The sequence below is a fragment of the Desulfacinum hydrothermale DSM 13146 genome (assembly GCF_900176285.1).
In the GTDB taxonomy this organism is placed as follows: Bacteria; Desulfobacterota; Syntrophobacteria; order Syntrophobacterales; family DSM-9756; genus Desulfacinum; species Desulfacinum hydrothermale.
The window spans coordinates 1-115,343 of the sequence record NZ_FWXF01000005.1 but is presented as its reverse complement, the minus strand read 5'-3'; the positions used below and the strand labels follow the sequence as shown (position 1 = coordinate 115,343).

The 115,343-nt window shown below is 62.3% G+C and carries 86 protein-coding genes, 3 tRNA genes and 1 pseudogene (1 of these 90 running past the window's edge); 46 read left to right on the top strand and 44 right to left on the bottom strand.

The window, feature by feature from the left end:
• The 11 genes from B9A12_RS06335 to B9A12_RS06285 all read right to left on the bottom strand — a co-directional run.
• Positions 1-220, bottom strand: the 5' end (the start) of a protein-coding gene (locus B9A12_RS06335; protein WP_084057041.1) for a M48 family metallopeptidase. 1,184 nt of this gene lie to the left of the window's left edge; 220 of the gene's 1,404 nt are visible here — the first part of the coding sequence; the start codon lies at positions 218-220; its stop codon lies off the left edge, out of view.
• A gap of 288 nt (positions 221-508) precedes the next feature.
• On the bottom strand, positions 509-913 hold the full coding sequence (rsfS, locus tag B9A12_RS06330; protein ID WP_245802371.1) for a ribosome silencing factor: 405 nt from the start codon (positions 911-913) through the stop codon (positions 509-511).
• Positions 914-921: 8 nt separating this feature from the next.
• Entirely contained in the window at positions 922-1,617 is a 696-nt protein-coding gene (gene nadD / locus B9A12_RS06325; protein ID WP_084057040.1) for a nicotinate-nucleotide adenylyltransferase, read from the bottom strand.
• A gap of 5 nt (positions 1,618-1,622) precedes the next feature.
• Positions 1,623-2,879 (bottom strand): glutamate-5-semialdehyde dehydrogenase, encoded by a 1,257-nt coding sequence (locus B9A12_RS06320; RefSeq protein WP_245802370.1) that lies wholly within the window; start codon positions 2,877-2,879, stop codon positions 1,623-1,625.
• 96 nt (positions 2,880-2,975) lie between these two features.
• Positions 2,976-4,214, bottom strand: coding sequence for a glutamate 5-kinase (gene proB / locus B9A12_RS06315; RefSeq protein ID WP_084057039.1), 1,239 nt, complete (start codon positions 4,212-4,214; stop codon positions 2,976-2,978).
• A 220-nt stretch (positions 4,215-4,434) separates the two neighbouring features.
• A complete protein-coding gene (locus tag B9A12_RS06310) occupies positions 4,435-5,862 on the bottom strand; it encodes a YihY/virulence factor BrkB family protein (RefSeq protein ID WP_170920393.1) in 1,428 nt (475 codons plus the stop codon).
• 40 nt (positions 5,863-5,902) lie between these two features.
• Positions 5,903-7,240 carry a protein kinase domain-containing protein gene (locus B9A12_RS06305; protein WP_084057037.1) on the bottom strand — a complete coding sequence of 446 codons (1,338 nt, stop codon included), beginning with the start codon at positions 7,238-7,240 and terminating at the stop codon, positions 5,903-5,905.
• 39 nt (positions 7,241-7,279) lie between these two features.
• Positions 7,280-8,005, bottom strand: a complete 726-nt coding sequence (locus tag B9A12_RS06300) for a metallophosphoesterase family protein (RefSeq protein WP_084057036.1) — start codon at positions 8,003-8,005, stop codon at positions 7,280-7,282.
• Between the two features lie 78 nt (positions 8,006-8,083).
• Positions 8,084-9,235: a glycosyltransferase family 4 protein gene (locus B9A12_RS06295; protein WP_084057035.1), complete on the bottom strand. Its 1,152-nt coding sequence runs from the start codon at positions 9,233-9,235 to the stop codon at positions 8,084-8,086.
• Positions 9,232-10,539, bottom strand: coding sequence for a glycosyltransferase (locus B9A12_RS06290; RefSeq protein ID WP_212636844.1), 1,308 nt, complete (start codon positions 10,537-10,539; stop codon positions 9,232-9,234). Before B9A12_RS06290 ends, B9A12_RS06295 begins: the two co-directional genes overlap by 4 nt.
• Positions 10,536-11,738, bottom strand: a complete 1,203-nt coding sequence (locus tag B9A12_RS06285) for a glycosyltransferase family protein (RefSeq protein WP_245802369.1) — start codon at positions 11,736-11,738, stop codon at positions 10,536-10,538. The genes B9A12_RS06290 and B9A12_RS06285 overlap by 4 nt, the downstream gene beginning before the upstream one ends.
• Positions 11,739-11,891: 153 nt before the next feature.
• Here B9A12_RS06285 and B9A12_RS06280 point away from each other — a divergent pair, with 153 nt between their 5' ends.
• The 7 genes from B9A12_RS06280 (at position 11,892) to B9A12_RS06245 (ending at position 21,911) form a co-directional block, all read left to right on the top strand.
• The gene (locus tag B9A12_RS06280) at positions 11,892-12,275 is read left to right on the top strand and encodes a RidA family protein (RefSeq protein ID WP_139796520.1); all 384 of its coding nucleotides are present in this window, start codon (positions 11,892-11,894) and stop codon (positions 12,273-12,275) included.
• A gap of 228 nt (positions 12,276-12,503) precedes the next feature.
• Positions 12,504-12,578, top strand: a tRNA-Thr gene (locus B9A12_RS06275).
• A 941-nt stretch (positions 12,579-13,519) separates the two neighbouring features.
• Positions 13,520-14,320, top strand: a complete 801-nt coding sequence (locus B9A12_RS06265; protein ID WP_084057033.1) for a carbon-nitrogen hydrolase family protein — start codon at positions 13,520-13,522, stop codon at positions 14,318-14,320.
• Between the two features lie 344 nt (positions 14,321-14,664).
• Complete coding sequence (locus tag B9A12_RS06260; protein ID WP_084057032.1) at positions 14,665-16,731, top strand: serine protein kinase; 2,067 nt, start codon at positions 14,665-14,667, stop codon at positions 16,729-16,731.
• A 1-nt stretch (position 16,732) separates the two neighbouring features.
• Positions 16,733-17,950 carry a DUF444 family protein gene (locus B9A12_RS06255; protein WP_084057031.1) on the top strand — a complete coding sequence of 406 codons (1,218 nt, stop codon included), beginning with the start codon at positions 16,733-16,735 and terminating at the stop codon, positions 17,948-17,950.
• A gap of 30 nt (positions 17,951-17,980) precedes the next feature.
• On the top strand, positions 17,981-19,609 hold the full coding sequence (locus B9A12_RS06250; protein WP_084057030.1) for a SpoVR family protein: 1,629 nt from the start codon (positions 17,981-17,983) through the stop codon (positions 19,607-19,609).
• Between the two features lie 13 nt (positions 19,610-19,622).
• Positions 19,623-21,911 carry a serine protein kinase PrkA gene (locus B9A12_RS06245; protein WP_084057029.1) on the top strand — a complete coding sequence of 763 codons (2,289 nt, stop codon included), beginning with the start codon at positions 19,623-19,625 and terminating at the stop codon, positions 21,909-21,911.
• A gap of 6 nt (positions 21,912-21,917) precedes the next feature.
• Here the strand turns inward: B9A12_RS06245 and B9A12_RS06240 are convergent, their stop codons facing one another.
• The 11 genes and pseudogenes from B9A12_RS06240 to B9A12_RS06185 form a co-directional block, all read right to left on the bottom strand.
• Positions 21,918-22,370 carry a response regulator gene (locus B9A12_RS06240; protein ID WP_084057028.1) on the bottom strand — a complete coding sequence of 151 codons (453 nt, stop codon included), beginning with the start codon at positions 22,368-22,370 and terminating at the stop codon, positions 21,918-21,920.
• A gap of 99 nt (positions 22,371-22,469) precedes the next feature.
• Positions 22,470-22,883, bottom strand: a pseudogene (locus tag B9A12_RS06235) (rhodanese-related (seleno)protein).
• Positions 22,884-23,221: 338 nt separating this feature from the next.
• Positions 23,222-23,965 carry a M48 family metallopeptidase gene (locus B9A12_RS06230; RefSeq protein WP_084057026.1) on the bottom strand — a complete coding sequence of 248 codons (744 nt, stop codon included), beginning with the start codon at positions 23,963-23,965 and terminating at the stop codon, positions 23,222-23,224.
• Positions 23,962-25,899, bottom strand: a complete 1,938-nt coding sequence (gene recD, locus B9A12_RS06225) for an exodeoxyribonuclease V subunit alpha (protein ID WP_170920392.1) — start codon at positions 25,897-25,899, stop codon at positions 23,962-23,964. Before recD ends, B9A12_RS06230 begins: the two co-directional genes overlap by 4 nt.
• On the bottom strand, positions 25,896-26,498 hold the full coding sequence (locus B9A12_RS16910) for a hypothetical protein (RefSeq protein ID WP_170920391.1): 603 nt from the start codon (positions 26,496-26,498) through the stop codon (positions 25,896-25,898). Before B9A12_RS16910 ends, recD begins: the two co-directional genes overlap by 4 nt.
• 210 nt (positions 26,499-26,708) lie before the next feature.
• Positions 26,709-27,173, bottom strand: a complete 465-nt coding sequence (locus tag B9A12_RS06215; protein WP_212636843.1) for a TspO/MBR family protein — start codon at positions 27,171-27,173, stop codon at positions 26,709-26,711.
• 189 nt (positions 27,174-27,362) lie between these two features.
• On the bottom strand, positions 27,363-27,689 hold the full coding sequence (locus B9A12_RS06210) for a Yae1 family protein (RefSeq protein WP_170920390.1): 327 nt from the start codon (positions 27,687-27,689) through the stop codon (positions 27,363-27,365).
• A gap of 747 nt (positions 27,690-28,436) precedes the next feature.
• A complete protein-coding gene (locus B9A12_RS06200; RefSeq protein ID WP_084057020.1) occupies positions 28,437-29,315 on the bottom strand; it encodes a transposase in 879 nt (292 codons plus the stop codon).
• A gap of 185 nt (positions 29,316-29,500) precedes the next feature.
• Positions 29,501-33,118: an exodeoxyribonuclease V subunit beta gene (gene recB, locus B9A12_RS06195; protein WP_170920389.1), complete on the bottom strand. Its 3,618-nt coding sequence runs from the start codon at positions 33,116-33,118 to the stop codon at positions 29,501-29,503.
• A gap of 110 nt (positions 33,119-33,228) precedes the next feature.
• A complete protein-coding gene (gene recC / locus B9A12_RS06190) occupies positions 33,229-36,495 on the bottom strand; it encodes an exodeoxyribonuclease V subunit gamma (protein ID WP_170920388.1) in 3,267 nt (1,088 codons plus the stop codon).
• Between the two features lie 278 nt (positions 36,496-36,773).
• Positions 36,774-37,268, bottom strand: coding sequence for a rubrerythrin family protein (locus tag B9A12_RS06185; protein ID WP_084057017.1), 495 nt, complete (start codon positions 37,266-37,268; stop codon positions 36,774-36,776).
• Positions 37,269-37,698: 430 nt separating this feature from the next.
• Here B9A12_RS06185 and B9A12_RS06180 point away from each other — a divergent pair, with 430 nt between their 5' ends.
• Positions 37,699-38,106, top strand: a complete 408-nt coding sequence (locus B9A12_RS06180) for a thioesterase family protein (RefSeq protein ID WP_084057016.1) — start codon at positions 37,699-37,701, stop codon at positions 38,104-38,106.
• Between the two features lie 25 nt (positions 38,107-38,131).
• Positions 38,132-40,147 (top strand): acetate--CoA ligase family protein, encoded by a 2,016-nt coding sequence (locus tag B9A12_RS06175; protein ID WP_084057015.1) that lies wholly within the window; start codon positions 38,132-38,134, stop codon positions 40,145-40,147.
• Positions 40,148-40,184: 37 nt separating this feature from the next.
• On the opposite strand, the gene B9A12_RS06170 is transcribed toward B9A12_RS06175, so the two are convergent.
• Entirely contained in the window at positions 40,185-40,853 is a 669-nt protein-coding gene (locus tag B9A12_RS06170) for a class II aldolase/adducin family protein (RefSeq protein WP_245802368.1), read from the bottom strand.
• 150 nt (positions 40,854-41,003) lie between these two features.
• On the opposite strand from B9A12_RS06170, the gene ftsY reads away from it, so the two are divergent.
• Together ftsY and B9A12_RS06160 are read left to right on the top strand one after the other, a co-directional pair.
• Positions 41,004-42,188, top strand: a complete 1,185-nt coding sequence (gene ftsY / locus B9A12_RS06165) for a signal recognition particle-docking protein FtsY (protein WP_084057014.1) — start codon at positions 41,004-41,006, stop codon at positions 42,186-42,188.
• A 153-nt stretch (positions 42,189-42,341) separates the two neighbouring features.
• Positions 42,342-43,520, top strand: a complete 1,179-nt coding sequence (locus B9A12_RS06160; RefSeq protein ID WP_084057124.1) for a CaiB/BaiF CoA transferase family protein — start codon at positions 42,342-42,344, stop codon at positions 43,518-43,520.
• Between the two features lie 147 nt (positions 43,521-43,667).
• On the opposite strand, the gene B9A12_RS06155 is transcribed toward B9A12_RS06160, so the two are convergent.
• On the bottom strand, positions 43,668-43,919 hold the full coding sequence (locus tag B9A12_RS06155) for an FmdB family zinc ribbon protein (protein ID WP_084057013.1): 252 nt from the start codon (positions 43,917-43,919) through the stop codon (positions 43,668-43,670).
• Between the two features lie 263 nt (positions 43,920-44,182).
• Here B9A12_RS06155 and B9A12_RS06150 point away from each other — a divergent pair, with 263 nt between their 5' ends.
• Positions 44,183-45,097 carry a hypothetical protein gene (locus tag B9A12_RS06150; protein WP_139796518.1) on the top strand — a complete coding sequence of 305 codons (915 nt, stop codon included), beginning with the start codon at positions 44,183-44,185 and terminating at the stop codon, positions 45,095-45,097.
• 255 nt (positions 45,098-45,352) lie between these two features.
• Here the strand turns inward: B9A12_RS06150 and B9A12_RS06145 are convergent, their stop codons facing one another.
• Entirely contained in the window at positions 45,353-46,219 is an 867-nt protein-coding gene (locus tag B9A12_RS06145) for a DUF3786 domain-containing protein (RefSeq protein ID WP_170920387.1), read from the bottom strand.
• Between the two features lie 302 nt (positions 46,220-46,521).
• On the opposite strand from B9A12_RS06145, the gene B9A12_RS06140 reads away from it, so the two are divergent.
• The 3 genes from B9A12_RS06140 to B9A12_RS06130 all read left to right on the top strand — a co-directional run bounded on the left by B9A12_RS06140 (position 46,522) and on the right by B9A12_RS06130 (position 49,444).
• Positions 46,522-46,971, top strand: a complete 450-nt coding sequence (locus tag B9A12_RS06140; RefSeq protein WP_139796517.1) for an Hsp20/alpha crystallin family protein — start codon at positions 46,522-46,524, stop codon at positions 46,969-46,971.
• A 147-nt stretch (positions 46,972-47,118) separates the two neighbouring features.
• A complete protein-coding gene (gene htpX / locus B9A12_RS06135; protein ID WP_084057009.1) occupies positions 47,119-47,976 on the top strand; it encodes a zinc metalloprotease HtpX in 858 nt (285 codons plus the stop codon).
• Positions 47,977-48,151: 175 nt separating this feature from the next.
• Positions 48,152-49,444, top strand: a complete 1,293-nt coding sequence (locus tag B9A12_RS06130) for an adenylosuccinate synthase (protein WP_084057008.1) — start codon at positions 48,152-48,154, stop codon at positions 49,442-49,444.
• Positions 49,445-49,730: 286 nt separating this feature from the next.
• On the opposite strand, the gene B9A12_RS06125 is transcribed toward B9A12_RS06130, so the two are convergent.
• Complete coding sequence (locus B9A12_RS06125; protein WP_170920386.1) at positions 49,731-50,570, bottom strand: class I SAM-dependent methyltransferase; 840 nt, start codon at positions 50,568-50,570, stop codon at positions 49,731-49,733.
• Between the two features lie 837 nt (positions 50,571-51,407).
• Between B9A12_RS06125 and fdnG the strand changes: the two genes are divergently transcribed.
• The 9 genes from fdnG to B9A12_RS06080 all read left to right on the top strand — a co-directional run bounded on the left by fdnG (position 51,408) and on the right by B9A12_RS06080 (position 61,285).
• Positions 51,408-54,491 carry a formate dehydrogenase-N subunit alpha gene (gene fdnG / locus B9A12_RS06120; protein ID WP_084057006.1) on the top strand — a complete coding sequence of 1,028 codons (3,084 nt, stop codon included), beginning with the start codon at positions 51,408-51,410 and terminating at the stop codon, positions 54,489-54,491.
• A gap of 3 nt (positions 54,492-54,494) precedes the next feature.
• Positions 54,495-55,229, top strand: a complete 735-nt coding sequence (locus tag B9A12_RS06115) for a 4Fe-4S dicluster domain-containing protein (protein ID WP_084057005.1) — start codon at positions 54,495-54,497, stop codon at positions 55,227-55,229.
• 219 nt (positions 55,230-55,448) lie between these two features.
• A complete protein-coding gene (locus B9A12_RS06110; RefSeq protein WP_084057004.1) occupies positions 55,449-56,369 on the top strand; it encodes a formate dehydrogenase accessory protein FdhE in 921 nt (306 codons plus the stop codon).
• A gap of 131 nt (positions 56,370-56,500) precedes the next feature.
• Positions 56,501-58,444 carry a bifunctional acetyl-CoA hydrolase/transferase family protein/GNAT family N-acetyltransferase gene (locus B9A12_RS06105; protein WP_245802365.1) on the top strand — a complete coding sequence of 648 codons (1,944 nt, stop codon included), beginning with the start codon at positions 56,501-56,503 and terminating at the stop codon, positions 58,442-58,444.
• Positions 58,441-59,088 carry a 5' nucleotidase, NT5C type gene (locus B9A12_RS06100; RefSeq protein WP_170920385.1) on the top strand — a complete coding sequence of 216 codons (648 nt, stop codon included), beginning with the start codon at positions 58,441-58,443 and terminating at the stop codon, positions 59,086-59,088. Before B9A12_RS06105 ends, B9A12_RS06100 begins: the two co-directional genes overlap by 4 nt.
• A gap of 55 nt (positions 59,089-59,143) precedes the next feature.
• Complete coding sequence (gene minC, locus B9A12_RS06095) at positions 59,144-59,851, top strand: septum site-determining protein MinC (RefSeq protein ID WP_084057001.1); 708 nt, start codon at positions 59,144-59,146, stop codon at positions 59,849-59,851.
• Between the two features lie 92 nt (positions 59,852-59,943).
• On the top strand, positions 59,944-60,735 hold the full coding sequence (gene minD / locus B9A12_RS06090; protein WP_084057000.1) for a septum site-determining protein MinD: 792 nt from the start codon (positions 59,944-59,946) through the stop codon (positions 60,733-60,735).
• Positions 60,736-60,752: 17 nt separating this feature from the next.
• Complete coding sequence (gene minE / locus B9A12_RS06085) at positions 60,753-61,022, top strand: cell division topological specificity factor MinE (protein ID WP_084056999.1); 270 nt, start codon at positions 60,753-60,755, stop codon at positions 61,020-61,022.
• Between the two features lie 23 nt (positions 61,023-61,045).
• On the top strand, positions 61,046-61,285 hold the full coding sequence (locus B9A12_RS06080) for a MoaD/ThiS family protein (protein WP_084056998.1): 240 nt from the start codon (positions 61,046-61,048) through the stop codon (positions 61,283-61,285).
• Between the two features lie 25 nt (positions 61,286-61,310).
• On the opposite strand, the gene B9A12_RS06075 is transcribed toward B9A12_RS06080, so the two are convergent.
• From B9A12_RS06075 to uvrA, 5 genes are all read right to left on the bottom strand, one after another.
• On the bottom strand, positions 61,311-62,135 hold the full coding sequence (locus B9A12_RS06075; RefSeq protein WP_084056997.1) for an ATP-grasp domain-containing protein: 825 nt from the start codon (positions 62,133-62,135) through the stop codon (positions 61,311-61,313).
• A 19-nt stretch (positions 62,136-62,154) separates the two neighbouring features.
• Positions 62,155-63,000 (bottom strand): 4Fe-4S binding protein, encoded by an 846-nt coding sequence (locus B9A12_RS06070; RefSeq protein ID WP_170920384.1) that lies wholly within the window; start codon positions 62,998-63,000, stop codon positions 62,155-62,157.
• A gap of 268 nt (positions 63,001-63,268) precedes the next feature.
• Positions 63,269-64,840, bottom strand: a complete 1,572-nt coding sequence (locus B9A12_RS06065) for a methyl-accepting chemotaxis protein (RefSeq protein WP_170920383.1) — start codon at positions 64,838-64,840, stop codon at positions 63,269-63,271.
• A gap of 2 nt (positions 64,841-64,842) precedes the next feature.
• Complete coding sequence (locus B9A12_RS06060; protein ID WP_084056994.1) at positions 64,843-65,745, bottom strand: phosphate/phosphite/phosphonate ABC transporter substrate-binding protein; 903 nt, start codon at positions 65,743-65,745, stop codon at positions 64,843-64,845.
• A 185-nt stretch (positions 65,746-65,930) separates the two neighbouring features.
• A complete protein-coding gene (uvrA, locus tag B9A12_RS06055; protein WP_084056993.1) occupies positions 65,931-71,264 on the bottom strand; it encodes an excinuclease ABC subunit UvrA in 5,334 nt (1,777 codons plus the stop codon).
• A gap of 386 nt (positions 71,265-71,650) precedes the next feature.
• On the opposite strand from uvrA, the gene B9A12_RS06050 reads away from it, so the two are divergent.
• Entirely contained in the window at positions 71,651-73,600 is a 1,950-nt protein-coding gene (locus tag B9A12_RS06050; RefSeq protein WP_170920382.1) for a GspE/PulE family protein, read from the top strand.
• 155 nt (positions 73,601-73,755) lie between these two features.
• Here B9A12_RS06050 and B9A12_RS06045 read toward each other — a convergent pair whose 3' ends face one another.
• The gene (locus B9A12_RS06045) at positions 73,756-75,192 is read right to left on the bottom strand and encodes a CDP-archaeol synthase (protein WP_084056991.1); all 1,437 of its coding nucleotides are present in this window, start codon (positions 75,190-75,192) and stop codon (positions 73,756-73,758) included.
• A 70-nt stretch (positions 75,193-75,262) separates the two neighbouring features.
• Between B9A12_RS06045 and B9A12_RS06040 the strand changes: the two genes are divergently transcribed.
• A complete protein-coding gene (locus tag B9A12_RS06040; protein ID WP_084056990.1) occupies positions 75,263-76,549 on the top strand; it encodes a TIGR04013 family B12-binding domain/radical SAM domain-containing protein in 1,287 nt (428 codons plus the stop codon).
• Positions 76,550-76,586: 37 nt separating this feature from the next.
• On the top strand, positions 76,587-77,066 hold the full coding sequence (locus tag B9A12_RS06035) for a flavodoxin family protein (protein ID WP_084056989.1): 480 nt from the start codon (positions 76,587-76,589) through the stop codon (positions 77,064-77,066).
• Positions 77,067-77,220: 154 nt separating this feature from the next.
• On the opposite strand, the gene yhbY is transcribed toward B9A12_RS06035, so the two are convergent.
• From yhbY to lon, 9 genes are all read right to left on the bottom strand, one after another.
• Positions 77,221-77,535 (bottom strand): ribosome assembly RNA-binding protein YhbY, encoded by a 315-nt coding sequence (gene yhbY / locus B9A12_RS06030; protein ID WP_342752482.1) that lies wholly within the window; start codon positions 77,533-77,535, stop codon positions 77,221-77,223.
• A 202-nt stretch (positions 77,536-77,737) separates the two neighbouring features.
• Positions 77,738-79,060, bottom strand: coding sequence for a sigma-70 family RNA polymerase sigma factor (locus B9A12_RS06025; protein WP_084056988.1), 1,323 nt, complete (start codon positions 79,058-79,060; stop codon positions 77,738-77,740).
• 299 nt (positions 79,061-79,359) lie between these two features.
• Complete coding sequence (locus B9A12_RS06020) at positions 79,360-80,346, bottom strand: TGS domain-containing protein (protein ID WP_084056987.1); 987 nt, start codon at positions 80,344-80,346, stop codon at positions 79,360-79,362.
• A 651-nt stretch (positions 80,347-80,997) separates the two neighbouring features.
• On the bottom strand, positions 80,998-83,658 hold the full coding sequence (alaS, locus tag B9A12_RS06015) for an alanine--tRNA ligase (protein WP_084056986.1): 2,661 nt from the start codon (positions 83,656-83,658) through the stop codon (positions 80,998-81,000).
• Between the two features lie 55 nt (positions 83,659-83,713).
• Positions 83,714-84,742, bottom strand: a complete 1,029-nt coding sequence (gene recA, locus B9A12_RS06010) for a recombinase RecA (protein WP_084056985.1) — start codon at positions 84,740-84,742, stop codon at positions 83,714-83,716.
• Between the two features lie 30 nt (positions 84,743-84,772).
• Entirely contained in the window at positions 84,773-85,351 is a 579-nt protein-coding gene (gene thpR, locus B9A12_RS06005) for an RNA 2',3'-cyclic phosphodiesterase (RefSeq protein ID WP_084056984.1), read from the bottom strand.
• Positions 85,348-86,610 (bottom strand): CinA family nicotinamide mononucleotide deamidase-related protein, encoded by a 1,263-nt coding sequence (locus B9A12_RS06000; protein WP_170920381.1) that lies wholly within the window; start codon positions 86,608-86,610, stop codon positions 85,348-85,350. Before B9A12_RS06000 ends, thpR begins: the two co-directional genes overlap by 4 nt.
• Before the next feature lie 61 nt (positions 86,611-86,671).
• Complete coding sequence (gene larC / locus B9A12_RS05995; protein WP_084056982.1) at positions 86,672-87,844, bottom strand: nickel pincer cofactor biosynthesis protein LarC; 1,173 nt, start codon at positions 87,842-87,844, stop codon at positions 86,672-86,674.
• A gap of 4 nt (positions 87,845-87,848) precedes the next feature.
• On the bottom strand, positions 87,849-90,182 hold the full coding sequence (lon, locus tag B9A12_RS05990; RefSeq protein WP_212636841.1) for an endopeptidase La: 2,334 nt from the start codon (positions 90,180-90,182) through the stop codon (positions 87,849-87,851).
• A 293-nt stretch (positions 90,183-90,475) separates the two neighbouring features.
• Between lon and B9A12_RS05985 the strand changes: the two genes are divergently transcribed.
• The 6 genes from B9A12_RS05985 to B9A12_RS05960 all read left to right on the top strand — a co-directional run bounded on the left by B9A12_RS05985 (position 90,476) and on the right by B9A12_RS05960 (position 94,915).
• Positions 90,476-90,568: transfer RNA gene (locus B9A12_RS05985), tRNA-Ser, on the top strand.
• Positions 90,569-90,583: 15 nt separating this feature from the next.
• Positions 90,584-90,676, top strand: a tRNA-Ser gene (locus tag B9A12_RS05980).
• A 62-nt stretch (positions 90,677-90,738) separates the two neighbouring features.
• Positions 90,739-91,398, top strand: coding sequence for a CDP-alcohol phosphatidyltransferase family protein (locus tag B9A12_RS05975; RefSeq protein ID WP_084056980.1), 660 nt, complete (start codon positions 90,739-90,741; stop codon positions 91,396-91,398).
• A gap of 262 nt (positions 91,399-91,660) precedes the next feature.
• On the top strand, positions 91,661-92,236 hold the full coding sequence (locus B9A12_RS05970) for a nucleotidyl transferase family protein (protein WP_245802364.1): 576 nt from the start codon (positions 91,661-91,663) through the stop codon (positions 92,234-92,236).
• Positions 92,220-93,830, top strand: a complete 1,611-nt coding sequence (locus tag B9A12_RS05965) for a thiamine pyrophosphate-binding protein (RefSeq protein WP_084056979.1) — start codon at positions 92,220-92,222, stop codon at positions 93,828-93,830. The genes B9A12_RS05970 and B9A12_RS05965 overlap by 17 nt, the downstream gene beginning before the upstream one ends.
• Positions 93,827-94,915 (top strand): homoserine dehydrogenase, encoded by a 1,089-nt coding sequence (locus B9A12_RS05960; protein WP_084056978.1) that lies wholly within the window; start codon positions 93,827-93,829, stop codon positions 94,913-94,915. The genes B9A12_RS05965 and B9A12_RS05960 overlap by 4 nt, the downstream gene beginning before the upstream one ends.
• On the opposite strand, the gene B9A12_RS05955 is transcribed toward B9A12_RS05960, so the two are convergent.
• Positions 94,864-95,214: a hypothetical protein gene (locus B9A12_RS05955; RefSeq protein ID WP_084056977.1), complete on the bottom strand. Its 351-nt coding sequence runs from the start codon at positions 95,212-95,214 to the stop codon at positions 94,864-94,866. The two genes, B9A12_RS05960 and B9A12_RS05955, sit on opposite strands and share 52 nt — an antisense overlap.
• A gap of 415 nt (positions 95,215-95,629) precedes the next feature.
• On the opposite strand from B9A12_RS05955, the gene B9A12_RS05950 reads away from it, so the two are divergent.
• From B9A12_RS05950 to B9A12_RS05900, 11 genes are all read left to right on the top strand, one after another.
• Complete coding sequence (locus tag B9A12_RS05950) at positions 95,630-96,106, top strand: PilZ domain-containing protein (RefSeq protein WP_084056976.1); 477 nt, start codon at positions 95,630-95,632, stop codon at positions 96,104-96,106.
• Between the two features lie 283 nt (positions 96,107-96,389).
• Positions 96,390-96,980, top strand: coding sequence for a 4Fe-4S dicluster domain-containing protein (locus tag B9A12_RS05945; RefSeq protein WP_084056975.1), 591 nt, complete (start codon positions 96,390-96,392; stop codon positions 96,978-96,980).
• Positions 96,981-97,072: 92 nt separating this feature from the next.
• A complete protein-coding gene (cooS, locus tag B9A12_RS05940) occupies positions 97,073-98,956 on the top strand; it encodes an anaerobic carbon-monoxide dehydrogenase catalytic subunit (protein ID WP_084056974.1) in 1,884 nt (627 codons plus the stop codon).
• A gap of 33 nt (positions 98,957-98,989) precedes the next feature.
• Positions 98,990-99,547 carry a 4Fe-4S dicluster domain-containing protein gene (locus B9A12_RS05935; RefSeq protein WP_212636850.1) on the top strand — a complete coding sequence of 186 codons (558 nt, stop codon included), beginning with the start codon at positions 98,990-98,992 and terminating at the stop codon, positions 99,545-99,547.
• Between the two features lie 168 nt (positions 99,548-99,715).
• Positions 99,716-101,785, top strand: coding sequence for a formate dehydrogenase subunit alpha (gene fdhF, locus B9A12_RS05930; protein WP_084056973.1), 2,070 nt, complete (start codon positions 99,716-99,718; stop codon positions 101,783-101,785).
• 72 nt (positions 101,786-101,857) lie between these two features.
• On the top strand, positions 101,858-102,316 hold the full coding sequence (locus tag B9A12_RS05925) for a 4Fe-4S dicluster domain-containing protein (protein ID WP_170920380.1): 459 nt from the start codon (positions 101,858-101,860) through the stop codon (positions 102,314-102,316).
• Positions 102,317-102,344: 28 nt separating this feature from the next.
• Positions 102,345-102,785 (top strand): 4Fe-4S dicluster domain-containing protein, encoded by a 441-nt coding sequence (locus B9A12_RS05920; protein ID WP_084056971.1) that lies wholly within the window; start codon positions 102,345-102,347, stop codon positions 102,783-102,785.
• A gap of 186 nt (positions 102,786-102,971) precedes the next feature.
• On the top strand, positions 102,972-104,996 hold the full coding sequence (locus B9A12_RS05915; RefSeq protein ID WP_084056970.1) for a TonB-dependent receptor plug domain-containing protein: 2,025 nt from the start codon (positions 102,972-102,974) through the stop codon (positions 104,994-104,996).
• 140 nt (positions 104,997-105,136) lie between these two features.
• Positions 105,137-107,071 carry a TonB-dependent receptor plug domain-containing protein gene (locus B9A12_RS05910; RefSeq protein WP_212636840.1) on the top strand — a complete coding sequence of 645 codons (1,935 nt, stop codon included), beginning with the start codon at positions 105,137-105,139 and terminating at the stop codon, positions 107,069-107,071.
• Positions 107,072-107,105: 34 nt separating this feature from the next.
• Positions 107,106-107,675: a YfiR family protein gene (locus tag B9A12_RS05905; protein WP_170920379.1), complete on the top strand. Its 570-nt coding sequence runs from the start codon at positions 107,106-107,108 to the stop codon at positions 107,673-107,675.
• 19 nt (positions 107,676-107,694) lie between these two features.
• Positions 107,695-110,595, top strand: a complete 2,901-nt coding sequence (locus B9A12_RS05900; RefSeq protein ID WP_084056967.1) for a response regulator — start codon at positions 107,695-107,697, stop codon at positions 110,593-110,595.
• Between the two features lie 126 nt (positions 110,596-110,721).
• On the opposite strand, the gene B9A12_RS05895 is transcribed toward B9A12_RS05900, so the two are convergent.
• Entirely contained in the window at positions 110,722-111,324 is a 603-nt protein-coding gene (locus tag B9A12_RS05895) for a hypothetical protein (protein WP_084056966.1), read from the bottom strand.
• Positions 111,321-112,745: an ATP-binding protein gene (locus tag B9A12_RS05890; protein WP_170920378.1), complete on the bottom strand. Its 1,425-nt coding sequence runs from the start codon at positions 112,743-112,745 to the stop codon at positions 111,321-111,323. Before B9A12_RS05890 ends, B9A12_RS05895 begins: the two co-directional genes overlap by 4 nt.
• A 499-nt stretch (positions 112,746-113,244) precedes the next feature.
• Here B9A12_RS05890 and B9A12_RS05885 point away from each other — a divergent pair, with 499 nt between their 5' ends.
• Together B9A12_RS05885 and panB are read left to right on the top strand one after the other, a co-directional pair.
• Positions 113,245-114,198: a ketopantoate reductase family protein gene (locus B9A12_RS05885; RefSeq protein WP_084056964.1), complete on the top strand. Its 954-nt coding sequence runs from the start codon at positions 113,245-113,247 to the stop codon at positions 114,196-114,198.
• Positions 114,173-115,012 carry a 3-methyl-2-oxobutanoate hydroxymethyltransferase gene (gene panB, locus B9A12_RS05880; protein WP_084056963.1) on the top strand — a complete coding sequence of 280 codons (840 nt, stop codon included), beginning with the start codon at positions 114,173-114,175 and terminating at the stop codon, positions 115,010-115,012. Before B9A12_RS05885 ends, panB begins: the two co-directional genes overlap by 26 nt.
• Positions 115,013-115,343: the final 331 nt, after the last annotated feature.

The window sequence follows — 115,343 nt, the reverse complement described above, 5'->3', positions numbered from 1 at the left end:
GGGTGGCCCCCAGGCTTTTCACCACCCGTTGCCCCACGGATTGCACGTAGCCGGCCACCTCTTGGTCGTTGATGAGGCGGTAGTGCTGGCGGATCGTCTTGAGGATTTCCCGCCCCAATTCCTTTTCTTCCTTCAGATCCAAACCCCAGGCGGACGGGGATCCCAGAAAAAGCGAAAGCACCAGCAAGCACACTACAAGGAGGGGAGCTTTTCGTTCCATGGGTTCAAGACTCTTTGACGGCAGTGGCTGATCTTTTCACACAGCCTCCTCAGCGGCTTTCCGAAAAGGCTCAGGATGACCGTCTTCTTCGTGGCGCAACCCGGCCTCCACAGGGCATGTCTTCTTTGCTCACGCCGCCCGGACGGTCTTACGAGGGACCCTCCAGGCGCCTTTGAAACACGTTCCAATGAGGCTGTCTGAGAACGTCAAACCATCCATTGGGGCCAACGCAATTTCGAACACTTAGCATACCCAAAACTTCTAAAATCGGCATTGTCGGACAAGCTCCTAGCCCGGCTCGTCCGGCCCCAGGCCCCGGTGGGCTTCCAGGGGAATCACCTTGGCGTCGGACCACAGGCTTTCCAGGTCGTAGAAGGCGCGCACCGGCTCGTAGAAGATGTGCATGATCACATCCCCGTAATCCAGGAGGACCCATTGGCCTTCCCGCTCGCCTTCCACACCGTAGGGTCGCACGCCCAGGTCCCGAAGCTTGGATCGCACCGCATCGGCGATGCCCTGGACCTGACGGCTGGAGCGCCCGCTGCAGATAATGAAATAATCGGCAAAAGAGGTGAGTTGGGAGACGTCCAATAGAACCAGGTCCATGGCCTTGCGGTCGTCGGCTTCCCGAACACAGGACAGGGCCATTTCCAGGGAGCTCATCTTGGGTTTGCTGGTCAGCGGCCTTTTCACAGAATCGATCAACCTCCTTCGTGGTCACGGCTGTTGCCCGTGGGCAAGTAGAGTCTCTTTCTTTCAATATAATCCAGAACCGCGTCGGGAACCAGGAATCGAATGGATTTGCCTTGCGCCACCTGGGTTCGAATCTGGGACGAGGAGATCTCCAGGCGGGTGGTCTGCAGGGGCCGAACCGGCTGGAAGCGATCCGAAACATAGTGGCCGGTGCGCTCATCCCAACGGTAGTCCGGACTCAGATGGTGTCTGAGAAAGTTCAGGGGGTCGCTGCACACCTGGGAAGGCCTCTGGAAAAAGGCCACCTGGGCCAGACGGAAGATCTCCCGGAAACGCCACCAGGAGGGCATCTCGAAGAAGGCGTCGGCTCCCACCAGAAGGATCAGGACGCGCCCGGGCGGAAGTTCTTCCCGCAAGGCGCGCAGAGTGTTCAGGGTATAGGATTTTCCCTGCAGGCGGCGCTCCACATCGGAGAGACGGAAGCGAGGATGGCCGGCGATGGCCTGTTCCAGCATCCGCCAGCGGTGTTCGAAGCCCACGATCTTCTGGTCGGGCTTGTGGGGTGGGACCCACGCCGGGATGAAGAGGCATCGATGGAGGGACAAGAGTTCCAGGGCCTCCTCGGCCATGCGTAGGTGCCCCAGGTGGACCGGATTGAAGGTCCCGCCCAGGATCCCGATGCGTCGCGTCCCTCCATCCCCCATGGTCTCTAGGTCCGCAGTTGCCCGGTCCCGAAGGCGATGAACTTGGTGGTGGTCAGTTCCTCAACCCCCATGGGCCCGAAGGCGTGCAGGCGGGACGTGGAAATGCCGATTTCCGCGCCCAGCCCCAGTTGGTAGCCGTCATTGAACCGGGTGGAAGCGTTCACCAGGACCAGGCTGGACTGCACCTCTTGAATAAACGCCATGGCCCGGTCGATGTTTTCGGTCAGGATGGCTTCCGTGTGGGCGGAGCCGTATCGGGTGATGTGCTCGATGGCCTCCGCCATGGATTCCACCACCTTGACCGCCAGGATGAGATCCAGGTATTCGGCACTCCAGTCCTCTTCCGTGGCGGGCACACATTCCGGTACCAGATCCCGGGTGGCCGGACACCCCCGCAGTTCCACCCCCTGGCCACGGAAGGCCTCGGCCATGGGCGGCAGGAAGGCGGAAGCGATCTTCTTGTGCACCAGCAAGGTTTCCATGGCGTTGCACACGCCCGGGCGCTGCACCTTGGCGTTCAGGCAGACCTGCTGGGCCATGTCCAGGTCCGCGGCCTCGTCCACGTAGATGTGACAGACGCCCTTGTAGTGCTTGAGTACGGGCATACGGGCGTTTTCCGCCACGAACCGGATGAGCTCTTCTCCACCGCGGGGAATCATGACGTCGATGTGCTCTTCCAACTTGAGCAGCTCCAAGACCGCTTGCCGGTCCGTGGTGCCCACCACCTGGACGGCCGCCTCGGGAAAACCCGTCTCCTTCAAGGATTCCTGGAGGATGGCGGCCAGGCATCGGTTGGAATGGATGGCTTCGGACCCGCCTCGAAGGATCACGGCGTTTCCGGCCTTGATGCAGAGCCCCGCGGCGTCCACGGTCACGTTGGGTCGGGATTCGTAGATGATGCCCACCACGCCCAGGGGGATGCGCATACGGCCCACTCGAAGCCCGTTGGGTCGGGTCCACATACCGGTGATCTGTCCCACGGGATCGGAGAGGGCGGCCACCTGCCGGAGGCCGTCGGTCATTTCGCGCAGCACCTTGTCGCTCAGGCGCAGCCGGTCCACCTTGGCCTTGGGCAGCCCCTTGGCCTCCGCCGCCTGGATGTCCTTGGCGTTTTCGGCCGCGATGCGATCCTTTTGCTCCAGGATCCGTTCGGCCGTGCGCTCCAGGAAGGTCCGCTTGGTCTCCATGTCGGCCTTGGCCATCTCGTGGGCGGCGGCCTTGGCCCGCTGTCCCATGGCGATCATTTCATCCCGGATACCCACCGTGTCTCCTCCTCCAAGTGTTGGTGAAAAAGGTGAAACCCTGGACCTGTGAATCGCGGTATGAACTGGTGTCGCCCGGGTGTTGCACCCGGTGTGTCACATGCCGTTCACGGGGGGGTCCACCAAAACGAAGTTGTTTCGATGAATCACCTCGTCCGAGTGCTTGTAGCCGATCAGCGTTTCGATGTCGTCGCTGTGATGCCCCTTGATCTTGTCGATCTCCGAGGCCTTGTAGTTGGTAAGCCCCACCCCCACCAGGGTGCCGTCTTCGGACAGGCACCGAACGGGGGCGCCCACGCCGAAGGATCCGCGCACTTGGCGGATCCCGATGGGCAGCAGCGACTTTCCCGATTTTTGCAACGCCCGCACCGCTCCCGGATCCAGCACCAGGTCGCCCGCCGGCTTGGGCAGATTGGCCAACCACACCTTCTTGCCATGGTAGAGCCGTTCCTTGGGAAGGAACAGGGTGCCCAGAACCTCGCCCTGGAAGAGGCGCAGCAGCACGTCCTTTTCCCGGCCCGGGGCGATGACCATGGGGATGCCCGAGGCCAGGCACCGCTTGGCGGCGTTCACCTTGCTCCACATACCGCCGGTACCCACCGATCCCGGTTGCGGGGTGGCACAGGCCAGCAACTTGGGGCTGAAGCCGCGCACCACCCGGATCAGGTTCGCATCCCGGTGGAAGCGGGGGTCGCAGTCGTACAGGCCCTGGGTGTCGGTCAGGTTCACCACCAGGTCGGCTCCCACGAGACCCGCGATCAGGGCGGACAGCTGGTCGTTGTCGCCGAACTTGATCTCTTCCACCACCACCGTGTCGTTTTCGTTGATGATGGGGATGATGTTCCAGTCCAGAAGGGTCTCCAGGGTGTTTCGGGCGTTGAGGTAGCGGTGGCGGTGCGCCAGGTCCTCATTGGTGAGAAGGATCTGGGCCGTGAGGATGTCGAACTTGTCGAAGGCCTCTTCCCAGGCGTGCATGAGAAAGGTCTGGCCGATGGCGGCCGTGGCCTGTTTTTGGGGGATGGTTCTGGGGCGTTCCTTCAGGCCCACCTTGCGCATGCCGGAGGCCACGGCCCCCGATGAGACCAGGACCACCTCATGGCCGCGTTGGCGCAGCTCCGCCACCTGGTCGCTCAGCCGGTGGATCATGACGCGATCCAGCCCGCGGGGACCGGTGAGCACGGCGCTGCCCACCTTCAAGACCACCCGGCGGCATCGCCCGAACCAGGACGGGCGATCCACGGAATCGCCGTTGGCGATGATAGTCGCCGGCGAGCGGCTTCCCTCTTGATCCAGGGTGTTCTGAGAGGTTGCGACCTTTTCTATTTCCAGTTCCATGGATGCGATACGCTTGCCTGTTGGGACCCCGCGGTGCGGCCGTCTTGGCCTTCTCCCCGCGGGGGATGGGACTCCGTTGCATCGGGGCCGGATCCTTTCCACCAGGGTGAATCTCAAGGCCCGGCCGGGCTCCGATGCCCTGGTTGCCTGCGGCCGTCAGGTTACCTGGAATCTTCGAAAAAGGGCAAGGAGTTTCCTCCCTTTCCGCCATCTCAAAGCCTCACGCCTCGCGTGCCGCTGGGGCCGTCACCCTCCGTTCGTCCCTTCCCACGGCACGGGCCAGGCCGGGATCGCACACGGCCTCGTCCAGCGTCTTTCCGGCAAAGACATTCATAAGCTCCCCGTAGGCCCGGCGAAAAAGCGCATCGGCGGCGCTCAGGGAGACATCGGCCGGGTTTTCTTCCGGGGATGGAGCGGTCCCGGGTGGCGCAAAGCGTTGGGCCTCTGCGGGGAATTCCTTTTCGAAAAGGTAGCGAACCACCTGGTCCACGGCGATGGTCGCCGGGTGCCTTTTCAGGACGTATCTTCCCGGATCCCGCCCGTCTTCCACCAGGATTCCCTCTTCGCAGAAGATGGTGGCCAGTTCCTCCAGTTCCTCCACGGGTACTTCCATGCGATCGGACAGCTCTTCCAGGGTGGGGGGATCCTCTCCTTGCATGAAGGTTTCATGGATGGAGAAGAGCAGGGTGAGGCCCAGGAAGGGCAGGGAGTATTTCTGACCGGTCAGGCCCTTTTCCTGGAGTCGCGACAGCGTCTTGAAGTTCTGGATGGCGTAGGCCAGCTGACAGCCCCAAAGCAGGATGATCCAGGTGAGAAAAAGCCATAGGAAGAAGAGGGGAACCGTGGCCAGTTGCTTGTAAAAATTGGTGACGGTCACGGCGCGGGCCACGTAGAGGTAAAAGGCCCGCTTGGAAAATTCCCAAAGCACGGCGGCGCTCAGGCCCGCCGCCACCGCGCTTCGGATCTGTACCCGCGTGGACGGCAAAAAGAGGTAGATGAGCGTGAAGCAGGTGGCCTCCACCAGCAGGGGTGCCAGTCCCCCATAGGCGGCGCCGGCCCACCAGTGGGTGTTCAGAAAGTTCTCCACCACTCCGCCCTTGGGCGCGATCAGGTTGCCCACCCAGATGGAGGCCAGGATGAGGAAGGGGCTGGAAGTGAGCAGCACCCAGAAGGCGGTCACCTTCTGGAAGTAGTGGCGGGTCCCCTTGGCCCGCCAGATGTGGTTGAAGACGCGCTCGGCGGTGATCAGGATGTTCAGGGCGGCCATGACCAGGCCCACCACGGCGGCCAGGTTGATGAGGCCGGCCGGTCCCGCCCGGAAGGCCGTGGGAGAGATGTACTTTTCCAGCCATTCCACCAGCTGGTCTTGGAATTCCGGGGCCACCACGGGAAAGACCTTGTCCTGGACGTATCGGATGATCTCTTCGCCGCCGCCCAAAAGCCCCACGAAGCTCACAAAGAGAACGGCCAGGGGGATGAGCGAGATGATGGTGGCGAAGGCCAGGCTGGCCGCCCGGTCGAAGCAAAAGTCCCGGTTGAATTTCCACAGGCTCAGGTAAAGGAGCCGACCCGCACGGGCCGCCTTCTCCCGTGTGGACGAGGGAATGTATCGCTTCTTTTCAAAGAGGGCGATGCGTATCCTTTCCACCCACCGCACGGTCCCCTCCTGTCATGAAGAGTTTCGGTTTTCAGACGTCTCCACCCGCCACGGCCCGCACATGGAACGGACACGAAACGTCCTGGTGCCAAACATAGCCCAAATCGCTGTCCACGTACCAGGCCGATCGAAAGGAACACCGGTCCGCACTCCAAAGAAAGCGGCATCTCCTGTCGAAGACGGGCTCCAGGCAATAGGTGTCCGGGTAACGGGGCCGCTGGAGCAGGCTGCACAGTTCGTCCACCGTGGGCAGGCGCCAGTCGGTGCGTCCGGCCCAGGCCCAATCGTTCAGATGGGCGATGTATTGCCGGTGGGAATCCCAGGAAAGTGGTTCCGGCGAACCCGCCCGCTGCCACACCCGCCCGGTGGCCCGGTCCCGAACCGTCAGGTCGTGGGGGTCCAGATCGGAGACGGCTTCACGTTCCGGGCACCACAGGGGATCGAGCTGGAAGACCTGCCTGGCGTTCCTGGCGCGAACCTTGACGGGGTTGCGCCGGAGTGCAGAGCCGGAGATGGAGCGGGGGGCGGCGTCGTGCCACAGGCGGCACACCGCGTCCAGTTCCCGGGCGAACCCGCGCTGCAGTTGGTCCAGATCCCGGACCATGGCTTGGGCGTTCGGGTACCTGCGAGAGGGATCGGGATGACATGCCTTTTGGTAAAAGGCCTGCCAGGGACCCGTGTGGAAGGGATGGGGCAGGTGAGAAAAGGACGGATCGTCGGGCAGCCTTCCGGTCAGGATTCTGTAAAAAAGGACGCCCACCGCGTAAAGATCCGCCGTCTTTCCAGCCGCTTCCGCGTCCTTTTCCTGTTCCGGGGGCGCATAGTAGGGGGTCCCCACGATCACCTGGGGCCGTAGGGCGATGGGGCGTCCGGGGATCCTGGAAAGGCCGAAGTCGATGATCTTGGCGTCGCCCCATTGGGTCAAGAGGACGTTGGCCGGCTTCATGTCTCGGTGGATGATCCCGGCCCGGTGACAGGCGTCCAGACCCGAAAGGATCTGGCGCACCAGACGAAAGCACTCCGTGGCGGGCAGAGGCCGGCTGGGGTCTTCCAGAGTCGCCGTCTCTCCGATGCGGTCCGCCAGGCTGTGACAGAAATACTCCATCACCAGATAGGGTCGTCCCGCCTCTTTTCCTTGGTCCACCACGCGGGCCACGTGAGGGTGCCGGACGGATCGCATCACTTCTGCTTCCTGGGCGAAAAGCCTCCGCACGGCACCTTCCCCGGCGGTCTTGAGCAGCAAGGGGTGGGGGTTCAGGATCTTGAGGGCCCGGAGGCGGCCCGAGTCCTCGTCACGCACGCGGAGGATGCGGCTCATGCCGCCGCGTCCCAGAAGACCCAGTACCGTGTATCGGCCGATCCTTCGCATCTTTTCCCGCTCGTTTCCATCACGCTCGAAAAGGCCGCTTCACCACAGGCGGTCGGCGTTGATGCGGGGAAATCCCAACGCCAGGATCTTTTCCGCCGTGGCGGCGATGTCGTAGGGCACGCATCGCACCTGGATCGTGTCCGATTCCGTATCCCACAAGACGTATTTGGCCCGATTGTCCCCGTCCCGGGGCTGGCCCACGCTGCCCACGTTCACAATGTAGCGTCGTTCGGGAAGGAGCTTCAGGGGCTGGGGCCCCGGCACTCCCCGTTCCAGATCCGTGCCGTCCCAGGAAATCCAGCGAAGGACATGGGTGTGGCCCACAAAGCAGAGTCTGTGGGGGTATGTTTCGAAAAGGTGGGGAAAATCCTCGTCGGAGACTTCAAACAGGTAGCGTGTGATGGAATCGGGCGGGCACCCATGGACGAAGAGCGCGTTGTCGCGTTCCAACACCTGGGGCCAGGTGTGCAGAAGTTCGAGGACCTGGGGGGAAAGGAGTTCCAGGGTTCGTTCCAAGGACCGCCGGGCCGAAGGGTTGAACCAGTCCCGGATTTCCGGCCGGATGGTCGCCAGTTCGTGGTTTCCCAGCAAGGTGGGAATCCCTTTGCGGGTGAGAACCCGCACCACCTGATCGGGCTCTGGGCCGTAGCCGATGGCGTCCCCCAGGCAGATCATCCGGTCCGGAGCCTGCGTGGCCGCATCTTCCAGGACGCGGCGCAAGGCCTCCAGGTTGCCGTGGATGTCGGAAAGAAGAGCGATCTTCATGGGTTCCGTAATCCCGCCTTCCAAAGTGTCGTCCCTTGCCCATAACATGGCGGCCGCGACGAAGCAATCGGGCGGGCTTCAGGGCGGGGCGTCGGACGGCCCCGGTCGTTCAAAAGAACGGGCGGCCACGGCTTCCAGCAGCCGACTCAGGTGTCGGTAGTTGCGATGAAGATTTCGCCGGGTGTGAACGAAGCGCTGCGCGTGACGGCCCATGCGAATCCGCAGGTCACGATCTGCCAGGAGCCGGCCGACGGCCTGGGCGAAGACGTGCGGGTCGGGATCGGGCACCAGAAGGCCCGTCCTGGTGTCTTCCACCACCTGATCCACGCCGCCCTGGCGCAGCGCCACCACGGGAAGGCCGCACGCCTGGGCTTCCAGATAGACCATGCCCAGTGATTCCTCGATGCCGGGAAAGGCAAAGAGATCGGCGGCGCTGAGGTACCGGTACAAATCCGTCCGGGCCACCCGGCCGGTGAAGATCACCCGGGACGGAAGATAGCGGCTCGCCGCGGCCCGTACCCGGTCCTCCAAGGGGCCGTCGCCCACCAGGAGGAGGCGGAAATACATATCCTTCAAAGGCTCCCGGGCGAGCGCTTCCAGCAGAAACCGAAGGCTTTCCCATTTGACGCCGGGGCGGAAGCGGGCCACGGTGATGAGCACCGGCTCTTGGTCTCCCAGCTTGAGATGGCGCCGAAGGGACCGGCCTGCCCGCTCGTCCCTTGGGAAGGCTTCCGGAAAGATTCCAGGCGGGATCACGCTCACGGCCCGTGCGGGAAGGATTCGAACCAGTGCCGCCACGTCGTTTCGGTTGTTGGTGATGGCGTGGCGGCAGCAAAGAAGGGCTGTTCGGTTGAGGTAAAATCCCAGGCGGGTTTTGGGATCGCGGCGCCTCTTGGTGCTGTACATGGGCTGGAAGAGCACATAGGGAATGCCCAGGTGACGGCTCACCCAGGGGCCGATCACGTCCGGGGACTTGTAGTAGGTGTGGTAGGTGAGCCACAGGTGGGGGCGCCAGGCGCGGCCCAGCCGAAGGGCTTTCACCAGGGCGGCGGCGGCCCGCGCCCAGCCTCCCGGACGTTTCCAGAACCAGCGGGCGCGGAAGACGGCCGCTTCCCGGCAGTCGTGACCCAGGCCGTTCAACGCCTGGACGATGCCACGGGCGATGGTCTGGTCTCCCGAAGGTTCCGGATGATCCAGGGGCTTGTTGGGGCAATAGAAGGCGATCTTCACGGCTGGCCGAGGGATTTCCGAAAGAGTTCGTACAGTCTTTGAACGCAGCGGCGGTTGTCGAAGTCCGCTTCCACCTTGCGCCGGGCGGCGCGCAGCTGGGCTTCCAGCGCAGGTCCGGAAGTGAGCACCTTTCGGATGGCCTGGGCCAAGGGGCCGGGCTGGGCCGGTTCCACCAGGGTGCCGGTCACGCCGTCTTCCACCAGTTCAGGGATGGCTGAGACGCGGGTGGAAATGACGGGAAGTCCCACGGCCATGGCCTCCACCAGCACGTTGGGGATGCCGTCCCGATCGCCGTTTTCGGCCACCTTGCATGCCAGCACAAAGGCGTGGGACCGCCGGTAGTAGTCGATCACCTCTTCGTGGGGCAAGGTGCCGCGGAACCTCACCCGTCGTTCCAGCCCCAGCCGGCGGCACAGGGTCCGGATGCGATCCTTCTCTTCCCCCGATCCGATGTGATCCAGGGTGAAGTCCAATCCCTCCTGGTCCAGGATCTTGAGGGCGGTCAGCAGGTCGTCGTAGCCTTTCTTGGGCACCATGCGCCCCACGGAAAGCAACCGGTAAGGGGGGGCGGGGGGCGGATTCGCTCCGAAGGCGAAGAAGTCCAAGTCGATCCCGTGGTAGATGGTGTGGATGGGGACGGGCCGGCCGGCGATCCGCTGGAGGTATTGGGCGTTGTATCGAGTGCAAGTGACCACGAAACGGGCCCGGTGGATCTTGCGCCGCAGCTGGTCCGGTTCGGAGGTGTAGATGTCCTTGGCGTGTCCGGTGAAACTGAATGGAAGTCCGGTGAGTTCGGAGGCGAACAGGGCCACGGAGGTGGGGGTGTGACAGAAGTGGGCGTGCAGGTGCGTGACCCGTCCGTCCATGAGCCGAAGATGGGCCAGGTGACCCGCCTGAAGGAAGTGGCGCAGCGTGGCCGTCTTTTTCCGTTCCAGAGCCCGCGAAGCCGCCCGGGCCAGGCAGCGGGCATAGCGTCCGCCCAGACGGCGCCACAGCCTCAGGTTGCTGGCCATGAGCGTCCGAAAGTGAGGCAGCACATATTCGGGCGTGTAGGTGACCGGAGCCTGGATCTTCTGGACGCTTTGGTGGGTGAAGGACTCCCGGGGCCGGCGCAGGGAAAAGATCTGGATGGGGATGCCCAGGGATTCCAGGAGCAGGATTTCCGTGCTGATGAAACTTTCCGAGATGCGCGGATAGCCCTTGAGGATCATGCCCAGAACGCCCGTTCGGGCAGGGGACGCATCCGTTGGGAGACGGTCCTGGACTTGATGGGCCCACAGGCTTTCCTTTCTGGAATCGTTCACCGTTTGGTCTCCTTCCTGTGTGCCAGAACCCGCTGGCGGATCACCTCCAGCGCCTTGAACGGGAAGTCCGCTGCCCGCTGGGACATCTGCCGGTCGTTGCTGAGAAGGTGCAGCACCTTGTGGTAGACCGCTTCGGGCGTGAGCCGATCCGGGTGCAGGTATTCGCAATAGCCCTTGGAGCAGAGCACCTGGGCGCGGATGAGCTGTTCTTCCCGGGGTACGGTGCGCGGGATGATGAGGAAGGGCTTTCGCTGGCTCAGGATTTCGCAGACCGTGTTGTAGCCCCCCATGCTCACCACCACGTCGGCGGCCCCGATGAGGCCCTCCATGAACCGGTGGAAGCGCAGGATCGTAAAGCCCAGGGCCTGGCAGCGCTTTTTTACGTCCTTGTAATGACTGGCCGACAGGAAAGGGCCAGTGACGATCACGGCGCGCATGCCGTCGGGCGCGCTGTGGGTTTCGAAGGCCTTGAGGAAGGTGTTCACCACGGGATAGCCGTCGCCGCCGCCGCCGGTGGTCATGAGTACCATCTGGTGGCGCGGGGTCAGGTGCAGCTCCTTTCGCACGGCGGAAACCTCCGCCGCGTTGGGCACGTGCCGGGAAATGTAGCCGGTGAAAATGATCTTTTGGGCCACCGTTTCAGGGATTTCGTACTCTTGGACCGGGTCGTAAAAATCCCGATGTCCGTAGACCCAGATCTCGTCGTAGAGCGATTCCATGGCCCCGTAGATGCCCTTGGCTTCCCAGTCTTCGACCGTGGAGGCGGCGCTGTCCATGATGTCCCGAAGCCCCAGGATGGAGCGGCACCCCTGGTGGGCCTCCTTGATCCAGTGGAGGGTGTCCACCACCTCCCGCTTGAGCCCCAGTGGGGCCTTGTCCACCACGAAGAAGTCGGGCTGGAAAGCCTGGGCGGTGCTCAGGATGATCCTCTTTCGGATCTCCAGCACCTCCGTGGCTTCCAGCTTCATGGACAAGGGCAGGTATTGTTCGTTGGTGACCTTGATCATGCCGGGGATGCGCACGAAGTCCACTCGGCGCGGGATGTTGAAACGGCCCACCAGGGGGGATCCGGTGAGGATCAGGACCGTGGCTGGGGCCTTGCGGAGGCTTCGGGCGATGGCCAGCGTGCGCCGGATGTGCCCCAGCCCGAAGGTGTCGTGGCTGTACATGAGGATTTTGGTGATGGGGGGATAAGCCACCGCCGCCTCGAGGTCTTTTGCCGATCGGTCCCAACCTATGAAGATTTCAACAAAACGACGAAGGCATCATAAATGCTCCGCCGCCGCTTGGCAACGGCCTTTTCTGGTGCTATGACGGGATGGGTCGAAACATGCAGAGAAAGGAGGCCCCCCATGGCGTTGGAATTTGTGCAGACGGACAAGGCCCCTGCGGCCATCGGACCCTATTCCCAGGCCGTTCAGGCCGGCCCCTGGGTGTACGTGAGCGGCCAGATCCCGCTGGTGCCCGAAACGGGCGAGATGGTGGGCGACGACTTCCAAGCCCAGGCCCGCCAGGTTCTGGCCAATGTGAAGGCGGTTCTGGAAGCGGCGGGCTGTCACCTTTCGGACGTGGTGGCCGTGGATGTGTTCCTGACGGACCTGGGACCTTTCCAGGTCTTCAATCGACTCTATGCCGACTTTTTCGGGGAACACAAACCGGCTCGGGCCGTGGTGGAGGTGAGCGCCCTGCCCAAGGGGGCCCTGCTGGAGATGAAGTGCGTGGCCTGCCGGTCGTAGGCCGTGATTCGTGAATCAGAATCGGCGATGGGCGGGCTGACTGAAATGGCCGACCCGTTCCGGCCACGGATGCCGGCTGGGTCCGCTCCGGAAGGCTCGGTCCGAAAAGACGGCGGAAACGGGGCGGAATCGGCGGGCCGTTTTTTGCCTGCCAGAGGCCTTTTCCACGCGCCACAAACGGGTTGACTTGCTGAAAAACCGCATGATATAAGCCCGCACGTCCGATGAGCCGGCGTAGCTCAGGGGTAGAGCAGCTGATTCGTAATCAGCAGGTCGCGGGTTCGAATCCCATCGCCGGCTCCAGTGATCAATCGAGGGGTTGGGGCCGCCCAACCCCTCTTTTTTTGGCGTTGGAACGGGCCGTCTGTTGATGCGGCCGCGCCTTTGCCATGCGTTTGGTTAAGCGCACGTCCTCTTCCGCTTTTCCATCGAGCCCATCTCCACCGGAGGCAAACAGGACCGCCGGGTGAATGGACCCTGAGTCGGGCACGGGAGAATCCCATCGGCGGCACCAACGCCAGTTCGAGGTTGGATCCTGTGGCCCCACCCTTCCAACTTTTCGTAACAGCGACCTATGGCCGTCAGAAGATAGCCCCAGGGAAAGCCACTGTCATTTCTGTGGCGCCCTCCAGTGGACGGTACCCACCGTGGGTCTCGCAACGCCCGCCTGGGTTTCAGGCCAAGGGTGGGGGGGCTGCAGCGCCAGGATCGTCACACCCTCTTGCCCCGATCGCACACGCTTACGGCAGCGCTCTGGTGGAGTCCTTCCTGAACGGAGCGATTCTCGCCCTCATTGCCCTCCATTTCCCCCTCTTCCGACAGGGAAAAGGGGACCACGAAAGTCCAAATCGGCCAATGTGGGGGGATGAGCACTTCATATCGGACGGATTCAAGGTATGCATCCTGATCCGTCAAGCCTTCCGTTAGAGCGGCTGATAGGGCCGATCCCAACGCATTGCCCGTGGGTTCAGATATTTTTCGAGCACCGGAAATCTTGGCGGAAACCCCAAAAAATTGGCTAGAATCCCCGAAAGTTTGACAGGACGGGAAAGGGCTGGACCCAACGCATAGGAGGTTGCAAACAAGGGTCGGACCGGGCGCCGAGGGGGCAGTCTCCTTTTTGCGCTCGTAGCGCACGGTTCCGGACCACCTGGTCCGCCACGCCGGGGTCCGGTCAACCTGACAAACCACAAACCGCCTGGTCCCCACGTCCGGGCGACCAACACTGCTGATGGGGGAAGTTCATGGGCGATCTCCTCACGGTGGCACTGGCGCAGGTGCAAGGCAGGCCGGATCCGGCCGAGAATCTGGAAACGGCCCGGAATCGAGTGGAAGAGGCGGCGCGGCGGGGGGCGTCGCTGGTGGTTTTCCCCGAGATGTTCATGGCCCTTCCGGGAAAGGACCGATCGCCGGCCCTCCTGGCCCGCGAAAGTGACAGCTTCCTGGACGGCATGGCCGGCCTGGCCCGCCGGGTAGGTCTGACCGTGGTCTTCGGGCTGTGGGAGCCGTCGGACGATCCCGAGCGGGCCTACAACACGGCGGCGGTCGTGGGCCCGGACGGCACCCTTCGGGGCCGATACCGAAAGGTGCACCTCTTCGATGCCCTGAACGTACAAGAATCCGAGACCATGACGCCGGGAAACGCCCCGCCGGAGATCTTCTTGCATCGCGGGGTGCCGATCGGCCTGGCCATCTGCTACGACCTTCGCTTCCCGGAACTCTTTCGCCATCTGGCCTTTCGGGGGGCTGAACTGATGATCGTGCCGTCCGCCTGGTACCAGGGGATCTTGAAAGAAGACCACTGGCTCACCCTTCTGCGGGCCCGCGCCATCGAAAACACCGTCTACACGGCCGGCTGCAACCTGACGGGCGGCGCCTTCTGCGGCCGGAGCGCCGTGTTCGATCCTTTCGGTGTCCCCATCGCTTCCGCCGGGGAAGGAGAAGAGCTCCTGGTGGGGCAAATCTCGCGCCGGCGCGTGGCCCAGGTGCGCCGACGGCTCCCCACCCTGGCACATGGGCGCCGGGACCTTTTTCGTGATGAGTGAAGGCGCCCGCCCGATCGTCTTCGCAGTTTTTTCGGGTGGCAACAGAAAAAAGCAAGATTTGGCACTTAAATTGCTCAGCTAAAAAGGCACCTGGCAATGCAGGCCGTTTGGGTTGGTTGCGGAATCGGATCGGTGAACCTGGTGGAGAAAGGAAGCGCGTTGGAACCCATCCTGGATTGGTTGCTGCACAGCAGGAACAACAAACACGGGCCATGGAGCTTGGGGCCGCCCTGACGGGTTGGTGACAGCCGTGGTCCCCGGACCGCGGCTTTCCTGTCTTGGGGGACGACGGCATCGCGCCGGAGGCGGCGTCGGGCACCGTGGCGGTCATGAGGAGAGAGATCATGAAAGGCAACGGTGCAGGTCGCTTGATGGACCATGTGGAACAAGTGCGAGACGGTCGCCGGCGCTTCGAAAACGCCTACCAGGCTGTCGCCCGGATGATCCTGGACGACGGGGCGGGGATCGAGAAGGTGGTGGTCAACGGCAAGACCACCTACGATTTCAAGGTGTTTCGCCAGGGGCCCAAGCCCGTGGTGGGCATGTTCGACGAAATCAACAGCTTCGTCTCCTTCGTCAAGGACGCCGCCGAGGGGGGGTCGTCCCGGGAAATGGCCTTCGTGCTGGTGGGCGAGCCCGGGAACGGCAAGACCTTCTTCGTGGAGACCCTTTGTTCCCTCTATCGCCAGTTTCTCGCCCGCCCCGAAAACCGCCGCTACACCTTCCATTTTACAGGTCTCGAACGCCTGCCGGGTTACGGGCGCATCACCACCATCCAGTCCCAGACCTTCGAAGATCCCATGGTTCTGGCCATGAACCTCTTCGAGTCCCGCCGGGAGACGGAGACCTTCCTGCAACAGACCGCCGGGTTTTCCGACGAACAGCTGGAAAAGCTCTTTTCCGACTACCGGCCCCTCGGCGCCTGCAGCGAATACATCTGGAACGACATCCGTCAAGCCTGTGACGGGGACCTGGAGCGGATGCTTTCCTTCGTCCAGGTGGTCCCGGTCCCTTTGAGCGAAAGCCTGGGAACCCTCACGGGAAAATATTCGGCCAAGGACAAGATCACCTCCTCGGCCGTGGACCTGTTGGGCGAAGAGTCCATCCAACGGCTCCTTCACATCGCCGATGCCAACAACCCCTACCGGTTCGACCTGCGCCGGGGGGCCCTGGCGCGGGTGGCTGGAGGCGGCATCCACTTCAGCGACGAGATCTTCAAGAACAAAAAGGACCTGGTTCAGGTCTATCTGGGCGTGATCCAGAACCGCAACATCGAGATCGACGGCTTCCGCTGGCCCTTGGACACGCTCATCATCGCCACCAGCAACAATTCGGAATTCAACCGCTTTCTCGCCGAAAGGGAGGAGGCGCCCATCGTGGACCGGTGCCGCCTCTGCTACGTGGCCCACAACACCGACTACAAGCTCCAGCAGAAACTGACCGCCTATGCCATCGGAAGTGAATCCAAAACCACCCTCACCAAGGAACGGCTCCATCAGGATCCCAACCTGAACTACGCCGCTTCCGTTATGGCCGTGCTGTCCCGCCTGCCCCGTTCGGAAAAGCTCACCCCCGTGGAGACCATGAAACTGGCGGCCGGGGAGGTGGCTGGGGAAAAGAGCGTCAAAACCTTGGCGGAGCTCATCGACCAGCTCAACCACGAGCCCGACATCACCAAGCGCTTCGGCCAGAAGGGCCTGGGACAGCGCAACCTGGGCCGGGCCCTGCAGCTGGCCATGGAGACCTCGGAGACCAACGAGGGCCAGTGCATCTTCGCCTACGACATCTTCAAGGCCTTCGAACGGGTGATTCTGGATTATGTGCCGGACGCTTCCGACCGGGCCAAGTTCCTGGAGGATCTGAAGATCGCCAAGGGTCTCTACCGGGAACGCATCACCACGGAGATGTTCAACGCCTACATGGACGAGCCCCAGGCCATCCGCAAGGACGTGATGAACTATGTGAACATGATCATCGGGATCGATGCGGACACCGTGGGCCGGGATCGCATGTGGAAGTACCGGGATCCCCAAACGGGGGAACTCAAGGCCGTCAAGATCGACGAAAAGTACGTGCGCAGTGTGGAGGAACGCCTGGGCCTCAAGACCCGGGAGCAGCAGGAGTCGTTTCGGACCACCATTCGCAAGATCTACGGACAGAAGATGTCCGTGGATCCCGACTACGACTTCATGGACAACCTGGAACTGGTCAAGGCGGTCACGGACGTGCGGTTGAAGTCCGACATCGCCGGTGCTGGCAGCCTCATCGGGGCACTGGCCAACCGCACCAATGAGGAAAACCAGAAGCTCTATGACCGCATGATCCACACCATGCTCCACAAGCTGGGCTATTGCACCACCTGCGCCCAGAAGACCATCGAATACTTCTGCACCCAGGACGACGAGAACTGACATGGACCGATACGACGATTGGACCCTGCTGCAGATGGGCAGCCTTCCACGGAACGCCCACATCCACGGGCTCAGCTCGGTGGAGGATCTCCTGGAACGGGATCGCCAACGGGAACAGGACGGCTTTCCGCGCAAGATCCGCATCGGGCGCCTGGTCAAGCCCAGCCGGGGGGGTAAGGAGCGGGTCATCCTGGTGCCCACCACGGTGGAGGAGAAGTTTATCCACGATACGCGCCCCTTCCAGGAAGAGGGCGGAGCTGGAGGAGGCTCCGGGGACGGCCAGGAAGGCGAGGTGATCGGCGAAGAGCCCATCCACGGATCGGAGGGTTCCGGCCAGGGAGGAGCAGGCCAAGGGGAAGGGGCCGAGCATGAGATCGAGGCCAGCGCCTACGACCTGGGCCGCATCCTCAGCGAACAGTTCCAACTGCCCAATCTGCAAAGCAAGGGCACCAAGAGGACGCTTCGGCGCATCGCCTACGAACTGACGGACCGCCACCAGGGTTCGGGGCAGATCCTGGACAAGAAGGCCACGCTGCGCCGCCTGGTGGCCACCAACATCGGTCTGGGCCGCGTCCGCCAGGACGCAGAGATCGATCCCACGGAACTGCTCATGGGCCCGGACGATAAGGTCTATCGCATCCTGTCCCTGGAACCGTCGCTGGAGGCCCAGGCTCTCGTCTTTTTCGTGCGGGACTATTCGGGGTCCATGAGCGGGCGGCCCACGGAGGTGGTGGTGGGCCAACATGTGCTCATCTACAGCTGGCTCGTCTACCAGTACCAACGCCGGGTGGAGACCCGCTTCATCCTCCACGACACGGAAGCCAGGGAAGTGCCCGACTTCTATACCTACTACAATTCCACCATCGCGGGCGGCACCCGGGTGGCCTCCGCCTACCGCCTGGTCAACGAGATCGTGGAACACGACAACCTGGCCCGAGACTACAACATCTACGTCTTCCACGGCACCGACGGCGACGACTGGGATTCGGACGGCAGCCAAACGCTGCCGGAACTGGACAAGATGCTCACCTACGCCAACCGCGTGGGCGTGACCGTGGCCCACGGGCACGGAGGCAACGGCTACCGGTCGCGCGTGGAGGAATACATGGGCCGGGCGAAGCTGGCGGAACGCTTTCCCGACCGGTTTCGTCTGGACACCATTGAGGAAGGCGCCGGCGAGGAGCGCCTGGTGGAGGGCATCCGCCAGCTGCTGTCCTGATCGGTCCGGGCGCGACCCACGGAGACGGAAATGGAACTGATCGATCAACGCACCAAGGCCATCATGGAAGGGTGCAAGGAAAGGGCCTGGGAAGCGGGGCTCCGGTTCGCCCCCGAAACCCTGGAATACATCGTCACCAATCGGGACCTGCTGGAGCTGACCCCCAAGCACATGATCCCCACCCTCTACGACTATTGGGTCCACGACGTGGAGGTGCACCGGGAAAAGGGCCGCTATGAGCTCTATCCCAACAACCCCTACGAAACCGTCATCAACACTCGGCCGGCCATCTCCTTTTACAACGACAACAACCCCGACTGGCTGAACGTGATGATCTTCTACCACGTGCTGGCCCATATCGACTTTTTCCAGAACAACCTGCACTTCCAAAACACCTGGGGCGAAGACTTCGCCGGAAAGGCCCTTTCGGACAAACGGGCCGTGGCCATGCTCCGATCCGAAAAGGGACGCTGGGTGGACTACGTCATCGAGTTCAGCCGGGGGATCGACAACCTGGTGGGCTACTACAAGGAACTGGGCGGAAACGGTGCCGAAGATCGCTCCAAGCCCACCCGGCTCGACTTTTATTTCGATCACTTTCTGCAGGAGGTGCAGCCGGTTCCCGTCCATGAATACCTTCGGGAAATCGAGCGTTACAATGCCTGCCTGCGCCAGCACGGAGAGCTGGCCGATTCCTTCTTCTTCGCCGAGGTTTTGACCCGCCACCCCGAATTGGACTCACTCTACGAAAAGCACCTGCAGCACCATGGAGCCCAACCTGCGGACCTTTTGGACTATCTGCAGCGCCATTCGCCCTTTTTGCAGCGGGAAGAAAACCGGTGGATGAAGACGGTCATGGAGATCGTGCGCACCACCTCCCTTTTCTTCCAGCCCCAGATCCGCACCAAGATCATGAACGAGGGCTGGGCCAGCTACTGGCACGAGAAGCTCTTCCTGGCCGATGAGCGGATTTCGGGCCACGAAGTGGGGTTTGCGCGCATCCACGCCCTGGTCACCTCCATGCCCAAGGTGGGCGTCAACCCCTACGCCCTGGGCATGCGGCTCTTCCATTATGTGGAGGAACTGGCGGACAAGGGCAAGCTCAGCCTGGAATATGAGCAGATCGCCAGCGCCCATGAAAGGCAACGCTACGACGCCCGAACGGGACGCGGCCGGGAAACCCTCCTGGACGTGCGCCGCCACTACAACGACTTTCTCTTTCTCAACAAATTCATCGACCAGGATTTCGTGGACCGCCACAAGCTCTTCGTGGTGGGCCGCCGCCTCAATCCCCGCAAGGGCGTCTGGGAGCTCTTCGTCCAGAGCCGCCGGGCCGAAGACTACAAGAAGATGCTCCTGGATTCCCTCTACCACCCGCCCGTGGTGGAGGTGGATGAATCCCTCATGGACGACGGATGCCTCTACCTGCGCCATCGGTTCGAGGGAAAGCCCTTGGTGCGCGAATTCATCGGCAACACCATGCTGGGCATCTCCTTTCTGTGGGGCGGGCCGGTGAAACTGGAGACCACTGAATGGATCCAGGATCGTTCCGGCTCCCCCTCGCCCTACGCCATGCCGTCGGAACAGGGCCGGGAACCCGTGCCCCGACGGGTGCTCTACACCATGGAGGACCGCCGGCTCTCCCGGACCCTCCTGTGATCGAGGAAGCATCATGAACAAGAGCGAACAGAGCCTACGTCGCCTGTTTGACAGGATCCGGGAAAGGGAATCGTCCCAGATCCTGGGCTTCCAGGATTTCCTGGCCCTGGCGGCTCGCCATCCGGACCGGATCTTTCGCAACGTGCACCAGCGTTTCCACGATATGGTCATGAGCTACATCGGCGAAGGCCGGGACGAGTATCCAAACGATCCGGAATCGATCCACTTCGTCTTCTACGACTGCAGCCGCCTCTTTGTGGAAGGCACTGATCACCCGTTTTTTGCAGACCGACTGTTTGCCAACCGCTTCGTCAACCTGGTGTCCACCTTTCGGCGGGGCGCCCAGCAAAACCGGATCTACATCTTCGAAGGGCCTCACGGGTGCGGCAAGAGCACCTTTCTCAACAACCTGCTCCTGAAATTCGAACTCTACACCTCCACCGAACAGGGGGCGTGCTACGAAACCCTGTGGCGGATCGACAAACGCGAACTGGGGGCGGGGGCGGACCGCGAAGCCCATTACCTGCTCAGCCAGCTGCGCCACCTGGTGGACAGTTCTCCGGCGGCCCGCTCCGGCAGCGCGTCCGAACCCGCTTGGGCGTTCACGGGCAAGGACATCCTGGAGGTGCCGTGCCCGAGCCACGACAACCCCGTGTTGCTCATTCCAAAGGCCTACCGGCGGGATGTGCTGGAAGAGCTCATCGAGGAAGGAGATTTCAAGCGGCGGCTCTTCGAGGAAAAGCAATACGAATGGGTCTTTCGGGATCAGCCCTGCACCATCTGCCAATCCCTCTACGATAACCTCTTGGAATTACTGGAAAGACCGGAAAAGGTGTACCGGATAATCCACGCCCGGCGCTACCGGTTCAATCGGCGCTTGGGGCAGGGTGTGAGCGTCTACAATCCCGGGGACCAGCCCACCCGGGATCGGGTGCTCGCCAACAGCCAGATCCAACAGCAGCTCAACGCCCTTTTGCGGGACAGCAACCGGGTGCGCTACCTCTATTCCCGTTACGCCAACACTAACAACGGCGTCTACGCCCTCATGGACGTGAAGGCCCACAACCGGGAACGATTCGCCGATCTGCACGGGATCATCAGCGAAGGAGTGCACAAGGTGGAGGATATGGAAGAAAATGTGCATTCCCTCTTCCTGGCCCTCATGAATCCGGAGGATCAGGTGAGCATCACCGAAGAGCGTTCCTTTGCCGATCGCATCACCTACATCAAGATCCCCTACATCCTGGACTACAAGACCGAGGTGCAAATCTATAAGAACATCTTCGGAGAGGACATTGAGCGCTACTTTCTACCGCGGGTCCTTCACAACTTCGCCAAGGTCATCATCTCAACCCGCCTCAAGCCGCAATCGGAGGCCATGGGCGAATGGATCTCGCGGCCGGAAAAGTATTACGCTTACTGCGACAGGGACCTCCGCCTGCTCAAAATGGAGATCTACACCGGGAACATCCCGCCCTGGCTGGATGAAGGGGACCGCAAGAACTTCACGGCCAAGCGGCGTCATCGGATCATCGCCGAATCGGAAGGAGAAGGCGATCGGGGCATTACGGGCCGGGATTCCCAGAACATCTTCATCGACTTTTTCTCCGCCCATGCTCGGCCGGACCGCCTCATCACCATGGACATGGTCTATCAGTTCTTCCGAAAGTTCCAGAACGGATCGGGGGAATACATCTCGCCCGACTTTCTGGACAGCCTGGTCCGCCTCTACGATTACACGGTGTTGGAGGAGGTGAAAGAATCCCTTTACGACTACAACGAAGAACGCATCGCGCGGGAGATCCAAAATTATCTGTTCGGGGTGAACTTTGAGCCGGGAAGCCGGGTGCGTTGTGTCTATACGGGGGAAGAGCTGGAGATTTCCGAGCAGTTCTTCGAAGCGGTGGAAAAGCGCCTCCTGGGCCGCCGTGCTTCCCTTTCCCAGCGCCGCGACTTCCGCCGGGATGTGCAGCACCGCTACACGTCCCGCACCCTGTCCCACGAGATGCGCCTGGAAGGAAAGCCCATCGACCAAACGGATCTCTACGGTGATCTCCATGAGCGCTACGTCCACAACCTGAAGGAGAACGTGCTGGATCCGTTCGTGGGAAACGACCATTTTCGGGCGGCGGTGAAGGACTTCGCCACGGAGGCCTTCCGCACCTACGACGCCCGGCTTCGGGACGACGTGGCCCATCTGGTGGAAAACCTGACACAGCGCTACGGATACAGTGTCCAGGGCGCCAAGGAAGTGACGCTCTATGTGCTGGACAAGAACCTGGTGGAATCCTTCCGTTCCTGACACGGATCAGTGAAAGACGGGGAGCTGGTCGGCGAATTGGGGATCCGTGAGCAGCCGGCGGGCGAACTTGATGTATTTGGAAACGATGGAGCGCACGGCCAACTGAAGCGCGTAGGGGCGAAGAGGCTTTTCCAGAAGATGGGTGATGTCGGCCTCCACGCATGCGCTCACCACCTCATCGCTGGCGTTGCCGGTGATGATGACGGCATCCTGGGCCGCCATGGGGAACCGGACCTGAACCCGCTCCAGAAAGTCGAAGGCGGTCCAGGATCCCATGTACACGTCCAGGACGAAGACGGCCACCCCGGGGGGCTGTTCCAGACAATAGGCCGCGGCGGTTTGCGGATCGTCGAAGGCGAGCACGTCGCCCCACACGTAGAAGCCCCTCAGCACCTCCTGAAGGAAAGCCAAGACATCCCGGTCGTCATCCACCACGATCACGTTGAGCCCTGTGTGCATGGCCTGTCTCCTTACCCTCGCCGGGGGGCGGCCGGTATGGGCCAGGCCTTCCCGGCTTCTGGAAAGTGGGCTCCGGCAGGGCAAGCCGCTCTCGGTATCCTACTTTTCTTCCACAGGGAACCGGGCCCTGTGCCATTCCTGCCAGCCGCCCTTGAGGGCATACACCTTTTAAAAACCCATTCCTATCAATTCCCGTGCCACACTGGCACTGGTGGCTTCGTTGGGTCAGGCGCAGTAGAGGACCAGGGTCCTGGAGAGGGCGCACTTCCCGGCCCAGGAAGGTACGTTGTAAGGGTCTTCCCGGACGGCCCCCTGGATCTTGAACGCACTGGACGTCCAGTCCCTTCCGGCCCGGACGTCGATGATGACAAGGTCGGACGATCCCAACATCCCTTTTAGTTCTTCCTTGGTCATCCTGGGCGCATCGGCGGCCCGCACGGGGGACACCAAGGCGGTCAGGATGAAAACGAGGGAAATGGCCAGAATGACGGTCCTGAAGGTCTTTTGTTCCATGCCGTTCCTGCCGTCCGTGGGTTGAAGGGTTCCTGCCGGAGCGACCATCGGGGAACGTGGGAAGACCGGTTTCCTCCACGTTCTGATTTAAGGTAACCATGAGCCGTTCGGAGGACCAGAAGGAGAGAACACCGGCGAGGGGACACCACGGTCCTGGGATTCAGTTCAAGCGCCGGTAGGGGGCCGGCCGGGCCCCCTGGGGAGGCCCATTTTTCGTGGCGCAGCTCGTTGGCGTTGCGGCAAAGCCCCGCGGCTGGGATGGCAAGGGGCATGTGCCGGTGCCTTGAGCCGGAAAGGCGTTTTCGGACAAACTCCCGGGAGGGACTGATCCGTCGCCCCTACAAAAAGGACGCCCGGTACCAGGCGGGCATCCGACTCCCCCAGTCCTTGAGTTCCGCGTCCAGGCGGCGGCAGTCCGGTTCAAGGCGGGTCAGCAGATCCCAGAAGGCGTCGTCGTGTCCAGGGTGGCGACTGTGGCACAGTTCGTGGCAGATGATCAGCCGGGCCAGATTGCGGGGAAGGAAGAGCACGGCCGCATTGAGGCTCACCGTTCCCCGACTGGAATAGCTTCCCCAGCGGGTTTTCTGGGTGGCGATTCGAACCTTGCAATAGGAAAGCCCCGTTTCATGGCTCAGGGCTTCCACCCAAGGCCGGAGCACCCGTTTGGCCTCTTCTTTGAGCCATTCCCGGAGAAGCCGGCAGCAGATGGAAACCTGCGAAAAATCTCCCCGGCACCGGATGCGGGGCTCGGGGCGGTGGTTCCAGAAAATCTCCACCTTCCCCGGTTCCCCGGGCGCATAGTCCACCTGCCATGTGGTGTCCACGGCCGGAAGATGGATCCGGTCCGGAAGAACCTCCGGTCGAGTCAAGACGAGACGTTTTTCTTGGACTTGGGCCAGGCGGCCCTCGATCCAACTTCGGTATTCGTCCAGGATGGGGCCGAGACGGTGTCGGTCGAAGCCCCGGGGTACGGTGAGCACCAGGCCCGATTCGGGAAGGATCCGAAGGGTCACCCGCTTGGCCCGGGCGTTTTCCTTGATCCGGTACGGCGGAGGCCAGGGGAGGCGTTTTGGCTTTTTCATCGCTCAGCTCTGAATCCGGATGGGAAGAGACGATCGTAGAGGCCGGACGTGCGCTCGGTGCGGCGGGCGATGGCCGCCCGCAGAAGGTCTTCCGATCCCCAGATGCGCACGGACGACCTGGCCCGGGTCACGGCCGTATAGATGAGTTCCCGGGTGAGAATCCGGGAATCTTCCAGAGGCAAGATCAAAAGCACCTCATCGAATTCCGATCCCTGGGACTTGTGGACCGTCATGGCGTAGGCCGGCTCATGGGGGGGAAGGCGAAGGGGGCGGACCTTCCGAAGATGGCCGTCTGGAGCCCGGAACCAGGCGTAAAGGAGCCCGTCCGTTTCGTCCGGCCAGAGGAGCCCCACATCCCCGTTGAAGAGTTGCACGTCGTAGTCGTTTCGGGTGATGAGGACGGGACGGCCCTTGACGTGTGGGGTTCCGGAGACGATGTGCCCCCTTTCGGCCAGGGCCTGTTCCACCGCGGCGTTGACGGCTTTCGCCCCCGTGGGGCCTTCGCGCAAAGCACACAGGATCCGGAAGGTGTCCAGGCGGGCCAGGGCCTCTTGGATGTCCTTCGATACTGCTATGGGAGCGAATTTTTCCAGGGCCACCTGGCGCAGCCGGTCCAAGAGGTGGCGGCCGGTGGGAACGGTCTCCGTGGATACCGCGGTCGACGGGTCGGGATCGGATTCGCCTGCCGCTCCCATCCCCCAAAGCCCCGGCAGGTCTCTGCCTTCCCGGATGGAGGAGGCCAGCCGGCCGATGCCGCCCTCCTGGTCGAACCGGTAACTCTTGGTCAAAAAGACCGTGCAGTCGTCCAGGGGAGAGGGCTCCCCCGGTTGCCTTCGCCTTTCTCCCGGCATTTCAAACCCGGTGGCCTTCTCAATCCTTTCCAGCCACGGGCCGCTGTAGACGGGCGTGTGGCCCCGGCCGCACAGATCGGCGAAGACGCTTCCCGCTTCCACCGAGGCCAGCTGGTCCTTGTCTCCCAAAAGGATCAAGCGCGCGTGGGGGGGCAGGGCCGAGACGGTGCGAGCCATGAGGGGAAGATCGATCATGGACGCTTCGTCCACCACCAGCACATCCACGTGCAAAGGGTTGTCCGGGTTGTGACGGGGCACGGAACGCCCTTCTCGGATGCCGATGAGTCGATGGAGCGTCACCGCCGCCTGCGGCAAGTCCGTCGCGGAAGGGGCATCTTCGGGGTTCCAGGCCGCCTTCTGGAGCGATTCGGTGATGCGTGCCGCTGCTTTTCCCGTGGGGGCCGCCAGGGCCGCTCGAAGGGGCTGATCGGGTTGGAGCCATTTCAGAAGGGCCAAAATGGCTCTCACGGTGTGGGTCTTTCCCGTTCCGGGTCCGCCCGAGATGATGCAAAGCCTTTTCATGGCCGCCACGGCGGCGGCCACCCGCTGCCAGTCCACTTCGTTGCACAAGGAAAGGTCCGGAAAGAGCCGGTTCAGGAGGCGACCCAGCTGGGAAGGTTCCACGTCTGTCCAGCCTTGGGCCCGTTGTCGCAGATCTTCGGCCAGCTGCTTTTCAAAGGCCCAGTAGCGCGTGAGGTAAACCCGGGTGCCGTCCAGCACCAGCGGGGCCTGGGAGGAGTAGGGAGGGACGAGTGGGGCGTCGTGAGAATCCGACGGCGGGGTGGATACGGCCGGAGACGCCCGCAGGGCCTTGAGCCAATCGTGCAACGCAGGGGCGCCAACGGCCCCGTCTTTGACCGGTGCATCGGAAAAAAGGGGCCTTCCGGCATACTGGGCAAGATCCACGCACACGTCCCCTTCCGCCAACCGAAGGCTCACCAGGGCCGCCGCCAGAAGCACCGCGTCCCTTTTCTCCCCGGATATACGACTCACCCACCGGGCAAACTGCCAGTCCAGGCTTCTCAACAGCCCCTTGCGGACTCCTTCCCTCAATCGTTCCAGGATGTCTTGGCCTTCCGTCACCGCTTCTGCTCCCTCCGAACCGAAGGTTTCACGCCTTCCAGGTCGGAAAGCGCGACCCTGTAACAGCTTGGACAAAGCCCGTGGGTCAATTGGGGGCATCTTTCTTCTTCGAAGATTTTTAGGCGAGTCAATGCCTCTTCGATTTCAACCCATTCCGTATCGGAGACGGCTATTTTCTTGCACATGCTGCAAATCCTGATGAACTTCTCGCTCCTGGGTATATCGGAGCGCAAGATGGGGGCAGGGTCGCGACGTTCGGTCCTCACCAACCGGGTCATAATGTCGATATGCCCGTCGGGCAGGGGCTGGAGATGCAATTCCAGCAACCTTCTCTCGGAAGGGGAATCACATCGAAACGGGATGGGGCCCAGGTATCGTCCCTTCCGGCAGTGTGCAAAAAGAATCTCATACAGATGCCGGGTCTCCCATCCGCTGATGAACTCGAAGATTGAGTGGCCGTTGACGGCCTCCGGTTCCACATCCGAGAACCAGTCGTTATCACGGGCAAAGGATGGAAAATTCCTGCTGTAGTTGACGATGATGTCGTCTTGGTTGATGGAGTACACAAAAGTCCTTGGTTCTTGGCTGGCCTTCGACATGGTGAGACCTCGCAGTCCGGCTTTCAGGGCTTGCTTTCGTTTCGGCCGAATGCCGTGCCCGGCTGTTTCTCTGATGGATGATGTTACCGTGGCCTTTTTCCCTGCCGCGCGTACGGGCGGCTCCGAATCCACACGATCCTCGGACCTCCGGCCCGGAGAATACCACAGGGTCGCTGGGAAAGGCTTGTCCCCCGGAAAGGTCCCGCAGGCTCATGCGTTCAGCTGCCAGAGCTTCCAATTGAGCGCAGCGGCGAAACTGACCCACAAGAGATAGGGTAACATGACAGCTCCCGCCGCAACAGAGACGCGCCAGAATTGCACCGTCGTTGCCAGGATGGCCGACCAGAGCACCACGATCTCCAAGAACGCCAGCCCGGGCCGGTGGGCTCCGAAAAAAAGAAAAGACCAGAGAGAATTGAGAACCAGCTGGACCAGGTACAAGGAAAGCGCCGTGCGGGCTCCCGCCAATCCCGCCTTGCGCCAGACAAGCCAAGCGGCGATGCCCATGAGCAGGTAAAGCACCGACCAGACGGGGCCGAAGACGGAGTTGGGCGGGGTCCATCGGGGCTTGACCAGGGACGCGTACCATTGCCCCGGCACAAACCGGGACCCGATCCAGCCGGCGGCCATGGACAGCAAGACCCAGGCGATCAAACCAATGGCCGAACTTTTCACGACATCCCCTCCATTGCGGTTACCCATCAGGACCGGCGAGGAGGGCCCTTTCCCTGCTGCTTTCCGCTCTCCCATGGTCAGTCTACCCACAAAGGGCCGGCATCGGCACGGGGGGACGATCAAGCCGCCTTGAAAGGGCGTCAAATGAACGGTTTGGGCGCCGTTGGAAGGCCCCGGGGGAAGGGCGGCCTAATCCAGAAAGCCCGACACTGCTTTGTGGAATGCGTCCAGGGAATCGACCCGAAGAGCTTTCCTGAAAAGCAGTTTCAACGCATCCGGATCGTGGATCTTTCGAAGGGAGCGAAGGATCTCCTTGGGAACATCCTGAAAGCGTTCTTGCAAGATTTCGACGATGTGTTCCCTCGTGGCCTCCAGGGTCCCCTGTTGCAGTCCCTGCTCCAACCCTTGTTCCATGCCTTGCTGTCTTCCCTGCTGCAGACCCTGCTCGATTCCCGAGCGGACGCCTTCCTCGTAGCCTTCCTTTTTGATCAGTTCGTAGGCATAGGATTCCATCATGATGCCCCTCCTGCGCTCCAGGAGCCCGCGAGGCAGATCCTTGTCCACAAGGCCCGAAAGAAGGGCCATGCCGGTCAGAAGATCCGCCTTGTCGTTTCGCGCAGATCTCCGCGCCTCCCCGCATGAGCCCCACAAACGGCATGAGACACGGATTTCCCAAGGCCAGCACCTGCTGGGCGTCCATGGCGGCCAGAGAAATCACCCGGAACCGATAGCGGATTCCGCCGTCTTCGAAGCTTTCCACCACGCCCCCACTGGCAGTGAGAAGCAATACCACCGGCAAGACCGACAGGCCCGTCTTCAGCCGATAGCGCACGTCGTATTCCAAAAGCCGTAACGGCACGTTCGGCTTCCACCGACTTTGCACTTCCAGCAGCACGATGAAAACCCGTCCATCCGAAGCCCGCACTCGGATGGGAAAGTCGGTTCGCCGAACCGAAGCCGTCTCCTGGGGAAGTTCCAAGATCTCCGATGCGTCGACCTGCAGGCCCAGGAAAAACTCCAGCTCCGCCTCCCGGCAATGGGCCAGGATCACCTTCATGGCGGCATCGTAGCCACCCATGGCAGACTCCTGGTGAAAGGTCCTGGATACCGTTTGAAAATAGCACAGTCTCCAGAGGCGGCCAATGGGCTGCTCTCCGAGGGCTTCGGGAGGCGAGGGGGCTAACCCGCAGGCCGGCGATAAAAAACTTGTCCCTAACTATCGACTGTCCGGTACCGTCGCCTCGTCCAATCCCGCCAAAGCCCTCACGCCGCCGCCGTCAATCTTCGAAGGGAAAACACCCCTTCCACGCCCGCGGCTCGGTGAGCCCGCCGCTCCTTTTTGTGGATACATCCGGAAAACCGCTCGTAGGCGTCTAGCACAAACGCTTTTGAACCCAACACCAGGCCGTCTGTAAAAAAGCGCACCTTGTGCCGCCAAAGGCTCACCGGTTCCCCGGCATCTCCCCGGATCCGCCCCTGCTCGCGGCCCGTGGAATCCAGCCGGCCGCCCTTGCTCACCTGGTAGACCATGGCGCAATACCGACGCACATCGCCCATATCCATGCCGTTCCAGCTCAAAAAGTCCCCTCGTCCCGCCAGCCGGAAGGAAAGGCTGTTCCAGCGGTAGGCCTCGGGGCGATCCACGATGCCGGCCCGCACAGGATTCAGTTCGACGTAAGCGAGACACTGGGCCAGGGCCACGCCCCCTTCCAAAAGCACGCTCTTAAACCGATCCCCCCAGAAATAGCCCCTTCGCCGGTTTTTTCGGTTGTACCACCGGGAAAAGTCCAGCTTTACCGACCGGACGAACTCCGATAGGTCGCAAAGCTTTTGTCGCAGGGCGGCCAGGTCTTTTCCTCGCACCACCTCCGGATCCAGCCCATAGTGGGAGCTCACCCGCTCCACGATCTCCGCATCGGTCACGTCCACGCAACTTCGCGTCTTCACCACCAGATGAAAGTGGTTGCTCATGAGGCAAAAGCCCAGGATCTCCACAAAATAGAGCCGCCCGTAGCTTCGGATCACCTGCAGGAGCCTTTCCTTTTCCACATCCCCCAAGTAAAACTCTCCGCCCACGGTGCGGGATACCACGTGGTAGTAGGCCTCCTCACCGCTAACCTTCATGCGCCGGGTGCGTGCCATGGCCGTCCTCCCCCTTCCATGCGGCGTGTCTTTGTCTCGTTTAATCTCCCAGCTTTCTCTGGCCTTCTCTCTGCCCTGATAACAAAAAAGTAGAACCGGTGGAATGATAATTTACCTGTCCCCTTCTTACGTACCTTCTTACGTGTCCCCTTCTTACGGACAAGAAGGGAGCCACCGGGGCGTTGTCAGGTCGGCTCCTGGCCACCTGCTAGCATCTCGTTGAGGCGCTCCACTAGTTTTCGGGAAGGCCGGTGGTGGAAGACGCCCGTGCTGGCCCCCTTTTCCGGCCGCATGCCCCGAAGGAAGAGGTAGTAGACGCCGCCGAAGTGCCGGTCGTAGTCGTAGGAGGAGATTCGTGTTTTCAGATAACGGTGCACGGCCAGAGTGTAGACGAGCATCTGCAGCGGATAGCGATGCTGGCGCATGGCGCGTTCCAGGGCGTCCCTTCCATAGTCTTCCACTCGATTGCCCAGGTGATTGGACTTGTAGTCCACAATGTAATAGCGGCCGTGGGCGCGAAAGACCAGGTCGATGAAGCCGCGCATGAGCCCCTGGATTTCCCCGAAGCCGAGGCCCTCCAGGGAGCGTTCGTAGAAGGAATCTCCCTGCACGGCCCGGCGAAGCAACTCCGGTGTGAGGCTTCCCACGGGATAGTGGAATTCCAGTTCGTTCAGGCGGTCTGAACCTTGGATGTCTCGCAGTTTCAGTCCGTTTTCGCCGTTTTCGCTGAAGGGGGTTTCCAGTACCCGGTTCACCCACGGAATGACCTTGGGCGTCCAGGACCGATCCAGGCCGTAGCGGGAGAGAACGTCTCCTACCACGGTTTCCAGGTCCTTTTTCTGGGCTGTGGGAAAGTCCAGGTTTTCCATGATTTCATGAAGGCATTCGCCCGGCCGAGGGCCCCGGGGAAAGAGAAAGGCGGGATCCGAGACGTCTTCAGGCGGCGTTTCCAGCGGGAGCGACGGGACGGCGTCGTAGTCCGGTTCGTGGGGATCGGCTCCGGCCACCAGATTGGAGTAGCTGGTGATCCGCCATTCGGGGCCCGGCTTTCCGGAAAAGGTGCGTGCTGAAAGGTGGGAAGTTTGGTGGGCACCGCCATCGTGCAGCTTCTCAGGAGTTTCCCATTTCGCGTCTTCCACCGCGATGGTGCCTTGGGAATCGTCCGCCAGCTCTGCCAGCTCCCGGCGCATGGCCTCTTCGTCCAGATCCTCCATCCGGCTGGCCGCGCCGACGTCGGAAGTTCCCCCTGCCGAATCCGGAAAGAGCAGCCGGGCCATGGCGGATCTGGATGCTCCGTTGATCTTTCCCCAGGTCACCACGCACAGGTACTTGGCGCGGGTCAAAGCCACGTACAGGAGGCGCATCCGTTCGGCCAGGTCTTCCTGTTCCTCCAATTTCCTGTGTGCATCGATCTGATCGGAACCCAGGTCCACAGTGAGCTTCAGGTCGTTCGGGTCGTGGAATCGGACGGGCCCTTTGCCTTGAGGCGGGCCGTCCGACCAGGGAAACGGCACGAACACCACCGGGTATTCCAGGCCCTTGCTGCGGTGGATGGTCACCACCTGGACCAGGTTTTCGTCACTTTCCAGCCGAAGCTGCTCTTCGTCGGCCGTGGGGTGCGAGGCCCTTTTCTCCTGGAGCCACCGGCAGAGCCTTTCCGTTCCTGTGTGCGTTTGGGCCGCTTCGTGCAGGAGTTCCAAAAGGTGCAGGGTGTTGGTGAGGCGCCTTTCGCCTTCCGGAAGGGAACGCAAACGCCCCACCACTTTCTCTCCTTTGAGCAGTTCCATAAAGGCCGGGAGGAAACCGCGCCGTTGCCACAGGTCGTGGTAGTGGGAAAAGCGTTGTTGGACGCTTTCCATGAGCGTTTCGTCGTCGTTCAATTCCTGCAGGCGGGGGACGTCCCAGCCCAGCATCTCCGTGGCCAGCGCGGCCCGAAGAAGCCTTTGGTCGGAGGGGGCGGCCAGTGCGGCCAGCACCGAGAGCAACTCATCGGCTTCCCTGGAGCTGAAGACGCTTTCGCGCTGGAGGCTCACGCTGGCGATCCCCTGTTTCCGAAGGGCTCTTTGAACGATGGCCCCTTCCCGGTGGGAGCGGACCAGCACGGCGATATCTCTTGCTTGGAGGGGACTTTCGCCGATGCGGGCCTGCCCGTCGGCGGCCCAATTGAGCAGCCGGGCGATCTCCCCTGCACAGTCCGCCGCCGCCGCTTCACGGGCAGATTTCTTTGTGATGTCCCCCGCCTGTGTAAGCTCTAATCTCTCGGACCGGAGAAAACGGATGCGCAGGGCGGCGGGCGGTTTGCCGGGCTGGCTCTCGGGCAGTACCAGGGGGGCAGCGTCGGCCTTTCGGGCGCTCTCGACGGGGTGGAATGGAATGTCTTCCTTGTAGATAAAGGGGGCCGGTGCTCGCCTGAAGAGGCGGTTGATTGCCTGGACAAGATGGGACGCCGAGCGCCAATTGGTGTCCATGGTGTAGATGTTTTGCGAACCGGCGTCCCGGCGGGCTTGGATGTAGGCGAAGATGTCCGCGCCCCGAAAGCTGTAGATGGCCTGTTTGGGGTCTCCGATGAGGCAAAGGGGCTGGGGGGTTTGGCGAAGTTCGTAGATCCGCTGGAAGATCCGGTACTGGACGGGATCCGTGTCCTGGAATTCGTCGATAAGAGCCATGGGGTATTTGAGTCGAATCCCTTGGGCCAGATCGGGTCCGCTCGGCCCGTCCAGGGCCCGGTCCAAAATGTTTAGAAGATCGTCGAAGGAAAGGCATTCTTCCAGTGCCTTTCTCTGTGCCGTCTCTTCTTCGAGAAAGTTCCAGGCATTCTGCAGCACGCAGATCTTCTGGAGCCGTTTCGTTTCTTCAAGGCAGTCCAGAAAGCGCCCGCACCGCTCGAAGAAAGGATGGGTCGGGGTGGGATATCCGTTCTTGGTTCCCTTTTCTTCCAGCATGGCGGGCGTGAAGCGCCGAAAGGCTTCCGGAAGGACCAGCGGAGTGGAACCCTGGGATGCCAGGGCGTCCATGGCCTCCAGTGCACTTTGGATGACGGATTTGTTGTAGGACCTTCGGTTGAGGGCCTTGGAGGTCTTAAAGAGGTGTTCGATCTCTTCCCGGTACTGTTTCCAGCCGTCCCGCACCGCCTGGAACAGGTGGCCCAGATCCCGAAAACAGGGAATCTTTGGCCGGTTGAGCTGGGGAAGAACCTTGATATCCGTGGCCCCTCGGAAAATATCCAGCGATTCCAAAAGACCGTCGGGGCCGCCCCAGGTCTCAAGAAACCACCGGGCTTCCGTCTCTTCGGCTTCGGCCAGCGCACGCCGCCAGAAATCCGCCGCTGCCTGGCGGCGGATCTCCTCTTCGTTGGAGATCAGTTCGGCTTGGAAGGGCGCCCCGGTTTCGAACGCGAATTCCTGGAGCATCCGGCGGCAGAAGCCGTGGATGGTGAAGATGGGCGCTTCGTCCAACCGGCTGGCGGCTTCCCGGAGCTTCCAGGCGGCCCGGAGCAGGTCTGCTGAATCCCGTTGCACCAGCAGGGCGTTCAGCAGCGGATCGTCCGTTGAAACGTCCACTCCGCCCGCCCGTTGGAAGAGGACTTGGACGGCCTGGCGCAGCCTGTGGCGCAGACGTTCGCGCAGTTCCTCCGTGGCCGCATTGGTGAAGGTCACCACCAGGATGTGGCCGATGTCCAGGTCCCTTTCCAGGAGGGCTCTCAGGAAGAGGAGGACGATGTTGTAGGTCTTTCCCGTACCCGCACTGGCTTCGATGAGCCGAAGGCCTTTCAGGGGCATTTTCAGAGGTTCCAGGGAGTTCATGGCATGGTCTCCAACGTTTGTGGGATTGGCCGGTGAAACCGCACCCAGACCGTGGTCCACGGGGCTCGCACGCATTGCGGTTTTGGTTTTGCCATTTTCGGCTTAGCGGATCACTCTTTGTGGACCGCCTCAAGGATCGGACCGTAGACCTTCAAGGCGATCTTACGGAATGCATCGACCAGGGGAGCCTTCAGAAGATCCTTTCCACGAAACGCCATGGAAACGAAGGGATCGAACCCTTCGCCCCACGGGTTGTGGTCATCCTGGAAGGTGCGGGCGCACCGGGCCAAGGCGTCGTTTATGGACTTGTTCTTTTTGAATCGATCCGCAAATTCCCAGCTGGTATCGGGAAAGAAGGGAAGCGGCCTTCGTTGGCCTTCCCGCCACAGGTCCAGCAGGGTCCGAAGGTGCTCTTCAGGATTGGTCACCTCTTTCAGCCGAAACACCTCGATCTTTCCCTTTTGGGCGTTTCTTCCCACATGCACGCTTTCCAGGGCGATTCCCGAAGGGCGGACGGCGCACAGTACCAGATGGCGGATTCCCAGCCGCAGCCGGTCTTTCCCCTTGATCTTGGCCGGTCGAAACTGGAGCTGTCCCCCTTGTGTGACCAGGGGGATTCTGCCCTGCAGACGCACGCTTTCCAAAGGCAGATCCACCGCCACCGATTGCAAACGGTCGGCTGCCTGTTTCTTCACGGCTTGGGCCAGTTCCTGCACGGTTTGCAGGGTATCGTGAAAGATCGCTTGCCCGGCCGTTCCCTGGGGGAGCAACCCGCGGGCGCAAAGGACCCGCCGGGTCTCTTCCAGGTCCGATCCTTCCAGGATCCTTTGCAGGATTTCCGTTTCCATCCCATAGCGATCCAGCCCCTTCACGCTGAAGGGCTCTTCGTCCAGGATCGGGTCTTCTTCCCGGAAGAGGGTTATGCCCAGCCGCTTTTCCAAAAACCAGCGCGACGGGTTTTCAAAAAACCGCAGGAGCTCGTCCAGGTCCACTTCGTCGGCCGGGGTGCTTTCCTGCGGCGCGAGTCGCGTTTCTTCGGGGAAGAAGGGGGGCATCATGCTTTCTTCTTCCGCTAGGGCCCCTTGCAGCCACTGCCGGTCGTAGGAAAAGAGACGAGAGTCGGATCCGTCGTAAATGCGGCGGCTGAAGGGCTGAAGGGGATGGTGCACCACGATTTCCTCGGACGGGGGCCGTCCGTCCGGAAGAACCCAGCAGGCGTCCACGTAGTCGAGCAGTTCCGAAACCAGGACGCTCGGGACCCGTTGGCTGTCGTCGCGGATGTCCCGACCCACGTAGCTCATGTAGAACACGTCCCGAGCGGACAGAAGGGCTTCCAGGAAGAGAAACCGGTCTTCCCGGTTGCGCAGCCGGTCCCCCGGCCGGGGGTCGGTGGCCGCCAGGTCGAACTGGGGCGGATGATCCATGCGGGGAAAGTCCGTATCGTTCAGGCCCAGGAGACAGACCACCCGGAAGGGGATGGTGCGCATGGGAACCAGATTGCAAAAGGTCACACCGCCGGAAAGAAAACGGCGGATGCTGGGGGCCGCTTCCAGAAAGGCGCCCAGGTGGGCCTGAACCACCTGCACGGAAAGGGGCGAGGACATGTCGGCAAGATCCGCAAAGGTCCGGAAGCGGTCCAGGGCTTTGCGGAAGGTTCCGAGGCTCCCTTCCCATTGGCCGTCGGCCAGGAAGAAATCGTCCAGCAGTTCGTTCAGCAGTTCCTGCCAACGGGGAGCCAGGTGAGGTTCCTTGAGGATCCCTTTCCAAAACGCGATGCGGTCCAGCAGATCCTGGAGCGCTCCCAGGCATTCGGCCGAAGACGCTTCCACGTGGGGATAGGAAAGCACCTCGCCGCAAAAGAGCTCGCTGGGCGGAAGCGCGTAGCCGGCAAAGAGCCGGTCCAGGCCCCATTGCCACGTGTTGGAAGCATCGGGCGAAAACCCCAATTCTTCTTTGTGACCCGAATTCAGGCCCCAGCGGATGCCCGTTTCTCGAACCCAGGTGCGGACCCGTTCCAGATCGGCCGGGCCCAGGCCGAACCGGGCGGCCACGGCGGGCACCTCCAGAAGGGAGAGCACGTCGGAGGCCGTGATCCGCCAGCGGGGCAAAGAGAGCATCTCCAGGGCCTTGCCCAGCAGCGGGTCTTCCACGGGAGGCCTTCGATCCGAAAGATTCCATGGGATGCGCGGATCGTCCCGGGTGCCGAAGACGGCTTCCACGTAGGGCGCATAAACGTCCATATCGGGGGCCATGACCACGATGTCCTGGGGCGTAAGATCGCCGATGTCTTCCAGCATCCAGGCGATCCGGTCGTGGAGTACCTGCACTTCGCGCATGGGCGAGTGGCACGCGTGTACCTGAAGGGAGCGGTCCTCGCCGGTCCAGGGTTCTCGGTGGCCGGCTTCTTTCGGTCGGCGATCGGTCAGGTGCAAAATGTCCTTTTGCACCCATCTCAGGAGAGAGCCGGAGGCCGGCTCGTCGGGGGCCGGCTCTTCAAAGCAGTCTTTTTCCTCTTTTTTATGGATCGTCTGGAGCTTATCGAAGAAAAAGCGCCCGGACTGAGCCCACGAGGCCATGAGGGGGTTGACGCCGTCGCCGAAGCCGGATACGGCCCCACCCGTTCGCGCTTCCATGCGGCTCTGGGCTTTTTCCGTTTCCACGTCGCCCCAGTATTCTTTGCAGGGATTGGGATAGTAGAGGGTCACGGGAAGATGGGACGCCAGGCGGTCAAAGACCTCCAGGTGAACCGGTGCCAGATGGTTCACTCCGAAAAGGCTCACCCGGCGCGGCAAAGCCTCCGGGCGCTGGGGGGGGCCTCCGTCGTCCACGGCCTTTAGGAATCGGGCGTGCAGCCTCGCCTGGTGGGGTTCGGCAATGGTTTTCACCAGGCGGCGCCACAGCACCGGCTGCCACCCTTGCTCCTTTCCTTCTTCCCAGGAAAGGAGCCTGTCCTGGCGATAGACCAGGTAGCGGTCGAAGACGGCGGCGATCCGCTCCGCCAGCTGATAGGCCTTGAGGCCGGAGGGGTCTTTCGAAACGTAACGGCGAAGTTCCGCGAAATCTTCCTGGTCCGGAAAGTCGGATAAATACCGAAAGATGTGCCAGGTGAGCACCGGGCGGCTCCAGGCTTCCGGCTGGATCTCCAGCCCCAGCCACGCCCCGTAGACGATCCACACCAGATCCGCCGGAACCAGAAAGCGCATGTTGGCCGAGATACCTGCGGTGCGGGCCAGTTGATGGGTGAGCCATCGGGCCATCCCCATGTCCTGCACCACCACGATTTCCGGTTCCATCGGGTCCGGAAGCGGTTCTTTCAGGTCGTCTGCAAAGGCCTCAAAGAGTCTTTCCGTTCTGTTGCTCACTACCACTCGCCACATGGATTGCATCTTCCCCAGGATCCTCCCGCCCTTTCCGGATGGCCCATGAAAGCTTTCCTACTGGAGATATGCCACAGGGGCTTTCGGGCCACAAGGGGTGTCATCCGTGGTCTGGGGGATCCGTGGTCCGGGATGGGTGGGATTGGCTGGTTCAGACGGCCGTTGAGGGGGCGACCTCCCCAATGCTCATGATGAACCGGCGAGGGGACTCTTTGCGAGAAGACCCCAAAAAGCCCGGGCCGGGCCCGGGCATGGGGGAAAGGGGCGCGAAGCGGTCTCTAGGCCACCTTGAAGAACCGTTCCTTTTTAGCACCGCACACCGGGCACCGCTCGGGGGGCTCGTCCGCCACCGTGTACCCGCAGATGGGGCAGAGGAACCAGTCCTTGACGGGATAGTTTTCCGGATCCTTCAGGGCCTCTTCGTAGAGCGAGGCGTGGACCTTTTCCACTTCGTTGGCGTAGCTGAAGCTGATCTCCGCCTGCCGATGGCCTTCCGCCTTGGCATCTTCGATCATCTGGGGATACATGCTCTTGAATTCGTGGGTTTCCCCTTCAATGGCTTCCCGAAGGTTTTCCTGGGTGCTCCGGATGCCCTTGAGAACCCTCAGGTGCTTGTGGGCATGGATCGTCTCCGCTGCCGCGGCCGCCTCAAAGAGCTTGGCCACTCCGGGGTAGCCTTCTTGCCGGGCCTTTTCGGCGAACGCCAGGTACTTTCGGTTGGCCTGGGATTCTCCCGCAAACGCTTCTTGCAGATCTTGCTCCGTCTTGGACATGTTGACCTCCGTGGAAGATGGGCTTTTGGGGGTTTTTGAAAAAAGAAAGGCTTGGTGAGACCATAAAAACCAATCTTAGAAAAAGTAAGAACAGGCTGAAAGGGTGTCAACAAGGGCGGATGACTCCTCTGCTTGACACAGTCCGGCGGATTTGAAAGGATGCCGGGTGCTGGGTGTTGTCAACGTCCCCTTCTCTGTCCTTCCCGGCTCCCCTGGGCTGCGCCTCGGATCGCTCGCTTTCCGATTCCCGTTCACCGTGCCCGGCGAACCCCATCCCTTTTTGCGTAACGCGTGGAGTGTGGGCCGTCGGACCCGTCCGACGCAGTGCCCGGCCAGACGCGGACCATGGAACAGGACCCCGGTCCTTTCCCGGGCCCCAAGCCCCCGGCAGGTTTGACGGATGAGCGTTGGTACAGACGAGGAGGTTGTTATGAGCGAGGTTTTTTCCGTTGGCATGAAAAAGGAACTGCGGTTCAAGACGCAGGCGGAACATTCGGCCCGCCGCTTTTTCGAAAACCTTCCCGACGTCTTTGCCACCCCTTTTCTGGGCGGTCTCATGGAACAGGTTTCGGCCATGCTCATCGACGAACACCTGGAACCGGGCATGCAGTCGGTGGGCATGTCCATGAACCTGAAACACCTGGCTCCCACGCCGCTGGGCATGGAAGTGCGTGTGGTGACTGAGGTGACGGCCGTGGAAGGCCGCAAGCTCACCTTCACGCTGGAGGCCTTCGACGAGGTGGAAAAGATCGGAGAGGCCACCCATGAGCGGTTCATCATCAAGGCGGACAAGTTCAACGCCCGCGTGGAAGAGAAGGCCCGAAAGATGGCATCCTGAGAAGAACCCGAACCGGGAGGGCGCCATGGGAGTGCAACATCTGGACGCGTTTTTTCGCCCGCGCAGCGTGGCGGTGATTGGAGCCTCCGAAAGTCCCGAGAAGCTGGGCCACGAGATCCTGAGAAACATCCTGGAAGGTGGCTTCCCCGGGGCCATCTATCCCATCAACCCCAAGAGCGAGACCATCCTGGGGCTGCAGTGCTTTCCAAATGTGAAGGACGTTCCGGACACGGTGGACCTGGCCGTGATCATCATCCCGGCACGCTTCGTCCCGCAGGCCGTGGCGGACTGTGGAGAAAAGGGGGTGCCGGCCGCGGTGGTGATCACGGGAGGATTCAGTGAGGCGGGGCCCGAAGGGGAAACGCTCCAGCAGGAGGTGATCCGGGCGGCTCGAGCGGGCGGCGTGCGCCTCATCGGCCCCAACTGCCAGGGAGTCAACAATCCCTACCATCCCCTGTGCGCTTCCTGGCCGCTGTTGCAGCGCCAGGGCCGCGTGGCGGTCATCAGCCAGAGCGGCACGGTGGGCGCGGCCATGATGGACTGGTTTTCCGACGAGGAACTGGGCGTGTCCTGTTTCGTGAGTCTGGGGAACCGGGCGGACGTGGATGAAACGGACCTGATCCACTACTTCGAGCAGGACCCCAACACCCGGGTGATCGCCTTGTACCTGGAGGGCATCAAACGGCCGGCGGAATTCCGCCGGGCCGTTGATCAGGCCGCCAAACCGGTGGTGGTGCTCAAGGCCGGGCGCACTCCCAAAGGAAAGGTGGCGGCGGAATCCCACACCAAGTCCCTGGCCGGGGCGGATGCGGTCTATTCCTCGTTGTTCAAGGCCCACCGGGTGGTGCGGGCGGAAACCATCGAAGAATTCTACGATTTTTCCAAGGCTTTCGCCTATCTGAATCCTCCGCCGGGAAATCGGATCCTCTTCGTCACCACCTCGGGGGGAGCGGCCATTCTGGCCACCGATGCGGCCGAAAAGGAGGGTCTGGACGTGGCCCCGCTGCCCCGGGAGCTGGCCGAGGCGCTCCAGGGGGTGATCCCGGCCCATGCCATCGCCGCCAACCCGCTGGATCTCACCGGGGATGCCAACGCGGCCATGTTCCAGGCGGTTCTGGAAAAGGCCCGGGCCCATTACGACATCCTGGGGGTCATCTTCGGGGATCCCGTGGCGGACGCCTCCACGGTGATCACGCCCGGCGCCCAGGAGCTGGTCATCTTTTTGGGCGGGGCGGACGTGGAGAAGGTGGAGCGAAAAAGGATGCATCTCAAAAACATCCCCGTCTTTCCCACTCCAGAGCGGGGCGTGCGGGCCCTGGCGCAACTGGTGCCCCCGGAAAAGAAGCGCCGGCCGGCTCGAACCACCTTTCCCGCGGCCACGGACGGGGGGCGGCATCCCAGTCTGAGCGAGTGTCTGGCCTTTTTGGAAAAGGAAGGCTTCGAATGCGTGTACCACCGTTTTGCGGAAAGCCCCGGCAAGGCGGTGCATCTGGCCAATCAGCTGGGATTTCCCGTGGCGCTCAAGATCGACAGCCCGGACATCCTCCATAAATCGGATGTGGGCGGGGTGCAGCTGGGGCTGCGTTCGGGCCAGGAAGTGCGGCAGGCCTACGAAAAGATGATGGAAAGCGCCCGGAAGGCCTGCCCCGACGCCCGGATTCGAGGCGCCGTGGTGAGCTGCATGGCGGCTTCCGGGGTGGAGGTCATCCTGGGCATGAACCGGGATCCCCAGTTCGGACCGGTTCTTCTCTTCGGGTTGGGCGGTGTGACGGTGGAGCTTTTCCGGGATGTGTCCATGCGGCTGCTGCCCATCACCCGTCGGGATGCCTTCGCCATGATGGAAGAGATCCAGGCGGCGGCGCTTCTCAACGGCTTCCGGGGTGCGCCGCCGGTGGACAAGGAGGCGTTGGCCGATGCCATCCTCAAGCTGGCCCAGTTGGCCCAAACCCACGAGGACATTCTGGAAATCGACCTGAATCCCGTCTTTGCCTATTCGGAAGGCCTGGTGGTGGCCGACGCCCGCATCATCTGGCGAACATGAGGGTCCGGGGGCGGCTTTCTTCTCTCGTCATGGTGGATCAGTGGGCGATGGGGGATCCGAAAATCTTTTCCAATCGGCCCAATTGTGCCGCATCCAGGGGTTCGGGCAGGCCGGCGCCAAAGAGCCTTGTCGCCAGCAGGCATCGGGCTGCATGTTCCAGCTTCTGTAGCCGGTAGAAGGCCTGGCTGAGATTTTCCCCAACGGTGAGGGACCCGTGGCGTTCCAAGAGGACGGCCTGGTGGTCTTTCACGAAAGGGGCGATGGCCCGCGGGACCTCCTCCGTGGACGGCGTGGCGTAGGGGGCTGTGGGGACCGGCCCCACGGAGATCCAGACCTCGGGAAAGACATCGGCCGGGAAGGGAACCCCGGCCAGGGTGAGGGCGGTCAGAAGGGGCGGGTGGGCGTGGACCACAGCGCGTACATCCGGCCGCTCTTGATACACCAACAGGTGCATCCGGATTTCGCTGGAAGGCCTGCCGGCGCCCCTCCGGGCCTCACCCTGAGAGTCCACCACCAGGAGCTCTTCAGCCTCCACATCGCCCTTGGGTCGCCCGCTGGGTGTGATGAGAAAATGGGCCTCGTCCAGGCGGCAACTCACGTTGCCGTCACTTGCTGCCACGAGCCCTTCCCGGGCCAGTTTCCGGCAGACCTGGATCATCTCCAGCCGCATGGTGTCTTCCGTTGCGCCTTCTGACCTTTCGTGCATGCATCCTTCTCCGTTTTCTTCATTTTTCCGGGGCGCTGTGCTAAAGTCGCCAGGGTCTTTCCAAAAAGACCACCATCTCATAACACGGCCAAGTCACGGGCGCCAGAGGTGCGGGGGTGGCGCCCACGCGCAAGGAGGAAAAGACCCGTCATGATTCGTTGGTTTCGACGGAAGAAAGAAGACGTTGGCACGCAAGAAAAGGAAGTGAACCAGGAGCCGACCCTGGAGGCCCCCGAACCCGAAGAGCAAGAACAGCTCCCGGGCCACGTGGAGGCACGGGAGGAAGAAAGAGCCACCGAGACGGTAGGCGAAGAAGCCGTCCCCGCCGGGGCGGAGCCCCAAGAGGAGCCGTCCGATGCGAGAGGGGAGAGCGTTGAAGAGACGCGGGACGGCGAGCCTGAGGAGACGGAAGAAGGTGCGGAAAGGGGACGGTTCTTTTCCCGCCTCCGACAACGCCTCCACAAAAGCCGCGAGCGGCTGGCCGACCGGGTGGACCGGTTGGTCTTGGGCAAGAAGACCATCGATGCCCAGGTGATGGATGAGCTGGAGGAGATCCTCATCACGTCCGATCTGGGCGTGCCGGCCACCCAGCTCCTCCTGGACAGGGTGAGCGACCGGGTCCAGCGCAAGGAGCTTCAGGATCCGGCGCGCCTGCGGGAAGTTCTTCGCCAAGAGATCACCCAGATCCTTTCCGTGGATGCCCCGGCCTTCGATCCCTCCACCACCCGGCCCTTCGTCATCATGGTCATCGGCGTCAACGGAGTGGGAAAGACCACCACCATCGGCAAGCTGGCCCATCGGATCAAGTGTAGCGGCCTTTCGCCCCTGCTGGTGGCGGGCGACACCTTCCGGGCGGCGGCCATCGAGCAGCTGGAACGGTGGGGGGAACGGATCCACGTGCCGGTGGTCCGGCAAAAGAGCGGAGCCGATCCTTCAGCCGTGGCCTTCGATGCCTTGGACGCGGCCCAGGCTCGTGGAGCGGACGTGGTCATCGTGGATACCGCCGGGCGCATGCACACCAAGGTGAACCTCATGGAGGAGCTGAAGAAGGTCCACCGGGTGATCCAAAAAAAGATGCCCACGGCGCCCCATGAAATCCTTCTGGTCCTGGACGCCACCACGGGACAGAACGCCATCAGCCAGGCCCGGGTCTTCCGGGAAGCCATGAACATCACGGGCCTCATCCTGACCAAGCTGGATGGCACGGCCAAGGGCGGGGTGATCGTGCCCATCTGTCACGAATTGCAACTGCCCGTGCGTTTCATCGGGATCGGAGAGGGCATGGAAGACCTGCGGCCTTTCGACCCGCGGGAATTTGCCGAAGCCCTTCTCTAAGGGCCTGTCCGACCATGGCTTCTGGGCTTTTTGGGAATTTCTGATCCATGGCCATTCCGCGGTGCCCTGGGAGGGGAGAGGGGTGATGCATTCCCTTGTTTCTCGCCCTTTCCAGGGAGCGCGTTGCGGCGGGGGACCGACGGGGAGGAAACCATGGCAGGGCCTTTCCAAGGCATTCGGGTGTTGGATCTGTCCAGATTGCTTCCGGGCCCCTTTTGTTCCATGTTGCTGGCGGACCTGGGAGCCGACGTGATCAAGGTGGAGGATCCCCAGGTGGGGGACTACATCCGATGGTGGCCCCCCAAGGTCGGCTCCAACAGCGGGTTTCACGTGGTTCTCAATCGCAACAAGCGATCCCTGACCCTGAATCTCAAAAAGCCCGCCGGCCGCGACCTTTTCCGCCGACTGGCGGCTTCCACGGACGTGATCCTGGAAGGGTTCCGGCCCGGGGTCATGGACCGGCTGGGGGTGGGCTACCGGGAGCTTCGCCGCATCAATCCCCGCCTCATCTATTGCGCCATCACCGGGTACGGCCAGGAGGGGCCCCGGGCGCAGCGGGCGGGCCACGACATCAACTACCTGGCCTTGAGCGGCGTTTTGTCCTATTGCGGGCGTGACGGGGATCCCGTGTTGCCGGGTGTGCAGATCGGTGACCTGGGAGGCGGGGCCCTCACGGCCGCCTTCAGCATCGCCGCGGCGCTCTTCTGGCGGGAACGGACCGGGGAGGGCCAGATGATCGATATCTCCATGACGGACGGCGCCGTTGCCTGGAATTGCCTGCGGTGGGGGAAGTTTCTGGCCGACGCCAAGATTCCCGAACCCGGAGACGACCTTTTGAACCACGGCCTGGCGTGCTACGACGTGTACCGAACCCGGGACGGGCGCCACATGAGCTTGGGGGCTTTGGAACCCCAGTTCTGGAAGGCGTTCTGCCGGGTGATGGGACGGCCTGACTGGGATCGTCCCGACTACTTCCTGCCCGGCCCGCACCAGAAGGAACTGAGGGACCAGGTGGCGGCGGTCTTTGCCGAAAGGACCCAGGCCCAATGGATCCAGGTTTTTCGATCGGAAGATTGTTGCTGTGAGCCCGTCTTGAACCTGGCGGAAGTCATGACGGACGAGGCCATGATCCAACGGCGGATGGTGGTGGAACTGCACCACCAGGCCTGGGGTGCCTACCGACAGATGGGGCTGGCTCCCAAGTTTTCCCAAACCCCTGGAACGATCCGAACCCATGCCCCCGACCTGGGAGAACACACCCGGGAAGTGCTCCTGGAAGCGGGATTGGACGAGGAAACCATTGAGAGCCTTCGGCAAGAAGGTGCCGTGTAAACTCGGGCGGGAGAGCGACTTGTGATGGGGACGGCGGCCGGCTGGGATCCGACCTTTCGGGATGGCCGCGGCACCGGAGTCCCGCGGCTCCTCGCGTCCTGGGTGAAGATGGGCCGATGCGGCCGGCGGCGGTTCCGCACGAACCGATCAGCGGGTGTGGCCGGGAAGTTCGATGGTGGCGCAGCTGCTTCCCGGCGAACAGCTCTTGGTGGTGACCTTGGGGCCGTCACCTCCGGAAGAAGACGATCCGCCCATCATGTAACTGACGCGGCTCAGGACCCGCTCCAGCTCCTCTCCCTGGCACTTTTCGCACTTCATTTCCACGGGAGCGCTGCTGCTGGAAACGATCACTTCCTGGATATGATCGCATTGAACGCATCGAAATTCGTAGATCGGCATGGCTCCACCTCGTCTGTGTCTGGATTCGTGCCGGGCGGCACCGTTCGCCTCTTAACAAACGCCTCCGATCAAGTCAACGAACGAATGCCGGGTGCTCGGGCGCCGTCCGGGCCACGCCCTGTGCCGGAGACGGGCCGATCGGCTGGCATACGATCCGGGGTCCTTCATGGGAAGACCAAGAAGCGCAAACCAGGAACCAAGAACCGATGGGGCCGCCGCGCGGAAACAGTGCTGAGCCGGTGTGCCGTACCGGGGTGGAGGTCATGACGACCGGCCAGGATGTCAAGGTCTTCTTGTGCGCGCCAGATTCGGAGCGGTCCTGTTTCGGGTGTTGCCCACCCATCCGACCTGCTCACTACGATCCCCTGGACTGGGTGGGGAGTCTCAAGCGGGAGTTCCGGGACAACCGGCGGGCCTTTCGCCAGCCGTCCCCTCCGGGGCGACCCATCGTGGGGTTTTCCTGCTGGGCGCTGGGTTACCTGGATGCGCAGGGGCGCCGGATCGGCTGTCTGCTCCACCCCTGCCAAAACGGCGGCCGGGATTTGCGGGACCGGGTGGGCTACGGAAGCAAGTGCGCCCGGGAGCAGTGCCTGGCTTCCCGCGTCTTTTCCAGTTTGAAGGCGGGGGAGCAAAGGTTCTGGCTGGAACTGGCCCACGGCCTGAATGCCTTCTACTATTCGAGCCGGAGGGCCAATCCCCTCTTTCACGTGCTGCTGTGGGGAAAACGGGTTCTGGGCGCCTTTTCGTCCCTGGCCGCTTCCAGGGGCTGGTCCGCCACGGAGCTGGTGTGGCGTTATCCCTTTCTGGTGGATCCAAAACGCGCGCCCCGGGCGTGGCGTTACCTGGCGCAGATGCTCTTGGAAAGCGCCCCGGCGCCGCCCCCCAACGAAGGGTTGGAAGGGGCCCTGAACCATCTGGCCCAGGGGGCGGAGGCGTTTTTCCGGGAGCGGTTTCCCGGGCAGGGGGGAGCAGAGGCGGTCTTCGTCCACCAGGCGGGGCTGGGGCAAAGCCTGGCCGATTTCGTGCGCCTTCATCTGGGATGCCACCGGGCTCCCCTTCCTTTTCTGCGGGACCTCCAGGACCACGTGCGGTGGCGCGCCCAGCGTCTTCGGGGGGCTGCCAGCCCCGGTTCGGGCCGGTGGATGGCCCGGCAAGGGTCCCATGGGACGGACGGATAGGAGGCTGGCTGAGAACGCCCAGGTTACTCCCTTCTTGTGTGGACGGAAGGTTGGGGCTACCAGCCGGGGCGTACTGCGGGCCCGGCGTTTCAGCAGTAGGGGCGGGTTCTGAACCCGCTCCCACAAGGCTGTCTGAAAGTTCAAGAAGCACCACGGGGCCGGTGGAATTGCAACGGGTCAGAAAGCCACAAAAGAACGAAAGGCCATTGTCGGACAGCCTCTTCGCGGCTTGGAGGGGCCGGGGTCCGCATGGGGCTAGGAAGTCTCGGGCGAACGCCGATTCAAAATCCTTTCGGTCACCTCTTCGCAGGCGAAAAGCAAAGATTCCAGATCCAGGGTGTCCAGTATGCGCTTGTCGAAAAGGAACTTGACCCGGGCTGGAAACCCGTCTTCCGGGTCCTCGGCCCACCACAACAGGCGAAGGGACACCTTGGGAAGAACGCGGCATTCGCCGGCCCAGTCGGCTTGGCCGTTTTCCGGTTCCAGTTCTGAAAACCAGGGGGAGACGGCCCGGGCGAGAGCCGTTCGGTCCTGGGGAAAGGCCTTGGCCAGCGGCTCTTCGCAGTGGGACTGCAGGCTCTTGATCTTGGAGATGGAATTGGGAAGGCTTTCCATGCCCACCCAGGTGCCGGAAGGATCCACCGCTCCCCCGATGACGTAGTTGAAAAGGAAGATCTTTTCCCAGGGGCTGATCTGGCGGCCGCCGAGGGATCTCACATCGGCCCGGGAGACCTCCACCTGGTCGCCCAGGTAGGCGATCCTCAGCCGGGCCATTCCGCTTTCGGGATCCCTTTGCGCTTCCGCCCCCAGTTGCGGCGCCAGGGCCTCCAGGTCCCACTTGGCCATCTCTTCTCTTAGGAATTCCAAGGTCTTTTCAAAACTTTCCCGCTTCTTGCCGATACCGGCCTGGAGCTGCCGGTCCAGGCGGCTTGCCATGTCCGCCATATCTTCTGGATCCAAATATGGGCACGAGCTCAGAGGGATTTCCCCCACCACCGCCTGGGTGGCGTAGGCCAGGCAACTGGGCTGAGCGCATTCGCCACAGTTGGTCTTGGGGGTCCGCTTGAAGAGGTCGATGGGGGTGATCCGGTTGAGGATCATCCGGCGTTTTTCTTCGTCCATGGCTGCCTCCTGGAAGTGCGGCCGGCCGCTTTTGTCGTCACGCATGGCCACACATCACCCGTGTTCTTCGCTCCTTACGGTACCTTCCCCACGTCTTTGAGCGACGGCCGCATGGGTCTTTCCTAGAATTCATAAGAACGATGGCTCGACTTGTCAGGGGTGGGGCGGTAAAAAGCGGCTCGGCGTCGATCTTGACGGTGCCAAGGGTCCACCTTAGTTTTTGGTTGGTTCCTGAAACCTGCTTTGGGGAAGGCGACAAGCCCCGATGACAAATTGAAGAAGAGGAACAAGGGAGGAAGAGGGTGACCCCGGCTGCAAACATGGTGGACGAGATACTCCATCTGAAAGAGCGCATGGACGCGCTCTATCGAAATTGCATGGAAACGGTCAGGGACGGCCGCGAGGCGGACCAGGCCCCTGGGGGTGCCTGGAAGCCCGCCGTGGATGTCTACGAAGACGACCGAATGTGGATCGCGGTGGTGGATCTGCCCGGTGTTTCGGAAGGGGATCTTCGGGTGGAAGCAACGGAAGGGCGTGTGGTCATCCGCGGCGAGCGGGCCGGAAAGGAAGTGAAAGGAATGAAGGCGGTGTGTTGTGAACGTCCTTGCGGTCTCTTCCATCGCTGTCTTTCGCTGCCCCGAGACGGGATGCAGGAAGAGATTTCGGCCCAATTCCGCGACGGCGTTCTGACCATCCGGGTCCCCAAAGAGCGCGCGCAGGCCAAAAAGATCGTCGTGCGACCCGGCCCCTGACCTTTTTCCCGATTTTTCTTGACACGTCCGAGCATTGACGAACATGAAAGCGCGGGTGAGGCGAAAGCCTGCATCCGTGTGGCAGACAGTGCCTGGCGAGGCGTGCAGACACAGCAAAAGACTCTTTTGGGAGGAGGCAACGAGACCATGGGAAACCAATTTCGGACCACCCTGCTTTTGGCGGCCTTGACGGTTCTGATCGTGGGAATCGGAAGGCTTCTGGGCGGCCCGCAAGGGATGGCGATCGCCTTGGTGTTCGCCGTTGTGATCAATTTTGGCAGCTACTGGTTTTCGGACAAGATTGTCCTGGCCATGTACCGGGCCCAACCGGTGGACGAACACGAGGTGCCCGAGCTCTACAACATGGTGCGGGAGCTGGCAACCAGTGCCGGCCTTCCCATGCCCAAGATCTATATCATCCCCAACGAAACCCCCAATGCGTTCGCCACGGGCCGCAACCCCAGTCACGCGGTGGTGGCGGTGACCCAGGGGCTGTTGCGGCTGCTGTCGGCCCAGGAGGTGCGCGGAGTCCTGGCCCACGAGATGGCGCACGTCAAGAACCGGGACATCCTGATCGGCACCATCGCTGCCTCTCTCGCTGGAGCCATCATGTTCCTGGCGAACATGGCGCGCTGGGCGGCCATCTTTGGCGGTTTTCGGGGAAGCGACGATGAGGGCGAAGGGGCCGGCGGGCTCATCGGGACCCTGGTTCTAGCCATCCTGGCGCCCATTGCGGCCATGATGATCCAGATGGCCATCTCCCGATCCCGCGAATACCTGGCGGACGAAACAGGGGCGCGCCTTTGCGGGCACCCGGAAGGGCTGGCCAACGCTCTGGAAAAACTGGCAGTGGCGTCCCAACGTATCCCCATGGTGGATGTCAAGCCGGCCACGGCCCACATGTTCATCGTCAATCCCCTGTCGGGCAGGAACCTGATGAACCTGTTCAGCACCCATCCGCCCATTGAGGAGCGGATCCGAAGGCTTCGTTCCATGGCCTACTGATTCGCGCTCAGATTGCGAGGGACCTTCTCAGAGGGGCATGGCGCGCGCCATGCCCTTTTTTTGCTTTTGACAGGGGCCTTCTTTTTCATTAAAGGTGGCCGTTGGGCCTTATGTGCAGCCTTTCACATCACGCACCGGGGGCCCGAACCGAGAAAAAGAGAACAAGGATGAGACAATGGCTACCGTCGTCGTGGTGGGAGTGCAGTGGGGCGATGAAGGAAAGGGCAAGGTGGTGGACCTGCTCACCGGGGACGCCCACTGCGTGGTTCGTTTTCAGGGGGGTAACAATGCCGGCCACACCCTGGTGGTGGGCGGCCGGAAGATCATTTTGCATCTGACCCCTTCGGGCATTTTGCACTCGGACAAGGTGTGCATGATCGGAAACGGGGTGGTGGTGGATCCCGGTGTGCTTTGGCACGAACTGGATCGCCTGAAGGAGTTCGGCATGGAGGTGACGCCGGACCGGCTGGTGGTGAGCGCCTACGCCCATGTGATCATGCCCTACCATCGCCTGCTGGACGCAGCCCGGGAGGCCAAGAAGGGGGCGTCCAAAATCGGCACCACGGGGCGCGGTATCGGGCCCTGTTACGAAGACAAGGCGGCCCGTTCCGGCATCCGGGTGCATCACCTGCTGGATGAGCGGGTGTTTCGCGAGAGGCTGGATCGGGTGCTGGAGGAAAAGAACTTCATGTTCCGGCACTACTTCGGCCAGGAGCCTCTGGATGCCGATGCGGTGGCGGAGGAGTACCTGGAATACGGCCGCAAGCTGGCGCCCTTTGTGGGCGACGTGTCCGCCCGCCTCCAGGAGGCTGTGGAAAGTGGGCGCAACGTTCTTTTTGAAGGGGCCCAGGGAACGCACCTGGACATCGACCACGGAACCTATCCCTTCGTCACGTCGTCCAACACGGTGGCGGGCAGCGCCTGCTGCGGCGCCGGCATCGGCCCCACCCGTATCGATCACGTGCTGGGGATCCTCAAGGCCTATACGACCCGGGTGGGAGCGGGACCGTTTCCCACGGAACTCACCGATCCCACGGGGGAGCGAATCCGGGAGTGCGGCGCCGAATTCGGATCCACCACGGGAAGGCCCCGCCGCTGCGGTTGGCTCGACCTGTGCGTGGTCAAGGATTCCGCCCGGCTGAACGGCTTGACCAGCCTGGCCATCACCAAACTGGACGTGCTGACCGGTCTTCCCACGCTCAAGGTGGCTGTGGGCTACCGGTGCGACGGCCGGGATCTGGACGGTCTGCCGCAGGAGGTGGATCGGGTGGAGCGTTGCGAGCCCGTCTACGAGGAATTTCCCGGCTGGGAAGAAGATATTCGGGGCGTGCGCCGCTTGGAGGATCTTCCCCAAAACGCGAAGAACTATCTCCGCGCCCTGGAGGACTTCGTGGGACTGCCCTTGAGCATCATCTCCGTGGGACCCGGACGTGAAGAGACCATCGTCCTGTCCGATCCCTTTGCCTGACCCGGAATCCGCCGGGCCTTCCGCCCATGGGGGCCCGGCGGCGCTTTGAAACGCCGCCTTCCAAGCCCCCCGGCGGCTCTGCCCCCCCCCCCTGTGGCGTCGGGCCTTTCGATGATACCGCGCCGGAGGGCCCCCTTTTCTTCCGAACTGCGATGGACCGTGCCGCGCCTTCCCGAAGGGTTCCGTGCCATGAATCGGACCCTTTCCCTCCTAGCCTGCGCAATGGCGGGCCTTTCCCTGTCCCTCCGGAAGAAGTCCCCGCGGGCGGGGCGCGTGCTTCTTTTCCTTACTGTCCTTTCCTGGCGGAAATGATGACCGATTCACCGATCTCGCGGGCTCGACACACGTGCTTTTCCATGATCGCGTGAATGGATCCATCGTCCATGGCCTGGAGCGCCTTTCTGTGAGCCTGGCTTCTTTCTTCGTCGTCCACGAGGCAAAACACCGAATCGGAAGCCCAGAAGTCCTCCGTCAGGAATAGAGTGGGATCCTCGTAATATGTGGAGTCATACAAACAGCCGGAAGATTTCTGAATCTGGATGTCCGAAAAGCCCCTGTCTTGAAGTTGTTGGCGCAGGAGGTCCAGGGGAACATATTTGCTTTGCAGTTTTCTGGCAGCGGTCGGGATGAATTCATAGTACCAATACGAACCCTCGTGGGGATCGATCTGTGCGGGATCGCAGGTGTGTAGGATAAGGAAACCCTGGGTTTTCAGTACCCTGTGGGCTTCTTCCAAGAATCTGGTCATGTTGGGAAAATCCGAAGACTGATCGAGGTGGTGTAGGACCTGGCTTATGAAGTAGGCATCAATGCACGCTTCCTTCAGGGGCAGCGACAGGATATTCCCCCTGGCAAGGTGTACCTTTTCGAAAGTCTCGAGACGCCGCCTGGCTTTGGTGATCCCGCGATTGGAGGCTTCGATCCCGATCACACGGCAAGACAATCGGGCCAGGTGATAGGTGTAGGCCCCCGTGCCGAACCCGCCCTCCAAAAGAACGGCCCGATCCATGGGAACCGGTAGATGGTCCAGTACCTGATGGACTTCGCGCAACCCGCAGGGTCTGCGAAAGCTGTCGTAGGATTGGAAGGCTCTTTCGTAGTCGCAATAGGAAGATCCGCTCTTCAAGGCATCCTCCTTTCCACAGGCTTGAATCCCCAACGTGAGAAAAAAACGGCGCAGCCGGGAGGTCCCCGGAGCTTGTCCGAAAACGCCCAGGTCGCTCCCTTCGTGCGCGGGCGGAAGGTTGGGGCTACCCGGCGGGCCCGTGCGGTCGGCCTGCCAGGCCTTGTGGGGGCGGGTTCCGAACCCGCCCCCCGCAAGGCTCAAAAAGGGCCACAGGGCACGGTGGAATTTCAACCAGTTAGAAACCTCCCGAAAGGCCATTATCGGACAAGCTTCTGGTTGGAAAGGCCCCAAAAGGCCAAGGGCCGTTGTGGGACAAGCTCCCAAGGGGGGAATTCCTAGCATAAACGGGCATGGAATTTAAGGGGAGAAGGCGCGTTGTTCTCGGCCGGCGGTGCTTGACAGGGCGAAGGCCGTTGGATTATGGTGAAAATAATAACGAACCCAAACCATATTGGCCACATAATGCACAAGGGGCTATTGCTCTTCCCAGAGGTAGTGAAGTCGCGTCATGGGATCTGCTTGCCGAGCACACGCGCGGTCAAGGCAACAGGTTGAATGCGTCCATTTTTCCGATCTCGATCATTTCTGTTACGGCGGCGCATTATCTCGTTTTTCCATTGAGTTGAAGGGGCCTTGGGTTCGACCGGAATGTCTTGGTCTGTGGCCTTGATGCACTGATCCGATCCAACACTTTGTGGGAAAGGAGGTGGGAACTTCCAGAGGTGGCTCGGGACCTCCCCGGAGAGCCTTGGGAAGAGGGATTCCTCTCCCAACGGTCAGGACCCCGGGGCTGCGGTCCATCGTCATCGTAATGGGATCTACGAATAGGAGGCGGGAATGAAACTGACCAGAAGGGATTTTCTTAAGATTTCCAGTGCGGCTACGGCCGGTCTGGCGCTGGGGGGGTGCACCACCATGGGCTTCAACATGCAGCCCGTCCAGGAGCAGGCCTGGCGGTTGCGCACTCAAGATGCCAAGGAGACCCCCACCATCTGCTGCTATTGCGCCGTGGGCTGCGGCATCCTTTGCCACACGGACAAGCGGACCGGGAAGGTGATCTACACGGAAGGGGACGCGGACCATCCCATCAACCGCGGGGCCCTGTGCGCCAAGGGGGCCGCCACCTACCAGGTGGCTCAAAACGACAAGCGGATGACCAAGGTGCTCTACCGCGCTCCCTACAGCACCCAGTGGGAGGAAAAGAGCTGGGATTGGGCGCTGCGACAGATCGCCAAGCGGGTGAAGGACAGCCGGGACAAGAGCTTCACCCGCAAGAACGCCAAAGGGCAGGTGGTCAACCGCTGCGATGGGATCGCGTCGGTGGGCAGCGCCGCCTTGGACAACGAGGAGTGCTGGATCTACCAGGCGATGCTGCGCGCCATGGGACTGGTCTACATCGAACACCAGGCCCGTATCTGACACAGCGCCACGGTAGCGGCTCTGGCAGAGTCGTTCGGACGCGGCGCCATGACCAATCACTGGATCGACATCAAAAACAGCGATTGCATCCTCATCATGGGGAGCAACGCGGCGGAAAACCATCCCATCTCCTTCAAGTGGGTCATCGAGGCCAGGAAAAGCGGTGCGACGCTCATCAGCGTGGATCCACGTTTCACACGCACTTCCAGCAAGGCCGACTTCTACACGGCCCTTCGCTCCGGCACCGACATCGCCTTTCTGGGCGGCATGATCAACTATATCCTTTCCCACAACAAGTACTTCCAGGAATACGTGGCCCGCTACACCAACGCCTGCTTCATCGTGGGCAAAAAATACGGCTTCCACGATGGGCTCTTCGCGGGCTTCGATCCCAAGACTCGAAAGTACGACAAGTCCTACTGGGCCTATGAATTGGATGCCAACGGGGTGCCCAAGAAGGACTACACGTTGAAGCACCCGCGTTCGGTCTTCCAGCTGCTCAAGAAGCACTATTCCCGCTACACCCTGGACAAGGTGTCCGCGGTGACGGGAACCCCCAAGGAGGATCTCCTCAAGGTCTATGAGCTCTACAGTGCCACCGGAAAGCCCGACAAGGCGGGTACCATCATGTACGCCATGGGCTGGACCCAGCACACGGTGGGCGTTCAGAACATCCGTGCCATGGCCATCATCCAGCTGCTGCTGGGCAACATGGGTGTGGCCGGAGGCGGTGTGAACGCCCTGCGGGGCGAGTCCAACGTGCAGGGTTCCACCGACCACTGCCTGCTCTTCCATATCTGGCCCGGCTATCTGCCCACGCCGCGGGCGTCGGCGGCCACCTTGGCCGACTACAACAAGAAGTACACGCCGGTCTCCCACGACCCGCTCAGCGCCAACTGGTGGCAGAACAAGCCCAAGTACGTGGTGAGCTTCCTCAAGGCCATGTTCGGCGATGCGGCCCACGCCGGAAACGACTTCGGCTATGGCTGGATGCCCAAGCTGGACGACGGCAAGACCTACAGCTGGCTGGATTTGTTCGACGCCATGTACCGGGGGGAATTCAGCGGCTTTTTCGCCTGGGGCCAGAACCCGGCCTGCAGCGGCGCCAATGCCGACAAGAACCGTGAGGCCCTGGCCAGGCTGGACTGGATGGTCAACGTCAATCTGTTCGACAACGAGACGGCGTCCTTCTGGAAGGGCCCCGGGATGGATCCCCGGAAGGTGAAGACGGAGGTCTTCTTCCTGCCCTGTGCCGCCTTCATGGAAAAGGAAGGCTCCATCACCAACAGCGGCCGCTGGGCCCAGTGGCGCTACAAGGCCCAAGAACCGCCGGGAGAGGCCAAGCCCGACGGGGACATCATGGTGGAACTCTTCAATGAGATCCGAAGCCTCTATGCCAAGGAGGGTGGGGTCTTCCCCGATCCGATCCTGAACCTCAAGTGGGATTACACCACCCAGGGCAAATACGATGCCCACAAGGTGGCGCGCACCATCAACGGGGAATTCACCCGGGACGTCACCCTCAAGGGCAAGACCTACAGGAAGGGACAGCTGGTGCCGTCCTTTGCGTTCTTGCAGGCGGACGGATCCACCACCAGCGGCAACTGGCTCTACTGCCAGAGCTACAATGAAAGCGGCAACAACATGGCCCGCCGGGACAACAGGGACACCAGCGGCATCGGGCTCTATTCCAACTGGTCCTGGTGCTGGCCGGTGAACCGCCGGATCCTCTACAACCGGGCCTCCGTGGATCTCATGGGCCGGCCGTGGAATCCCAAAAAGCCGGTCATCGCCTTTGCCGGAGAGGTGCAGGACGGCAAGTACGTGACCAAAAAATGGGTGGGCGATGTGCCTGACGGCGGCTGGTATCCCATGATGAACCCGGACGGCACCCCGCGTTCCGACACGAAGTATCCGTTCATCATGAAGCCCCACGGGTTCGGCGCCGTCTTCGGCCCGGGTCGGGGCGACGGGCCGTTTCCCGAGCACTACGAGCCCATCGAATGCCCGGTGGAAAAGAACCTGTTCAGTTCCCAGTTCACCAACCCCGTGGCGGCGGTCTACCGTACCCAAAAGGATGTCTACAAGACCTGCAATCCGCGCTATCCCTTCGTGTGCACCACCTACCGGGTGACGGAACACTGGCAAACGGGGGTACTCACCCGTTGGCAGCCGTGGCTTTTGGAGGCGGAGCCCCAGCTTTTCGTGGAGATGAGCGAAGAGCTGGCCCGACTGCGGGGCATCCAAAACGGCGAGAAGGTGATCGTGGAATCGCCCCGCGGGAAGGTGGAGGCGGTGGCCATGGTGACCAAGCGGTTCCGTCCCTTCATGGTCCAGGGGCAGGAGATCCACCAGGTGGGCCTGCCGTGGCATTACGGCTGGGTGTGGCCTCCGGACGGCGGAGACAGCGCCAACCTGCTGACCCCGTCGGCGGGCGATCCCAACACCCGGATCCCGGAAACCAAGGCCTTCATGGTCAACGTGAGAAAGAAGGGGGTGTAAGCCATGGCAGGGATGAGTTTCTTGGTGGATACGAGTCGGTGTACGGCCTGCCGTGGGTGCCAGATGGCTTGCAAGAGCTGGAACCAGAACGGCGCCAGCATGACCAAGAACCTGGGAACGCACCAGAATCCGCCCGATCTGGACGGCAACACCTTCAAGCTGGTGCGATTCAGCGAGCACATGAAGGGCGCCAAGCCCGTGTGGTACTTCTTTGCGGACCAGTGCCGTCACTGCCTGGAGCCGCCGTGCAAGGATGCCATCGAGGGTTACGTGGACGGCGCGGTGATCCACGATGAAGACACCGGGGCGGTGGTCTACACGGAAAAGACCCAAGGGGTTCCGGTGGATGAGGTGCGGGCGGCTTGTCCCTACGACATCCCGCGGGCCCGGGAGGACGGCACCCTGGTGAAATGCACCATGTGCATCGATCGGGTGAAAAACGGCCTCAAGCCCGCCTGCGTCCAGGTGTGTCCCACGGGAGCCATGAACTTCGGCACGCGGGACGAGATGATGGCGCTCGCCCAGGAGCGGCTGGCGGCCTTGAAAGGAAAATTCCCCAAGGCCCAGCTGCTGGATCCCGACGATGTGCGCACCATCTACCTGGTGACCGACGATCCGCAGATGTACCATCCCTACGCGGTGGCCGGGTTGCGACCGGGAATCAGTCGGAAGCTGGCCCTTCGTAAGCTCTTTTGGGCACCGGCACGCCATGTGGCCAAAGGCCTTCGGTTGGGCTGAGAGCCACCGGCTGTGAGTGGACGGTGACGTGAAAAAGGGCCGGGGCGGGAAACCTTGCGCCCCGGTCCTCCCGGTCGGCGTACCGTGAATCATTTTTTGTGTTATAAAGGAGGCGGCCAGGGCCGCCTCCTTTGGTATGTCGGGCCGCCGTGAGACGGTCCACGGGTCGGCTGCTTACGGGAGCGGAATCGCTTTCTCGCTACAGAAGGGGTTGTTTCCATGCAGGACAGGCAAGCATCGCACCGGGTCCGGAGCGCCGTGGAGGCCGCCAGGAAATCCAAACCCGCCTATGAACATCTCTTTTCCTTCCTGGAGCCTCTGTTCACAGCCCAGCAGGAGATCCAGTCCAGCCTCCAGCTCAGGCCCCTGGACATGGAAGAAGCCCAGGCCCTGGATGCCTGGCGGGAGGGGCGGCCGCTGCTCAAGCGCTGGGAGTTTCCCATCGATGGCGACGCGGCGGAAAGGATGTTGGCCGTTGCGGAAAGGGCCATCCCCGAAGACAATGGGGAACTGGGAAGGGCGCACCAGGCCCTGGAGCAGGCTTTGGCTCGGAATCCTTCGGCCCGCACCGCCATCTGGGAGAGTTTTCTCCACCATGAATGGAATCCGTGGGAGGAATGGGTGGACATGGAAGGGGTGGAGGCGGCGTCCCTGCTGTTTCTGGCCCGCAGCTGTCTGCGACCGTCCGTGGAATGGACCGCCCGGGATCTGTGCCGCCGGTTTTCCTTCCAAGACCACTGGCGGGAAGGCTACTGCCCGGTGTGCGGCAGCCTGCCTTCGCTGCTCACCCTGGAAGACCAAGGCAGGCGCTGGGCTCACTGTTCGTGGTGCGGCACCGCGTGGCCCATGGCTCGGCTGCAATGCCCCGCGTGCGACAACCGCCGACACGATCGCCTGGGGTACCTTTATACGGAACAGGAACCCCACTACCGGATCTACTATTGCCAGGAATGTGCCTGTTACTTCAAGGCCCTGGACAGGAGGGAACTCTTGAGCCCCCTGTGGGTGCCCTTGGAGGAATGGACCACGCTCCACCTGGACCTGGTGGCTCAGAGAGCCGGATGGAAAACGCCGCCGTCCCCGGCCCCGGCCGTCTACGGGGACGGGGCGGAGGAAGGCCGCCCACCCCTTGTGTCTTGACTCCCGTGGCCGTTGCCGTCATTATGTCACGACAGCCAGGCCGGGCCCTCTGCTTTGCAAAAACCCAATAAAGACGACGGGATCCAAAGGGCTTTCCGGACGACCTGGATGAATCCTTGCGGACGGTGGCGGTGAATCGAGCGTCGATGGTCCACATACGAAGTTGGAACAGAACATACCGAAAACGCACGGGTACGGCCGAAGGCGCGCTGCGTAGCGCGTTGCAGGACGGATGCCGCATTCTGATTGGTTCCGCGGCCTCGGAACCTCAGCACCTGACCCGCGCTCTGGTGCGGCTGTTGCCCGACTACCGAGACGTGGAGATCCTCCAGGCCCTTTCCCTGGGTGTTCTGCCCGAGGATTGGAGCGCATTGTCCCGCCATGCCCGCCTTCGCACCTTCTTCGTGGGCCCCAAGGCCCGGCGGGCGGTCAACGCCGGCCAGGCGGACTACATCCCCGCCTACTTTTCCCAGGTGCCCCGAATCCTGCGGGAAGAAAGCCCGCTCAGCGTGGACATCTGCCTGGTTCAGGTGACGCCTCCCGATGAACACGGCTTCTGCTCTCTGGGCATCGGCGTGGACATGGCCAAGATCGCCATCGAACGGGCCCAGGTGGTCATCGCCCAGGTCAACCCCCACATGCCCCGGACCCTGGGGGACAGCTTCGTCCACGTGAGTCAAATCCACCACTTCGTGGAGTACGACGAACCCCTGCTGGAGGTTGTCTACCGGGAAAAGAGCGCCATGGCGGAGCGGATGGCCAAATACATTTCCAGCCTGGTGGAGGACGGGTCCACCATCCAGGTGGGGGTGGGGCGCATCACCAACGCAGTGCTCATGAACCTGACGGACAAGAAGGATCTGGGCGTTCACGCGGAGATGATCACCGACGCCCACTTGCACCTGGTCCGGCGGGGGGTCATCACCGGCAGCCGCAAGACATTGCACCGCGGCAAGATCATCACCAGCTTTTGCCTCGGGTCCCGCGATCTGTACGATTTCGTACACAACAACCCTCAGGTGGAGCTGTACCCCATCGATTATGTGAACGACAGCCGCATCATCAGCCGCAACGAGCAGATGGTGGCCATCAATTCGGCCCTGGAAATCGATTTGACGGGCCAGGTCTGCGCCGACTCCATCGGCCACAAGGTCTACAGCGGCATCGGCGGATATGTGGATTTCATGCTGGGGGCGTCGGGTGCCAAGAAGGGCAAGACCATCATCGTGTTGCCGTCCACCAGCCCGGACGGAAGGAAGTCGCGGATCGTAAGCCATCTGACGCCGGGAGCCGGCGTGGTCAGTTCCCGCAGCGCGGTCCAGTACGTGGTGACCGAATTCGGCATCGCCTACCTGCACGGCAAGACGGTGCGGGAGCGGGCCCTGGCCCTGATCAATATCGCCCATCCCAAGTTTCGGGAAAGGCTGCTGGAGGAGGCCAAGAAGCTTCGCTACGTCTACCAGGATCAGATCCTGCCCCCCATCTACGAGCCGCTCTATCCGGGCCAGTGGGAGACCTACCAGATCTTTCCCGAAAACACCAAGGTCTTCTTCCGGCCCATCAAGCCCACGGACGAACGGGCGCTCCAGGAGTTTTTCTATTCCCTTCCGGACCAGGACATTTACTACCGTTTCCTTTCGGCCATGCGCGTCTTTCCCCACCGGGACACCCAGGCCATGTGCAACATCGACTACGAGCACGAAATGGCCATCGTGGCCGTGACGGGAGAGATCGGCGCCGAGACGATCATCGGTCTGGGCCGCTACATCCTGGACCAGAAGACCAACATGGCCGAGGTGGATTTTGCGGTGCGGGCCGAATGGCAACGCAAGGGGATCGGCACGTTTCTGTTGCACTACCTGTGTGAGATCGCCAAGAGCAAGGGGGTCACCGGTTTCAGCGCCTATGTGCTGGCCTCCAACCGCAAGATGCTCTCCGTCTTCCACAAGGTGGGCTATGTGATCCACAGCGTCCTGGAAGACGGCATCTACGAGATTGCCTTTCGCTTCGATGAACCGGCTCAGGCGTGCGTCACCGACGAATGCCGGGGGGCCAAGGAGCCGGCCAAGCCATGACCCGACCGATCGGACCCCTCTCGTGCGGTTCCGCTCGTACTCAAGAGCCTTCGTGGCCGTGGGAACCCCGGATCCGTCCCAGGGACATCGCCTTCGACATCGACGGGGTGGTGGCCGACACCATGCAGGTGTTCGTGGATCTGGCCCGGAGCCGATACGGCCTGACCCACCTGCGCAAGGACCATCTGACCTGCTACAACCTGTACCAATGCGTGCCGGCCCCGGACCACGTGATCGACGAGCTCATCTGCCTGACCCTGGACGACGATCACACACAGCGGGTTCCGGCCATGGAGGGGGCGGCGGAGGTGCTCACGCGGCTGGCCGACTACGGCCCGCTTCGCTTCGTCACGGCGCGGATCTGGCCCGAATCCATTATTCGATGGCTCGAGGCCCTGCTGCCCCGGGTGCCGCCCTCGTCCATCCAGGTGACGGCCACGGGGGATCCGGAAGTGAAACACCGCGTCTTGACCCAGATGGGGGTTCGCTACTTCCTGGAGGATCGTTTGGAAACGTGCCGGCTTCTGGCGGATCAGGGCTTTCGACCGATTCTCTTCGATCAGCCGTGGAATCGGCAAGGGGGTCCGTTTCCAAGGATCTACAAGTGGCGGGAGCTGGAAGGTCTCTTGGAATGGGCCGTGTGATGGAAACCGGAGGCGGGAGGCCGCGACCGCCCGTGTTTTGGAAGGACGACATGGCATGCTCGGGCGAATGACAGACGAGCTTCCCTTCGTCATCAAGGCGGACCGGGAAGGGTTTTTGCTCATCGTAAACGGTAAGACGCCGCTGCCGCACGTGCTGGAGGCTTTGAGGACCAAGCTGGAAGAATCCAAGGCCTTTTTCCAGAAGTCCAAGATGATTCTGGACCTTCACCAGCGGCCGTTCGATCCGGAAGAGGTTGGCGCCGTGCGCGCTCTGATGGAACAGGCGGCGGGGGTGGAACTGGCGGAAGTGCGCGTGAGCTGCGAAGATGGGGCCTTTTCCCGCTGGGCCGCCGGACTTTTGGGTGTGAAGATCCGCCTGGGCACAGAGAGGGACAAGGACACGGGAGCCAGCGATTCCCAGGCAAATCCTCACGACGCTTCCCCGCCCCTGGTGGTGCGCCAGACATGCCGGTCCGGAACCCGCATCGAATCCCCCGCGGAGCTGGTCATCCTGGGAGACGTGAACCCAGGTGCCGAGATCATTGCCTCGGGGGATATCGTCGTCTTCGGAACATTACGGGGTGTGGCCCACGCCGGGGCCCAGGGGGACCGGGAGGCTCGGATCTGGGCCCTGCACATCGAGCCGCAGCAACTTCGCATCGCCGATCTGGTGGCGCTGCCTCCCCGGGGACGCAAGCCCAAACCGAAACGCTACGAAGTGGCGGAAGTGAAAGGGGATCTCATCCAGGTGGTGAGCTATTGACACGCGCCGAAGAAGGTGCCACACAAGCCCACGGGTAGCCCCCTCTATGCCTGAACCGAGAAGGTTCCCCAAGGATCAAGGAAGGACGTACCATGGCAGGTAGAACCATCGTTGTCACCTCCGGTAAAGGCGGCGTCGGCAAGACCACGACGATCGCCAATCTGGGGACGGCCCTGGCCAAGAAGGGCTTTAGTGTCGTCATGATCGATGCCGACATCGGGTTGCGCAATCTGGACGTGGTGATGGGCCTGGAAAACCGCATCGTCTACAACCTGGTGGACATCGTGGAAGGCAAGTGCCGGATCGAACAGGCCATGATCCGCGACCGGAAACTCAAGAAACTGCACATCATTCCGGCGGCTCAAACCCGCGAAAAGGACGCCGTCCAGCCGGAGCAGATGAAGGCGCTGTGCCAACAGCTGGCCGAGCAAAACGACTTCGTCCTCATCGATTGCCCCGCCGGTATTGAACGGGGGTTCAAGAACGCCGTGGCCGGAGCCCAGCAGGCCCTGGTGGTGACCACACCGGAGGTATCGGCCATCCGCGATGCGGACCGCGTCATCGGTCTTCTGGAAGCCAACCTCCTCAAGGACATCCACTTGGTGATCAACCGGCTCAACGTGAAGATGGTTAAGCAAGGCGACATGATGTCCACGGCGGACATCGTCTCCCTCCTGTCGGTCCCCCTCATCGGAGTGGTTCCGGAAAGCGAAGATGTGGTCGTTTCCACCAACCGCGGGGTGCCGCTGGTCCATGAACGCGGCAGCCGGGCGGGGGCCGCCTTTCAGAAGATCGCAGCCCGGTTGAACGGCGAAAGCGTGCCGTTCGACGACGACCAGGACGGAGGGTTTTTGAGTCGGGTCAAGCGGATCTTCGGTGGTTGAGAAGGAGGGAGCCAGGCATGTTGAAGGCTATTCAGAGGTTCTTTCGGGACAGGAACAGCGCACAGACAGCCCGCCAACGGTTGGGCGTGGTGCTCATGCACGATCGGCTGGACATTTCGCCGGATCTTCTGGAGGCGCTGAAAAACGATATCATCGAGGTGCTTTCCCGGTACATGGAGATCGATCAGAACTCCATTCGGGTCGATTTCGAAGAGGGCAAAGACTACACGGCGTTGGTTTCCAACGTCCAGGTGAAGCGGGTCTATCGGAACGTGGCCGCCACCTGACCGTGGCCCGGAGAAGGGATGCCATGGCACTTCAGGTTCTTCTGTCCGCCACCCTACGAAGATGCGTGCCGGACTACGATCCCGAGGCAGGGATTCGGGTGGAAGTGGAGCCCGGCACCTCGGTGCGGGAGGTGATCCGGCAACTGGGCCTTCCGGAAAAGGAGATCAAGCTCATCATGATCAACGGCCTGGCGTCGTCGCCGGAAGCCGTGCTGCAGGGCAATGAACGGGTGGCATTCTTTCCTCCTGTGGGCGGCGGCTGATCCGGAAGAACCGCCACCGAGCCGATCAGAGGCCTCCAAGCCACCGGGATACCGCTTCCTGGAGCAGGCGGTAATAGGCCATGCTTCCCCCCAAGCCTTTCCTTCCGAAAAAGTAGTTGATCTCCAGAAAAAGGGGCGGAGTGGACGGAGTTCCCCCCTTTTCACAGGGAAACAAGAGATCGATTCCCGCCAGGTTGATGCCTGTTTGAGCGCAAAGGGCTCGGACCCACCGTCGTCCCACGGCCTGAAGATCCGGATCCCCGTGAGGGTCGAGGTGCGCTCCCTGGGCCGTGTTGTGTAAAAAGTTGGACGGATCCTCCTGCACCCGCCAGTAACTTACCATCCGGTCTCCCACCACCACCACCCGCAAATCCCGGTTGTCCGTGGGGATGAATTCCTGAACCAGAAACCCCGGAAAGCCGCTCCGTTCCATGCGCCGAAAATATTCCACGCAGCGCCGGGCTTCTTCGTGGGAGCCGGCCATGAAGACCTGTTGGCCCTCGCCGCCGTGATTGCCTTTGATCACCACCGGATAGCGCAGGGCCCTGAGAAAGCTGTCCGGGCAACGGGCGGCCGAAAGAAAGAGAGACGTCCGGGGGTGGGGCAGCCCCAGGGCCCTGAAAAGGCGGATATCTCCGACCTTTCCCGGGTAGAGGAACCGGGCCCGGTAGTTGGGAAAGATGCGGGGGCAGTGGCTTGCCGCCATCCGATATAGGGACTCGCGGCAGCCCTGGGGAAGGATGACCGCGCGGGCCTTGCCGAGCCACTTTCGATCCTCTGCATCCGGGTCCCGGCCGGCGCACAGGCGGTTCATATCGCCAGGGATGACGGGATGGTAGGATAGGATCATGGGGGTACCGGCGTGTGCTTTACCACAGGGACGCCGCCCGGGGATGCGCGGCCCGGTCTGTCAAGAAGATGGCGTCCTGCTCGCACTGGGCCCGGCAGATGCCGCAACCGTAGCAGCGCAAAGGATCCACGAAGGCGGTCTTTCGATGGGCCGAATAGCCGATGGCTCCGAACTGGCACGCCTGGGCGCAGCGGCGGCAGCCGATGCAGCGCGATGCATCCACTTCGGCCACGTATTCGCCACGGAAAAAGAGGTGGAATCGGTACTGATAGGCCTTCATGGCCAGGCAGTCCGCCCGGTCGCAATTGCAGACGGCGCCGATAAAAGGCGTCTTGAAGGTCCAAATGGTGTGGATCAGGCCTTCCTTTTCGAACTCGTCGGTCAGGCCCATGGCCTGTTCCGCCGTGAGACGTTCGAAAGGGTCCACGTGGGGTCCGAACTGGAACGTCTCCAGGAAGGCCTCCTTGATCTCCAGGAGCTTTTCCGGATCCATGGTGAGTCCGATGCAATAGCGGGCTTCCCGGGCCCCCGTGCTGCTCTTTCGGCACACGCACGGAAGACGCACGATGGTGCTGGCGTTCCGGTAGACCTGGTGCAGGTCTTCCTTGGGGATCACCTGGCCGAAATGATCCCGGCGATATTTCTGCTCATAGAAGCGGTATCCGATCTCCCGCAGCCAGCGGGGGACCTTCAGGGCCTGCTGGAAGGTCTCTTCCATCTCCCGGGCCTTGTCCGTGGCCACGTCGTAGATGAATTCCTTGATGTAGCGGCGCCGTTCCACATCGTTCAAAAGATCTTCGGCGTAGTTGGAGGCGTTGTGATACCACTTTTTCCCTTCCCCGTGCTGGTGGCAGAACTGGCACATGAGGCAACCTCGTTTCCCCTTGAAGCATCTTTTTGAGATCACGTGGAAGAATCGCTTTTCCAAGCGATCTGGGGATCCCATCCTACACGAAGATCCTGTCCAGCACCAGAGGGGGAGATGCCGACCGGCGGTGGGGCCAACCCAACGCGCCCGATGGCGCTCCAATAGAAAAGAGCCTTGCCACAGGCCCTTTCGCGGGAGCTTTAAACAACAAAGAGGGGCGCATCTCGGTGCGCCCCTCTTTCTCAGAAGTCTTCAAATCCCTCTTCTAGTTCCTGCGGGGATGGGCCCGGACGTTTGTCTGCCGGTGGTTCAAGGGCTGGAGGGGCAGCGCGCCCATTGCCCTTGCCGGAAGCCCGGGGCATGGCTTTCCTATCCACGGGAGCCGACGGGGGGCTTCATCTTGAAGCCTTTCCCCTTTTCGTTCTCCCTCGACCAGCGCGACCAGGGAATTGACCGCCCGTTCCATCTTCTGGGATTGTTGCCGAAGGGTTTCGGCGGACGAAGCGGTTTCTTCCGCGTTGGCTGCATTTCGTTGCACCAGACGATCCATGTCCGAAATGGCGCGGCTGATCTGTTGGATGCCCGAAGCCTGCTCGCGCGAAGCCTCGGCGATTTCGCCGATGAGATCCGCCAGCTGAGTGCTCTTCTCCTTGACGCTGCCGAAGGAGGCGCTGGTGCGGTCCACCAGCTGCGAGCCCACCTGGACCTTCTTCATGATGTCCTCGATGATCGTGGACGTGTTTCGGGCCGCTTCGGCCGCTCGCATGGCCAGATTTCGCACTTCATCCGCCACCACGGCGAATCCGGCTCCCGCTTCGCCGGCCCGGGCGGCTTCTACGGCCGCATTGAGCGACAGTAAGTTGGTCTGGAAGGCGATCTCATCAATGGTCTTGATGATCTTTTGCGTTTCCTCGCTTGCCTTGGAGATCTCTTTCATGGACCCTTGCAGGTCTGTCATCGCCCCCGAAGCCTCTTCGAACTCTTGGTGAGTTTCCTTCACGATCGACGCAGCATGGCCGGCGTTGTCCGCGTTGCGACGTGTCATGGAGTTCATTTCTTCCAGCGAGGAGGAGGTCTCTTCCACGCCGGCTGCCTGCTCGGAGGCTGCCTCGGCCAGGGTTTGGCTCGCCTCGGCCAGTTGATCCGACGCCACAAGCACGCTGCTCGCGCCGTGACGCATGCGGGCGGCCAGTTCCTTTACAGGATTGGAAACCAGACGGACCATGGCCCAATAGACCACCAAGCACAGGGCGATCACGCCCGCGAAGGTGGTCGTTGAAGCCTGTAAGAGAATCTTTCTGAACGCGCTGTCCCTTTGAACCTGAGTTCGCTTAACGGTCCGGTCGATCCGTTGTTCCACCTGGGCGCTGGACGTTTCGGCAAAATCCCGGGAAAGACCGACCTCGACGGTGCCCAGCTCCTCTCCTTCAAAAGAGACAGGCGCCGTCACGGGAAGAAGTCCCTCCTTGGAGGTGGGTTCTTCGGTCAGGGCCTTGCCTTTCTTGTCGTAAAAGACCACGTAGGCCACGTCGGGGTCCTTGGCGGCGCTTTGTGACAGGTCAAGCAGGGAGGCGAAATCATAGCCAACGATCAATGTGGAGCCCGTGTGGGCCAGAAGGCCGGCCAGCGACTCCCCTTTCAATACGAGGGACTTGAGCAATAAATCCTTCTCAACCTTCTGCTCCTCCCTCAAGGCGTTTACCATGGTGGAGGTGAGCTCATTCTGGGTCTTGGAGGCGGTAACCACCAAAAGACCCACCACCACGCCCACGAGCGAGAGGCTCAGAAGGACCACAACCGCTATGAAGCGAGTCTGGACGCCGAATTTCTTCAACATGGCTACTCTCCAAAGACGCCGTAATGAATAGCTTTGAGACATTCTTCAACGGGCGTATAGTCGGCCGGTTCGGTCCAGCCCACGATCTTGGCGCGCTTGGCTGCTTGGGAATCGGCGGGCATGGCCTTGAGGGCCGCCGCCACCTTGTCGGCCAGGGCCGGGTCCGTCTTCTCCAGAGCGGCCAGGGGCCATTCGGGGTAGAGTCGGGTGCTGTGCACAAAGGGGAAATCGTCCTCCACTTTGTGCAGGATCCGGAATTCATCCATGCTGATCTTTCCTTCATCCTGCATGCGCTCCAACGTGTCGCTCCGGACTGTTCCCACGTCGGCGGCACCGTTCTTCACCGCCAGGACCACATTGTCATGCTTTCCGCCTTCCAGGAAGGCCGCGCAGTCCTTGGTAGGATCGATCCCGTTTTCCAAAAGGAGTCGCCAAGCCATGTGGGCTCCCCCGAAGGAGGAGCGCTTGACGCACATAAACTTCTTGCCCTTGATGTCTTGAAGGCTTTGAATGGGGCTGTCTTTTCGGACGAAGAGGACACCACCGAATTTCTCCAGAGCCTTGCCTCCCCGGGAGTTGATGAGCGTTGCCACGGCTCGAACATTGTATTTCTTATTGAGTACTGCGTAAAAAGCGGAATTGGCCAGAATGAAATCCACCCGCCCGCCTTTGACGGCCGGTTCAATGGCTACAAACTTGAGCGGTACGATGGTGCATTTCTCGCCGGTCTTTTCCGTCAGGTAGGCCCCGGTGGCCCCCCACTTGGCCATGCATTTGGGCGCCCCTCTTTTGGCCAGAACCCCGATCTTGTAGTCCGCATGACTGGGTGAACAGAGACCCAGCAACACGATAGCAGCAACCGCAAAAACCCATCCTTTCGATAGCTTGGGGAGATGTTGAACCATGGAAAATCCTCCTTTCTCGTGATCGTTCTTCCACCTTTTTCGCGTGAATGCGGAAATCACTCGGCTGTTGCCTCATCTCATCGGCGTGGAGACGGTTGAACTTTAGAATTTTATAATGTCTTCAGGTTCATTTAACGTTCAACCGAAACCGAAGTGAGCATCACGGGCTCTTTGCCGGCGGTTCTCTATTGGGGACCACCACCCAGGTGGCGTCGCAGGGCGAGGGCGGTGGCGGAAGGAAGGGATGGGGCACGGCGCGCCAGGTCCTGCGGGGGGCCGCAGGCCACCAGGCGGCCGCCTTCGTCGGCGCTTCCGGGGCCCAAGTCCACCACGTAGTCGGAGGCGGCGATGAGGTCCAGGTTGTGTTCGATGACGATCACGGTGTGGCCCTGGTCCACCAGGGCCCGAAGGAGTTGGACCAGGCGCTGCACATCGGCCCGGTGCAGGCCGGTGGTGGGTTCGTCCAGCAGGTACAGGGTGGGGGACTTGTGGTTGGTGAGTTCCGCTGCAAGTTTGAGACGCTGTGCCTCCCCGCCGGACAGGGTGGGGCTGGGCTGGCCCAGGGTGAGGTAGCCCAGGCCCAGATCGTGCAAAACGGACAGGGGGCGCACCACCTTGGGAACGGCGGCGAAAAAACCCCTGGCCTCCGCCACGGTCATGGCCAGAACGTCGGCGATGGAAGCGCCGCCGTAGCGGATGGCGAGCGTCTCCCGATTGAACCGGCGTCCCCCGCAGGTGGTGCACGGAACCGTCACATCGGGAAGAAAGCTCATGGCCACCCGGATCCTGCCTTGGCCCTGGCACGATTCGCACCGCCCCCCCTTGACGTTGAAGGAGAATCGGCCGGGCGGAAAACCGCGGGTGCGGCTTTCCGCAACGGCGGCGAAGAGTTTGCGGATCTCATCCCAGATCCCCACATAAGTGGCGGGGGTGGATCGGGGGGTGCGGCCGATGGGGGAATGGTCCACCTCCACGATCCGATGGATGGGTTCATGGCCTTCCAGGGACGCAAGGGGCCAGGCGGGGTCCCAGGGGAGGCCTTTCTTGATTCCCGCGAGAGCCGTTTGCAGAACCTCGTGGACCAGGGAGCTCTTTCCCGATCCCGACACTCCCGTCACGCAGGTGAGGGTTTGGAGCGGGAAGGCCGCGTCCACTTCCTTCAGGTTGTTGGCGCGGGCTCCTCGGACGGTGATCCAGCCGGCATGGCCGGCTGTTTTCTTTTCGTGGGGGAGATTCTCCGTGGGGCCCTTTGGGCCGAACCAGCGGCCGGTGAGGGTGTGGGGCCGACGGATCAACTCGTCGTAGCGGCCCTGGGCCACCAGGCGGCCGCCGCCGGTCCCCGCTTCCGGTCCCAGTTCCAGGATCCGGTCGGCCAGGCGCATGGTGTCCGGGTCATGTTCCACCACGATCACGGTATTTCCCCGGTCCGTGAGGGTCCGAAGTCCGGTCAGAAGGCGTTCGTTGTCCACCGGATGCAGCCCAATGGTGGGTTCGTCCAGGATGTAGCACACCCCCCGGAGCGTGGATCCCAGTTGAGCTGCCAAGCGGATCCGCTGGGCTTCGCCCCCCGACAGGGTGTGGCCGGAACGACTCAGGGCCAGATAATCCAGGCCCACGCGCCGCAGAAACTCCACACGCTCCAGCACTTCCCGGGAGATGGGATCGGAAACAGGTTTTTCAAAAGCCTGGAAGGGAAGATCCTTCCAGGCCCTCTCGAACTCCTTCACCGGAAGATCCGTGAGGGCTCCCAGGGTCCATCCGTGGACCTGGACGGCTCGGGCCTGCTCATTCAAACGCGTCCCAGCGCATTCCGGGCAGGTGCCTTCGCCCCATATGCCGGAGCCTTCACAGCGCGGGCAGGCTCCCAGGTGGCTGTTGAAGGAAAAGAGCCGGGGGTCCAGGGGCGCGAAACTCTTTTCGCACCGGCGGCAGGCCAGGTGGCGGCTGAAGAAGCGGTCCGGGGAGCCCTCCACGATGACGGTGCCGCCTCCCAGGCGCAGAGCCTCCAGGATGCGGCGCTGCAACCGGCTTGGACTCAAATCCCCGATCTCCGATTCGTCCAGGACCACCGCTTCGATGTGGTGTTCCCGGTGGCGCGCAATGGAGGGGATGGGATCCAGCGGATGGCGTAGCCCGTCGATGCGCACGGTGCGGTATCCCATGCGGCGAAGTTTCATGAAGAGATCCCGGTAGATCCCCTTGCGGCCGCGGACCAGTGGAGCCAGAACGGAGGCCGGACGATCCTTGAGTTCCCGTTCCAGTAGGCGCACGATGGTGTCCGGGCTCAGGGCGTCCACCGGGCGGCCGCACTGCGGGCAGTGCTGGCGTCCGATCCGGGCAAAGAGAAGACGCAGGAAATGGTGGATTTCGGTGATGGTTCCCACCGTGGATTTTCTTCCCGGTTGGGCGGTTCGTTGTTCGATGGCCACCGTGGGCGGGAGCCCCAGGATCTGGTCCACGTCCGGTTTTTCCAGGATCTTGAAGTACTGGCGTACGTAGGTGGAAAGGCATTCCAGATAGCGGCGCTGTCCTTCGGCAAAGAGGATGTCGAAGGCCAGGGAGGATTTTCCAGATCCGCTGAGGCCCGTGAGCACGGTCATACGATTCAGGGGAAAGCGCACCTCGTCCAGGCGCAGGTTGTGTTCCCGGGCGCCTCGAACCACGATCTCCGAAGGTGGGGCCGCAGGTGGAGCCGATTCGGGGGGAGTCGGTCGGCGGGTGCGAGCCGCCGGCACGAATGGGCCTTTCCCTTCCGAAAACCGGGAAGCCAGGAAGCGGCCGGTGTGGCTTGCCTCGGTGGCGGCCACCTCTTCCGGCGTCCCCGCAGCCACCACCGTCCCCCCTCCATGTCCCCCTTCCGGGCCCAGATCGATGATCCAATCGCAGGCCCATAACAATTCCAGATTGTGTTCCACCACCACGACGGTATGGCCGCGGTCCACCAGGCGGTGCAGCACCTGGATGAGCTTTTCCAGGTCGTGGGGATGCAGGCCCACGGTGGGTTCATCCAGAAGAAAGCAAGTGCCTTTGGAGGCGACTTGGGTCCGGCCCGGGCTCATGTAACGAAGCAATTTGAGCCGCTGGGCTTCGCCGCCGGAGAGCAAGGTGAGGGGCTGACCCAGCCGCAGATAGTCCAGCCCGATGGCCACCACCGGTTCCAGGGCCCTGCGGATGGCTTCGTTTTCAGCAAAGGCTTCCAGGATCTCCGTGGCGGTACTTTCCAGGATATCGGCGATGGAAAGTCCTTTGACCCGCACGTCCAAGATCTCGTCCCGGAACCGACGGCCGTTGCAAACGGGACATCGCACGTGGGCATCGGCCAGGAACTGCATTTCCACCTTCTGGAATCCTTCCCCTTTGCAGTGGTCACAGCGTCCCCCGGGAACATTGAAGGAAAAATGCCCGGCGGAATACCCGCGGACCCTGGCTTCCGGCGTGGCTGCCAGCAGCTTGCGGAGGGGATCCAGAACCTTGGTGTAGGTGAGGAGGTTGGCCCGGGGAGAGCGTCCCACGGGGCGCTGGTCCACCAGCACCATGTCGTCCAGCCGATCGGCGCCTTCCAGGGCGATGCAGCGGCCGGGCTGCTCGCTGGGTCTTCCCATGAGCCGCAGCCAGTTGTGATAGAGCGTGTCTTGGACCAGGGTGCTCTTCCCCGACCCGGATACGCCGCTCACCCCCACCAGGCACCCCAGGGGAAAGGAAACCGTGATGTCCTTCAGGTTGTTTTCCCAAGCCCCCCGCACCACCAGCGCCCGGTTCCAATCGGGACGCCTTCGGGGATGTTCTGGGGAAGGGCCGGGCCGGGTGCGCCGGTCGCCGTCTCCCAGGTAGCGTCCCGTGAGGCTGTCTTCGGCCCGGGCCAGGCCTTGGGGAGGACCTTGGTAGAGAACCCGACCGCCCCGTTCGCCTCCGCCCGGGCCCATATCGATCACATGATCCGCCAGGCGGATCATGTCGGGGTCGTGTTCCACCATGACCACGGTGTTTCCCAAGGAGACGAGCCGATGGAGCTGATTCATGAGCCGCTGCTGATCGCGGGCGTGGAGCCCCACGCTGGGTTCGTCCAGCACATAGAGGACATTGGTGAGGGCGGAGCCCAGGGCGCGGGTCAGGTGCACCCGCTGCACCTCCCCGCCGGATAGGGTGCGCGACTGCCGGTCCAGGGTGAGATAGTCCAGCCCCACATCCACCAGGAACTGGAGGCGGTTTCGGATTTCCTGAACCAGAAGGGCCGCCGCCGGGTCTTCTTCCAATTCCGGCCAGGGCTCCTGGAAGAATCGTAGGGCCCGGTCCACCGGCCAGGCGCACAGTTCGTGGATGGCCACGCCCCGCATCCGATAGACGTGCACCGCTTCCCGAAAGCGCGATCCATGGCAGGCCTTGCAGGGAAGGTAGGCCCGATACCGGGACAGGAAAACCCGCACGTGTATCTTGTAGGTTTTCGTTTCCAGCCAGTCGAAGAAGCCGCGGATGCCGTAGAATCCGTCAGAGCCTTCGATGATCTTTCGCTGCTGCACTTCGCTCAGCTCCCCGAAGGGAACGTCCGTGGGGATGGCCTGCCGGCGGCAGAAGTCCATGAGATCCTGGAATTCCATACGCTCCGGCGTCCACGGTCGTATGGCACCCTGTTGGATGGAAAGGCGCCGGTCGGGGATGACCAGATCCAGGTCCACGTCGATGATTCGACCGAATCCCCGGCACGTGGGGCAGGCGCCCAAGGGACTGTTGAAGGAAAAGAGGCTGGGGCTTTTGGGCACCACCGCCACATCGCAGCGCGGGCAGCGCAGGTCCTGGGAAAATCGGATCACCCGGTGGGGCAAAACCACCGCGCACGCCGTGCCCCCGCCCATGGAAAAGGCCGTGCGCAAAGAGTCCAGCACCCGTTCGGGACTCGCCCTTTTCCAAAGGAGGCGGTCCACCACCACCAGAACCTCCCCTTCGGAAGGGGCGGCCTGGGCCGAAGGGTCTTCCAGATCCACCACCTTGCCGCCGGCATAGATCCGAAGGAAGCCCTGGGAGACCAGGGACCGGATCCAGTCCTTGCCGGACGGGGTGTGCGGGAAGCACAGAAGGACCCGGCTTTCCGGATCCAGGGATTGGAGCTTTCCAAGAACGCTCTCCGGGCTCTCTTCTTCAATGGCCTCTCGGCATTGGGGACAGATGGGGACGGCCAGGCGGGCGTAGAGGTATTTGAGATGATCGTTGATCTCCGTCATGGTCCCCACCGTGGAGCGGGAGCTTCGAACGGATGTTCCCGACTCGATGGCGATGGCTGGGGGGATTCCTTCGATGGAATCGGCGTCCGGGCGGTCCATACGCTCCAGGAACTGGCGGGCGTAGGGGGAAAAGGTCTCCACGTAGCGGCGCTGGCCTTCGGCGTAAAGCGTGTGGAGTGCCAGACTCGATTTACCGGAACCGCTCACGCCGCTCACCGCGATGAGCTGATGCAAGGGGATGTCCAGATCCAGATGCTTCAGGTTGTGCTGGCGAACGCCTCGAAGTCGAATGGTGGTATCCATGCACCTGTTCTTGCTTTGTCCTAGTGTTTTGATATGATTTTCGTTTTGCCGGGATCCTTCGTTGCTTCGGAATGGCACCCGGCAGGCAAAGGCGCTTTATAACCCGCCACGGACCGAAAGGAAAAGATCTGGACATGCGAGGATCGCTTCCCACGCGGGCGGTGGACGGGAACCATGCCACGGCCCCTGGCGGGTGTGGGGTGTCCCACTCCAACGGGAGGCAGTGGCGGGGACGCCGAGGCTCCAAAGGGGGCAGGCACCTGGAAGTGGCCGCAAAATGAGAGAAAAATTCAAGCGATGCAACCCAATTGCCGAAGCTATAAGGGGCGGGATCCGGACGCTTGGACATGGGGATGAGGAAATCCGATGCCGGCAGGAGGTGGCGAGTGAGGCACCTGAAGCAGAAAATGGGGGATATCCTGGTACGTGAGGGGCTGATCACAGAGGATCAGCTGCACCATGTTCTCCAGTTGCAAAAGAAACATCGGGCCTACATTCCCTTGGGCGAGCTGTGTGTCAAGTGCCGCTTTATCAGCCGATCCGACCTGAAACGCATCCTTCAAAAATATCGGATCGAGCTGCCCATGGGGGAAGTGCTGCTCAACATGAAGATTGTCACGCCGGAGCAGCTGGAGGAGGCCCTGGCGGTCCAGCGGAAAAGCCACAAGAAGCTGGGACAAATCTTGATCGAGCAAGGCGTCATCACGGAACGGGATCTGGTCAGCGTCCTCAGTATCCAGCTCGGCATTCCTCGGATCCTGCCCAACGTGGGGTTGGTGGACAAGAACCTTCTCAACGGCCTGAGCCCGGCCTTTTTGAGGAAGAATCTGGTTCTGCCCGCCTTCAAGGAAGACTCGGCGGTCACGGTCATCATGGCCGATCCCCTGGATGGGGAACTGATCCGCCACCTGGAACAGGTCTTTCGGTGCCGGGTGGAACCGGCCATCGCCACGTGGGACGAGATCCTGAAGACCATCAACCTGCAATACCACGAGCTGGAATTGGGGCCCCAGGTCCAGCCCGTCGAAAAGCCCCATCTGGTCATCGGTGAGAAGTCCTTGCTGGAGGCGGGTGCGGACAATGTGGTGGAGATCTTGAATTACGTCATCTCCAACGCCATCCTGGAAGGGGCCAGCGACATTCACATCGAGCCCATGGAAAACCGGGTCCGGGTGCGATACCGGATCGACGGGATCGTGCACCACCGGACGGATCTGCCCATCGCCCTGGCCCCGCGCCTCATCAGCCGTCTCAAGGCCCTGTGCGCTCTGGACATCGCCGAAAAGAAACGGCCCCAGGACGGACGGATCCAGGCCCGGGTTATGAACAAGGAGTTTGATCTTCGGGTTTCCACCTACGTCTCCATGCACGGAGAGACGGTGGTCATCCGCATTCTACCCCGCGAAAGCACCCTGATCGATCTGAACGCTCTGGGCTTCAATCCCGCCAATCTCCAAACGTACAAGGAAATCCTCGATTACCCCCAGGGGGTCATACTGGTCACCGGCCCCACCGGCAGCGGCAAGACCACGACCCTTTATGCCTCCATCAATTACCTGAACAGCATGGAACGGGTCATCATGACCGTGGAGGACCCCATCGAATACGCCATCGACGGGATCGTGCAAGGGGCGGTGGCTCCCCACTTGGGTCTGACCTATCTCGACTGCATCAAGGCCATGATGCGCCAGGATCCGGATGTGCTCATGGTGGGAGAAATCAGGGACCCCACGGCGGCCGAAGCCGTCATTCAGGCGTCCTTGACCGGGCACAAGGTGCTCACCACCTTCCACACGGACGACACGGCGGGTGCTCTGCTCCGGATGATGGATATGGGGATCGAAACGTTTCTCATCAGTTCCACGGTCGTCTCCGTCATCTCCCAGCGCCTGGTGCGGGTCCTGTGTCCCCATTGCAAGGTACCCTATGAGCCTGCAAAGGAAGAACTGGCCTTCTTTTCCACCATTGAACCCCTGGATCCCAAGCGGTATACCTTCTACGCGCCGGAGGGATGTCACCACTGTTACCACACGGGTTACAAAGGGAGGACGGCCGTCCACGAACTGCTTGTGGTCAACGAACCCGTTCGGGACGCCATCCTGGCTCGAAGCACGTCGGGCAAGATCCGCCGAATCGCCCGGGAACACACCCGTTTCGTGACCATGAGCGAGGATGCCTTCTACAAGGCGACCCTGGGAATCACCTCCATCGCTGAAATCATGCGGGTGATCTATCACGATGCCACCAAGGGACTGGCCAAACGATCCGCGGAAGAGGTGATCGCCCTGTGCGAGGGAGCGGATTGGAAAGGTTCGTCAAGGCAGGTTGCCGCCTGAGGGCCTGTCTGAGAACGTCCGGGCTGCTCCCTTCTTGTGCGAATGGAAGTTTGGGACTACCAAGGGGGCTTGTGCCGCCCACCTGGCCAGACCGCAGTAGGGGCGGCTTTCCCGCGGGATAGGATCCGGCGCCTGAGCGCAAAGGCCCTCTCCTTTCAAGGTCCGGAAAGGCTCTTGTGGAGCCGGTCGGGTGCCGTCTTCCGGGCGCGCTTCAGGGTGAGAATCACCACCTCCCCAGTGGTGCGAAAGCGCACCGGAGAGCCGGAGACGCCGGCACCCGAGCTGGTGTAGCCGGTCATGGATCCGCGGCGCCACATTCCCTGGCAGAGGGCGCGCGGAGAACGGCTGTGGGTAAAGACCGGGCCCACGAAGGGGACCTGGATCTGCCCCGCATGGGTGTGGCCGCACAGGTAGAGACGAGCCCCACGGCGGGCGGCCTCTTCGGCGATTTCAGGGGAATGGGCCAAAAGGATCACAAATGCGCCTGCCGGGATCCGGGACCAGGCCGCGTCCAGGTCGTCGCATCGGAAATAGTGGGGATCGTCCACGCCCGCGATCCAGATCGTCTCTTCCTCCCTCCGAACGGCCGCGGATTCGTTGATCAGGAATCGGACGGGTGTTTCCGCAAGGGCCGTGGCCATTTCCGGACAATCGTGATTTCCCAAAACGGCCAGGATCCCGTCGCGTGCCCGGACGGCGTTCAAGAGAAGGGCGAGCCGTCTCAGCGCTTCATCGGCGGGGCCGAAATTTTCCATCCGGTAGTCTCCGCCCAGAAGGCACAGGTCCACTTCCTCTTCCCGGACCATGGCCACGAGCCTTTCCACCAGTCCGTCCAGTCCGTCCAGATGCAGATCGCTCATAAACAGCAGGCTATAGCCGTCGAATGCGACCGGCAGATCCTCCAGTTCCAAGGTCAAATGCCTTTTTGTCACATTCACGGCATTGGCCTTTCCCGCTTCGTAGATTCCCAGGCCCCGGAAGACCGTGTTCATCACCAACCGGTACATGAGCACGTCTTCGAAGTGAAAAAGCTGCGGCCAGGGATTGGAGCGGATCTGGCAACTGGCCAATTCCCGGAGCCGCACCCGAGGCCGGATGCGCCGGGGATAGTCGTCGAAGGGTTTTTGCAGAAGAACCTGCTTCAGGAAATGGGATCCCACATAGGCGCCGACCACGAAGAAAGTCAGGGTCAGGAAGGTCCGTCCGGCTCCCAGGCCCGTGTGGGGGCTGAGAACCGCCATAGGCAGGAGCCCTTCAAAGACCTGATCCAGCACCGGGACGTTGCTGCCGCTGGGCAAGTTCAAGCGGCGCTTGAGGAAGCTCGATGCCATATCCCCGATCATGCTCAAGGCGGCGGCGGACAATCCCAGAAACCAGGGCCATCCCAGAAGCACGGAAACCCCGGTACCGGCAACCAGTGCCCCCGCCACACCCCGCCGGGTTTTGTTGGGGCCCAGAAGCGGTCTGCCGTCCCGGAACACGCGCCCGCCATCCACGGGGCGGGGCCACTGATCGGAAAAAAAATGGGACAGCAGCGGGGGGACCAGATTGATCAGCCACAAGAGAACAAGACACTTCAACGGGATCCACATGATGAGCTATAAGACCTCTTTGTCCAAGGCGCCCAAGCGCCGGGTGATGCAACCTGCCTGGAGGTGACCGGTGGCGGCTTCTCAAGCCCTTGTTTTTAGACTTACCAAATCCAACCGCTACAGCTTCCTGGCCCTTCTGGCCTCCCTGGAAGCACTTGCGGAACCACTCGATCATACACCCGTCTATTGGTTGGACTCCAGGGCAAAAGAGATGGTCATGAGCCAAGTGGAGCGCCTGCTGAGGAGCTATGAACGCCTCCTCCTTTGCTATTCCTTCATGACGCCCCAATGGCCTTCGGTGCGTGAAGAGCTCCATCTGCTGGCGGCTGCCCCATGGAGGGACCGGATCTTCCTGGCGGCCGGGGGGCCCCATCCGGCGGGGGACCCCAAAAGGACGCTGCAGTCCGGCTTCGACGCCGTCTGCCTGGGTGACGGAGAGGCCGTCTTCGGCGCCTTGGTGAGGGCATGGTTGCGGAAAGAATCCCTGCAAACGGTGGCGGGTTTGTACCTGGCCGGGCCCCAGGGGCCGGTGCACACCGGCCGTGCTCCCCGGGTTGACCTGGACCGGGTACCGGCCCTTCCCATCGGCCACGGCAAGTTCGGGCCCATCGAAATCACGAGGGGATGTCCCTACGGGTGCAAATACTGCCAGACGCCGCGGCTCAAAGGCAGGAGAGTGCGTCACCGGAGCTTGGAAAGGATCTTTCAGGCCGTGGAGGCCATGGTGGCGGCGGAGCGCACCGACATCCGTTTCATTTCCCCCAACGCTCTGGCCTACGGCTCTTCCGACGGCCTCGTCTGGAATGGAGAGGCCGTGGAGGCCTTGCTGTCTGGGATTCGCAAGAGGCTGCCGCCCCACGGGCGCATCTTTTTCGGGACCTTTCCTTCCGAGGTGCGCCCCGAGTTTGTCCATGGCCGAGCGCTGGAGACGATCGCCCGCTATTGCGACAATCGACAGCTCGTCATGGGGGCCCAGAGCGGAGATGCCCGCATGCTCGAGCGCATGGGCCGGGGCCACGGCCTCCGGGAGGTGCGACAGGCGTGCCGCGCCATGGCGTCCCAGGGGTTTCAGCCCATTGTGGACTTCATCCTGGGCCTTCCCGGCGAGAGCGAGCAGGGCATGCACCGGTCCGTGGACTTCATGGAGGAACTGGTGGATGCGGGCGCCCGAATCCATGCGCACGCCTTCGTTCCCCTGCCCGGTTCCCCTTGGGCCGGCGCTTCACCTGAGCGCATACCGGAAGGCGTTCGGCAGCGCTTGGAACGCCTCATCTCGCATGGTAAGCTTTTCGGCCAATGGAAGGCTCAGGAAGAGATGGGAAAGGGTGCTTCACGGGCTTCCGTGCAGTGCAACTGAGGACCGATCATCGGCGTGCAAGACAAAGGAGGTACCGATGCAGGTGCTGGTGCTTTACTACTCCAAAGGCGGAAATACCCGAAAACTGGCCGAATACATGGCGGAAGGCGTGGCATCCGTGGAAGGCGTTCAGGCGCTGGTGCGTTCCACGCAGGAAGTGACCAAGGACGATTTTGTGAAGTCAGCGGGTGTCATCGCCGGTTCTCCCGTTTACTTCGGGGTCATGGCCACGGATCTCAAGCGTGTTTTTGACGATTTCGTGGGAGTTCGCAAGAAGATGGAAAACAAGGTGGGAGCCGCTTTCGCCACCTCGGGTGATCCCACCGGGGGCAAGGAGACCACGATCCTGTCCATCCTGCAATGTTTTCTCATCTACGGGATGATCGTGGTCGGAGATCCCCTGTCGGCCACGGGCCACTATGGCGTGGCCTGCGTGGGAGCTCCGGACGAAAAGACAGCGGAAAACGCCCGGAAACTTGGCCGCCGTGTGGCGGAACTGTGCCTGAAGCTGGCCTGAGGCTGTGCGATGGCCTTGCAGCAGTAGGGGCGGGTTCCGAACCCGCCCCTATTCGAGGCTGTCCCCAAAGCCCCAACGGGCCACAGGCCACAGTGGAATGTCAACTCGTTAGGAATGCAAAGAAGGGTACAACGTCCCGTTTTCGGCCAGACTGCTAAGGCAGCCGAATCTTGGGGGCGCGCCCGTCTTCCATGGCGCCGGCGTCGGGAGCCCGGTAAAGCACCACGTTGTGCCCCAGGAGTTGTACGAAGTGGGCTCCGACCCGCCGGGCCAGTTGCCGGGCCTGCTCCTTTTTCGGGCCTTCCTCACTGGAAAGATCCGCCCACTTGACCTTGATCAGCTCATGGTGAAGGAGCTGCTTTCGAATCTCGGAGATCACGCCCGGGGTGATGCCTTCTTGGCCGATGCGGGCCACGGGACGGAGTTTGTGGGCCAAGGATTTCAGATGCCCTCTCTGCTTGCCGCTCAGTTCACCGGAAGGAAGCGGGGTCCAATCCAACTCGGAAAGATCCACCCCCTCCTGCCACCACGGTCCTTTACGAGGTCTGGGGTCCTGTTTCATCGCCATCACGTACCCTTCTTCTTCCGCCCGGAAAGGCCGGGGGTTCAACACAAAAAAAGACCCGGCTTCCCAAGGAAGCCGGATCCGATCCACGCCCGTCCTTATTACCCTATTCCAGGTAAGGCTTCAAGGTTTCCTGCTTGCTGGGATGGCGCAGCTTGCGCAACGCCTTCTTTTCGATCTGTCGGATCCTTTCCTTGGACACCTTGAAGTTCTTGCCGATCTTTTCAAGGGTTTCGCCCGGCCGGCCGTTGAGTCCGAACCGGAGGCGCAGGATCTTTTCCTCGCGGGGCTGAAGGCTGGCCAGCAGCTCCCGGGTGAGCTCCGCCAGTTCATGGGCCTCACAGCCTTCCACGGGGGACTCGGATTCCTCGTCTTCGATGAAGTCGCACAAGCGCTGTTCGTCTTCTCCCACCGGCATTTCCAGCGACAGGGGCTGGCTGACCAGGTTGAGCACCATCTCCACCTTCTCTTCCGGGATGTTGGCCCGCTGACTGATTTCCTCCGGCGTCGGCTCGCGGCCCAGTTCCTTCACCAGCTCGTGGAACACCTTGAAGAAAAGGTTCTTGAGCTCGATGAAGTGCACCGGCAGTCGAATGGTCCGGGTCTTGTCGTAGATGCCCCGAATGATGCTCTGGCGCACCCACCAGGTGGCGTAGGTGCTGAAGCGGTTGCCTTTGGTGTGGTCGTAGCGGCCCACCGCCTTCATGAGCCCCAGATTGCCTTCCTGGATCAGGTCGTCGAAACTCATGCCCCGCCCGCGGTATTTTTTGGCGATGCTCAGAACGAGGCGCAGATTGGCCTTCACCATGTGGTGTTTGGCCTCATCGATGCGGGCCATGATCTGGTCACACTCTTCCCGCAGCCGGACGAACAGAGGCTCTTCCGGATGATCGTTGCACGCTTGGCGCAAGGTTCGGGAAATGACCTTCAGGATCTTGTCCCGCACCCCGGGGAAGCTCTTTTCCTGGGATAGGAGTGTGTCCACCTTGGCTTTCAGGTCCTGGAGCACGGGATGAGCTGTTGCGTGCTCCTCCACAAGGCGCACCAGGGCGTCCTGGCCGTCGCGGATGCGCTTGGCCAGCTCGATCTCCATCTCCGGTGTCAGCAGGGGATAAGCGGACACTTCTTTCAAGTAACAGGTCACATGGTCCTCATCGAAATCATCCACGGGATCCTCACTTGTGCGGTCCACATCTTTCAGCGACTCCGCCGATTCGTCGGATCCTGTCAGGGTCCGGGAGTCACGTTCCTTTTTCAGGTCGTTTTGATGCTCATCCACCGGATCATCCTCATCCAATTGATCTTGAGCCATGTCATCGGCCAATCCCAGGCTTCCCATGTCCAGGAGGCGCTCGAAACTTTCCTCCAGCTCACTTTCGGGGTAACACTTTTGGAAAGGATCATAGTCGTCCGAACGGTATCCTTTCATGATGACCCCTCCTCATGGGGAGACCCTAGGCCCTCTATGTCTCAATGTTCGTCACAATCGGATCACCACACCTCCCTTTTGGAATCTCCACAAGTGACAGGTCTCCCTCGGTCCTATGGTGTCTCCGAACACCTCCTTTAAGAAACCTAAGATTCGTTGACCGCCGGGTCAATGCGACGTCTTGGCGCGGATCAGGCCGTCGTCTGAGGATGGAAGAGATTCCCACCGGTGGTGGAGTGGTCGAAAGGGCGCGTTGAGTGAAGAAACGAGCGAGTTGAGAAGGAGTGGGCTGTCGTCATTCAGATACGAATTTCGACAACATCACCGTCGTGGAGCACGTAATCCTTTTGGACCATCTGTCCGTCAAAGACTTGCGTCCCCCATATTCTAGCAAACTTGAGCTTGTGGACAAAGTCTTTGTGAATTTTTTCCGCAAGATCCTGCAAGGTGCTTCCCTGCGCGAGGACGAAGGGCGCACTCCGATCCGGCTCCTTGCCGGGGGCTTTGGTATAAACCCGAATAATCCGGCAGACTTGAAAAGTGCGCTCCAACAGCTCGTGCAGTCCGTATCCGGAACGGGTGGAAACGGGCAGGCAGGGCAGAGGGCATTCCGCCAGCTCCACGAAGGCCTGGAAGTCTTCTCGGTCTCTTTCCGTATCCACCTTGTTTGCCGCCACCAGGGCTTTCTTGATGCAAGGTTTTTTGGGTAGATCGTCGGGAATGGGACATCCTTCCGGGTAGATACGCAGTCGAGCCAGGACGTCCAGGGTTTCTTCCAACTGGCCCAGGGGATCCGCCTGGAGGTCCACCAGCAAGAGCATCAGGTCACTTCTGCGGATCAGGTCGGCCATCCAGGGGTCCACGTAGCTGGCATTGATCGGGGGGGTGTCGATAAACTGGAACTGAATGTTTTCGTACGGCACCATCCCCGGGGTGGGCTTCCAGGTGCTATGGGGGAAATCGGCCACTTCCGGCTCCGCGTTGCTCAAGGCCGCCACCAGGGAGGATTTGCCCGTGTTGGGCGCCCCCGTGACCACCACCTGGGCGGCGCCTTCCTTGTCGATCTGGTAGGCGGTTCCCTGCTTGCCGCCGCCCTTTTTTTGTTGCGCCTGGGATTTGAATTTGGCGATCTTTCGTCGCAGATCGGCCCGGAGTTTATCGGTGCCCTTGTGTTTGGGCATGATGGTGAGCATTTCCTCGAGGGCTTCGATCTTGGCCTCGGGGGTCTTGGCTTCGCGGTAGCGCTTTTCCGCTTCGAAGTACGGAGGGGGCAGGTTGGCCGGCATAGTCCTCGTCTCCCTTTTTGTCGAGCGGATGGCGGTTTGGAAAGGGTAAGGAAGTTGTCTTTTCTTGTCAATTCAAGCAAAAGCGGATAGAGACCGGGGCGATGGGTTTTGCGTCGAAGGCGGAAAACGGTTGGAAAGGGGGCCGGCTTCCAAAAAGGTGGGCGCTTCAGTTCCCATGGTCATTCCTGGGCCGGCCCCCATGGGGAAGAGAGAAGGGAGGCTGTTTGGATGAAATGCCCGCAATGCGGCGAAAGGCTCGATTGGATCCGCCGGTGACGCCGGCACCTGTGGCGTTGCAGGTCGTGCAGGCGCGATTACCGTTTGGAAGAGCTCCACGAGCGCATGGATGAGGAACTGGAAGAGCAACTGGGTTGGATCCGGGCCGACAGGCTGTAGAAGCCTGTCCAGAAACGCCCAGGCTGTTGCCTTCGTGTGCGGACGGTGGGCTGGGGCCACTAGGTGTGCCCGTGCCGCCGGCTTGACGTTTCAGCAGGAGGGGCGGATTTCAAACCCGCCCCACCAAGGCTTTCTGAGAATTCAAAAAGCTCCACGGGGCCGGTGGAATGTCAACGGGTCAGAAAGCCACCAAAGAGCGGGAGGCCATTGGGGCACAAGCTCCTGGGACCGCCCGCCTGGTTCGTCCAGCCCCCGCTAACTCAACTTTTCTCGGATGATGGCCCGCGCCCTTTCCAGGGCCTCTTCCAGCTTTTCCGGCCGGCTTCCGCCCGCCTGAGCCATATCCGGCCGGCCGCCGCCGCTTCCGCCCACCACCTGAGCCACCTCCTTGACGATCTCTCCCGCATGGATCCTCGGTGTCAGGTCCTTGGTCACACCCACCAGCAGGAAGACCTTGGCGTCGTGGGCGGCTCCCAGCACCACCACGCCGCAGGAAATGCGCTCCTTGAATCGGTCGTTTATCTCGCGCAGTGCCTTGGGGTTGGTGGCTTGGACCCGGCTCACAAGCACCTGGACCCCCCCGATCTCTTGCGCCCGATCCAGAAGGTCGGCCGACTTTTGAGCGGTGAGGGAGGCCTTGAGGGCTTCCAGCTCCTTTTCCAGATCCTTGTTGTGGCTGAGGAGCCGTTGGACCTTGTCGGGGACTTCCTCCGGGAGGGACTTGAGGCGGCGGGCCGCCGTGGAAAGGGTTTCCCTTTGCTTTTGCCAGTAGGCCAGGGCATGACGGCCCGTCATGGCTTCGATGCGGCGCACCCCGGCCGCCACGCTGGTTTCCTGTACGATGACGAAGGTGCCGATATCTCCGGTGCGCTGCGTGTGGGTGCCGCCGCACAGTTCCTTGCTGAAATCCAGGATTTCCACGAGCCGTACCGTGTCCCCGTATTTTTCTTCGAACAGGGCCACCGCGCCCGATCGCACGGCCTCCTCGAAGCCCATGATCTTCACCTGGAGCGGTCGGTTTTCCCGAATGGCTTGATTGACGCGGCGTTCGATCTCCCGCAGCTCTTCTTCCGTCGGGGCCGCAAAGTGGGTGAAGTCGAAGCGGAATCGTTCGGGGGCCACCAGGGACCCGGACTGCTTCACATGGTCGCCCAGCACATCGCGCAGAACCCGATGCAGGATGTGGGTGGCGGTGTGGTTGAGCGCCGTGTCGTTACGACTTTGAGCGTCCACGCGCAGCGTCACGGACTCTCCCGTGGTCAGGGAGCCTTTTTCCAGCCGGGCCACGTGCACCCAAATGTCGCCCGGGAGGCGAAGGGTATCCGTGATGACGGCTTCGCCTTGCGGACCTTCCAACCGCCCTGTGTCGCCCACCTGTCCGCCGGCTTCCCCGTAGAAGGGAGTCCGATCCACCACCACCTCCACCTCGGATCCGGCGGCGGCGCTTTCCACCAGGTTCCCGCCCCGGACCAGGGCCAGAACCCGCGCTTGGGCTTCCAGTTGCTCGTAGCCCACAAATTCCGTTCGCACCCCCTGCGAGGCCAGGCTTCGATAGGCTTTGCTGATCTCCCTTTCGCCGCTTCCCTTCCAGTGTTTGCGGGATTGTTCCCGCTGCTTCTCCATCCTGTCCTCGAAGCCGGCCTCGTCCACCTGCATGCCCATCTTCCGGGCCATGTCGGTCACGATGTCGATGGGAAATCCGTAGGTGTCGTAGAGCTTGAAGATGAGCTCGCCCGGAACGGTGTGGGATCCTTCGTCGCGAAGGCGGTTCATCTCGTTTTGGAGCAACCGCAGACCGTGGTCCAGGGTCTCGCTGAAACGCTCTTCCTCGTGCAAGATGACCTTGGTGATATAGCTCTTGTTTTCCAGAAGCTCCGGATAGGTATCGGCCATGGATTCCATGACGGCCACCACCACCTGGTGGAGGAACGGGCGGTCGAGGCCGAGGAAGCGTCCGTGGCGCAGGGCGCGGCGGATGACGCGCCTCAGCACGTAGCCCCTTCCCTCGTTGCTGGGCAGCACGCCGTCGCCGATGAGAAAGGCGGCGGCCCGGCCGTGATCGGCGATCACCCGGAAAGAGGCATCCTTTTCGGGGTCGGTTCCGTAGCGGAGTCCCGAAAGGGCCCCGATGGCCTCCATCATGGGCGCGAACAGGTCCGTATCGTAGTTGGACGGGACCTTTTGGATCACGGCGGCGATCCGCTCCAGACCCATACCGGTGTCGATGCTGGGCTTGGGCAGCGGGTGCAACACGCCGTCTTCGGTCCGGTTGAACTGCATGAAGACCAGATTCCACAGTTCCAGGTAGCGGTCGCAATCGCACCCGGGACGGCAGTCGGGCCGGCCGCAGCCCATCGCCTCACCCTGGTCGATGAGGATCTCGGAACAGGGACCGCAGGGGCCCGTGTCTCCCATGGCCCAGAAGTTGTCCTTGGTGGGGAACTTGAGGATTCTTCCCTCCGGCAGGAACCTTTTCCAGAACCCTTCCGCCTCCTGGTCCGGCCCCAAGTTCATGGCCGCATCCCCTTCGTGGATCGTGGCGTAGAGCTTGTCCTGGGGCAGACCCATGTGTTCGGTCAGGAATTCCCAGGCGAACTGAATGGCTTCTTCCTTGAAATAGTCGCCGAAGGAAAAGTTGCCCAGCATTTCGAAAAAGGTGTGATGGCGGGCGGTGTATCCCACGTTTTCCAGGTCGTTGTGCTTGCCCCCGGCGCGCATGCATTTCTGGCTGGTGGTGGCGCGGGTGTAGGGTCGTTTCTCTTCCCCGAGAAAGCATCTTTTGAACTGGTTCATGCCCGCGTTGGTGAACAGAAGCGTGGGATCGTCGTGTGGGATGAGCGACGAGCTCTTGACGATGGCATGGCCGTGTTCCTGGAAGTATTCCAAAAACTTCTTGCGGATCTCGCGTGCTTTCATCTGGGGGCTCTCCTCTGCGGATACGATGTTGTCGGCGCCTGTGCCGGTTGTGGGGTTAGGAGCCGGCGGCTTCGGTTTCATGGAGCGTGGGAAGGGAATGGCGTTCGCGAACCCTGTTTTCAATCTCCTGCAACAGGTCGGTGTGTTCCCGAAGGAAACTTTTGACGTTCTCCCGTCCCTGGCCCAGGCGTTCGCCGCTGTACGAATACCACGTGCCGGACTTTTCCACGATGTTGGCGGCCACGGCCAGGTCCAGCAGGTCTCCCTCCTTGGAGATTCCACGCCCGTAGACCACGTCGAACTCGGCTTCCTTGAAGGGAGGAGCGATCTTGTTCTTGACCACCTTGACCCGGGTGCGGTTGCCTACCACCTCCTGGCCTTCCTTGATGGGCCCGATCCGGCGGATGTCCAGGCGCTGGGTGGCATAGAACTTGAGCGCGTTGCCGCCCGTGGTCGTTTCGGGTGATCCGTACATGGTCCCGATCTTCATGCGGATCTGGTTGATGAAGATGACGCAGGTCTGGGACTTGCTGATGGTGGAGGTGAGCTTGCGCAGGGCCTGGCTCATGAGCCGGGCCTGCAGGCCCACGTGGGGATCGCCCATCTCCCCTTCGATTTCCGCCTTGGGGACCAGAGCGGCCACCGAATCCACGACGATCACATCGATGGCGTTGCTGCGCACCAGGATCTCGGCGATCTCCAAGGCCTGCTCGCCGTAATCGGGCTGGCTGATCAGCAGATCGTCCACATTGACACCCAGTTTTCGGGCGTAATGGACATCCAAGGCATGCTCGGCGTCGATGAAGGCCGCCAGCCCGCCCTTCTTCTGTGCTTCAGCGATCACATGGAGGGCCAAGGTCGTCTTGCCGGACGATTCCGGCCCGTAGATCTCCACAATGCGGCCGCGGGGCACTCCGCCGATTCCCAGGGCCAGGTCCAGGGACAGGCATCCTGTGGAGATGACGGGAATTTCCACGGCATGGGACGCCTCGCCCAACCTCATGATGGATCCCTTGCCGCATTGCCGCTCAATCTGCGCCATGGCCACATCGATGGCCTTCTGACGGTCGTTGGGTGCCGTCATGCACGGTCCTCCTGCCTAATGCTCAGATGTTCAGATCGTTGTGCCGGTGCTCCCCAGGGGAATGCGATGAAGAGGGGTGTAGCGGGCACCGTCCGGCTTCAAATCGCTTTTATACAATACCACCTGGGACACGTCAAAAGCTACGCCCTCGAAGGATTGTCCCGCTAGGAGCGCCTGCTGCAATCCCTTCAGGTTTCGACTTCCCTTGACCCGGCCGATGGTCAGATGGGCCCGGAAAGGCCGGTCTTCCGGCGGAAAGCCCAGGGGGGCCAAAGCGCCTTCCACCTTCTTCTGAAGCGCTTTCAATGCCTCCAGGTCTCCCCGGACGCCCACCCAGACCACCCGCATCTTCTTGATGGACGGAAAGGCGCCGCATCCCGCGGGCTGGAGCGCAAAAGGGGGCAGATCGGAAACGGCCTGGGACAGGGCCTGGGCCATGGAGCCGATGCGTTCAGAAGGCACGTTTCCCAGGAATTTGAGGGTGAGGTGGATGCGCTCTACGGGAATCCACCGCACGGGATAATCCCCTTGCCGGAGGGGGGCCGCGAAGGCCTCCAGGGATTGCTGCACCGGTTCGGGCAGATCCAGGGCCACAAAGGTTCGGATCATGACGTGAGCCTCCTCCACAACAGGGTCAGCGCCGCATGGGCGGACTGCTGTTGGATCCGTTCCCGACTTCCGTGGAAGAGGCACCTTTTGACCAGGGTCTGATCCCCGGCGGAGCATCCCACGAAGACGGTTCCCACGGGCTTTTTGGGGCTTCCTCCGGTGGGGCCGGCGATGCCGGTGACGGCCAGGGCCGCTTCCACCCCCGTCTTTTCCCGGGCGCCCTCGGCCATGGCCCGGCAAACGGCATGGCTCACCGCCCCGTGGGCTTCCAGAAGTTCCGCCGGAACGCCCAACAGCTCCACCTTGGCTCGGTTGCTATAGGTCACGTAGCCCCGCTCGAAGTATTCGGAAGCTCCCGGAACGCTTGTGATCCTCTGGGCCAGCAAGCCCCCCGTGCACGATTCGGCCACGGCCAACCCCCAGCCTTTCTGCCTCAGGAGACGACCGACCACCACCTCCAGGGACTCGTCGTCCCGGCCGCTGATGTGTTTCCTTCCGAGCAAGGCCGTCACCTGGGCTTCCGCCTTGTCCAAGGCCTCATCCACTTCCGCTTGGCTTTGGCCCACGGCCAGGAGCGTCACCCAGTTTTCCCCCACCTGGGGAAGATAACCCAGCGCCACCCCCGTTTCTTGCCAATCGAACCGGCAAAGTCGTTGGTTGATCTCCGTCTCCATCATCTCCTGGACCCGGAGGATGCGCTTTCCAATGGCGGGTCTTTTGGGAAATCGGCGCATCAGGTCCGGAAGCACGATCTCATCCAGAAGGATTTCCATCTCGTGGGGAACCCCCGGCAGGAAGTAGCACGGCACCTGGTGGTGTTCCAGGAGGAAGCCGGCTATGGGTTGGCCCGGTGCCATTTGGGTGGCTCCCTGGGGCAGTTCGGCGAGCCGATGGACGTGCTGGTTCCAGGTCCTTCCCGCGGATCGGAGGCGTCCTTGGAGCCGCCGCAAGTCCTCTTCTTGGACTTCCAGGGGCCGGGAAAAGGCCCGGGCCACCGCATGCTTGGTGCGGTCGTCGTCCGTGGGGCCCAGTCCTCCCGTGACGATCAAAAAGGCGGATACGGGCAGGAGCTGGTGCAGGGCCGCCGCAATGGCGTCTTCCTGGTCTTCCACCGTGATCACCCGTTCCAAGCGGAATCCATGGGCCCGCAAGGTGACGGCGATGTGGTGGGCGTTGGTGTTGAGGATGTCGCCCAGCAGGATTTCATCGCCGATGGTCAATAGGGATCCCCCCACATACGGGGCCTTCTTTCCGGCCATCTGTCCTCCTCGGTCAGCCGATGCTGTCAATGCCTCCGCTCTCCTTGGCCCATTACCTGCGTCACGCATCCCCCGCCCGGGCCAGGCGCTTGGCCTCCTCATAGACGCGCAGGATGGAAACGTTGTTTTCCCGAGCCGCCCGTTTGCAGTCCTCGTATTCCGGTTGGATCCGGATCGATCCGTCCGGCGCACGGGCCTCCTTGACGGTTACGGGCCCCCAGGCAGTGGCCACCCGGAAGGTGCGGCGTGGCAGTTCCGCGCGTTCCACCGTGTGCCAGCGCACGCCCAGGGTGGAAGTGTCCGAAAAGAGGCGGCGAAGGATGGTGTCCTTCCTTTCGGGTTCCGCCAGAACGCGCACCAGCACGGCCGGCCGGTTCTTCTTCATGTGCATGGGAACCAGGCAAACATCCAGGGCGCCGTCCCGCAGGCAGCCTTCCAGGAGATGGTCGTAGAATTCGGGGTTCATGTCGTCGATGTGGGTTTCCAGAAGAAGCAGCGGCCGGGAGGAAAAATCCTCCGCCGTCCGACCCACCATCAGGCGCAGCACGTTGGGTGGGTTCGGCTCCGGATGACGACCCACGCCGTAGCCCACCTTTTCCAGGGTCATGGCGGGAATCGGACCGAAGGCGCGGCAGATGGTACTGAGGATGGCGGCCCCGGTGGGGGTGACGAGCTCCCGTTCCGCACGGCCGGAACGGATCGGCACCCCTTCCAGCAAGGCCACGGTGGCCGGCGACGGAAGGGGCAGGCGGCCGTGGGAACACTCCACGAAGCCGTGGCCCAGGGGAAGGGGCGAGGCCACGATCTCTTCGATGGCAAGATGTTCCAGGCCCAGGGCCGCTCCCACGATGTCCACCAGGGTGTCCACGGCTCCCACCTCGTGGAAGTGGACCTGGTCCGGGTCCATGCCATGCACCCGGGCCTCCGCCTCCGCCAGCCGCCTCAGGATGCGCAGGGACGTTTCCTTGATCGTGTCCGGCAGTTCCGATCGCTGCAGGAGGGATTTCAGGTCCCGGTAATGCCGGTGCGGCTGGGATTCCGTCTCCAGCACCACCAACCGGGTGCCCGTGATGGCTCCTCGGGACTCCCGACATGTTTTCAGGTCCCATCCCGGAAGGTTGAGCGCCCGCAGGCCGCTTTCCAATTTCCGTTTCGGAAATCCGGCATCCAGCAGGGCTCCCAGGATCATGTCCCCGCTGACGCCGGAAAAGGCGTCAAAATAGGCAATGCGCATGGGTTCAATGGGCCTCCGGTGGGAACGCTTTCTTGAGGGCCTGGTCCAGGTGATCCACGGCTACGAAGGTTACCTTCCTCTGGATGTGGGACGGCAGTTCCCGAACGTCGCTCAGATTGTTCCGGGGGATGAGAACCTGCTTCACGTTGTTTCGAGCCGCCGCCAGCGCCTTTTCCCTGAAGCCGCCCACCGCCAAGACGTCGCCCAAAAGGGAGATCTCTCCCGTCATGGCCACCGCGGGCGGCAGGGGTTTTTGGAGTAGAGCGGACACCAGGGACAAGCAGAGGGCCATGCCCGCCGAAGGGCCGTCCTTGGGGATGGCCCCCGCCGGCACATGGATGTGGATATCCGTCTTTTCGTGGAAGTCCGGTTCCAAACCCAGCGCCCGGTGACGGGTTCGAATGAACGTGAGCGCCGCCCGGGCGGATTCCTTCATCACTTGACCCAAGTGGCCCGTGAGGATCAGTTCCCCCTTGCCCGGCATGATCGCCGTTTCCACGCGCAGCACCTCGCCCCCGTGGGGCGTCCAGGCCAGAGCCATGGCCAGACCCGGAACGGCCGGCTCTGCCGTCGCGGGATTCTTCGCCTGGGGCGGCCCCAGCAGCTGTGTCAGGTGGGGCCGTGTGATCCGAAAGGGAGGCGTTCCTCCTTCCGCCAGCCGGCGGGCCACCTTGCGGCACAGGGTGGCCAGGGTCCGTTCCAGCTGCCGCACGCCCGATTCCCGCGTGTAGGATCGCACGATCTCCATCAGGGCCGGTCCGCTCAGTTCCAGCTGGTGGGGTTCCAGGCCGCTTTCCTGGATCTGGCGCGGCAGCAGATAGTCGGAGGCGATGGTCATCTTCTCCTTTTCCGTATATCCCGATAGGTAGAGGACTTCCATGCGGTCCACCAGGGCCGGGGGAACCCTTTCCAGGCTGTTGGCCGTGGCGATGAACAGCACGCGGGACAAGTCGAAGGGCACGTTCAGGTAGTGATCCGAAAAGGTGCTGTTCTGTTCGGGGTCCAACACTTCCAGGAGGGCCGCGGCGGGATCTCCCCGGGCCTCGGTGCCGATCTTGTCGATTTCATCCAGCATGAAGACCGGATTGTTGGTTCCGGCCGTGCGCAGTCCCTGGATGATCCGGCCGGGCAGGGCGCCGAGATAGGTGCGGCGGTGGCCCCGAATCTCCGCTTCATCCCGAATGCCGCCCAGCGAGATGCGCACAAACCGGCGGTCCATGGCCTTGGCGATGGATCGGCCCAGGGATGTTTTGCCCACGCCGGGCGGCCCCACCAGGCAGAGGATGGCCCCCTTCACCCGCCCTTTCAGGCTGCACATGCCCAGGAAATCCAGGATCCTTTCCTTGACCTTTTCCATGTTGTGGTGGTCGGCGTCCAGCACGGCGGCCGCTTGCTTCAGATCCAGCCGGTCGGCGGTGCTGCGGTTCCAGGGCATGGCAAGGAGCCAATCCAGATAGGTGCGCACCACGGCCGCTTCGGCCGCGTCCGCCTGCATCATGGCCAGCCGATCCAGTTCGCGCAGGGCCTCCCGGTGCGCCTCGGGAGGCATGTGGGCCGCCTCGATCTTGTCCCGGTATTGGGCGATTTCTCTTTCTTCGTCCCATTCGCCCAGTTCCCGGCGGATGGCGGCCAGCTGTTCGCGCAGGTACCGTTCCCGCTGGCGGCGCACAAGGGCGTTTTGAGCCTCCGATTCGATCTCCACCTTCACTTCGGCCTTTTGCAACTCCTCGTCCAGCAGGGCCATGACCCGGTGAAGCCGGGTCACGGGATCCGGCAGAGCCATCAGATCGCAGCATTGTTGCGGGTTCAGGTGAAGATTGAAGGCCAGAAGGTCCGCCAGGCGCCCCGGGGTACCGGCCCCCTGGACAACCGCGTCGGCGTCCGCGGAGTTCATGCCGCGCAGCATGAACAGCTTGATCCCCATGGCGCGGGCACGTTGCATGAGTTCCAGGGTCGCGGCGTCCGGGCGCTCCTCGATTTCCACCAGGGGCTCCACCCGGACCAGGACGCTGGGAGCGGTTCGCAGTACCTGGCGCACCCGGCCCTTGGCGATGCCCTGGACCAGGATCTTGAGCCTTCCGTCCCCCAGGGGGGAGCTGTTGAGGATGAGGGCCACACATCCCAGGGTGCCCTCGGCCACCGCCTCGTCGGAGGTGAGGCACGAGCCGGTGGCGGGACAGGTGGCGAGAAAAAGGTAGTTGCCCAGGCTCTGGGCCTGCTCCACCGCCGCCCTTTCCATGCCGTCCGAGATGAACATGGGCAGGATCATGGTGGGAAAAAGCATCATGTGGCGCAGTGGCAGCAAAGGTAGGTCTTCGGGCCAATAGGCTGTGGTCATGGCGTGTCTCATCACCCTCCGGCTTCCCCCATAGCAACGGGGTCATGGGTTGTCAATACGGGACGGCCTCCGGTCCGCGTCCCCGGTCGCTGAGCACAATGGACACCGTGTGTTCGTAGGGGCACGGCGCGCCGTGCCCCTACGTGCCCCTTCCTAAAGCCCCACGGTGTGATGTGTGGGTACGGATCAGCCCGGTGGAACTCCGCGCCCGCCGGGGATTCCGGGCAAACGGACGACTTGACAGAAGCCCTGGCCGATGGTAGGAACATCTGCACTCAGCATCGTCCGCGCGCGGAGGGATGGCCGAGTGGTTTAAGGCGGCGGTCTTGAAAACCGTTGGCCGGTTAGCAGCCGGCCCGTGGGTTCGAATCCTACTCCCTCCGCCAAGAGATTTGTCCAGTGGAGAGATGGCCGAGTCGGCTGAAGGCGCTCGCCTGCTAAGCGAGTGTACTCCGAAAGGGGTACCGAGGGTTCGAATCCCTCTCTCTCCGCCATCGCGTCCAGCAAGACCCCGCCAAACGGCGGGGTCTTTGTGCTCTTTGCGGGATGTGCCCCCATGGATCCTTCCTTTCCTGCGTGGCAGACCAAGCCCACCGATCGTTTCGTCCTCAAGTGGATCAAGGTACATCTTTCCGCCCGGATCACGCCCCATTTAGCCGAGCGCCAGGGTTTGGAGCCCTGGATGATCACCGTAACCTCGGCGACCCTCGGGGTTTTGGGGGGCATTCTCTTTGGACTGGGCTGGGGGTTTGCCGCGGGATGGGTGGCCGCAGCGGCCCAGGTCCTGGACGGAGTGGACGGGCAGTTGGCCCGGATCAAGGGGTGCCAGAGCACCGGGGGTGCCTTCTGGGATTCCGTGCTGGATCGTTATGCGGACGGCGCCATGGTGATGGGTCTGACCGTCTATCTGGCCCGGCCCCCCTTTTCCTTGCCCCCGGTCTTGCTTCTGTTCCTGGGAGGCGCCGCGCTCATCGGAAGCAACCTGATCAGCTACACCACGGCCCGGGCCGCCACGCTCCATCTTCCCATGGGACCGCCCACCCTGGCCAGCAAGGGAACGCGAACTTCCGCCATGATCCTTTCGGCCTGGGCCAGCCTTTGGTGGCCCCCGGCGCCCCTGGTGGCCCTTGTTTACCTGGCGGTGCACACCAACGGAGTCGTGGGGCTGCGCTTGCGCCGGGCCAGGGGGGCGTCCCAGGCCTTGGACGTCCCGTAAGGAAGGTGGTGGTGAGGAGGAAGGAACCGGCCCCACCCCATCCCATGCCTTGCCACCGGCGCCTGAAGGGGCTGTCTGAGAATCAAAAAACCACCACGGGGCCGGTGACATTTCAACCGGCCGGAAAGCCACAAAAGGGCGAAAGACCATTGTCAGACAAGCGCCCGAGGGCCATCCCATGGAACGGCTCTTGGCGAAAGCGGGCCGCCGAAGGGGGCTTGGACAGCGACGGGGAAACGGACGCATCGGGAGGAAGGTGCCCATGGAGCGGATGGAAAACGTGGGGGTCATCCATGGTCGATTCCAGATCCTTCACCACGATCACCTTCGATACCTCTTGGCGGGCAAGGAAAGGTGCGAGCATCTGGTGGTGGGGATCACCAACCCGGAGCCCGATCTCACACTCCACGACCCGGCCGATCCTTTGCGAAGCGATCCGGCCTCCAATCCCCTCACCTACTACGAACGGCAGGTCATGGTGCGCCGGGCTCTGTGCGAAGCCGGGGTGGCGCTGGAATCCTTCACCCTTGTGCCCTTTCCCGTGAACATGCCCGAGCGCTATCGCTACTACGTGCCGCTGGATGCGGTCTTTTTCCTCACCCTATACGACCAGTGGGGCCGGAAGAAACGGAGCCTCTTCCAGTCCCTGGGCTTGAAGATCCACGTGCTTTGGGAAAGGCCCAGGGAGCAGAAGGGGATCAGCGCCACCGAGGTGCGCCGACGGATGGTGCAAGGGGAGCCGTGGAAGCATCTGGTGCCCCAGTCCACGGCGGAGCTTGTGGAGCAGTGGGATATCGTGCAACGGTTGAGGAGTCTCCAGCATGGCGAGCGTTCCTGAGGGGTTGGTCCGAGCCCTCAAAGAAACCGGTGTGGAGGTCTGCTTCGGCATTCCCGGCGGGCCTTGGATTCTCTACTTGGAAGCCATGGAACGGGAGGGCCTGGAGTTCGTTCTGGTTGCCAACGAGGCTTCGGCGGGCTTCATGGCCGACGTGACGGCCCGCCTGACGGGGGGCCTGGCGGCCTGTCATGGAACCTTCGGCCCGGGAGCCGTCAACCTGGCCACCGGCGTGGGATGCGCCCTGCTGGATCGATCGCCTCTTCTGGCCTTCACGTCGGAGATGGGCGACGCCATGGTGCGGCGCGTGACCCAGATGAACATCAATCACCAGCAGCTCTTCGCCCCCCTCACCAAAAGGACATGGCGGCTGGCGCCTCGAAATGTGGCCGCCCAGATCCGGGATGCGGCGGCCATCGCCCGATCCGAAGTGCCGGGCCCGGTCCATGTGGGGGTGCCGGCCGATCTGGCCCACAGGGAAGCGGCGGAAGATTTTCGGGAACAGAGCGCCATCCGGCAGCCGGCGCCGCCGGATCCGGCCTTGCTGGAGACGGTCGCCGCCTTCCTGGCCGAAGCCAGGCGTCCGCTTCTGGCCGTGGGGCTCACGGCCCTTCGACGGGGCCTGGCCGGGGATCTTGGTAACTTCCTTTCCGCCCACCCCATGCCGGTGGTGCTCACTCCCATGGCCAAGGGGCTGATCCGAGAGGATCATCCGTGCCATGCGGGGGTGCTCTTTCACGCCGCCAGCGATGAACTGGCGCCCTTCATCGCCCGGGCGGACTTGGTCTTGGGCGTGGGCTACGACCCGGTGGAGTTCAATTACGAATCGTGGCTTCCCGACGTGCCGCTCGTCCATGCCGATACCCGATCGTGCGACGTGGACCCCGGTGTGCGTCTCGCCGTGGATCTGGTGGGGGATCCTGGCCAAACCCTGCGCTTTCTCGCCGACAGGCCCAGTGGCGCCTATGCGTGGGAAGCAGAGGACGTGGCAGAGGTCCGGCGGCGCCTCCAAAAGCGCTTGCAGCCCATGGGATCCGATTTCGGCCCGGTGGCGGCGCTTCGCACCCTTCGACAGGTCCTTCCTTCCGACGGAATCCTCACCTGCGACGTGGGGGCGCACACCCATTTGCTGGGACAGCTCTGGCCAACACCCGCTCCGGGGCGCTTTGTCATGACCAACGGCTGGTCTTCCATGGGATTCGGGATCCCGGCCGCCCTGGCGGCCAAAAGATGCCTGCCCGATCGGCCTGTGGCGTGCGTGACCGGTGACGGCGGTTTTCTCATGATGGCCGGAGAAATCGCCACGGCCCGTCGACTGGGACTTTCCGTGGTCGTGGTCGTTTTGTCCGATCGGAGCCTGAGCCTCATTCGGGTGAAGGAAGCCTGGAAAGAGATGGCCCCGGTGGGGGTGGATCTGCACGACGGCCTCCTGCTGGATGCCGACACCTTCCTGGGAGCTCCGGTCTACCGGGCTCAATGTCCGGATTCCATGCGCCGGGCCTGCGAGCGGGCCATGGAAGAGGAGGGGCCGGCGATTGTGGAGGCCCGGGTGGACGGAACCGAATACGATGCGCTCATCGCCAGGAGCTACAAATGATGGGAAGCGGGCAGCGAAACATCCTTCTTCTGGGCTTTGGCAACGTGGGCCGGGCTTTCGCACGGCTCGTGGCGGAAAAAAGGGACGAGCTGGCGGGGCGCTACGGGGTGTCTTTCGGATTTTCCGCCATCGTGGACATAGGAGGGGCGGTGGTGGACCCGGCCGGAACCCTTCCGGTCCTGGACATCCACCGCCATGTGGCGGCGGGAAAGGCCTTGGAGGAATTTCCCGAGCTGGGCCGCCCCGGTCTGGGAGCTCTGGAGGCGATCCGGACCGTTCCGTGTGATGTGATGGTGGAAGCCACCCCCACGTGCCTCCGGGATGGGGAGCCGGCCCGAACGCATGTGCTGGAGGGATTGCGTGCTGGGTGCCACGTGATCTCGGCCAACAAGGGCCCCTTCATCTGGGCCTATGATACAATCATGGAAGCCGCCATGGAAAGGGGGCTGGCGGTGGGGCTGAGCGCCGCTACGGCCGCCGCCCTGCCCACCCTGGATGTGGCGGAACTCTGCCTGGCGGGAAGCCGCATCCTGTCCGTGGAAGGCATTCTCAACGGGACCACCAACTACATCCTGACCCGAATGCACCAGACGGGATGTGCCTATGAAGACGGGCTGGGAGAGGCCCAGCGCCTGGGCATTGCGGAAACCGATCCCCGTCTGGACGTGGAGGGCTGGGACACGGCCAACAAGCTCATTCTCATCGCCAACCGCGTCTTCCACGCCGGTCTCACTCCCCGGGATGTGGCCGTGCAAGGGATCACCTCCGTGACACCGGAGCGAATCCGCCGGGCCCGGGATGAGGGCAGGGTCATCAAACTCATAGGCCGCATCGCCCCCTCGTCCCATCCGGTTCGCGTTTCAGTGGGGCCCGAAGCCCTGCCCGGCGATCACCCTCTGGCGGCGGTGAGCGGTTCGGAAAAGGCGGTTTCTTTCGAGACGGATTCCATGGGCCGCATCACCGTGTCGGGCGGCCACAGCTCGCCCCTGGGCGCGGCGGCGGCCCTGCTCAAGGACGCCCTGCGGATCGCCCTCTACCACGACAGATCCCTTTCCAGGTCCTCGAAGGCGTCCTCCAACCCATAGAGGCTCTGGTCCAGCTCGTTGAGCCGCCGTCCCAGGAGGTGCTCCCGGGCTTCGTCGCGGCATTGCTTCAGCCGATCCAGATGGCGTCCCAGGGGCCTTTTCCACCGGTCGGGCACGGCGGGATCTTGCATCAGGCGCACCAGTTCATCGACCAGGTGGTAAAGGGTGGGGCTCTCCTCCGGCACCCGTTCCTTGCCCACGTCCCGAAACATGGCGGCGCACCGGGGAAACGCCTTGGCCAGACCTCCCGATCCGTAGGCCGGTAGGAGCCGGATATCGATCTGCATGGTGCGACTCATGGGGTCTTCCTCCTGATTTTTCATTGTCTACCAATTTAATATGATTTAGATTGCCCAACTTGCATGTCCTAGTGTCGCCCTTCATGGGAGAGGGTGTGAACAATCCATCGGGTTCCCCCTCCCCTTGATCCCCTCCCACCGGGAGGGGAAATTGAGAGCATAGGCTCCCACCGGGGGGGGGAATCGGAGAGCGGGGCCTCCCACAGGGGGCGGAGAAACAAGGGGCGGAGAATACGGAAATCCATCGCTTTAACTGCGAATTAAAGTGCCGTGCTCGAAATGCCGAATAGAGCATTGGCCGGAATGCCGCCACCGGCGATTCCCTGTGACAAGGGCGGATTCCTTCCTCGGTCACCGGGATTTTCGCCTTTGAACCAATCATATCACGGCGGCTAGGGGACGGAAGAGAGAGACGATGACGCAGCTCAAGGTGTTTGTGCAGGAAGACGGCAAGGGGACCTTTGTGTGTCCGGATTGTGGCCTGGCCCGACGGATTCAGGCGGTGCATCTGCTCAATGCCAAGAAACCCATCCGGGTACGGTGCCGGTGCGGCAAGACCTTTTCCGTGCGTTTCGAGATTCGAAAGGCCTATCGGAAATCCGTTTTTCTCTTCGGCGAATATTGCCGTAAGGGAGAAGAACACAAGATCCCCCATGATCAGATGATTGTCGAGGACGTGTCCAAGACAGGTCTTCGCTTTCGAACGTTTCTTACCCATGGGCTGCGGCAGGGGGATCTGGTCCATGTGGAATTTCCACTGAACGACCAGCCCCGTTCGCTGATCCGTGGCCTGGCGGAAGTGCGCTGGGTGGACGGTAAGAACGTGGGCGCTCGGTTTGTGGATCTGGCTCCTCCCCACGAGAAAGCCCTGGGATTTTTCCTGATGCCTTGATCTTGACCTAGATCCGAGACCTGTCCGCGCCACCATTTAAGGGCGTCGTGGGAGGCTTCCAGAAGCGGACCCTTCCACGGCGTGCACGCCATTTCCTGGGGGCGGGGATCGGGAAAGCCGCCCGGTCCCCGCCTCATCTCATCCGATCTTCGACCCCGGCCGACGAAGCACGCGTCACCAATCCCCGTAGCGCCTTGACGGCACAGGAGCGCTTGGACTAGAGTGTCTCCAGTTTCATTGCCTTTCCGAACACATCCGCAGCCCGCTCGACGGGAGGACCATCATGAAGGTGGTTTACGTGCAGCCGGAGCGCTGCGTGGGGTGTGGTCAATGCCGGCTGGCGTGTGCCGTGGCCCATTCCAAATCAGGATCCTTGGTTTCTTCCATAAGGGAAATTCCCCGCCCGCGACCGCGCATCGGCGTGCTGCCCGCCCGGGAGGCCATCGCCTTTCCCAACAAATGCCGCCATTGCGATCCGGCTCCCTGCGTGGAGGCCTGTATGCCGGGTGCGCTCTTCCGAGATCGTGAAACGCACGCCGTCCGGGTCGACGCCAACCGTTGCATCGGCTGCCAGTCGTGCGCCATGGCCTGTCCCTTTGGAGTCCTCCGTTTCGGTCCCGATCCCAACGCCCCTGTGACCCGCTCCGTGGCCCTCAAGTGCGATCAATGCTCGAGCCGACAGGCGCAAGGGCGGCTGCCTGCGTGCGTGGAGGCGTGCAAAACGGGGGCGCTTTGTTTCGAAGACATCCATCGGGTGATGGAAAAAAGAGGCCGGGAAGCGGCCTTCAGGGCCACCCTGGGCCTGGGACGGGGTCAGGGGGATCTGCCGGATTCCCTTTGGGCTGTGTGGCGCAGGATGAAGACATCCGTCTGAGTTCTGTTTCCAGAGTGGGGAATCAGCCACCCTGTTGCTTGGACCAGGCCAGGGGTGGACGACCGGGTCTTCAGTAGAGGAGGGCGGAGGCCATGTTGTTGAAAAAGGAAGAGATTCAGGCCAGAACCATTACGGAGGACGGGCGGTTGTTCCTGCAGAAGGCCGCCCAGGACGGGCTGGAGACGGTCTGGGACCGGTACCAGGCCCAGCAGCCCCAATGCGGTTTTTGTGAGCTGGGCTTGAGCTGCCGCAACTGCTCCATGGGCCCGTGTCGGATCGATCCCTTCGGGGAAGGACCCCAACGGGGCGTGTGCGGCGCGGATGCGGACATCATCGTGGCGCGCAACCTGGGGCGCATGATCGCGGCCGGTGCCGCATCCCATTCCGATCACGGCCGGGATCTGGTGGAGGTGCTGCGCAAGGTGGGCGAAGGAAAGGCCCCCGGCTACGGGATCCAGAGTGAGGAAAAGCTGCGGAAGCTGGCCTCGGAGCTGGGCGTTGCCCAGGATGGAAAGAGCGCGGAGGCGCTGGCCGTGGCCGTGGCGGAGGCCCTGGAGGAGGAGTTCGGCACCCGCAAGAAGGCCCTGGCTTTCGTGGGACGAGTGCCGGAAAAGCGCCGAAAGGTCTGGGAAAAGCTGGGCATCACGCCCCGGGGTATCGACCGGGAGACCTCGGAGATGATGCACCGCACCCACATGGGTGTGGACAACGACTGGAAGAGCCTGCTGCTGCACGGGCTTCGCAATGCGCTTTCCGACGGCTGGGGCGGATCCCTCATTGCCACGGAAGTGTCGGATATCCTCTTCGGCGTCCCGAAGCCGGTGGCCTCGGAAGTGAATCTTCGGGTGCTCAAGGAAGACCAGGTGAACATCGTGGTCCACGGCCACAATCCCATTGTGTCCGAAATGATCTTCCAGGCGGCCCAGGACCCGGAGCTCCTGCAGCTGGCGGAGGAGAAAGGGGCCCAGGGGATCAACCTGGCGGGTCTTTGCTGTACCGGCAACGAACTGCTCATGCGGCGGGGCATTCCCATAGCGGGGAACCATCTCATGACCGAGCTGGCTCTGAGCACGGGCCTGGTGGACATGATGCTCGTGGACTACCAGTGCATCATGCCCGCCCTGGGAGAGGCGGCCCGCTGCTACCACACCCGGATGGTGTCCACCAGCGACAAGGCCCGCTATCCTTTCATGGAACACCGGGAATTCCGGCCGGAAAACGCCCGGCAACTGGCCCGGGATCTGGTGCAGGAGGCGGTGGAAAGCTATACCCGCCGGATTCCCGCCAAGGTGCTTTCGCCTCCCGGTGATGCGGTCAAGATGATGGCCGGATTCAGCGTGGAAGCCATCGTCTCGGCCCTGGGAGGCAGCGCCGGCCCACTGATTGATGCCATCAAGAGCGGCGCGATCCAGGGAGCCGTGGGCGTGGTGGGTTGCAACAATCCCAAGATCCGTCACGATTATGGGCATGTGACCCTCACCACGCGCCTCATTCAAAACGACGTCCTGGTGGTGGATACGGGCTGTGCCGCCGTGGCCCATGCCAAGGCGGGCCTCAAGGTGCCCGAAGCGGCGGAAAAGGCCGGTCCCGGTTTGCAGCAGGTCTGCCGGGCCCTGGGCATTCCCCCGGTCCTGCACATGGGAAGCTGCGTGGACAATGTGCGCATCTTCGACCTGGCCGCCGCCCTGGCGCATGCGCTGGGCACGGACATTTCCGATCTGCCGCTGGCCGCCGCCGCGCCCGAATGGTATTCGGAAAAGGCGGTTTCCATCGCCTGTTACGCCGTGGCTTCGGGGGTCTACACCGTGCTGGGAACGCCGCCGCCCATCTTCGGCAGTCCCAACATCGTGAAGCTCTTGACCGAGGATCTGGACGACCTCTTGGGCGCTTCGTTTGCCGTGGAACCGGATCCGACAAAGGCCGCTGACCTCATCCTGGAACGCATCCGGGCCAAGCGCGCGGCCTTGGGCCTGTAGGCTGACGGATTCCGCAGAACCGGGTGACGGATCATGACCATGACCACGACCACGGAGCGCCAAGTCATGGAACGAATACTGGTGCGATTGGAACGATGTGTGGGGTGCCGCTCTTGTGAGCTGGCCTGTCGGGTGGCTCATTCCTACAGCGGCAGCCTGGTGGAGGCGGTTGGGGAACGACCCGCGCCGAGCCGGCGCATCTACGTGGAGCCAGCCGAAGGGAGCCCTTCGCCCTTTCTTTGCCGCCATTGCGAAGACGCTCCTTGCGTGCGCTCCTGCCCCACCCAGGCCCTGGTGCATGACGAGGAAACGGGACTGGTTGTCTACGATCCCGAGCGGTGCATCGGCTGCCATGGCTGCCTCATGGCCTGCCCCTTCGGCATGATTCAGCCCAACCGCCGGGAGGGCTTCATCGCCAAGTGCGACCGGTGTCGGGACCGGGACCGGCCGGCCTGTGTGGAGGCCTGTCCCACCCATGCGCTGGTTTTGGAAGGGGATTTTCTAAAACGGCGAAGGAGGAACGCGGTGGAAAGGCTGTCCCGGGCGGCGGGCTGGGCCCTGGGAGAATCCCCGGGTCTCGGTGTATCGTAACCGCGGCGATTGCCGGCCGGGTCTTCCGGGCGTCGGGGCGGGTTCGGACGCCTCCCGCAGGGGGATCCAGAGGGCATGTAAAACGAGAATCGTTCGGTTGGGGCTTTTTTGTCCGGAGACGCAGTGGGTCTTTTGGGACCATCCGACCGAGGAGGAACGGGTGCCGGAATGAGTCCGTTACGGGTTCGAACCGTCTGCCCCTATTGTGCGGTGGGATGCCACCTGGATCTGCTCGTGGAAAACGGGCGGGTCGTGGGCATGGCCCATGCCGTGGATTCCCCGGTGAACGGAGGAAACCTGTGCGCCAAGGGAAACGCGGCCTTGGATCTTCTCAATCACCCGGAGAGGCTCCGCACGCCCCTTCGGCGCACCCGGTCCGGCTGGGAGCCCCTGGGCTGGGACGACGCCTTGGACCTGGCCGCCCAGCGGATCCAAGACGTGCTGCGCCGGCACGGTCCAAATGCCCTGGGGTTTTTGTCTTCGGCCAAGTGCACCAATGAAGAGAACTACCTTTTGCAGAAGCTGGCGCGCCTGTTGGGCACCAACAACGTGGACCATTGCGCCCGGCTGTGCCATGCCTCCACCTTGACGGGACTGGCTCCCGTTCTGGGGACGGGCGCCGCCACCAACCCTCTCACCGATCTGGCTCGCGCCCGGTGTCTTTTGTTTGTCGGTTCCAACCTGGCGGAAAACCACCCGGTGGCCTTCCGGTGGGTGCGCCGGGCCAAGGACCGGGGGGCCGTGGTTCTGGTGGCGGATCCCCGAAAGACGCCCACCGCCTGGATCGCCGATCTGCATCTGCCCGTGCGGCCCGGAACGGACATCGCCCTGTTGAACGCCCTGCTCCATGTAATCATCCGGGATGGGCTGGAAGACAAGGCGTTCATTCGATCGCGGACCATGGGCTTCCAAGAGGCTGCCCGGGCGGTTCGGGACGCCACGCCCCAGTGGGCGGAGTCCGTCACCGGGGTGCCGGCCCGGGACATCACGCGGGCGGCCCGCCTTTTCGCCCGAAGCAAGCCGGCTTCGCTCATCTATTGCATGGGCATCACCCAGCATCACAACGGCACCCAGGCGGTGCGCGCCTGTGCCGACCTGGTCCTGGCCACGGGGAACGTGGGCCGTGAGGGATCGGGACTCATCCCCGTGCGGGGCCAGGACAACGTGCAGGGGGCCTGCGACATGGGAGCCTTGAGCGCGCTCTTGCCGGGATATGGGTCCGTCATGGATCCCAGATCCCGCGCCGCCTTGGAAGCACTGTGGGGTTGCGCTGAGGGAACGATCCCCGATCGTCCGGGTCTGACCGTCACCGAAATGGAAGCCGCCGCGGGCCGGAGCCTGCGGGCCTTGGTGGCCATGGGGGAAAATCCCATGGTGACCAGCCCCAACGGGAATCGGGTGGCGGAGGGCCTGGGGCGGCTCGACTTTTTCCTCGTCATGGACCTTTTTCTCACCGAATCGGCCCGGTCGGCGCATCTGGTCCTTCCCGCCGCGGCCTGGGCGGAAAAGAGCGGATCCAAGACCAGTGCCGATCGCCGGGTGCAATGGTCTCCCCGGGCCGTGGATCCGCCGGGGGACGCCCGGGCGGACGCGTGGATCATCACCCGGTTGGCCCGGCGTCTGGGTCTGGAGCCGTTTTTTCCCTATAAAACCTCCGAAGAGGTGTTGCGGGAGATCAACCGGGCGGTTCCCCCATACGCCGGGATCACCCCCGAGCGGCTCCAGGGGGCTCCGGCCGGTCTGCATTGGCCCTGCCCTCAAGAAGGGCATCCGGGAACGGCCATCCTCTTCCAGGACGGATTTCCCACGCCGGACGGTCGGGCCCGCTTCTTTCCCGTGCCTTTCGAGCCACCGCCCGAGTCGCCCGATGCCGACTATCCCCTGTGTCTGACCACCGGGCGGGTTACGGCCCATTACAACAGCGGGGCCATGAGCCGGAGAACCCCGGCGCTGATGGATCTTTCTCCGGAGCTTTTCGTGGAGATCCATCCCGACGATGCCGCCCGGTTGGGGGTGCGTGCGGGACGACGCGTCGGCGTGGTCACGCGTCGGGGAAAGATGGAGGCGGTCGCCCGGGTGGCTTCGACCGTTCCTCGTGGTGTGGTCTTCGCGCCATTTCACTTTCCCGGGACGAACCGTCTCACGCTGGATGTGGTGGATCCGGAGGCCCGGATCCCCGCGTTCAAGGCGGCCGCCTGCCGTCTTGAGCCCGTAGAGGAAAAGAACGCCCGAGCATAGGAAAGCGCCGTAGAGAATCGCTCCATGTGGGCCTTTGCGATCTTTGATGGAGCGTTCCCAGGGGGAGCCGCCATGGATTCGTTCCTTTTCGTGGATTTCACCCGGTGTATCGCCTGCCACGCCTGTGAAACCGCCTGCGGCAGGGAGCACGGCGGGGCCGGCCGCCTGTATGTGATGCGCTTTGAAAACGCGGCGGTCCCCCTGGCGTGCCGCCAGTGCGAAGCGGCCCCCTGCGTGGCCATGTGTCCCGAGGACGCCTTGGTCTACGACGAGGGATCGGGGGTGGGCCTTGTGGTGGAACGCTGCACCCGTTGCGGTCTGTGTGTGGCCGCCTGTCCTTTCGGAGTGATGCGGTTGGGCGCCGGCCCGGGTGGGGATCCTGTCCGCTGCGACCGGTGCCGCCGTCGCCGGGAAGAAGGACGCTTGCCGGTGTGCGTTCTCACCTGCCCCACCCAGGCCTTGAGCGTCCAAGGGCGTGCGGTGGTGCAGGACCGCCGGAGGATCCACTTCACCGGGCTTCGTGTTTCCTGATCGCTTGACGGCGTGGGGAGGCTTTTTAATGACCGTCCCGGAATTTCACCAAAGGATCCATGTGGACACCGATCGCTGTCTCGGTTGCTTTGCCTGCGCTTTGGCGTGTCCGGAGGGTCTCATCGGCTGGGAAGACGGGGAGAGGACCCGACGGTTCCACGCTCCGGCCCTGTGCTCGGGCGATTGTACCCGGTGCCGGGATGCCTGCCCGGTGGACGCCATCCACTTGGAACCCATGAAAGAACCGGCTCCGGCTGCGGAGCCTCTCTGCTGGTCTCTTTCCCTGGCCCTCTGCCGCATGTGCCGAAAGCCCTTCACCACCCAACCGATCTTGGCCCTGCTCACCCGAACACTCCACCACACCGTGGGCCTCTCCCAAGGGGAATGCCACTGGGCGTTGTGCTGTCCCGCATGCCGCCGGGATCTGGAATCCCGCCGCTTGTTGGACGCCGCCCGGTGGAACCGTTGAAGCCGGTGGCCCGGGAACCTTTCCATTATCCCGCCTGAAAAAAGGATTCAACCGGCGGTATCCATCTGCCGATAGATTCAAATAAAGGGGCAGAGGCGGGCGTGCGCCCGCGGCGGCGGGCGAACGGCCGCGGTGGCGCTGAGCACTCCGTATCCACAACGCGGGAAGCAGCGTGAAGGGAAGACCATGAATCCACGCCAAAGAAAACGTCTGGTGCACCTCTTGGCAGCAATCAGCGTGATGATCTGGATATGGGTGGGCCCGGCCCTGGCGGCGGCACCCTTTGCGTCCAACAGGCTTTTGGAGATGAGCCTGGAAGAGCTCATGGACGTGGAGATCGTCTCCGTTGCCCGCAAGGCCCAGAGTCTTTCGGAAACGGCCGCCGCGGTCTTCGTGGTTACCTCTGAAGACATCCGCCGTTCGGGGGCCACCAACGTGGCGGATGTACTCCGCATGGTCCCGGGGCTGCATGTGGCCCGCTTCGATGCCAACGTCTGGCCTGTGACGGCCCGCGGTTTCAACGGCCTTCTTGCCAACAAGCTGCTGGTGCTCGTGGACGGCAGAAGCGTTTACACGCCCATCTTTTCCGGCGTGTATTGGGATGAGCAGGATTCTTTTCTGGACAACATCGAACGGATCGAGGTCGTTCGAGGCCCCGGGGGCAGTTCCTGGGGCGCCAACGCCTTCAACGGGGTCATCAACATCATCACCAAGAACGCCCGTGATACTCAGGGGGGATTGGCGACCGCTTTGGTGGGCACCGACGAAGAGGCTCGGGCGGGGTTCCGCTATGGGGGCCGCGTGGGGGACGATCTCTTTTATCGTTTCAATGTCTTGGGCCTGGACGTGGGCCCCGGCCGGAATATGGCGGGAAAAGAGGGTGCGGACGATTGGAGGCAGGTCCGGGCGGGTTGGAGGGCCGATTGGCAGCCGTCGGAAAAGGACGCCTTTCTTTTCACGGGGGGCCTTTACCGGGAAGAGGCCGGCGTGCGGAACTTGGTGCCCCGAACCTGGAGTCCGTACGTGGAGATCGTGGATTTCGAAAGGGAGGTGGGGGGCGGACACCTTCTGGGCCGTTGGACGCGGCGCCTTCACGACGGCGGGGAGCTGCAGATGCAGCTCTATTACGACAACACACAGAACGACAATAAAATTTTGAGCTTTGATGTGGATACGGTGGATGTGGATTTCCAGCATCGCTTCCGGCTCGGCCACCATCAGGAGATCACCTGGGGGATGGGCACCCGGTGGATCGCCTCGGAAACGGAGCCCGGCATCACCACGTCCTTTGCCCATTCGGATCGCACGGATTATCTGTGGAGCGCCTTCGTTCAGGATGAAATCAGCTTGGCCGATGGGGCCTGGCGCCTCACCTTGGGATCCAAGATAGAGCGCAACGACGAGACCGGCTGGGAGGTTCAGCCCACGGTGCGGTTGCTTCGAAGGTTGGGATCCGATCATTCCCTGTGGGCCGCCGTGAGCCGCGCCGTGCGCACGCCGAGTCAGGGGGAGGTGGAATCCCGCATCCAATCCGCGGTACTGCCGCCCACCTCCACGGTGCCTTTGCCCACGTTGGTCGTGGCTCGGGGCTCCCGGGACATGGACTCGGAAAAGGTCTGGGCTTTCGAGGCGGGCGTGCGCACCCAGGTCCATCCCAAAGTCTTCCTGGATCTGGCAGGGTATGTGAACCTCTTGGAAGATCTGAGAAGCCTGGAGCCGGCCGCGCCTGTCTCGGCCGGTTCCTATCTGGTGGTGGAGAGCCGGGCGGACAATCGGCTTCAGGGCCGCGCCTACGGCCTGGAAGCGGCCGCCGCCTGGTCGGTGGCGGAAAATTGGCAGATCCAGGCCGCCTACACGTTCCAGCACATGGACCTGGAGACCACTTCCGGGAGCCTGGATGAGGGATCCACGTCTGCGGAAAAGGCAGGCCCCACCCACCAGATGTCCCTCCGATCCTCCTGGAACCTTCCCAGATCCGTGGAACTGGACGCCTGGCTCCGGTGGGTCGATGAGCTGGAGGCCCTGGATGTGCCGGATTATTGGGCCGCGGACCTCCGCCTAAGCTGGAAGCCTTTGGAACATCTGGAGCTGGCCCTGGTGGGGCGCAATCTTTTGGACAACCGCCATCTGGAGTTCAAACAGGAAATCCTGCAGATCGAACCGACCGAGGTGGAACGCTCTGTCTATATGAGCCTTTCCTGGAAATTTTGACAACGTGCAGAGGAGAAAGCATGTGCCGGAACGTTGCAACGAGGTTGATCGCAAATGGGGTCGGTGTCTTCCTCCTTGTCCAGACCTTGTTCCTGGTCCTTCTGGGAGCTAACGGGGTTGCCGCCAGGGATATCACGACCTTGAGCCTGGAGGAGCTCCTGGAAATGGAGATCACCTCGGTGTCCAAGCATGCCCAAAAACTGGAAGATGCCGCCGCGGCCGTGTTCGTGATCAACCAGGAGGACATCCGACGTTCCGGAGCCACCACCGTGGCCGATCTGCTGCGCATGGTGCCGGGGCTGCATGTGGCCCGCTTGAATGCAAACGGCAATGTTGTTACCGCCCGGGGATTCAGTGATCTTTACGCCAACAAACTTCTGGTTCTCATGGACGGCCGTACCCTTTACAGCCCGATCTTTTCGGGTGTCTTTTGGAGCGATGTGGACCCGGTGTTAGAAGACATCGAACGGATCGAAGTCATTCGGGGGCCGGGTGCGAGCCTGTGGGGTGCCAACGCCGTCAATGGAATCATCAACATCATCACCAAGAAGGCTTCCGATACCACGGGGGTTCTCGCCAGCACCGTCTTGGGAACGGAAGACCGGGAAATCGTGACGCTTCGCTACGGCGATGGATTGGGAACGTCCGGGGCCTATCGGGTTTATCTGAAGGCGCGGGAACGGGACCCGAGCGTTACGGAGCAGGGGGACGACGCGGTGGACGACTGGCGGGCGGTGCAGGGAGGATTCCGCCTGGACTGGAATCCCTCCCAAAGCGATACGGTGACCCTGCAAGGCGATGTGCAGAGGCGTCGAGGGAGCGTTTTTGAACGGAGTCTGGGTCTCTCCCCTCCCGCCTACACATGCCACCTGTGTCACGTGTCCGACTTTGAACAGAAGGGCGTCAACCTGCTGGGAAGATGGAACCGGCAAGACCCGGCCGGAAACAGCCTGCAGGTCCAAGCCTACTACGATTACACGGGCTCCACGGGAAGTCAGTTCTTGGAATGGCGGGCCCAGGTCTTCGATCTGGAATACCAGCAGGATCACACCTGGGGGGAGCGCCAGCTTTTAACGTGGGGTGCGGGCGCCCGCCTCTACACCACCGACACTTCCGGAGGATCCAACTACTATTTTTCTCCGGAAGGCAACGACTGGTACGTTCTGAACGCCTTCGTCCAGGACGAAATCACCCTGGTTCCCGAAAAGCTCTTTCTTACCCTGGGAAGCAAGTTGGAATACCATGAAGATGTGGGCTTGGCGATCCAGCCAACCGCCAGAATCCTCTGGAAATACGCTCCTCGCCACACTCTCTGGGCGGCGGCTTCCCGGGCGGTGCGGACCCCTTCCCTGGGCGAACAGAAGGCCCATATCACCATGGTCACCCGAACCTCGGATCCCTCGCCGGCCGACCTGGTTTTCTTCAACCTGTCGAGAGAAAAGGAGTTGGATCCCGAAGAAGTCCTCGCCTTTGAAGTGGGCTATCGCGCCCAGATTGGAGACCGTCTTTCGGTGGACGTGGCAGGCTTTTACAATCGCTACGACAAACTGATTGCCGCGCTTTCACCCACAGGCGCCACCGTTTCCATGGATCCTTTGCCGCACCTGGAGACAACCTCCCTTCTCAAGAATGCCATGACGGGAGAAGTCTACGGGCTGGAGATCGGGGCGGACTGGAAGGTGACCGATCGATGGAAATTGCGGGGGGCTTACACCCTGACGCGCATGTTTCTCCACAACCAGGAAGAGACCCCACTTCTGGTCTGGGGCGAGGATCTGGAAGGCAAGACCCCCAGGCATCAGGTTTCGCTGCGGTCCCAATGGGATCTGCCGGGAAATGTGGAACTGGATGGATGGCTTCGCTATGTGTCACGCCTTCCGGAGCTGGACATTCCGTCGTACGTAACCGGGGATATTCGTCTTTCCTGGTCGCCCCGGAAGAACCTGGAGGTGAGCCTGGTGGGGCGGAACCTTCTGGATCCTGAGCATCCGGAATTTGCGGAAATGGCCATTTTGCCGTCGGAGTCGAATCAGGTGGAACGGTCCCTTTATGGAAAGATCACGTGGCGGTTCTGAGCGGGTGCGGGGAGCGACCATGAGGACCCGATCCATGCGCAAGATGAGACGGCGGAGAGTCCGCTGGGGCGTGTTGGCGTTTTATGTTGCGGCCGTGCTCCTTTGGGGCGCTTTCCCGCCGGCCGGAGTCGGCGCGGAGGACGCATTGCTGCGTGAAGAGGAAGTGAAGGCCGCCTTCGTCTTCAATTTTCTCAAGTTCGTGGAATGGCCCGAACAGGGGGCGGCTTCGGACCCCCTGGTTCTCTGTGTTCAGGCCACGCACCCACTTGCGGACACCCTAAAATCCCTGGACGGAAAGGAGATACGGGGGCGTCCCCTGCGTGTCCTGGATTCCGTTAAGATTTCGGATCTTTCTCGATGCCAGACCCTCTTTTTGGGATCGGGCATCGGGCCGGACCAGGTCGATGCCATTCTCAAGGATCTGAGCGGCCGGGCCGTGCTCACCCTGGGGGACAGTCCGGAGTTTTGTGCTCAGGGAGGCATGATCGGGCTGGTCAAGGAAGGAAACAAGATGCGCTTTCAGATCAACCTTCGGACGGCCCGGGCGGCCCGCCTCAAGATCAGCTCCAAGCTTCTCAAACTGGCCCGGCATGTGATCCAATAGGTGAAGGGGGATCCACATCATGCGTGCGTTCCAATCCTGGCCCATCCAAAAGAAACTCATGAGCCTCATGGTGTTCGTCAGCACCGTGGTCCTGGTGGCAGCGTCTTTTGGCTTTATCCTTTTCCAGGCCTTCCTGCTCTCGTATCGATCCCTGGTGCAAGTTTCCACACTGGCCCGTGTGGTGGGCCGTAACTGCATGGCGGCGCTGAGCTTCAACGACGCGGAAGCGGCCGCAGATACCCTCCGGTCCCTCAAGGCGGTGCCCGATGTACGCATGGCCTTCGTTTTGCTCCCGGACAATACCGTCTTCGCCTCCTATATCCGCGAGGGAGCCAACAAGAAAAGGCTCATGGATCGTGTGAGGCGGGAATCGAACGAAGCGTCCGGTTATGACCGGGGGACACTGGAGCATCTTTTCGAGGCGTTTGTGGATGGCGATCTGGATGTCCTGGAAACGATCGAGCTGGACGGCGAGGTCCTGGGCCGGATCTTCATTTCTCAGGACATGTCCCCGCTGGTGCAAAGCCTGGCAACCGGAGCGGCCCTCGGGGGCGGGCTCCTCGTGCTTTCGGTCATCTTGGCCTATGTCCTTGCCCGGCGCCTGCATCGGGGGATTTCCGGTCCCATCCTGGATCTTCGAAATGCCATGAGCCGGGTTTCCCAGGAAAAGGACTATTCCCTGCGGGCCCGAAAAGAAAGTCAGGATGAACTGGGCGCCCTGGTGGACGGATTCAACAACATGCTGGCCGAGATCCAGCGGCGTGATGCGGAATTGGAAAAGCACCGGAAGCACCTGGAAGATTTGGTGGCCCAGCGAACGGAAGAGCTCCGGAAGGCCAATGCGGAACTGGAGGAGACCGTCCTGGAACTCAGGGCGGCCAAGGAAGAGGCCGAAGCGGCGAGTCGCGCCAAGAGCCAGTTTTTGGCCAACATGAGTCACGAAATCCGAACGCCCATGAACGGCGTGTTGGGCATGACGGAGCTGCTGCTTGAGACCCCGCTCAGCGATCGCCAGAAGCACCTGGTGGACACGGTGCGCTCCTCAGGCCAGGCGCTCTTGGCCGTCATCAACGACGTGCTCGATTTTTCCAAGATCGAGGCGGGGCGCATGGAAATCAACTCCATGGAATTCGACCTCCGCGACCTGGTGGAAGAGGCCACGGCGCTGTTCGCCGAACCGGCCCAAAGCAAAGGCTTGGAGCTGGTCTGTGGGGTGGATCCCGAGGTGCTGGCCCGGGTGTGGGGCGACCCGGATCGAATCCGCCAGATCCTCATCAATCTCATCGGAAACGCCGTCAAGTTTACCGAAGAGGGCGAAGTCATCTGCCGGGTTTGTTGTATGGAACGACGGAGTCAGGAGGTCGTGCTGGGTTTCTCTGTGAGCGACACCGGGGTCGGCATCCCCAAAGACAAGCAGGCGCTCATCTTCGACCCGTTTTCCCAGGCCGACGGATCTACCACCCGGCGCTTCGGAGGAACGGGGCTGGGGCTGGCTATTGCGCGCCAGCTGGTGGAGATCATGGGCGGGGCCATGGAGCTCGAAAGCGAGCCGGGCCACGGGTCCACCTTTCGCTTTCGCCTCACCGTGCCGGTGGCGTCCTGGGAGGCGCCGACCGATCCCGCGGCCGTCCGCACCTTGCGCGGGCTTCGCGCCCTGGTGGTGGACGACCACCCGGTGAATCGCGAGATTCTCCGCCACACCCTTTCCGGTTGGGGCATCCTCTGCGATGAAGCGGAAAACGGCAGCGAGGCGTTGGGGAAGGCGCAAAAGCTGGCCGAGCGGGGGTTGTGCTACGACCTGGTCTTCCTGGACATGGACATGCCCGGCATGAACGGATTGGAAGTGGCCCGTCGTCTGAGAAAGGATTTCTCCTGCGCAACGGCTCACGCCGTCATGCTTTCTTCCATGATCAACCCTGTGGAAGAAGAGGCGGACCACGGCATTCGCTATTTCCTCACCAAGCCCGTTCGGACCTCTTCCCTCTACGACTGCCTGATGAGCCTGCTCAAAGAAGAGGCGGGAACCATGGCGGGTGGCGGGAAAGAGGACGTCCCTTCCGATGGGGAAGGCCCCGAACGGGGCGCCATTCCCGCCGGCAAGCGGGTGCTGGTGGTGGAGGATAACCCGGTGAACCAGGAATACTGCCGTGATGTTTTGGAACACTTCGGTTGTCGCGTGGACACCGCCTGGAACGGCCGCGAGGCCCTGGACAAGTTGCGACAAGGAACCTTCGACCTGGTCCTGATGGACTGTCAGATGCCGGAAATGGACGGCTACCAGGCCACCGCCGCCTGGCGGCGGATGGAAAGCGGGGAACTGGGGCGGAGTATCCGTACCCCGGTGGTGGCCCTCACGGCCCACGCCATGGAAGGGGATCGTCAAAAGTGCCTGGCCGCCGGCATGGACGACTACCTGAGCAAGCCATTCACGGTGGTTCAAATGCAGGAGATTCTGGCCAAGTACCTGGGGGGACGAACGGAGGGGGAAACGGCTGTAAGCGCAGGTCGAGCCTCCCAAGGATTGGAGGAGGTTTCCCCGGCCGATACGGACGGCGGGCTCCGCGTTCTCGACATGGAGGCCATTGACAATATCCGGGCTTTGAGACGACCGGGTCGCAACGACATTCTGACGCGCATGATCACCATGTATCTGGAAAGGACCCCGGAACTCATTGAGGAGATGCGCCGGTCGCTGGGGGACCGTGACCTCACGGTGCTCCGCCGGGCCGCTCACAGCCTGAAGTCCAACAGCGCCACCATGGGCTTGATGCGGGTTTCCGAAAGGTCCAAGGCATTGGAATGGATGGCCGAAGAAGATCGCCTGGCGGATCCGGATCGCCTGATCGATGAAATCGAGCGTGAGTTCGAACGAGGCCGCGCGGCGCTGGAGCAGCTCCTCCAGGAAGAAGGGCGCGCCTGATCCGGCCGGGAAACGCTCACCGCCCAAGAGGGTCCATTTCCAACTGTCACAACCAGAACGTGTTCCAGGCGCCAAGGAACCCCTGCCGGATCCATGGCAGGCCGTCCCTTGGCTTCCCCGCCGGTGTCAGTCCGCCAGCCCCTTTTTCTTTTCTTCGATTTCCTGGTGGATGGATTCCAAGGCGCGGAGGCGCTTTCGGAGTTCTTGGATCTCCTTGTCCTTTTCTTCCAGCCGCTTGGTGCAATGGGACGTCCGGGGCTGCTCCTTGAGCTTTTGGGAAAGTAGGGCGCGCTCCTGCATGGCGGGAAGGTTCTGCAGGAGGGGGGTCAGCAGACGGGGATCTTCGCAGTCGCGGCTCGGTTGGTATTGCTTTTTCCAGAGTTCCCAGACATTCACGGCGGACCGGAATTCTTCCGGACTTTTGGCCTGGATCAGTCGCATGCAGGCCATGGCGAAAAGAGCTTGCTGTTGCAGCCTGGGATCGGTTTCTTCGTGGCTCAGGCGTTCAAAGATGTCGTGGGCCGAGGCGAAATCGCCCTTTTCGAAGAAAATCATGGCTTCATGCCATTGGTTGAAGAATTGTTCTTGCGAAGAGGTGGCGGCCGGGCGTTCTTCGGTGGATTGTTGCGGCAGGAAATGGGCGCACCCCAGGGGTGAGATGGCGGCGAACGCCAACAGAAGTACCCCAAAAGACACCCGACGAAGGGTTTGAATCGAAGCGTCCATCATGGTCGACTCCCCTTGCAGGGCAGTTGGAAACAGAACCGGCTTCCCTGTTGCGGTTTGCTTTCCGCCCAGATGCTTCCTCCATGGGCTTCCACGATGTGCTTGGCGATGTGGAGGCCCAGCCCGGTGCCGTCGATGCGATCCTTCAAGGTGGAAGCCCGATAATACTTTCGAAAGACCAAGGAAAGCTCCGATTCCGGGATGCCGGGTCCCTCGTCCTGCACAGCGAAGATCACGTGCGCGCTCGCCTCGTCTTGGTGAACCTGTACGGTCACCTCGCTTCCCGAGGGGGAGAACTTGATGGCGTTGGACACCAAGTTCATGAGAACCTTTTGCAGGTGCTCCATGTCCCCAATACAGGGGGGCGTGACCCCCACTTCCGAGCGCATGCGGACTCCCTTGGCTTCAGCGGCAGGCGACAGCCGATGCAGGGTTGTCTCCACCAGATCCCGGGGATGGATCTCCACGGGGTTGATTTCCAGCCGTTGGTTTTCCAGCCTGGAGGCCTGCAGCAGATCCTTGAGGAGGTTGGCGATGCGGTCCACTTCCTTTCGGGCGATGGTCAAAAAGCGCTTCTGGCGGTCCGTGACCGGGCCCATGACCTCTTCTTCCAGCAGCCGCACCGATTCGCGCACGGTGGTCAGGGGATTTCGCACCTCGTGGCTCAACATGGAAATGAAATCGGAGCGCATGCGCTCCTCTTCCCGCAACCGATGGATCATTTCGTTGAAGGCGAAAGCCAGCTCCCCGAATTCATCCTTGGACAGAATGCGGATGGGTTCCGTGGATCCCTTGCGGGTCACAGAGCGGATGCCCCGCCGGAGCTCCCGCAAGGGGCGGCTCATGGATCGCGCCACCTGCCAGACGCCCACCAGACCGGCCAACAGGGACAGACCCAGGCCCGCCAGTCCCCACCGCAGAGCCGATCGGCCCCGTTTGTGCAAGCTCCGGGTGGCAATCTCCACCTGGCGCTCCTCCATCTGTTTGAACAGGACCACCCGCTGGATCCAACGGTCCAAGGTCTCTTCCGGGATCCAAAGCTTTTCCCACTCTGCATTGGCCATGCGGGCCTGGATCTGCGGCTGCAGGCGATCCACTTCCCGCTTCAGTTGCTCCCAGGGCACGGCGTCCTTGGTGCCGGCCAGCAAAGTGACCGCTTCGGCCAACTTGGAGCGAAAATCTCTCAAAGCCGTCGTAAAATATTCCTGGTATTGAGGATTTTTGAGAACCAGATATTTCTTTTCGTTTTCCTCCATGGTGAGCAGGTGATCCATGATGCCATCCGCCAGGTCGGTGACCCGGTAGCTGGTGTTCACGATCTGGTTGGAGATTTCCATGATGTGCTGGGTGTTCATGTAGAAAAAGGCGATGGTCCCATAGAAGATGAGGCCCAAGGCCGCGTACCAGACAAAAAGCTTTCTCATGATTCCCCATCGGGATTCCATCGCGTGTCACCTGCCTGCGTGAAAGGGACCCGGTCTCGGGATCCCGCGTTGCCCGAAAAAGCCTTGCATGAAAGAGGGCTTCAGTCGGTTTTCCTCTGTTGTTGTCGTGCTCCGGCGGTATGCCCGTTCATGGATTTGGCATGGGTTGGCCGCAGGTTCTGAGCGGTTGCGCTGGACCGCGATCTATGTCAGGGTGATGCTCGTTCATCATTGGCGATAACGGTCGGCCAGTCAAGCCCGGAGAAGGAGTTTGGACAGACGGGCTGGGGGTGACCGCACGCCGTTACCTGCGGCAGACGACCAGGGGATTGCGCGTTTCGGCCGCATCCGAGAAAACGGGATCCCCTCGGGGGGCCCTGCCGCAGGGTCGAACCCGAGCCATGGGGCAAGGCAGGGGACGAAAACTCCCCGTCCCTTGCGCCTGGTCCTTTGAGGCCACCACGGTGGGATTTTTAACAACGGAAACGGAGGCACGGGTATGGAGGCGCCTTTTCGTGTTCTGGTGGTGGGGGCCGGCGCCATGGGATGTTTGCTGGGCGCCCGGTTCTTCCAGGCGGGGGCTCAGGTGCTCCTCCTGGATGTGGACCAGGCCCATGTGGCGGCCATCTGCGAAAGGGGTTTGGAACTGCAGGAGCTCAACGGGGACCGACGAAAGGTCTACCTGCGTGCTTCGTGCGTTCGGGAAGACCCCGGGGGGCCGGCGGACCTGGTCCTGGTTATGCTGAAAAGCTACGCAACCGCCCGCGCTCTGGATCTGGTCTTCCCCGATGCCATGGGCCCCCAAACCCTCTTTCTCAGCCTCCAAAACGGGCTGGGTAACGGAGAAATCCTGGCGGAACTGGTGGGAAGGGAAAAGGTCCTGGTGGGCGTGACCGCTCAGGGAGCCACCAAGGAGGGCCCCGGTCGGATCCGCCACGGGGGGGAAGGTCCCACCTTTTTCGGAGCCTTGAGCGGGCGTCGGCCGGACACCGTCCAGGCCGTTCTGGCACTTTTTCAAGAAGCGGGCCTGGAAGCCACCTACCGGGAAGACATCCAAGTGCTCATCTGGGAAAAGCTCCTGGTCAATGTGGGAATCAACGCCGTCACGGCGCTGTGCGGGATTCCCAACGGGGCAATCGCCGATCTGGAGCCGGCCCGGTCGGTTTGCGAGGCCGCGGTGCGCGAAGCGGCCGCGGTGGCCCAGGCCGAGGGGATTCCGGTTTCGGAAGATGGGGTGCACAAGGTGCTGACCGTGGCCCGTGCCACGGCCGCCAACCGTTCGTCCATGCGTCAGGACGTGGAAGCCGGGCGGCGCACGGAAATCGACGCCATCAATGGGGCCGTGGTGCGCCTGGCGGGCCAACACGGGCTGGCGGTCCCCGTCAACTGGGCCTTGACTCAATTGGTGAAAGTAAAGGAGCAGAGCTATGGGGGAAAGGGCGTTCAAGCCTGAAGAGAAGGTGACGGTCCCGGGTATCATGGCCGCCAAGGGCCGGCGAAAGCTCACCATGCTCACGGCCTACGACTACCTGACCGCTCTCTGGGTGGACCGAAGCGGGGTGGACATGATCCTGGTGGGCGATTCCCTGGCCATGGTCATGCTGGGCCACGAGGACACGCTGTCGGTCACCATGGAAGAGATGTTGCACCACACCCGGGCAGTGACCCGCGGGACCCAAAGGGCGTTGGTGGTGGGCGACATGCCCTTCCTGTCCTACCAGGTGAGTGTGGAGCAGGCGGTGGAAAGCGCCGGCCGCTTTCTCAAAGAGGCCCGAGCCCAGGCGGTGAAGTTGGAAGGCGGTGCGTCTGTTTTGCCCCAGGTGGAGGCCATCGTGCGGGCGGGCATTCCCGTGCAGGGGCATCTGGGCCTCACCCCCCAGAGCATCGCCCAACTGGGCGGCTTCAAGGTGCAGGGGAAGGGGGAAGAGGCGGCCAAGCGGCTCCTGGACGATGCCGTGGCGCTGAGCCAGGCGGGCTGTTTCAGCCTGGTGCTGGAGGCCGTGCCCGCTCCAGTGGCGGAAAGGATCACCCAATCCGTACCCATCCCCACCATCGGTATCGGTGCCGGGCCCGCCTGTGACGGCCAGGTGCTCGTGACCCACGATCTGGCGGGACTCTTCGACCGCTTCGTGCCCCGATTCGTCAAGCAGTACGACCAGCTGGGTCAACGGCTGCTGGAAGCCGCCCGCCGGTATCGCCACGAGGTGGAAGCGGGCGCCTTTCCCGGGCCGGAGCACTCCTTTGGTCTGCCACGAAAAGACGGGTAGCCCCTGGAGGGCTGACGCACCGAGCGGCCGCTTTGGGGTTGCCCGGTCCTTTCGCGTTGCGCGCGGCCATGTCCCGGCGCCGGTGAAGCGTTCGGGAAGGGCGCGTCGCTTCCTGGAGGACACATGGAGCGGTTTTCGTAAGATTACAACTGCTTCCCCTGCGGAAGGCTCGCCGTCCAGGACGATACGGATAATCCCGCGATTTTTGGAACGGAAGATCTGTCTGCTTTCTGGAGATGTTGAAGCAAGGATCATCCGGGGCTGCTCTGCCGGAGCGGGCCGCTCCGCGGCTCGGATCCGCGCCATGGGAGGAGCATCATGAACCTTCGCC

Excerpts from the sequence above, each read along its gene's own strand:
- B9A12_RS06080 (WP_084056998.1), top strand. The coding sequence starts at position 61,046 with ATGGCACTTCAGGTTCTTCTGTCCGCCACCCTACGAAGATGCGTGCCG.
- B9A12_RS06250 (WP_084057030.1), top strand. The coding sequence starts at position 17,981 with ATGGAACTGATCGATCAACGCACCAAGGCCATCATGGAAGGGTGCAAG.
- B9A12_RS06280 (WP_139796520.1), top strand. The coding sequence starts at position 11,892 with ATGGCGTTGGAATTTGTGCAGACGGACAAGGCCCCTGCGGCCATCGGA.
- cooS (WP_084056974.1), top strand. The coding sequence starts at position 97,073 with ATGTTGTTGAAAAAGGAAGAGATTCAGGCCAGAACCATTACGGAGGAC.
- B9A12_RS05885 (WP_084056964.1), top strand. The coding sequence starts at position 113,245 with ATGGAGGCGCCTTTTCGTGTTCTGGTGGTGGGGGCCGGCGCCATGGGA.
- B9A12_RS06305 (WP_084057037.1), bottom strand. The coding sequence starts at position 7,240 with ATGCGAAGGATCGGCCGATACACGGTACTGGGTCTTCTGGGACGCGGC.
- B9A12_RS06300 (WP_084057036.1), bottom strand. The coding sequence starts at position 8,005 with ATGAAGATCGCTCTTCTTTCCGACATCCACGGCAACCTGGAGGCCTTG.
- B9A12_RS05975 (WP_084056980.1), top strand. The coding sequence starts at position 90,739 with ATGGATCCTTCCTTTCCTGCGTGGCAGACCAAGCCCACCGATCGTTTC.
- B9A12_RS06255 (WP_084057031.1), top strand. The coding sequence starts at position 16,733 with ATGGACCGATACGACGATTGGACCCTGCTGCAGATGGGCAGCCTTCCA.
- B9A12_RS06130 (WP_084057008.1), top strand. The coding sequence starts at position 48,152 with ATGGCTACCGTCGTCGTGGTGGGAGTGCAGTGGGGCGATGAAGGAAAG.
- B9A12_RS16910 (WP_170920391.1), bottom strand. The coding sequence starts at position 26,498 with ATGTCGAAGGCCAGCCAAGAACCAAGGACTTTTGTGTACTCCATCAAC.
- B9A12_RS06115 (WP_084057005.1), top strand. The coding sequence starts at position 54,495 with ATGGCAGGGATGAGTTTCTTGGTGGATACGAGTCGGTGTACGGCCTGC.
- recA (WP_084056985.1), bottom strand. The coding sequence starts at position 84,742 with ATGACGGCACCCAACGACCGTCAGAAGGCCATCGATGTGGCCATGGCG.
- ftsY (WP_084057014.1), top strand. The coding sequence starts at position 41,004 with ATGATTCGTTGGTTTCGACGGAAGAAAGAAGACGTTGGCACGCAAGAA.
- B9A12_RS06020 (WP_084056987.1), bottom strand. The coding sequence starts at position 80,346 with ATGCCGGCCAACCTGCCCCCTCCGTACTTCGAAGCGGAAAAGCGCTAC.
- B9A12_RS05890 (WP_170920378.1), bottom strand. The coding sequence starts at position 112,745 with ATGAGAAAGCTTTTTGTCTGGTACGCGGCCTTGGGCCTCATCTTCTAT.
- B9A12_RS06200 (WP_084057020.1), bottom strand. The coding sequence starts at position 29,315 with ATGGCACGCACCCGGCGCATGAAGGTTAGCGGTGAGGAGGCCTACTAC.
- B9A12_RS06155 (WP_084057013.1), bottom strand. The coding sequence starts at position 43,919 with ATGCCGATCTACGAATTTCGATGCGTTCAATGCGATCATATCCAGGAA.
- B9A12_RS06035 (WP_084056989.1), top strand. The coding sequence starts at position 76,587 with ATGCAGGTGCTGGTGCTTTACTACTCCAAAGGCGGAAATACCCGAAAA.
- B9A12_RS06045 (WP_084056991.1), bottom strand. The coding sequence starts at position 75,192 with ATGTGGATCCCGTTGAAGTGTCTTGTTCTCTTGTGGCTGATCAATCTG.
- B9A12_RS06070 (WP_170920384.1), bottom strand. The coding sequence starts at position 63,000 with ATGTGCCAGTTCTGCCACCAGCACGGGGAAGGGAAAAAGTGGTATCAC.
- B9A12_RS05955 (WP_084056977.1), bottom strand. The coding sequence starts at position 95,214 with ATGAGTCGCACCATGCAGATCGATATCCGGCTCCTACCGGCCTACGGA.
- B9A12_RS05965 (WP_084056979.1), top strand. The coding sequence starts at position 92,220 with ATGGCGAGCGTTCCTGAGGGGTTGGTCCGAGCCCTCAAAGAAACCGGT.
- B9A12_RS05915 (WP_084056970.1), top strand. The coding sequence starts at position 102,972 with ATGAATCCACGCCAAAGAAAACGTCTGGTGCACCTCTTGGCAGCAATC.
- recC (WP_170920388.1), bottom strand. The coding sequence starts at position 36,495 with ATGTGGCGAGTGGTAGTGAGCAACAGAACGGAAAGACTCTTTGAGGCC.
- B9A12_RS06145 (WP_170920387.1), bottom strand. The coding sequence starts at position 46,219 with ATGGACGAAGAAAAACGCCGGATGATCCTCAACCGGATCACCCCCATC.
- B9A12_RS06230 (WP_084057026.1), bottom strand. The coding sequence starts at position 23,965 with ATGAAAAAGCCAAAACGCCTCCCCTGGCCTCCGCCGTACCGGATCAAG.
- minD (WP_084057000.1), top strand. The coding sequence starts at position 59,944 with ATGGCAGGTAGAACCATCGTTGTCACCTCCGGTAAAGGCGGCGTCGGC.
- B9A12_RS06000 (WP_170920381.1), bottom strand. The coding sequence starts at position 86,610 with ATGGCCGGAAAGAAGGCCCCGTATGTGGGGGGATCCCTATTGACCATC.
- alaS (WP_084056986.1), bottom strand. The coding sequence starts at position 83,658 with ATGAAAGCACGCGAGATCCGCAAGAAGTTTTTGGAATACTTCCAGGAA.
- B9A12_RS05970 (WP_245802364.1), top strand. The coding sequence starts at position 91,661 with ATGGAGCGGATGGAAAACGTGGGGGTCATCCATGGTCGATTCCAGATC.
- B9A12_RS06240 (WP_084057028.1), bottom strand. The coding sequence starts at position 22,370 with ATGCACACAGGGCTCAACGTGATCGTGGTGGATGACGACCGGGATGTC.
- larC (WP_084056982.1), bottom strand. The coding sequence starts at position 87,844 with ATGCGCATTGCCTATTTTGACGCCTTTTCCGGCGTCAGCGGGGACATG.
- B9A12_RS06150 (WP_139796518.1), top strand. The coding sequence starts at position 44,183 with ATGACGACCGGCCAGGATGTCAAGGTCTTCTTGTGCGCGCCAGATTCG.
- B9A12_RS06180 (WP_084057016.1), top strand. The coding sequence starts at position 37,699 with ATGAGCGAGGTTTTTTCCGTTGGCATGAAAAAGGAACTGCGGTTCAAG.
- proB (WP_084057039.1), bottom strand. The coding sequence starts at position 4,214 with ATGGAACTGGAAATAGAAAAGGTCGCAACCTCTCAGAACACCCTGGAT.
- B9A12_RS06210 (WP_170920390.1), bottom strand. The coding sequence starts at position 27,689 with ATGATGGAATCCTATGCCTACGAACTGATCAAAAAGGAAGGCTACGAG.
- B9A12_RS06185 (WP_084057017.1), bottom strand. The coding sequence starts at position 37,268 with ATGTCCAAGACGGAGCAAGATCTGCAAGAAGCGTTTGCGGGAGAATCC.
- B9A12_RS05960 (WP_084056978.1), top strand. The coding sequence starts at position 93,827 with ATGATGGGAAGCGGGCAGCGAAACATCCTTCTTCTGGGCTTTGGCAAC.
- uvrA (WP_084056993.1), bottom strand. The coding sequence starts at position 71,264 with ATGGATACCACCATTCGACTTCGAGGCGTTCGCCAGCACAACCTGAAG.
- nadD (WP_084057040.1), bottom strand. The coding sequence starts at position 1,617 with ATGGGGGATGGAGGGACGCGACGCATCGGGATCCTGGGCGGGACCTTC.
- minE (WP_084056999.1), top strand. The coding sequence starts at position 60,753 with ATGTTGAAGGCTATTCAGAGGTTCTTTCGGGACAGGAACAGCGCACAG.
- B9A12_RS06100 (WP_170920385.1), top strand. The coding sequence starts at position 58,441 with ATGACCCGACCGATCGGACCCCTCTCGTGCGGTTCCGCTCGTACTCAA.
- lon (WP_212636841.1), bottom strand. The coding sequence starts at position 90,182 with ATGACCACAGCCTATTGGCCCGAAGACCTACCTTTGCTGCCACTGCGC.
- panB (WP_084056963.1), top strand. The coding sequence starts at position 114,173 with ATGGGGGAAAGGGCGTTCAAGCCTGAAGAGAAGGTGACGGTCCCGGGT.
- B9A12_RS05900 (WP_084056967.1), top strand. The coding sequence starts at position 107,695 with ATGCGTGCGTTCCAATCCTGGCCCATCCAAAAGAAACTCATGAGCCTC.
- minC (WP_084057001.1), top strand. The coding sequence starts at position 59,144 with ATGCTCGGGCGAATGACAGACGAGCTTCCCTTCGTCATCAAGGCGGAC.
- B9A12_RS05925 (WP_170920380.1), top strand. The coding sequence starts at position 101,858 with ATGGATTCGTTCCTTTTCGTGGATTTCACCCGGTGTATCGCCTGCCAC.
- B9A12_RS06175 (WP_084057015.1), top strand. The coding sequence starts at position 38,132 with ATGGGAGTGCAACATCTGGACGCGTTTTTTCGCCCGCGCAGCGTGGCG.
- B9A12_RS06110 (WP_084057004.1), top strand. The coding sequence starts at position 55,449 with ATGCAGGACAGGCAAGCATCGCACCGGGTCCGGAGCGCCGTGGAGGCC.
- B9A12_RS05935 (WP_212636850.1), top strand. The coding sequence starts at position 98,990 with ATGACCATGACCACGACCACGGAGCGCCAAGTCATGGAACGAATACTG.
- recB (WP_170920389.1), bottom strand. The coding sequence starts at position 33,118 with ATGAACTCCCTGGAACCTCTGAAAATGCCCCTGAAAGGCCTTCGGCTC.
- B9A12_RS06160 (WP_084057124.1), top strand. The coding sequence starts at position 42,342 with ATGGCAGGGCCTTTCCAAGGCATTCGGGTGTTGGATCTGTCCAGATTG.
- B9A12_RS06065 (WP_170920383.1), bottom strand. The coding sequence starts at position 64,840 with ATGTTGAAGAAATTCGGCGTCCAGACTCGCTTCATAGCGGTTGTGGTC.
- B9A12_RS06075 (WP_084056997.1), bottom strand. The coding sequence starts at position 62,135 with ATGATCCTATCCTACCATCCCGTCATCCCTGGCGATATGAACCGCCTG.
- B9A12_RS05950 (WP_084056976.1), top strand. The coding sequence starts at position 95,630 with ATGACGCAGCTCAAGGTGTTTGTGCAGGAAGACGGCAAGGGGACCTTT.
- htpX (WP_084057009.1), top strand. The coding sequence starts at position 47,119 with ATGGGAAACCAATTTCGGACCACCCTGCTTTTGGCGGCCTTGACGGTT.
- B9A12_RS06170 (WP_245802368.1), bottom strand. The coding sequence starts at position 40,853 with ATGCACGAAAGGTCAGAAGGCGCAACGGAAGACACCATGCGGCTGGAG.
- B9A12_RS06060 (WP_084056994.1), bottom strand. The coding sequence starts at position 65,745 with ATGGTTCAACATCTCCCCAAGCTATCGAAAGGATGGGTTTTTGCGGTT.
- B9A12_RS06245 (WP_084057029.1), top strand. The coding sequence starts at position 19,623 with ATGAACAAGAGCGAACAGAGCCTACGTCGCCTGTTTGACAGGATCCGG.
- B9A12_RS06260 (WP_084057032.1), top strand. The coding sequence starts at position 14,665 with ATGAAAGGCAACGGTGCAGGTCGCTTGATGGACCATGTGGAACAAGTG.
- B9A12_RS05920 (WP_084056971.1), top strand. The coding sequence starts at position 102,345 with ATGACCGTCCCGGAATTTCACCAAAGGATCCATGTGGACACCGATCGC.
- B9A12_RS05905 (WP_170920379.1), top strand. The coding sequence starts at position 107,106 with ATGCGCAAGATGAGACGGCGGAGAGTCCGCTGGGGCGTGTTGGCGTTT.
- thpR (WP_084056984.1), bottom strand. The coding sequence starts at position 85,351 with ATGATCCGAACCTTTGTGGCCCTGGATCTGCCCGAACCGGTGCAGCAA.
- B9A12_RS06265 (WP_084057033.1), top strand. The coding sequence starts at position 13,520 with ATGGGCGATCTCCTCACGGTGGCACTGGCGCAGGTGCAAGGCAGGCCG.
- B9A12_RS05895 (WP_084056966.1), bottom strand. The coding sequence starts at position 111,324 with ATGATGGACGCTTCGATTCAAACCCTTCGTCGGGTGTCTTTTGGGGTA.
- fdhF (WP_084056973.1), top strand. The coding sequence starts at position 99,716 with ATGAGTCCGTTACGGGTTCGAACCGTCTGCCCCTATTGTGCGGTGGGA.
- B9A12_RS05945 (WP_084056975.1), top strand. The coding sequence starts at position 96,390 with ATGAAGGTGGTTTACGTGCAGCCGGAGCGCTGCGTGGGGTGTGGTCAA.
- B9A12_RS06025 (WP_084056988.1), bottom strand. The coding sequence starts at position 79,060 with ATGAAAGGATACCGTTCGGACGACTATGATCCTTTCCAAAAGTGTTAC.